Genomic DNA, 112838 nt, shown 5'->3' with positions numbered 1-112838 from the left:
GCGCTTGCCGATCGTCAGCGTGACCTCGCCGGTGTGGGCGAAGAAGTCGTTGCCCTTGTCGTCGACGACGATGAACGCCGGGAAGTCCTCGACGTCGATCTTCCAGACCGCCTCCATGCCCAGCTCTTCGTACTCGATGACCTCGACGTTCTTGATGCAGTCGAGCGCAAGGCGCGCGGCCGGGCCGCCGATCGAGCCGAGGTAGAACCCGCCGTGGGAGTTGCACGCGTCGGTGACCTGCTTGGACCGGTTGCCCTTGGCCAGCATGATCATCGAGCCACCCGCAGCCTGGAACTGCTCGACGTACGAGTCCATCCGCCCGGCCGTGGTCGGGCCGAAGGAACCCGACGCCATCCCCTCCGGGGTCTTGGCCGGACCGGCGTAGTACACCGGATGATCCTTGAGGTACTGCGGCATCTCCTCGCCGGCGTCGAGGCGTTCCTTGATCTTCGCGTGCGCGATGTCTCGGGCGACGACCAGCGGGCCGGTCAGCGACAGCCGGGTCTTGACCGGGTGCTTGGACAGCTCGGCCAGGATCTCCGGCATCGGCTTGGTCAGGTCGATCTTGACCGCGGCGCCCTTGCCGGTGCCGGAGACGCCGGAGGTCTCGGCGTCGAGTTCGGTGTCAGTGACCTCCGGCAGGAACCGGCCCGGGTTGAACTCGAGCTGCTCGAGGAACACGCCCTCCGGCGTGATCTTCGCCTTCGCCTGCCGGTCCGCCGAGCAGGAGACCGCGATCGCGACGGGCAGCGAGGCGCCGTGCCGGGGGAGACGGATGACCCGGACGTCGTGGCAGAAGTACTTGCCGCCGAACTGGGCGCCGATGCCGATCTTCTGGGTCAGCTCGAAGACCTGCTTCTCGAGCTCGTGGTCGCGGAAGCCACGACCGGTCATCGCGCCCTCGGTGGGCAGCTCGTCCAGGTAGTGCGCCGAGGCGTACTTCGCGGTCTTGAGCGCGAACTCCGCGGACGTGCCGCCGACGACGATCGCCAGGTGGTACGGCGGACAGGCCGCGGTGCCGAGCGAGCGGATCTTGGCCTCGAGGAACTGCATCATCGAGTCCGGGTTCAGGATGGCCTTCGTCTCCTGGTACAGGTACGACTTGTTCGCCGACCCGCCACCCTTGGCCATGAACAGGAACTTGTAGGCGTTCTCGTGGCCCTTGTGGGTGTCCGCGTACAGCTCGATCTGTGCGGGCAGGTTGTTGCCGGTGTTCTTCTCGTCCCACATGGTGATCGGGGCGTTCTGCGAGTACCGCAGGTTCAGCTTCGTGTACGCGTCGTACACGCCGCGGGCGATCGCCTCGTCGTCGTCGCCGGGCGTCAGCACGTGCTGGCCGCGCTTGCCCATCACGATCGCGGTACCGGTGTCCTGGCACATCGGCAGCACGCCCGCGGCGGAGATGTTCGCGTTCTTGAGCAGGTCGAGTGCGACGAACTTGTCGTTGTTCGACGCCTCGGGGTCGTCGAGGATGCTCGCGACCTGCTTGAGGTGATCCGTCCGCAGGTAGTGCGAGATGTCGTGCAGCGCGGTCTCCGTCAGGAGCCGCAGCGCCTCGGGTTCGACCTGCAGGAAGGTACGCCCGTCCGGGCCCTCGACAGTGGACACCCCTTCGGTGGTCAGCAGCCGGTACTCGGTGGGATCTTCCCCGATCGGCAGCAGGTCCTCGTAGAGGAAGTCGGCCATCATCTCTCCTGGGAATCGGCGTGTGAAGTCGGGAACCAGGCTAAACCTGCAGTCCGAGCGCGCTGGAGGCGGGGATGATACGGCCGATTCCACACCCGTGGGGTCCGTACACTCGACGGGGTGCCTCACACGCTCGCCGTCCACCGCCCGCGCTTCCACGCATACCTCGATGTCGCGGTCGTCGTCGCCGTACTCGTCGGTACGAACCTGATCGCCCACTTCACCACCGTGTGGGCCTCGGTCGCGGCGGTGCCCATCTCGGCCGCGGTGCTGCTCGGTCTCGGGCGCGGACGGGGCCTCGGCTGGGCCGAACTGGGGTTGTCCCCGCGGCACTGGCGTAAGGGTGCGCTCTACGCGCTGGGCGCGGTCGCTCTCGTTCTCGTGGTGGTGGCCGTCGCCATCGCGCTGCCGTTGACCAGGCAGTTCTTCCTGAGCAACCGGTACGCGACCGTGTCCGGCGCGTTGATCGCGTCCATGATCATCATCCCGCTGCAGACGGTCATCCCCGAGGAGCTGGCGTTCCGAGGGGTGCTGCACGGAACTCTGGACCGGGTGTGGGGTGCCCGCGGCGTGTTCGCGGCAGGCTCACTGCTGTTCGGGCTCTGGCACATCGCGTCCTCGCTCGGCCTGACCAGTGGCAACCAGGGCCTGACGGGGATCCTGGGCGGCGGTGTGCTCGGTCAGGTCGTCGGCATCGCCGGCGCCGTCGCCGCCACCGCGGTCGCCGGTGTGGTGTTCACCTGGCTGCGTCGCCGCAGCGGCAGCCTGCTCGCGCCGATCGCCCTGCACTGGTCGCTCAACGGGGTCGGGGCCCTCGCCGCCGCGCTGGTCTGGCACGTGACCACTTCCTGACGGCTACGAGACCGGCCTGACGGCCACGAGACCGGCCTGACGGCTACGGCTCGCGAGCATCCTGGTGTGCGGCCTCCCGCTGTTCGGTCGCCCGCTCGACGCACCGCCGGCGGAACTCCTCCTCCTCGTCGACGATCGCCTGTGCCGCCGCCCGCTCGCGTTCGCGCGCGAAGTACACCGCCGGATGCATCCGCTGATCGGGGAGGGGGACCGGCCCGCGGGGGCGCCCCAGCAACAGCCACAGCGCCGGTCCGAACACGGGTAGCAGCGTCACCAGCAGGAGCCAAGCGGTGCGCGGCAGTGCCCGGACCTGCCACGGTGCGTGGGTGACGACATCCACGATCGGGTGGATCCAGACCAACGCGGCGATCAGCACCGACGCGGCGAACAGCATGGCGAACCTTCTTCCCCAGTACGTGCGGCGCACAGTCGGCGCCTGTCGACACGGGTCGGCACCGACAAGGCCGAGAACCCGTGTGACCCCCGCTGGGGAGGTTACGTGGTGCGTGCCGCCGCAAGACGGACTTCGTGAGGGGAACTTAGGAATTGCTCAGAATTGAGCGTCACTCCTCCAGTCGGACCCACCGTCCGAACGGTGGCGGACCCTCGCCGTGCACCTTGATCCGATGCCGAGGGTCGTCCGGTGCGATGTGCATCCACTCGTAGCCGTGGAGCACGTGTTCCTCGGTGGTGTCGCGCTTCGCGACGACGAGATCACCGTTGGGACGCTGCTCGAAGGTGAACGGGCTCTCGGGTGCGATGACCCACCATGCCTCTTTTGCCATGACGCCTCGCCGTCCTCGGGAGGTTGTGCGGCCGATCTGCCGCCGTCCGGATACGACTCGAGCCTACCGCCGATGGCGGCGGCGAGGCCTGCCCACCGTGGTTCCGGTGGGGCAGGAGAGCACGGGTGCGACTGGCAAGCACCACTGTGGTGTGGTGCAATTCACGAAACCGCTCTACGAATCGAGGCGCCGTGCAGGTATCCCGTCGCGAACTGTTCAGATACGCGGCCGTGGGGTCGGCAGCGCTCGGCGCCGCGGCGCTCGGTGCACCCGGCGTCGTCGCGGCCGCGTCCCCGGCGCGCGGCACCCTCGTCGACTACTCCGGCGGCGTCCCCGACGCCGCCGCGATTCGGGCGGCCGGTCACACCGGTGCCATCCGCTACGTCTCCGACCGCAGGCCCGAGGCGCAGTGGATGCTCGGCAAGCCGATGCGCGCCGACGAGGCGTCGGCGCTCGCCGCAGCCGGCCTCGAGGTGGTGTCCTGCTATCAGTTCGGCAAGGGCCCGACCGCGGACTGGCGCGGTGGCTTCGACGCCGGAGTCGAGCACGCCACCCGGGGCCTCGAACTCCACCGGGCCGCCGGGGGTCCCGAGGGACGCCCGATCTACGCCTCCATCGACGACAAGCCGAGCTCCGCCGACATCACGGCGATGATCGTGCCTTACATCCGCGGCTGGGAGTCGATCGTCGGGGCCGAGAACACCGGTGTCTACGCGAACTCCGGCACCATCGACCGGCTGCTCGACGCGGGCGCTGGGGCCTACTTCTGGCAGCACGACTGGGGGACCCCCGAGGGCTACGTGCATCCCGAGGCGCACCTGCACCAGTTCGAGATCGACGAACGCGCCGTCGACGGTGTGGGCATCGACCTCAACGCCATCCTCAAGCCCGACTACGGGCAGTGGTCGCTGGCCTGACAACCGGTTCGGGTCGGCGCACCGGCGGGCCGGTTCGTGAGCCCGCCGGCGAGCCGGTTGGTCAGCCAGCCGGCGGGCCGGCCAGTCAGCAGAGTGGCTTGGCGATGTCGTAGATCCGTTGGGCCTGCTCAGGTGTGGCCTTGGTGCCGTTGTTTCCCGCTCGGACCTCGAGTTCCGACACCACGGTCGCCTCGTCGACACCGGCGTCGATGGCGGCGCAGGTCTGGGCGTAGATGTCCTCGATCGCCGAGTCGTCACGGCCCTCGGCCAGGCTCGGGTACGCGGCCTTGAAGGTGGTCGTGAACGTGCCTGCCTTGACGGTGTCGACCGCACCCTGTGCGCGGGTGACGAGGCTGCCTGCGGCGGACTGGGCGGACGAGATGGCGCCCTGGGCGGCGCTCTGCGCCGAGGTGATGGCACCCTGCGCGGCGCTCGCCGCGGACTCGACCGCGGACGAGGCGCGGTCCAGGGCTCCGGTGGGCGTCGTGGTCGTGGACTCGTTGTCGTTGTTCGACGTGCACCCCACCAGGGCAAGTGAAATGGCAGAGGCGGTCAGAACTGCAGCTGCGATTTTCATGGGTCGAGCGTAGACCCCGAAGTAACGGGAAGCGCGGAGGTTTACGACGTACAGAACAGACGCGTCGTCACCGACGACCAGATCATGGAGGTCAGCCGATGGAATTCATCATCAATCTTCTGTATGCCGTTGCAGCCAACATCTACGACGGTGTCTCCGCCGGATCGAGCAGCAGTGGCGGGGAGACCCCGAACCCCTGAGTCGGGGTCGTCCCGGCCTGCTTCCGGTCGTCGTCAGCCGCCGATCTTCGCCAGCCACTGCCGGGCCTCGTCCGGCAGTGCGTCGGCGGATTCGGCGGCGCGGCACCACTTCTTGGCCATCTTCAGGAACTTCATCGGGTTGTAGACGTCCTCCTCGCACGACCAGAGTCCGTCCCCGGCGTAGTGCAGGATCGTCAGGTTCGACGCCCCGTGTGTGGACCCGTCGCCGGGGTCGCACATCGGGTTGTCGATCTCGCAGATCACCCACCCGCGCTGCTCGTCGATCGTGTACCAGAGCGCTGGGAAGGCGGTCATGTGGTTGCCGGGGAAGCTGTTCATCGTCCGGATGATCCAGGGGCGGATCTCCTCGCGGCCGGTGAAGTTGCCGTAGGCGTGCTCGATGTACGTCGCGTCCTCGGTGAACATGTCGGCGAACAGGTTCCAGTCGCCGGTCCGCTTTGCCTGCTCGACCGTGCGCTGGTAATCGGCGAACGCCTGCTCCAGCTCGTCGCGTGTCCAGCGGCCGTTCGCGGACGGGGTGGTGGCGGTGTCGTTGCCCGACAGGGTCACATGTCCTCCGTAGGTCTTCTGCCGAAACCGCTTGCTGCGGATCAGGTTTGGGTGTGCGCCAGCGGTGAGCGCGCGAGTTCGGGCTCCTCGGCCAGTACGTGCAGAGGCCGCTCGCCGGGCTCGCCGCCGTCGGTCCGCCAGGACAGAACCGACCAACGCGACAATCCGGACAGAGCCGAGCCGAGGCTGGCGAACGAACCGGAGGACAGTGCGGAACCGGCGGACCCGATGGAGCCTATCGACAGGATCGAGCCGACGCTGCCGATCGAGAGAATCGAATACGCGGACCCGATGGACAGGATCGATCCCTCCGAGCGGATGGACAGGATCGAGCGCCGGGACCGGACGGATTTGATGGAATTCCGACTGGGGGAGGCCATTCCCCGGTTTACCACGGTGGCAGTGAATACAGAAGGACCCCTCGCCGGGCGAGGGGTCCTTCCGAGGATTTCGGGCTGTCGGACGTCAGGGGACGTAGACCGTGCCGACCGTCGGCAGGAAGCTGCAGGTGGCCGGTGCGGCGCCCTCGACCTCGGTGGTGAGGCCGCCGGAGACCACGGCGAGCACGCGGCCCTGGCCGGTCTGGGCGATCGCCGAGAGGGTCGCCGGGCCGTCCGGGTTGATCTGGGACGCGGTCGTCAGTGTGGCGCGACCGGTTTTCGGGTGGTCGATGTTGACCCAGTCGACGACCAGCGGGTTCGGCTGCTCCGCGGTGGCCTTGCTGGTGCCGAGCGCGGTGAACACGAATCCGGCCTCGCCGGCCTTCGGTCCCGGCGGGGGCAGGTGCGCGGGGCCGGGGACGGCCAGGGCCGCGCCGACCGAGTCGGACTTGCCGCCGATGCAGCCCTTGCCGATGGTGGGGTAGAGGAACTGGGAGATGACCGGGCCGCTCTCCGGGGGGAGCTCCGGTCCGCCGCCGCCGCTGCCGTCCAGGAACGTGATGACGCGCTGCAGGGTGGACTTGGTCTCCGGGGGCAGGTTCGACGCCTCGAGCAGGGCCTTCGCCTGGGCGAGGAGATCGGCCTGCGGGTTCGCGACATCGGTCACACCGAGCTCGATCGGGCCTGCGGCCGCACCGACGATGGCCGGGGCGAGCGAGGCGAGGGCCTCGATGTCCAGGCCCGCGGGGATCTGGGGAACCGCGGGAGCGGGCTCGGCGGAGGCGGTCGCCGGTAGCGCGACCGCGGCAGCGGTAATCGCCAGCGCGATGATCGATATGCGCGTTCCTCGCGTACGAAGCACGGTGTCCCCATCCTTGTTGTCAAGCGTCGGCGCCGGAGCAGCCGACTGGCCCGGCAGGCCCCTCGGTGTCAAAGGGTCACTCTATGCAGGGCATCTGGCGTTGTACAGCGTTTCGTAGGACCGTCCCGTCGGTTGGCGATGGGGCGGTACTCCCGCGGCAGTGTAATCACTCCGCGGTGTGGCGATCCCGACATTGTGGTGTGGCGATGCTGACAGCCCGAACTCTAACGTGTGACTCAAGTGAACAGTGGGGTTGTTGATGCAACTGTTATGCGCGCTGATCGCCCGTCCGAGGTGCGGCCGGCGGCTGCCGTAGGCTCGCCGACGACCATGCGGGATTCGGCCCGCAGGCCCGCGATCAGCAGGCACACGAACTTCCAGGAGAATTCCAGCACCGTGTCCGAGACGACCCCCGCGCCCGCGGTCCGCACCCCCCGCACGGGACCCCGGGTCGAGCGGGTGCTGCGCGCGGCGCCACTGCTCCTTCTCGTCTCTGTCCTGGTTCGGATGGCGTGGGCCTTCCTGACCCCCAACGGGATGAACCTGGTCGACCTGCGGGTGTACGTCGACGGGTCGGCGGCACTGCTGCGCGGTGACCTGTACGACTTCACCTACTCGGAGCTGACCCCCGACTTCCCGCTGCCGTTCACCTACCCGCCCTTCGCTGCGATCGTCTTCTTCCCGCTGCACTATCTGCCGTTCGGGGTGGTCGGTGTGCTGTGGCAGCTCGCGACGATCGGTGCGCTGTACCTGCTGATCCGGATGAGTCTCGAGCTGCTGCTCGGCGCCTCGACGTCCTGGACGCGGGGGCTCGACCGGCGCTGGACGTCGATCGCTCTCCTGTGGACCGCGGCCGGGATCTGGACCGAACCGGTGCGCACCACCCTCGACTACGGCCAGGTCAACGTGTTCCTCGCACTCGGGGCGATGGTGGCGGTGCGCTCGACCCGCTGGTGGCTGGCCGGTGGCCTGGTCGGCTTCATCGCCGGGATCAAGCTGACGCCTGCGGTCACGGGCGTGTACTTCGTGCTGCGCCGGCGGTGGAAGGCCGCGGTGTTCTCCGCCGTCGCGTTCGCAGGAACGGTCGGCCTCAGCTACCTCCTGGTCGGGGCCGAGGCGCGCACGTACTTCGAGCACCTGCTCGGTGACGCCTCGCGGATCGGTCCCGTCGGTTCGGTCTGGAACCAGTCGCTGCGCGGCGCGTTGAGTCGCGTCGCCGGACACGACGTCGGCAACGGGTGGGTGTGGCTGGCCGCGATGGCGGTCGCGGCGCTGCTCGCGTGGTTCGCCTGGCGCTCCCTCGGGCGCGACGACCTGCTCGGCACGCTGGTGATCGTCCAGCTGTTCGGGCTGCTGCTCTCGCCGATCTCGTGGTCGCACCACTGGGTGTGGCTGATTCCGATGCTGATCTGGTTGGTGCACGGGCCGGTGGCGGATCTGCTGGGATCGAAGATTCTCGCCGGATTCTGGCTGGTCTCCACTCTCGTCGGAGTTCCGTGGGTACTGAGCTTCTTCCAGGACTCGATCTGGCTGATCTCGCGGCCGGGGCTGCTGGCGTGGCTCGGTGCGGTGGACGTCGTCGGGACGTTCGCCTTCTACCTGTGGGTGACCTACGCCGGTCGGCTCAGCCGCCGGTCGGAGCCAGCCGATCGATCTCCCGGGCCAGCGCCACGTCCAACTCCGTGATTCCGCCCTTGAAGTGCGTGGAGCAGCTGAAGGTGACCTTGCGCCAGCGGATGTCCATGTCGGGGTGGTGATCGCGCGCCTCGGCGGCTTCGGCGACCCGGTCGACGAGGGCGATCGCGTCGGGGAAGGTGGGCAGTTCGACGGTCCGGACGATCGCCGCGCCCTCGCGCCGCCACTGCGGCAGGTCGGCGAGGGCGGCGGTGACCTCGGCGTCGGTGAGCAACTCGGCCATGGTCATGATGGTCCCATGCACACGGGCCTCGGGGACAGGGATCGGCGGCGCGAGGTGGCCGCGGCCGCGCTGGTCGACGCGGGCCGGCTGCTGCTCGCGCGGCGGGTCACCCCACCGGAACTGGCGGGCAGGTGGGAACTGCCGGGCGGCAAGATCGAGCCTGGGGAGACGCCCGCGGAGGGGCTGCGAAGGGAACTGCGTGAGGAACTCGGCGTCGAGACCGCCGTCGGCGCGCGGATCGGAGTCGATGTGCCACTGCCGAACGGGATGGTGCTGCGGGCCTACGTGGTGGAACTGAAGTCGGGTGTGCCTGCGGCACTCGAACACGCCGCGGTGCGCTGGGTCGACGCCGGCGGCCTGGCCGCCGCCGACCTCGTGCCCAACGATCGCGCGTGGCTGCCGGAGCTGCTCGCCCTGCTCGATCCGCGGTAGGTCCCCGACCCGCGGTGGTCCCGGCACGTGGAGGTGGGCTCAGGCGGCGCGGGCCTTCTTGAGCCCCTTCTTGAGTTCCTTGCCGGTGGCGCCCTGGTTCTCGAGCTTCTTCATTCGCATGATCACGACCGGGCACTTGACGCACCGGGTCTTGCTGCGGCAGCACTTCTTCTTCGGTTTCAGGCTCGACACGTTCTTCGCCTTGACCTTGCCCATCGGCGTCCGAGCCCTTCCGCTTCGACAACGAGGATCTCCCCGCGGAAGGTTAGCGTAACCTCAGTCGCCGCGGCCCGTGGGTGGTCGGCCCCCGACGGGTTCCCGGCCACCCACGGGGGTGGGACACCACCGCGGACGATGTGACCGCTCAGCGGCCGTGGACCGGGTGGTTGCCGCGGATCACGTACGACGGATCGACTGCGGCCTTCAGTCGGCGCAGCGAGTCCATGGTGGACGAGTCGAACGCGCGCTCCAACGACTCGTCCGGTCCGAGCAGCGTCGGGACGGTCGGACCCGCGGACCAGGGAGCGAGCTCGTCGAACAGACTCGCCATCGCCTGCGCCGCGGCGGCGAGCAGTTCGGGCACGGGTGCGAGGGTCAGCGTCATCACCGCGAACTCGGCACGGTCTCGCCGCAGGTCGACCGCGCCGGCACGGCCCGACCGCGCCGCGCCACCCAGATGACGGAACTGGATCTGGGTGAGCGGGAGCAACCCGGCCGTGCCGGTCCGTTCGACCACGAGATCGATGACGCCCTCGTCGAGCGCGGTGAGCAGCATCGACGAGTGCACGCCCGGGGACGGGTCGGTCGGCTCCTCGCAGATCGCGCCGACGTCACCGGGTTGCAGCGGCCGGGTCGTGTCGCGCAGGACGGTGCCCGCGGCGCGGACCGGTGCCAGGTGAGCCGCCAGCGCGCCATCCGAACCCAGCAGCACCGTGTCGACGAAGCAGAAGGACTGCCCGCGGATCTCGTCGGGCAACTCCGGGATCGGCGGGAAGTGCATGATCGACGCCCACACGGACAGTTCGTCCGGAGCGCTCACGGTGAGGGCGGACACGGCGCGCAGCACCGATGCGGCGTCGGTGGCGGGGAACGCCAGTCGCCCACCGGTGATCTCGGGCGCTGGGAACAGGTCGATCTCGACGGCGGTCACGATGCCGAACTCGCCGCCCCCGCCGCGCAGCGCCCACATCAGCTCGGGGGATTTGTCGTCGCTGATCCAGCGGTGCACGCCGTGCGCGTCGACCAGTTCCACCGCCGACAGCGACCCCGAGCCCGGTCCGAACGGACGGGTGAACCACGACAGGCCGCCGCCGAGGCAGAAACCGACAACGGAGACATCGGGATTCGAGCCGACCAGTCCGGTCAGGCCGGTGCCGTCGAGCGCGGACTGCAGCGCACCCCACTTCACGCCCGCGCCGACGCGTGCGGTCCGTGCGGTGGTGTCGATCCAGATGTCGTCGAGGGCCGAGGTCCGGATCAGCAGCGTGTCGTCGAGGGCCCGGTTCGCGCCGTGGCCGCCGGGCTGCGCGGTCACCCGCACGTGGTTGGCGGCGGCGAAGCGGACGGCCTCGACGACGTCGGCGGTGGTCGCGGCGGTCACGACCGCGGCGGGTCGTTGGGTGATGCTCACGTTCCACGCCTGCGCCACCGTCGCCCAGTCGGGGCTGTCCGGCAGGTCCAGCCGGCCGTCGAGGTCGGCGGCGAGCCGGTCCCACGGGACGGAAGCCAGGCGGGCCCGGGAGCGGTGGGTGTCGAGGTCGATCGGTGTGGATGTCATGGCCGAAAGCGTGCGGCGCCGCGACCGCCCGGAACATCCCCCGGGACGGGGCACGCGTCACCCCAGACTTCTGGGGTGTCGGAAACGGGCGAGGCGCGGGAGAATTCGACGCCATGGCGACCATGCGCGCGGAAACGGTCCGCTCCCGGCTCGACGCTCTCTCGCGGGCCGGTCAGAACTGGCAGGATTTCGGTCACGGCGCGATGGAGATTCTCACCAAGGCCGTGCCGTTCGACGCGGCGTGTTTCGGCACGATCGATCCGGCGACCTCGATGGTGACCGGGTCGGTCAAGGCGGGACTCGACAACCCGTGCGAGGTCGAGTTCGCGTACCACGAATACGTCGAGGACGACGTGAGCCTGTTCAGTGACCTGGCCCGCAGCAACGTCGGCGTGAGCATCCTGCACGAGGTGACCGGCGGCGATCCGCGGCGCAGTTCCCGCTTCCGTGAACTGTTCGAGCCGATGTTCGACCTCGGGCACGAGATGCGGGTGATGATGCGGACCGGCGGCGACGTCTGGGGCGGGCTGGCGATCTACCGAAGGGCCGGGGGCAGCGGGTTCAGCCCGGCCGAGGCCGACTTCATCGACGGCCTGACGGGGATACTCGCAGTCGGGGTGCGGGCCGGACTGATCGCCGACGCCGCGCCGGGCACCGATGTCGTCGGCGCCGAGAACGGGCCCGCGGTGCTCACCTTCGATCACGAGAACAACCTGTGCCAGGCCACGCTCGCCGCGCAGGTACGGGTGGAGGAACTGGGAGGGGATCTCTGGACGGACCTCCCGCAACCGGTGGTGGCGACGCTGGCGGGGGCTCGGGCGCTCGCGACCGGCCGGAGCTCCGCGGTGCCGCGCGTGCGCGTCCGCTCACGGACGGGGCAGTGGCTGGCCGTGCACGCCGCCCCGCTCGCCGGGCGGGCGGGTCACCCGATGCAGGTCGTGGTCACGATCGAACCGGCCGGCGCGCCCGAGGTGGTCCCGCTGGTCGTGGCGGCGTTCGGGCTCACGCCTCGGGAACGGGACGTCGTGGACGGGGTGCTGCGCGGGGCGAGCACCGGCGAGATCGCCAAGGCGCTGCACCTGTCGCCGTACACGGTGCAGGACCACCTCAAGGTCATCTTCGACAAGGCCGGCGTCTCGAACCGCAAGGAACTCACCGCACGGGTGTTCTTCGACCACTACGCATCGCGTAAGAATTCCCGCCTGGGGCCGTCCGGATGGTTCGTGTCGGAACCCTGACGGTGACCGTGTCGCAGATCACTATCCCCAGGTCAGCGGTGGTTGCGGCGGGCCGCGATGTGGGGGATCGGGGCGCGAGCGGGTAGGGTGTTCGCTGGCCGCAGTCCCTGCACCGGCGCGGATGTCGTGATCGTTTCGCACGACGTTCGTTGTGCCCGGGGGTCGCGAATGGGAATCACGCATGCGCGTAGCGGCAGCCAGAAGCCGTACGACGCCAAATTCGTGTGGCCCCGTCAGCAGCCAGGAGAACGCCCCGCGTGAGCACCACCAATTTCCGTAACGTCGCCATCGTCGCGCACGTCGACCATGGCAAGACCACCCTCGTCGACGCCATGCTGCGCCAGTCCGGCGCCTTCGCCGAGCGCGCCGAGCTGGTCGACCGCGTCATGGACTCCGGTGACCTCGAACGCGAGAAGGGCATCACCATCCTCGCGAAGAACACCGCTGTTCATCGCCACAACCAGGACGGCACCGTCACCGTCATCAACGTCATCGACACCCCCGGCCACGCCGACTTCGGCGGCGAGGTCGAGCGCGGCCTGTCCATGGTCGACGGCGTCGTCCTGCTCGTCGACGCGTCCGAGGGCCCGCTGCCGCAGACCCGCTTCGTTCTCCGCAAGGCGCTGTCCGCGTCGCTGCCGGTCATCATCGTCGTGAACAAGACGGACCGCCCGGACGCCCGCATCGAAGAGGTCGTCACCGAGGCGCAGGACCTGCTCCTCGACCTGGCATCCGACCTCGACGACGAGGCCGCCGCGGCCGCCGAGGCGCTGCTGGACCTGCCGGTCCTGTACGCGTCGGGCCGCGAGGGCAAGGCGTCGATGAACCAGCCGGAGAACGGTCAGGCCCCCGACACCGAGAACCTGGACGTGCTGTTCGACGTGCTGATGGAGCACGTGCCTGCACCCAAGGGCGACGCGTCCGCACCGCTGCAGGCGCACGTCACCAACCTCGACGCCTCCGACTTCCTGGGCCGCCTCGCGCTGGTCCGTATCCACAACGGTGAACTCCGCAAGGGCCAGCAGGTCGCGTGGATGCACGCCGACGGAGTCAAGAACGTCAAGATCACCGAGCTGCTCAAGACGGTCGGCGTGAGCCGCGAGCCCGGTGAGGTCGCGGTCGCAGGCGACATCGTCGCGGTCGCCGGCATCCCGGAGATCATGATCGGCGACACCCTCGCCGACACCGAGAACCCGGTCGCGCTGCCGACCATCACCGTCGACGAGCCCGCCATCTCCGTGGTCATCGGCACCAACACCTCTCCGCTCGTGGGCCGGGTCAAGGGCCACAAGCTGACCGCGCGCATGGTCAAGAGCCGCCTGGACTCCGAGCTGATCGGCAACGTGTCGCTGCGCGTCCTCGACATCGGCCGCCCGGACGCCTGGGAGGTGCAGGGCCGCGGCGAGCTGGCGCTGGCCATCCTCGTCGAGCAGATGCGCCGCGAGGGCTTCGAGCTGACTGTGGGCAAGCCGCAGGTGGTCACCCGTCAGGTCGACGGCAAGCTGCACGAGCCGTTCGAGGAGCTGACGATCGACACCCCCGAGGAGCACCTCGGCGCGATCACCCAGCTGCTCGCGAACCGCAAGGGCAAGATGGTCCAGATGACCAACCACGGCACCGGCTGGGTCCGCATGGAGTTCATCGTCCCGTCGCGCGGCCTGATCGGGTTCCGCACCGACTTCCTCACCGAGACCCGCGGCACCGGCATCGCCAACGCCGTCTCGCACGGCTACGCCCCGTGGGCGGGCGAGATCCGCGCCCGCCACACCGGCTCGCTGGTCTCCGACCGGAGCGGCACAGTGACGCCGTTCGCGATGATTCAGCTGTCGGACCGCGGCACGTTCTTCGTCGACCCGGGCGCCGACACGTACGAGGGCATGGTCGTGGGCATCAACCCGCGTGCCGAGGACCTCGACATCAACGTCACCAAGGAGAAGAAGCTCACCAACATGCGCTCGGCGACCGCCGACGTCACGGAGACCCTCGCGAAGCCGATCGAGCTGACGCTCGAGTCCGCGATGGAGTTCTGCGCCGGCGACGAGTGCGTCGAGGTCACCCCGGAGGCGATCCGCGTCCGCAAGGTGCACCTCAACGCGACCGAGCGCGCCCGCGAGCGTTCGCGCGCGAAGTCCCGCGACAAGGCCGCGCTGTAGAGTTGCGCTTCGCGTCTGTGAGTGATCTGCACCCTCATCGGGGTGGAGATCACTCACGGGCGGCGCAACCGCACACACGAAGGGACGGGTGAGTGCGAGGGATTCTGTCGATCGCGACCGCACTGGTCGCCGGTCTCGCTCTCGCGGGCTGCACGGCGAATCCGCCGCCTCCGGTGGAGAGCACCGACAGCCCGAAACCCACCACAACGGTCACGACGAAGAACACCGTCGTGGTCTCGATCGACGAGATCGGGCAGGGTTTCAACCCGCACCTGCTCTCCGACCAGTCGCCGGTGGGCGCGGCGGTGACGTCGATGGTGCTGCCGAGCCCGTTCCGGCCGGTCCCGAGCCCGACGGTGCCGGGCGGTACGGACTGGGTGCCGGACGAGTCGCTGCTGGTGTCCGCGGACGTGACGTCGCAGGACCCGTTCACGATCACCTACCAGCTCCGCAACGAGGCGCAGTGGTCGGACAGCGCGCCGATCGCCGCGGAGGACTTCCGGTACCTGTGGCAGCAGATGGTCAGCCAGCCCGGCGTGGTCGATCCCGCCGGATACGCGCTGATCGACGACATCGCGTCGTCGGCGGGAGGCAAGACCGTCACCGTCACGATGCGGGCCCCGTACCCGGCGTGGCGGGAACTGTTCACCGACCTGCTGCCGTCGCATCTGGTGAAGGACACCCCGGGCGGGTTCGCGCGCGGCCTGTCCGAGAACATCCCGGTTTCCGGTGCGCAGTTCCACATCAAGAGCGTCGACCGGGGACGCGACGAGATCCTGCTCGAACGCAACGACCGGTTCTGGGGCCGGCCCGCCACCCCCGATCAGATCCTGATGCGGCGCGGCGGCTCGAACGCGCAGCTCACCGACTCGATCCGGGCCGGTGACGCGCAGGTGGTGCAGGTGCGTGCCGCGGGCTCCCTGCAGTGGCAGCTCGCGGCGGTTCCGGGCGTGCGGTCCGGGACCACTTTCCAGCCGCGGGTGCTGGACCTGACATTCAACGGCCGCACCCCGGCCGTCGCGGACCAGCGGGTGCGCCGGGGCCTGCTCGGCCTCCTGAACACCGACCTGCTCGCGTCCGTCGGAACCCCGTCGGGTGCGAATGCGACGGTCGCCCGGGCGCAGGTGCTGGCACCGTCGGCGCCCGGCTACGTGCCGACCGCGCCCCCCGCCCCCACCCGTGAGCAGGCTCTGGGCCTGCTCGCCGAGGCGGGATGGGTACTGGCACCGGCCGATCCGGAGGCGCCGGCACGGCTGGTCCGCGACGGCGTCCAGCTGACGCTGACGATCGGCGCGACCCAGGGAGACGACACCGCGATCGCGGTCGCGAACACCGCGGCCGACCAGCTACGTGGTGCGGGGGCGCAGGTCACCGTCACGACGATGCGGGCCGAGGAACTGTACGGTCGCGCGCTGGTCGACGAGCGGGTGGACGCGGTGGTCGGCTGGGCGCGCGCGGGCGCGGACCCGGCGACGGCGCTGGCGTCCCGATACGGTTGCCCGCCGCCGGCGGCGCCGGAAGCGGTCGAGGAATCCGACGAGGCGAGTGGTGCGGAGCCCGGGGTGACGGCCTCGGAGACTCCGGACACCTCGGTCGCCGAGGCGCCCGCCCCGACCACTGGGGAGGAGGCCGGCGACACCACCGAAGTGGTGCCGAATCCGGCTGCGCCGAGCAATGTTTCGGGACTGTGCGACCCGGGCCTGCAGCAGGGGATCGACGACGCGCTGCGTGGCGTCGGCGACGTCGGGCAGCTGATCGCCCACGCCGAGCCCCGGCTGTGGGAGCTGGCCGCGGTACTGCCGGTGCTGCAGGACACGACGGTGGTTGCCGCCGGGCCCGACGTGGAAGGGGTCTCGCTCACCGGGGCGATCGAGGTCGGCATCTTCAGCGATGCCGCGGACTGGTCGAGGAAGCAGAACTGATGACGGACGAACGGCCGCGACTGCTGCTGGTGCACGCCCACCCCGACGACGAGACCCTCACGACCGGCGGCACGATCGCCCGGTACGCCGCCGAGGGTGCCGAGGTGACCGTGGTGACGTGCACGCTGGGCGAGGAGGGCGAGGTGATCGGCGACGCCTGGGCGGAGCTGGTCGCCGACCGCGCCGACCAGCTCGGCGGGTTCCGGATCCTCGAGCTGACGACCGCGCTCGGCCGGCTCGGGGTGGCGCAGCCCCGGTTCCTCGGCGGCGCGGGACGCTGGCGGGACTCCGGCATGGCCGGTACCCCGGCGGCGGCGAATCCGCGGGCCTTCGTGAACGCGGACCGTGCCGAGGTGGTCGACGCACTCGTCGCGGTGATCCGCGAGCGGCGTCCGCAGGTCGTGATCTGCTACGACCCGCGGGGTGGCTACGGGCACCCGGACCACATCCGGGTGCACGAGGTGGTCACCGCCGCCGTCGAGGCCGCCGCGTCGCCGGACGGCACCGCGGCCGGTGAACCGTGGAACGTGGCGAAACTGTACTGGACTGTCACCGAGGCGACCTCGCTGACCGAGGGGCTCGAGTGCATCACCGAGATCCCGGAGTCCTGGCGGCTCCCGGAGCCGGGTGAGCTGCCCTGTGTGCCGGACGAGCAGGTGACGACCGTCGTCGACGTCCGCGCCCAGCTGGCGGCGAAGGTGGCTGCCTTCGAGGCGCACGCCACGCAGGTGACGGTGTCGCCGACGGGTACCGAGTTCGCGCTGTCGAACAACATCGTGCAGCCGATTCCGGTGGACGAGCACTACGTGCTGGCGCGCGGCGTGCTCGGCGAGGTCGGTGCCGACGGTCGCGAGCACGACCTGTTCTCCGGCGTGTGATCGTCCGGTTCGCGGGTTAGGCTGAGGTCGGTTTTCCGCAGTGTGTGAGCTTCACCCACGAAGGGACACGAACCGATGGCGCTGCACCGGGTCGGCGATCGCGCCGATATCGTAAACGACATCTACTCGACGCCACTCAGTGAGGCAGTTCTCCCGAAATATCAAATGCCGCAAGGATCTTCGGATCCCCGGATCGCCTATGCGCTGATTCACGGCGAACTGGCCCTCGACGGCAACTCCTCGCAGAATCTCGCGACTTTCTGCTCGACGTGGTCCGAGGACGAGGTGCACCGGCTGATGAACGAGTGCCTCGACAAGAACATGATCGACAAGGACGAGTACCCGCAGACCGCGGAGATCGAGTCCCGGTGCGTGCACATGCTCGCCGACCTGTGGAACTCGCCGGACGGGCGCACAACCGTCGGATGCTCGACGACGGGCTCCAGCGAGGCCGCGATGCTCGGTGGCCTGGCGCTCAAGTGGCGGTGGCGGGAGCGGCGCCGAGCCGAGGGCAGGGCGACCGACCGGCCGAACCTGGTGTGTGGTCCGGTGCAGGTGTGCTGGGAGAAGTTTGCCCGCTACTTCGACGTCGAACTGCGGCAGGTGCCGCTCGAGGAGGGCGCCACCGGGATGCGTCCGAATCAGCTGCGGGACTACGTGGACGAGAACACGATCGGCGTCGTCGCGATCCTCGGTGTCACCTACACCTGCGACTACGAGCCGGTCGCGGAGATAGCCGCCGCGCTCGACGCGATCGAGGCCGAGCACGGCTGGGACATCCCGGTGCACGTCGACGCCGCGAGTGGCGGCTTCATCGCGCCGTTCGTTCAGCCGGAACTGGTGTGGGACTTCAGGATCGATCGGGTGGCGTCGATCAATTCGTCCGGCCACAAGTACGGTCTGGCACCGCTCGGCGTCGGGTGGGCCGTGTGGCGCAGCGCCGACCTGCTGCCGGAGGACCTGGTGTTCAGGGTCAGCTACCTCGGCGGCGACATGCCGACGTTCGCGCTGAACTTCTCCCGTCCGGGCGGTGAGATCGTCGCGCAGTACTACCTGATGTTGCGGCTCGGCAGGGAGGGCTATCGCCGGATCCAGCAGGCATGCTCGGACACCGCCCAATACCTCGCCGGCCGGATCCGGGGGATGGGGCCGTTCACCATCCTCTACGACGGCACGGGTGGCCTGCCCGCGGTCTCGTACACGCTCACCGATCCGGCGACCGCCGGGTTCTCGCTCTACGACCTGAGTGACGCGTTGCGGCTGCGGGGGTGGCAGGTGCCGTCCTACCCACTGCCGCCGCACCGGGAGGAAACCGTGATCCAGCGTGTGCTGGTGCGGCACGGCGTCTCTCGTGACGAGATCGCGTTGCTCGCCGGCGACATCGAGGCGGCGATCGCGCGGCTGCGTGACGGCACCCCGGACGACAGCGAGCGGACAGGCTTCCATCACTGACCGCGAACGCGTGACCCGCGGCGCCCGCCGCGCCTAGGCTGTGATCCACGTCATGGTTTCCGGGGTGGGGCTGGAGGTACGGGTGTGAACTGGAGCGTGCAGAACCAGATCGTCGCGTTCGTCGACTCGTTGCGGCCGAACTCGCAGATGCACCACGAGATGTACATGAACGCGCTCTACGGGTTCGTGGACATGCAATCGCACCTGCTGACGATGCTCGGGTACCCGCCGGTGCCCTGACGCCGGGTGCCCGGCGCCTACGATCTTCAGTCATGACCGTCGGCCCCGTCTCCGCCTCGCCCGTCGCCGGACGCGGCATCCTCGACCGCTTCATTCTCGTGCTGCTGGTCTTCGACGGGTTCCTGACCGCGATCCTGGCGGTGCTGTTCCTGCCCGCTCGGCTGGGCTCGGCGCCGTTCCCGGTGAGCGTGCTGGCGGCGGCGGTGGTGAACGTCCTGCTGGTTCTCGGCGCTCGGACGGTGACCGACCGGCCCGGCCGGTACGCGCTGCCGCTCGCGGGGTGGTTCGTCGGGTTCCTGGTGTGCATGGTCGGCGGACCCGGCGGCGATTCGCTGCTGCTCGCCGACTGGCGGGCGCTGTTGCTGCTCGTCGGCGGTCTGGTTCCGCCGATGGTGCTGCTGTTCAAGTGGAGCGCCGACGCGGCGGTCGCGCGCGGGCAGGCGGCCCGCGCCCGCTGACCCCGGGGTCGCCCGACCGGATTCGCGATTGTTCCTCCGCACCTCGGGGGTGCCTGCTAGCGTGCCGCCGACATCGGGACGAGGAGGGCACACGTGGGGACAAGGTGGTTGGCCGGTCGCGGGATCACACGGGCGGCGACGATCGCCGTGTGCGCGCTCGGCGCGATGGCGGGTACGGCGCAGGCGGCCCCCGTGCCCGCCGGACTGACGGAGGTGCTCTTCGTCGGCAACAACTGGGAGGGCACCGCGGATGTCGTCCAGTCGACCGGCGCCTACTCGAAACTCGGTCGCGTCAACATGATCCCGGACAAGCAGGAGCGCCTGAACGAGATCTACGCCAACCCGATCAAGCTGGGGTACTTCCTCGGAATCCGGGAACTGGTCGGCGAGGGGCACGACCAGTACGTCGACGACATGTACACCACCCCGGACGGAACCGCGGTCGTGGCGTCCCGCCCCAGTTTCGCCGACGTCGTCTCGATCGATCTCACGACCGGGAAGGTCAACTGGCGTTTTCCGGTGTCCGGCTACCGAGCCGATCACATGGCGGTGTCCCCGGACGGCACCCAGGTGGCGGTGTCGGCGTCGACGAGCAATACCGTCCACGTGCTCGACATCCGCACCGGGCAGCAGATCGGATCGTTCCGGACCGGTGACAAGCCGCACGAGAACGTCTACACCGACGGCGGACAGTACCTGTGGAACATGGCGATCGGAGACGTCAACACCGCAACCGACGCGCCGGAGCAGGACGACACCAAGGGTGACCGCAAGATCACCGTTGTCGACACCGCGACCTGGCAGGTCGTGAAGGTGATCGACATGCGCGACCGGCTCGACGCGTTCGGCCGCGACGACCTCTCCGACTCGGTGCGCCCGGTGGCGTTCAGCCCCGACGAGGGCACCCTGTATTTCCAGGTGTCGTTCTTCAACGGTTTCGTCGAGTACGACGTCGCCTCGGACAAGATCACCCGGATCAAGGAACTGCCCAAGAACCCGGCCACCAACCCCGACCGCACCACCTGGGTGAACGACTCTCGCCACCACGGCATGTCGATCAATCCCGACGGCAGCAGGCTGTGCATCGCCGGGACGATGGACGACTACGTGACGACCGTCGACACCGCGACGCTGCAGGAGACCCCGACGGTCCCGGCGGGCAAGCCGTACTGGGCGACGGTGAACGGCGACGGCACGCACTGCGTCATCTCCGAGAGCGCGAACGACACGATCAGTGCGATCGACTTCGCGACCGGGCAGAAGGTGGCGACGGTGGAGGTCGGGGACCATCCGCAGCGGGTGCGCCTCGGGCATGTCCCGGCAGGCTGGACGGGTACTCCCGGACCGGACCCCGAGGGCGGCGGCTCCCTGGACGGGCTGGGCAGCAGCGGCTCCTAGGGGAGCAGTCCGGCCGCGTGCCCGGCGTCGCGCAGGACCTCCTCGAGCATCGCCGGGGTCAGCCGGCCGGTGAAGGTGTTCTGCTGGCTGACGTGATAGCAGCCGAACAGGTGCAGGGGGCGTTCCCCGGCGAGCTCGACGTGCGCGCCGTGCCCGAACTTCGGGCGCGGTCGTGGCACCGTCCACCCGCCCGCGGTGAGGGCGGGAAGCAGTGCCTGCCAGCCGAATCCGCCGAGTACGACCACCGCCCGCACCGTCGGGGTCAGGAGTCGTAGTTCCTCGTCGAGCCACCGGCGGCAGGTGTCGCGTTCGGCGGGGGTCGGCTTGTTGTCCGGTGGAGCGCAGTGCACCGGGGCGGTGATCCTGGTGCCGCGCAACACGAGTCCGTCATCTCGTCGGACGGCGGTCGGCTGGTTCGCCAGTCCGACGGCGTGCAGCGCCGCATACAGCACGTCCCCGCTGCGGTCGCCGGTGAACATCCGCCCGGTGCGGTTCGCGCCGTGCGCGGCCGGGGCCAGTCCGACGATCAGCAGTGCGGCGTCCGCCGGGCCGAATCCGGGAACGGGTCGCCCCCAGTATGTTTCGTCGCGAAACGCGGCACGCTTCTCGGCGGCGGCCTTCTCCCGCCAGGCGACCAGTCGCGGACAGCGTCTGCAGTCGACGAGTTCGGCGTCCATCGCGGCGAGGGTGCCCGGGGCTTCCACGGGTCCGACGCTACCCGGGGGTGCTCAGCAGGGGGGAGTGCCGGGCAGCGTCGGGTCGAGTGCCCTGCGGACGAGAAAGAGCGCCGCTCCGTCGTCGAGGAGGCCGGTGGACGAAGGTACGCCGGGGAGGACCCTGGAGTGTGAGATCGCGAGGTTCGGGTTGCCGCAGGCGTCCTGAACCGTCGTCTGTTGGACGGACCTTTCGGTCCCGGGAGCCGGATTCAGGAACGAGCTCTCGAACGGCAGGATGCGATCGTCCTTCGTCGATGCGATGACGGTGTACTCGATCCCCGGGAGCGTCTCCGGTCCGGCATTGAGTTCGGCCAGGAATCGTGACCCCGGAGTCTGCTCCTGGATGGCGATCGCGTGGCCCAGGAGCGTGCCTGCGGCCGGAATGTTCCCCCAGGAAGTGGTTCCGTGGTTGCTGGGTCCGAGCGTGACCAGCGTGTGCACCACGTTGTTCGCGGGGTTCGCCGGGTCGGCTCCGCCCTCGGCGAGGAGGTAGCGTCGGGCCATCGTGCCGCCCTGGGAATGCCCGACCACATCGACCTGCGCGGAGCCGGTCTCCTCCCGAACCGCGTCGATGAACCGGGCGAGCTCCTTGGCCGACTCCACCATCGAGCCGAAACCCCAGCCGCTCGGTCCCGGGATGCCGGCGATCCACATCGACGGTGCGTATCCGTAGTTCAACGCGAAGACGCAGTAGCCGTCGGCGCGGAGCGACTGGACGAGCGGTCCGGGCAGGTTCGGATTCTCCAGGTTGCCCCAGGTCTCCTGCATCGGTACACCGGTGCCGTGCACGAGCACGACCGGCCGGGGATGTCGCGGCGACGGCGTGCAGTCCTCGTTCGCGCCCGGCAGGTTTCCCTGCGCTTGCTTCGGCCCGAGGGCGCGGCCCGGGGCCGCGGCGGTCGCCGAGGGGACGATCGTGGTACCGACGACGAACGTTGCGATGGCCGCGACGGTCGTCGCGGCCACGCGGAGTCGGTATGTCACGCGGGTGCTCCTGAGAAGTGATCGTGAAACGGTGCCGCCGTCATCTTTAGCAGTACTAATGACTAGGTGCCAGAGGGAGCGGTGTTTCGTCGATCACTCTTCATCGCCTGCGGTCGCGGCTCGGCCGGCGAGGTGGGCGTGGACTCGGGAGGTGGGCGTGGACTTGCGCCTCACGGTCCCAGCCGTCGCCCGCGCCGGGGCGACCGCCAGGATGCCGCTACCTTCGATGAGTCCGACGCCACCCGGGCGGCGCTCAGCAGGGGGGAGTGCCGGGCAGTGTCGGGTCGAGCGCCTGGCGGACGAGGAATTGGGGGACCGAATGGTCGAGCAGTCCGACCGAGTTGCCCAGACCGGGAGGGAAGTACCTGGCGTGTGAGACCGCCAGGTCGGGGTCGCCGCACACCTCCTGAACCGTCATCTGGTGGACGGATTGTTCGGTGCCCGGAGCGGGAATGAGAAACGAACTCTCGTAAGGGAAGACTCGGTCGTCCTTCGTCGTCGCGATGACGGTGTACTCGATCCCGGGGAGTGTCTCCGGCGCGGCATTGAGCTCGGTGAGGAATTCCGAGCCCGGCGTCTGCTGCTGACCGGCGATCGAGGCACCCGCACGCTTGGCGTCGGCCGGATTGTCGGCCCAGAAGGTCGTGCCGTGGTTGCTCGGCCCGAGCATGACCAAGGTGTGCACCTTGTTGTTCGCGGGATTCGCCGGGTCGGCCCCGCCCTCGGCGAGCAGGTACCGGCGGGTCAGGGGCCCGGCCTGGGAGTGTCCGACGACATCGACCTGTGTGGAGCCGGTCCGCTCGCGCACCCTGTCGATGAAGTCGGCCAGGTCCTTCGCCGACTCGGTGATCGAGCCGTGCCCCCACCCGCTGGGTCCGGGGATGCCGGCGACCCACGTCGAAGTGGCGTAGCCGTAGTTCAACGCGTAGAGGCAGTACCCGTCCGCGCGAAGCGCTTCGACCAGCGGTCCAGGCAGGCTCGGATCGTGCACGTTGCCCCAGGTCTTCTGCATCCTCAGCGCGGTGCCGTGGACGAGAACGACCGGGCGCGGATGCTCCGGAGACGGCGTGCAGTCCTCGTTCACTCCCGGCAGTACGCCCTGTTCGTGGGGTTGGCTCATCACGGACCCCGTGACGTTCTTGAACGACTCGACGAACTCCGTTGCGGATGACCCTGTCGAGGACTGGGCGGAGACCGTCGCCGTGGGGACGATGGCGATACCGAGGGCGACGACCGCGACAGCCGCGATGCCAGTTGTGGTGGACCGTAGCCGGTTGGTCACGCGAATACTCCTGAGAACGATCGAGGATGGCGGAATGGTGCAGGGGCCATCTCTATCAGCCTCTGGCAGTTCCGCGCGGCAGAATCCGGCGAACCGGTCACTCGCGGTCTCGGTGTCACCGTTCGCGGCGCGGAACTCCGGTGCTGTTGGTCCAGATGTCTCCTGCCCCCGGCGTCACCGTCTCGATCAGTGTCCACGCCCGCTCGGCGGACATGTCCAGGACGTCGTAGTGCCCGGCGCCTGCCGGGGTCGCCGCGACCACGGTGGCCACGCCTGCACGTCGCTGGAAGAACGTCTGCCGCACCGTCCACCCCACGATCCCGTTCGCCTCCAGGGCGTGCCTGCTGCGGTCGAGGGATCCGTGACGGGTGACGAGCCACCCCGGCGGCGTGGCGTGGCCGAGTCCTCGGTACCGGTCGTGGGCGAGTCCGGCCGCGGCGACTGCGAGCACCGCGAGCACCGTCCACACCGGCCATCCGATCGGGGCGCCGGCCGCGGCCGCCACCCCGGCCACGGCGGCGAGCGCGGCCACCGGGACCAGCGCCCGGGTGTAGCGGCGGCGGCGGGCGGCCGCACCGTGCCGAGTCAACGGGACCGTCGCCGTCGCCGGTCCCGTGCCGCGCAGCACGAGGGCCTCCATCCGCTCGGCCTCACCGCGCGGGGCCTGCGGCAGCAGCATCGAGGAGTGCTGTTGCCCGGCGGAAATGCCGGTCATCACCGCGTCGAGGCGGGCTGCGCCGGCCAGGCGCAGCAGGAGGGGCTCGCGGAGGCTGGTACCGCGCAGGCGCGCGCGATCGAGGGTGGTCTGCCGGGTGCGGAGCAGTCCGTGGCTGACGTGCAGCACGTGCCCGTCGTCGGTCACCCGCAGGTCACCGAATGCCAGCAGGTAGCGGACGCAGGCGAGCGCACTGGCCACCGCGAGCAGCGCGACGAGTCCGATCGTCACCACGGTGACGACACCGAATCCGCGCAGCCAGTTCAAGCCGTTCTCGACCGTGTCGGAGGTGGTGAGGCGCTCACTGAAGCCGTACTGGAACACGACGCCCGCGGCGGCGGCGACGGTGAGCACGCCGGTGGTCGACAGTGGTGCGTAGCGCACCCACGACGGCGACCAGTGCGCGATCTCGACCGCCGGGGCGGGCGCCGCGGTCGCCTCGTCCTGGGCGGCGGCGGCCGCCGGGTCCGGGTGCCGGGCGAGCAGCAGTGCCTCACGCAGCGCCGGAACCAGCCGGGCGTCGAGGGCGTTGAGTTCGAACCGGGTCGAATCGCCTGCCCGCTCGGCTCGTTGCCCGGTGCCGATCCGGACCACGGACAGGCCCAGGATCCGGTGCAGCAGACCGGCTTCCACGTCCACCGAGCGGATCCGGTTGCGTGGGACGGAGAGCAGCTTCTTCTGGAACACCCCGGTCCGTAGCTGCACGTGCACCGGGCCGATCCGGTAGCTGGTGGTCAGCCAGCGTGCGATCGCGTACGCCACCAGCACCGTCAGGGCGATCAGCCCCCACGCATGGTTTCCGCTCTGACTGCCGACGACCACCGAGGCCAGCAGTACCGGAAGGAGCTTGACCGCCTCGTTGACGGGATGCACCAGCAGCATCCGCTTGTCCAACCGCAGCCAGGGCTGATCCTGCTCGGCGGCCAGCGCCTCGGGACCCGAGTCCTCCGGCGGCGCGGTGCCAGGGGCAGGCGGCATCGGGTGTGCACCGGTCACGTCGCGTCTCCCACGTTGCGGCCCGCGATCTCGGTGAGCCGGGTGACGGTCGCGTCGGCGACGGGAGAGTCGAGCGCAGTGATCGTCACCGCACCCGCCGACGACGCCGTGGTCACCGTCACCGTCGCCAGTCCCAGCATCCGATCGATCGGCCCGCGCTCGGTGTCGACGGTCTGGATCCGCGAGATCGGCGCGATGCGGCGTTCCTGGGTGAACCAGCCGGTCCGTGTGTACACGGCGGTGTCGCTGATCTCCCAGCGGTGCACCCGGTAACGCCATCCGGGGACGATCGTCACGTGCACCAGCGCGGCGGCCGCCGTCACCAGGAACACGACGATGTGAGGCCATGTCGTCCACTCCCGGGCCACGAATCCCCACACCACCTGCGCCGCGAAGACCGGAATCCAGATCAGGACCGCATTGATCGCCCACAGCAGCGGCGCCCGTCGCGACGGCCGCCACTGCGGGTCGGACATGGTGACGAGGGAGGTCGGGGGAGTGCTCACCCCTTCACCCTGCCCCACCGGGCGGCGCGGCGCGGCGCCCGGCCGGGCGTGTCCGCCGAACCCGTGCACGGGGTGGGAAGTGGCCTAGCCTGGAATCAGCGGCGGAAGGAGCGTGGCGTGGAACGAACCGAGAACCCCATGTTCGACGGCGAGATGACGGACGCGGACCGTGCTGGTCAGGCGGACCCCGTCCTGCCGGAGGACGAACGCGAGCACTCGCCGGACCTCGAGACCGTCGGCACCAAGGAGGTCAACGTGGCCGACGCGGTCGAGCAGGCGCGCGACGTACCCGACGACGAGGAGTACCCCCGCTAGCGGACAACCTGCTGTGGCGCATGTCTCCGGAGATGGCGCATGATCGACGGCGTGACTGTTGACGACCACGCCTCTCCCACGATGTTGCCTGCCCCGACCATGCCGGCCTCGATCCCGGCGGCGTCACGGGAATTGCCGGCACCGCCGGCGTCGCGGGAATTGCCGGCACCGCCGGCGTCGCGGGAATTGCCGGCACCGCCGGCGTCGCGGGAATTGCCGGCACCGCCGGCGTCAGGGGAATTGCCGGCACCGCCGGCGTCGGCGATGCGGCGCGCGCTCCGTCGGGCCCGGGACGGCGCAACCCTCAACGTCGACGAGGCGACCGTCCTGCTGCACGCGCGTGGTGCCGATCTCGAGGACCTGTGCACCTCGGCGGCCCGGGTCCGTGACGCCGGACTCGAGGCGGCGGGCAGGCCGAAGACGGTCAGCTACTCGCGCAAGGTGTTCATCCCGCTGACGAGGCTGTGCCGCGACAAGTGCCACTACTGCACCTTCGTCACCGTGCCCGGCAAGCTGCGGGCCGAGGGACACGGGATGTACCTGGATCCGGACGAGGTGCTCGACATCGCCCGCCGCGGCGCCGAACTCGGCTGCAAGGAGGCGCTGTTCACCCTCGGTGACCGGCCCGAGGAGCGGTGGCCGGAGGCGCGGGAGTGGCTCGAGTCCCGCGGCTACGACTCCACGCTCGACTACGTCCGGGCGATGTCGATCCGGGTGCTCGAGGAGACCGGCCTGCTGCCGCACCTGAACCCGGGCGTGATGAGCTGGGAGGAACTCTCGAGGCTCAAGCCCGTCGCGCCGTCGATGGGGATGATGCTCGAGACGACGTCGACCCGGCTGTTCACCGAGAAGGGGCAGTGCCACCACGGCAGCCCCGACAAGGATCCGGCGGTGCGGTTGCGGACCCTGACGGACGCGGGCCGGCTCTCGGTGCCGTTCACCACCGGTCTGCTCGTCGGGATCGGCGAGACGATGACCGAGCGGGCCGAGACGATCATGGCGATCCGCAAGTCGCACAAGGCGTTCGGTCACGTCCAAGAGGTGATCGTGCAGAACTTCCTGGCCAAGGACGACACCGCGATGCGGGACACGCCCGATGCCGGGATCGAGGAGTTCCGAGCCGCGATCGCGGTTTCCCGTCTGGTGCTCGGCCCGGCGATGCGGATCCAGTCGCCGCCGAACCTGGTCTCCGGTGACGAGTGCCTGGCGCTGATCGCGTCCGGTGTCGACGACTGGGGCGGTGTCTCACCCCTGACCCCGGACCACGTCAACCCGGAACGGCCGTGGCCGAACCTCGACACGCTCGCCGCGATCACCGCGGAGGCCGGATACACGCTCGTCGAACGAACCGCCGCGCAGCCGCAGTACGTCCTCGCCGGGTCCCCGTGGATCGACCCGCGAATCGCCGGGCACGTGCAGGCGCTCGCCGACCCCGACACCGGCATGGCCCGCGCGGACGCGATCCCGACCGGCCTGCCGTGGCAGGAGCCGGACGAGATGTGGGAGTCGAGCGGTCGCATCGACCTCAACACCGAGATCGACACCGACGGCCGCAACACCGAAACCCGCAGCGACCTGGGCAGCGCGTTCGGTGACTGGGAGACGGTCCGCGAGCAGGTGCTCTCGCTGAGCGCGCCGCAGAAGGTCGACTCGGATGTGCTGACCGCGCTGCGCAACGCCGAACGCGATCCGGCGGGCTGCTCCGACGACGACTACCGCGCGCTGGCGACGGCGGACGGCGCCGGGTTGGAGGCGCTGGTCGCGCTCGCCGACAACCTGCGCCGCGACACCGTCGGTGATGACGTCACGTACGTGGTGAACCGGAACATCAACTTCACCAACATCTGCTATACCGGCTGCCGGTTCTGTGCGTTCGCGCAACGCAAGGGCGACGCGGACGCGTTCACGCTGTCCGCGCAGGAGGTCGCGGACCGGGCGTGGGAGGCGCACGTGGCCGGGGCGACCGAGGTGTGCATGCAGGGCGGCATCGACCCGGAACTGCCGGTCACCGGATACGCCGACCTGGTGCGCGCGGTCAAGGCGCGGGTGCCGTCGATGCACGTGCACGCGTTCAGCCCGATGGAGATCGTCAACGGCGCCTCCCGCGGCGGGCAGTCGGTGCGGGACTGGCTGACCGAACTGCGTGCCGCCGGCCTGGACACCATCCCCGGCACCGCCGCCGAGATCCTCGACGACGAGGTGCGCTGGGTGCTGACCAAGGGCAAGCTCCCGACGAGCACGTGGATCGACGTGGTCACCACCGCCCACGAGGTGGGCCTGCGGTCCAGTTCGACGATGATGTACGGGCACGTCGACCAGCCGCACCACTGGGTCGGGCACCTGAACGTGCTCCGCGGAATCCAGGACCGCACCGGAGGATTCACCGAGTTCGTGTTGCTGCCGTTCGTGCACCAGTCGTCCCCGCTGTACCTGGCCGGGGCGTCCCGGCCGGGACCGACGATGCGCGACAACCGTGCCGCGCACGCCCTCGCCCGGGTGATGCTGCACGGCCGCATCCCCAACATCCAGACCAGCTGGGTCAAGCTGGGCATCGAGGGCACCCAGGCGATGCTGCAGGGCGGCGCCAACGATCTCGGCGGCACCCTGATGGAGGAGACGATCTCCCGGATGGCCGGCTCGCAGCACGGTTCGGAGAAGACCGTCGCCGAGCTGCGGGCGATCGCCGAGGGCATCGGCCGGCCGGCCCGGGAGCGTACGACCGGATACGCGGCGACAACCGGTGACGGGGTGAGGGCGGTGGTGTCATGAGCGAGAGCGATCCGATCGGGGATGCCCGCGTCGTCGCAGTGCTGGACCGGGCGGCGTGGGGTGTGAACCCGGTGCTGGATCTGGCGTCGGCGGACCCGTTCGGGATCAAGGCCCGTACTTTCGTCCCGCCCGCTCCGGGCGGCGGACCCGTCGACCGCGTGCTCGACGGGGTGGCCTGGCTGCTCGACTTCGCGGAGGTGCCCGGCACCGCGTCGTGGGAACGCGCAGGCGACGAACGGCGGGCCCGGTGGTGGCTGACCCGGCTCGGGCTCCTCAACACCGTCGTCGTGGCGTTTCCCGGTGTGCTCGGCCCGGTCGCCAAGAAGCTGCCTCTGCAGGACCTGCTCGGCTTCGCAAATCAGACGCTGGTGCTGATCGCGGTGGCCCGGGAGCTCGGCGTCACCGACCGGACGGCGCAGGTGGATCTGCTGGCCTCGGTGCTCTGCAACCGGGAGATCGACGCCAGGACCCTGCTGTCGCGGGAGGAGCAGGACCGGCCCGAGGAGTCGCGGGGCTGGCGACCCCTCGCGGCGCTGGGTGGCATGTGGTCGACCGCGCGGGTGCTGCGGGCGATCCCCGACGAACTGCACAAGCGTCCGCAGCCGTCGCGGCCGTGGCGCGCCCTCGGGAACCTGCCCCTCGTCGGTGCGATCGCCGACTACCTGGGCGAGCGTGGCGCCCTGTTCGACGCCGCGGTCCAGGGCAAACGGTGGGTCGACGGGCACACCGTGCGAACCGCGGTCGCGGGTAGCGGAGCACGGGGAACGACCACCGTCTGAGGGCACCCTAAGCCGGTGCTCGTCTCCGGCAGGGGTGATACTGGTAACCCTGGTGCGCGACGTGCGCCCGGTAAGAGGTCCGTGTCAGAAAGGCAGCGGCAGTGCCCTACACGATTGCAGAACCGTGCGTGGATGTGCTCGACAAGGCGTGCATCGAAGAGTGCCCCGTCGACTGTATTTACGAGGGTGGCCGCATGCTCTACATCCACCCCGACGAGTGCGTGGACTGCGGCGCCTGTGAGCCGGTCTGCCCGGTCGAGGCGATCTTCTACGAGGACGATGTCCCGGACCAGTGGAACGGCTACGTCTCCGCGAACGTCGACTTCTTCGTCGAACTCGGTTCGCCCGGCGGTGCCGCCAAGCTCGGCAAGGTCGACTACGACCCGCCGTTCATCAAGGCGCTGCCGCCCATGGGCGAGCACTGAGGTCTTCGAACGTGCCACGTAACGCCGTCTCGCGCGGTCTGCCCGACTTCCCGTGGGATTCACTCGCCGACGCGAAGGCGAAGGCGCAGTCCCATCCGGACGGGATCGTCAACCTGTCCGTCGGCACTCCGGTCGACCCGGTCGCACCTCTGATCCGCGACGCGCTGGCGTCGGTGTCCGAGGTTCCCGGGTATCCGACCACCTGGGGCGAGCCGTCGTTGCGTGAGGCCGCGGTCGCGGCCCTGGCGCGGCGCTACGGCGTCACGGGCATCGACCCGGCGGCGGTGCTGCCCGCGATCGGCACCAAGGAGATGATCGCCTGGATGCCGACCCTCCTCGGGCTCGGTCAGGGCGATCTGGTGGTGATTCCCGAGGTCGCGTACCCGACGTACGAGGTGGGTGCGCTGCTCGCCGGCTGTCGGGTGCTGCGCGCGGACGGACTGACGCGGCTCGGGCCGGAGAAGCCCGAGTTGATCTTCATCAACTCCCCGTCGAATCCGACGGGCAAGGTGCTCGGCATCGACCACCTGCGCAAGGTCGTCGAGTTCGCCCGCAGCCGCGACGCGATCGTCGTGTCCGACGAGTGCTACCTCGGGCTGACGTGGGAGGCCGAGGCGTACTCGGTGCTCGACCCGCGGGTCTGCGACGGCGACCACACCAACCTGCTGGCCGTGCACTCGCTGTCGAAGACGTCGAACCTTGCGAGCTACCGGGCCGGGTTCGTCACCGGCGATCCGGCGCTGGTCGCGGAACTGCTCGAGGTTCGCAAGCACTCCGGCATGATCATGCCGCTGCCGGTGCAGGCCGCGATGACCGCCGCGCTGAAGGACGACGCACACGAGAACGAGCAGCGCGAGCGGTACCGTCGGCGCCGCGAGATCCTGCTGGGCGCCGTCCGCGGTGCCGGATTCACCGTCGACAACTCCGAGGCCGGCCTGTACCTGTGGCTGACCCGCGAGGAGGCGTGCCGCGACACCGTCGACTGGTTCGCCGAGTGCGGCATCCTGGTCGCCCCCGGCGACTTCTACGGTCCCGGCAGCCGCCGCCACGTGCGGATGGCACTGACCGAGACCGACGAGCGCATCGCCGCCGCCGCCTCACGCTTGTAGCAGCTTCGCCGCTCGTGCGCGGTGTGCGAATCCTCGGACTCGCCCACCGCGCACGAGAGCGGCAGGCGCCTTACGCTGGATCTCAAGTTCCTCGGCGACCGGGGTGCCCGGTCGCCACTTCGGGGCAGGAGGCAGCATGGACGCCGTCACCGGGGTTCCCTCGCCGGTCAACGAACCGGTCCACTCGTACGCTCCCGGTAGCCGCGAGCGCACGATCCTCGTTTCCGAACTCGCCGAGCTGGCCGGTGCCCCCGTGGACCTGCCGCACGTGATCGGCGGGGTGCACCGGATGGGTCGCGGGGAGCGGATCGACGTGGTGCAGCCGCACCGCCGGTCCGCGGTGCTCGGGACGCTCACCGATGCCACCCACGAGGACGCCGACGCCGCCGTGACCGCCGCGGTCGCCGCGGCCCCGGGCTGGCGGGCGCTGCCGTTCGACGAGCGGGCCGCGGTGCTGCTGCGGGCGGCCGACCTGCTGTCCGGACCGTGGCGGGAAACCCTCGCTGCCGCAACGATGCTCGGGCAGTCGAAATCCGTTCAGCAGGCCGAGATCGACGCGCCGTGCGAGCTCGTCGACTTCTGGCGGTTCAACGTGCACTTCGCGCGGCAGATCCTCGCGGAGCAGCCGATCTCGGGCCCCGGGGTGTGGAACCGGATGGAGTACCGGCCGCTCGAGGGCTTCGTGTACGCGATCACGCCGTTCAACTTCACCGCGATCGCCGGGAACCTGCCGACCGCGCCGGCGCTGATGGGCAACACGGTGGTGTGGAAGCCGTCGCCCACCCAGACGCTCTCCGCCTACTGGACGATGAAACTGCTCGAGGAGGCCGGGCTGCCACCGGGCGTGATCAACCTGGTCACGGGGACCGGCCCGGCGGTCTCGGACGTCGTACTCGGCGATCCGCGGCTGGCGGGGATCCACTTCACCGGCTCGACTCGCACCTTCCAGCACCTGTGGCGGGAGGTCGGCGCGAACATCTCCCGCTACCGCGGCTATCCGCGGCTGGTCGGGGAGACCGGCGGCAAGGACTTCGTCGTGGCGCACTCGTCCGCGAACCCGGACGTGTTGCGCACGGCCCTGATCCGCGGCGCGTTCGAGTACCAGGGGCAGAAGTGCTCGGCCGCCTCCCGCGCCTACGTGCCCCGCTCGGTGTGGGACGAGATGGGCGAGGACTTCCTCGCCGAGGCCGACGAACTCTCCTACGGCGATGTCACGGACCTGTCGAATTTCGGTGGCGCACTGATCGATCGGGCCGCCTACGAGAAGAGCGTCGCCGCGATCGAACGCGCCCGTGGTGCCGCGGGCGTCAAGGTCGCCGTCGGTGGCACCTGCGACGACGCCGTCGGCTGGTTCGTCCGGCCGACCGTGCTGCTCGCCGACGACCCGGGTGACGAGGCGTTCGCCACCGAGTACTTCGGCCCGATCCTGTCCGTGCACGTCTACGACGACGCTGCCCCGGAGGCGTTCGAGGACCTGCTCTCGGTGGTGGACCGGACCGCACCGTACGCGCTGACCGGGTCGGTCGTCGCGGACGACCGGGCCGCCGTCGAGAAGGCCTCGGCGGCACTGCGGTTCACCGCGGGGAACTTCTACATCAACGACAAGCCGACCGGGGCTGTGGTGGGGCAGCAGCCGTTCGGCGGGGCGCGGGCATCGGGCACCAACGACAAGGCGGGGTCCCCGCTGAACCTGCTGCGGTGGACGTCGGCGCGCACGCTCAAGGAGACGTTCGTACCGCCGACCGATCACCGCTACCCGCACATGGGGCCGGAGACGTGACCGTGGTCAATCCGCTACGGCCCGCGATCCTGGCCGCGGCACGCTCGCCCCGGATGAAGGCGGCCATCACCCACGCTCCCGGCACCCGGTCGCTGGTCACCCGGTTCGTCGCCGGGGAGTCGAGGGCCGACGCCCTCGCCGTCACCCGCGAGCTGCTTGCGTCGGGTCGGTCGGTCAGTGTGGACCACCTCGGCGAGGACACCATCGACCTCGGGCAGGCCCGGGCCGTCGTCGCCGAGTACCGGGCGCTGCTGCGCGAACTCGGCGACCTGCCGCAGGTGGGCGATGCGGAACCACGCCGGCTGGAGGTGTCGGTCAAACTGTCCGCGCTCGGTCAGGCCCTGCCGTCCGGCGGAGAGCAGGTTGCCCTCGACCACGCCCGCGAACTGTGCGAGGCCGCGAAGGCGGCCGGGGTGTGGATGAGCGTCGACGCCGAGGACCACACCACCACCGACTCGACGCTGGCGATCGTCACCGCCCTCCGCGCCGACTTCCCGTGGCTCGGGGCGGTGCTCCAGGCCTACCTGCGGCGCACCGAGGGTGACTGCCGCGACCTCGCCGGGCCGGGCTCGCGAATCCGGTTGTGCAAGGGCGCATATCGCGAACCTGCTTCGGTGGCCTTCCAGAGCGCCGCAGACGTCGACGCGTCGTACCGGCGATGCCTGACCGTCCTGATGGACGGTCAGGGCTACCCGATGGTCGCCTCCCACGACCCGGCGATGATCGAGGCAGCGGGGGAGGAGGCGCGCCGCGTCGGACGACGCGCCGACGAGTTCGAACACCAGATGCTGTACGGCATCCGGGACGTCGAGCAGCAGCGGCTCGCCGACGCCGGGGCACGGGTGCGGGTGTACGTCCCGTACGGCGGACAGTGGTACGGCTACTTCATGCGCCGCCTCGCCGAACGTCCCGCGAACCTGACGTTCTTCATGCGTCAGCTGGTGAGCCGGGACTGACGGGCATGTGAGACGTGCCCGCCGGCGGGCATGTGAGACGCGCCCGCGGGCGGGCATGTGAGACGCGCCCGCGGGCGGGCATGTGAGACGCTGGCGGGCGTGCTGCTGCGTTCGCTGAACCCCCTCGCCGTCGCCCAGGGCGACGATGTGCCCGACGCCGTGCGGATCGACGGTCACACCCTCTCCCGTAGCGACATCGTCGGCGGGGCAGGCGCGCTGGCTCGCCGGATCGCCGGCGCGAGGCGGCTCGCGGTGCTGGCCGAGCCGACGGCGTCGACGGTCGTCGCGATCGTGGCCTGCCTGTTCGCCGGCGTCACCGTCGTGCCCGTGCCCCCGGATTCCGGCCCGGCCGAGCTCGAGCACATCCTGACCGACTCGGGCGCGCAGGCATGGCTCGGCAAGGCACCGGAGGGCGGTGACATTTCGCCGAGTTCCCGAGCAGGCTCGCTTCCGGTGATTCCGGTGCGGCTGCACGCCCGCGACTGGCACGGCCACCCGGAGCCCGATCCGGCGTCGATAGCATTCGTGCTCTACACCTCCGGCACCACCGGCGCCCCGAAGGGGGTGCTGCTGTCCCGCCGGGCCATTGCCGCGGGCCTCGATGCGCTCGCGCAGGCCTGGCAGTGGACCGAGAAGGACACCCTCGTACACGGACTGCCGCTGTTCCACGTGCACGGACTGATCCTCGGTGTGCTCGGACCGCTGCGTGTCGGCAGCCGCCTGGTGCACACCGGCAAGCCGACGCCCGCCGCATACGCGGAGGCGCGCGGCAGCCTGTACTTCGGGGTGCCGACCGTGTGGTCCCGGATCGCACTGGACGAGGAGTCGGCGCGGGCGCTGTCCGGGGCGCGGCTGCTGGTCTCGGGGAGTGCACCCCTGCCGGTGCCGGTGTTCGAGAAGCTGTCCGCGCTGACCGGCCTCACCCCCATCGAGCGGTACGGGATGAGCGAAACGATGATCACCCTGAGCACCCGCGCCGACGGCGAACGCCGCCCCGGGTGGGTCGGCCTGCCCGTCGAGGGCGTGCAGACCCGCATCGTCGGAGAGGACGGCGAGCCGGTCCCGCACGACGGCGAGTCGATCGGCGGACTGCAGGTGCGCGGTCCGATGCTGTTCGACGGTTACCTGAACCGGCCCGATGCCACCGCCGAATCCTGGACCGAGGACGGCTGGTTCGTCACCGGAGACGTCGCTGCGATCGACGCAGGCGGATTCCACCGGATCGTCGGCCGGGCGTCGACCGACCTGATCAAGTCCGGGGGCTACCGGATCGGTGCCGGTGAGGTGGAGACCAGCCTGCTCGGGCACCCGAGCGTCGAGGAGGTCGCGGTGGTCGGTCTGCCCGACGACGACCTCGGGCAGCGGATCGTCGCCTTCGTCGTCGGCGAGGACGTCGACCCGGACGCGCTGATCACGCATGTCGCCGCGGAGCTGTCGGTGCACAAGCGGCCGCGGGAGATCCGCGTGGTCGACACGCTGCCCCGCAACGCCATGGGCAAGGTGCAGAAGAAACTGCTGAGCTGACTCGGGCCCGGTCAGGGCGCGACGGGATAGTGGCTGGTGATCGCGACCCGGTTCCACGCGTTCATCACCACGGCGAGCCAGCTCACCGCCGAGGCCTGCGCGTCGGTCAGGGACCCGTCGTCCCAGGCACGATCCTCCGGCACCGTCAGCCGGGTGACCTGCTCGGCCAGTGTCAGGGCGGCCCGCTCCTGCGCGGTGAAGTACTGCGACTCCCACCACGCCGCGAGCACCGCCAGACGGTCGGCCGTTTCCCCCTTGGCGACGGCGTCACGGGTGTGCATGCGCAGGCAGAACGCGCAGCCGTTGATCTGCGCGACCCGGATCTTGACCAGTTCCGCCAGGAGCGGATCCAGCCCGGCCTCCAGCGCCGCGGCGTCGGCCTGCTCACTGAGGGCGGTCAGCTTCTTGTATGCGGCCGGATGCTGCTTGCTCAGGTTCACGGAACTCATCGTCTTCCTTCCCTAAAGGATCGGCGACCGGGGCGATCGGCGATCGGCGACCGGGCGATCGGCGAGCGTGGGAGCGGCGAGTTCGAATCGCGATCGACCAGCGAGTCTCGTACATCTCCCGGTGGCGGCGGACTAGCCTCGACAGACATGAGCCTGCCTGCAGAGAACACTCGCATTGTGCTCGCCTCCCGCCCCGTCGGCGAGCCGAAGTCGTCCGATTTCCGGGTCGAGTCGGTGCCGTTGCCCGCGCCGGCCGACGGTCAGTTGCTGCTCGAAACCCTGTACCTGTCGCTCGACCCGTACATGCGCGGCCGGATGAGCGACGCGGAGTCGTACGCCGACCCGGTCCCCGTCGACTCGGTCATGGTGGGAGGCACCGTGTGCCGGGTGCTCGCCTCCAATGCCCCCGGATTCGCTGTCGGCGACGTGGTGTTGTCGTTCTCCGGATGGCAGACCCATTCCGTCGAGGACGCCTCCCACGTCCGCAAGCTGGACCCCGCCGCGGCGCCGGTCCGGACCGCGCTCGGCGTGCTCGGCATGCCCGGGTTCACCGCATACGCGGGTCTGCTGCAGATCGGCAAGCCCAAGGCCGGGGAGACCGTCGTCGTCGCGGCGGCCACCGGCCCGGTCGGGTCCGCGGTCGGGCAGATCGCGAAGATCAAGGGCGCCCGCGCGGTGGGGATCGCCGGCGGCCCCACCAAGGTCGCGCACTTGCGGGAGCTGGGCTTCGACGCGGCGATCGACCACCGCGCACCCGATTTCGCGGATCAGCTCGCTGCGGCCTGCCCCGACGGCATCGACGTCTACTTCGAGAACGTCGGCGGCGCCGTGTGGGACGCGGTGCTGCCGCTGCTCAACACCTACGCGCGGGTTCCGGTGTGCGGCTTGGTTGCCCAGTACAACGCCACCTCCGCGCCCGCCGGTCCGGACCGCGCCCCGGCCCTGATGGGCCGCATCCTCACCAAGAGCCTGACCCTGCGGGGCTTCATCCAGTCCGAGTTCGTCAAGGACCACTACCGGCACTTCCTCGCCGAGATGTCGGAGTGGGTGCGCGACGGACTCGTGAAGTACCGGGAGGACGTCGTCGACGGGCTCGAGAACGCTCCCGACGCGTTCATCGGGATGCTCGGCGGGAAGAACTTCGGGAAGCTGCTGATCAAGGTGGCGGAATGACGCACACCGCGGGCGAACACCCGCACCCGACCATCGGCCCCCTCGACGCCGCGGCGTTCCTTCTGGAACTGACGATGCTCACGATCCTCGCGCTCGCCGGCGCGGCCGTCGGCGAAGCCACGCCCGCCCGGATGGCGGCCGCCGTCGCGTTGCCGGTGATCGCGGCCGGAATCTGGGCGGTGTGGATGGCGCCGACCGCCACCCGCCGGCTCTCGAACCCGCGCCGCCTGGCGGTGCAGGTACTGCTGTTCGCGGTGACCGGGGTACTCGCGTCGGCGTTCCTCTCTCCGTGGGTGGGGGGCGTGTTCTTCGTGGCCGCGACAGCCGTGTTCGGAACACTCGCCCGGCGGGAGTCCCACGTCAGCCGAGCCGGCGCAGTTCGTCGGCGATCGCCCGCACCCCGGTGAGCACCTCGAGGTAGGAGGTGCTCAGCGGGCTCGGGCCCAGCCGCAACCCCTCGGGCGCACGGAAGTCGGGGATCACGCCGCGATCCCACAGCCGCGGCAGCATTTCCCGGAACCGGGGATGGTCGATGGTGACGTGGCCGCCGCGCCGGGAGGCGTCGAGAGGGGAGGCGATCCGCACCTCGGGGAGCAGGGTGCGGGCCAGCTTGAGGGTGTACTCGGTCAGGCGAATAGATTTTGCGCGCACGGCGGTGATGCCCACCCGGTCGATCAGGTCGATCGTCGACTGCATGGCGATCATCCCGAGTATCGCGGGGGTTCCGCTGATCACCTGTCGAATCCCATCGGCGGGAAGGTATCCCGCCGCCATTTCGAACGGGTCCCGGCGCCCCATCCAGCCCCAGATCGGTTGCCGGAAGTCGCGCTGGTGTTCGGTACGGACATAGGCGAACGCCGGTGATCCCGGACCGCCGTTCAGATACTTGTAGGTGCAGCCGACGGCGAAATCGGCTCCCCAGCGGTCCAGTTCGACGGGAACGCTGCCCACCGAATGGCACAGGTCCCACAGGATCAGCGCACCGGCGTCGTGTGCCGCCCGCGTGATCGCCTCGGCGTCGGCGAGGAATCCCGACCGGTACGCGACGTGACTGAGCACCACCAGCGCGGTGTTCTCGGTGATGGCCTCGCGGGCGGTGCCGGGCTCGACCCCGGCAGCGGGATCGACGGTGATCCAACGCAATTCGAGTCCGAGCTCGGCCGCGATGCCTTCGAGGACGTAGCGGTCGGTGGGGAAGTTGTCGGTGTCGAGGACGATCTCCGTGCGTCCCGGCCGCATCGCCAGCGCACCGCGCGCGAGCTTGTACAGCAGCACCGTCGTCGAGTCGCCGACCGTCGTCTGCCCCGGCGCCGCACCGAGCGTCACCCGCCCGAGCCGATCGCCGATGGTGATCGGCAGGTCGAACCACTGCTCGTCCCAGCCGCGGATCAGCCGGCCGGACCACTGCGCGACCGCCTCCGCGATCGCCTCGGTGGCCGCGATCGTCGGCCGGCCCAGCGAGTTGCCGTCCAGGTAGGACACCACGTCGGAATCGTCGACGCCATGGAAGCGGGCGCGGAAGTCCCGAAGTGGGTCGGCGGCGTCGAGTGCTCGCGCGGTGTCCGTGAGATCGTCGGTGCTCAACGCAGGTCCTCCTCGAGGTCGGCGGCGGTGGCGACGCGGGCGCCGGTCAGCCAGTGCGCGAATTCGGTGTCGTCGCGCGGAGGGATGCCCGGAATCCGGCACACGCGCTGCGGTCCCGCGGCGAACCGCGACGCGGCGTCCCCGTCGATCAACGCGGTCAGCACGCCGGACCGGTCCAGTCCGGCCGACTGCAGGGCCAGCACCTCGGATGCGTTGACCCCGAGCGGAAGATTCCCGTTGCCGAGGTCGGTGCCGTAGCGGACGCGCCCCCCCGCGGCGTGGAAGCGGCGCAGATTGTCGACGGCGACCTCGAGGTCGCGGCCGTGGTGGATGTCGAGTGTGCTGGTCCAACGCTGCGACCGGGCCGCGGCGCGCACCACGTCGTCGTCGAGGCGTTCGGTCCACGGGGTGTGGGCCAGCACATCGACGCCGGCCGCGAGCGCACGTCCCGCCTGCCCGGCTCCCTCCGCGTGCACGACGACGTCGCGGCTGAGCCGATGCGCCGCTGTCACGACCGCTGCGAGGGTGTCGTCGTCGAGTACCGGGCCGGCCGCCGAGTTCAGCGTGACCTTGACGAAATCGGCTCCGGCGCAGACCTGTTCGTTCACCGCCCTCGCGGCGTCATCGGGTCCGGACACCTCGCGCACCGATCCCTCCGGTGCCCACGGCCGGTCGCTCGGATAGCCGCCGGGCGCAGTGAGGAACTGCCCGGCGAACCGGATACGCGGCAGTCCCGCGGGCGGGACGCCTGCGGTCCGGCGCCACGCGGCCGCAGCGTCGAGCCGTGCTCCGAGGTCGTACACCTCCTCGAGCCCGCCCGCGAACAGGGCCGCCGCATCGACGAGTTCGAGGTGGACGTGGGCGTCCCGGAACCCGGGGAACACGGTGCCGTCGAAGGTCAGGTCCGCGGCCGGGTCGGCGGGGTGATCCGGTGCGGCGGGCAGCATGCGGCCGCCGCGCAGGGTGAACCGGGTGGGCCCCATCCACTGTCCGAGCCACGCCTCCCGCACCGCGACCGTCGGGGTGCCCATCTCACCGCCCGACCTCGGTGCGGACCGCGAACAGTTCGGGGAAGAACGTCAGGTCGAGGGCGCGCTGGAGGAATTCGACACCGCTGGATCCGCCAGTGCCGGGCTTGGTGCCGATGATGCGCAACACCGTCCGCAGGTGCCGGAATCGCCACAGCTGGAAGTTCTCCTCCAGATCGACCAGTTCCTCGAACGACTCGTAGGCGGCCCAGTGGTCGTGCGGGTGCTCGTAGACGTCCCGGATGAGCGGCAGCAGGTTCGGGTCGAGTGTGTACGGGGAGCGCACGTCCCGCCCCAGCGTGGACTGCGGGACGGGGAGGCCGGTGCGGTGCAGGTACCGCCAGAACTCGTCGTACAGGCTCGGTTCCGCGAGCAACCGGGACAGCAGTGCGTGTGCGGCCGGGTCGGACTCGAACACCGCCAGCATCCCGGGGTTCTTGTTCCCCAGGACGAATTCGACGGCGCGGTACTGGAACGACTGGAATCCCGACGCGTTGCCGAGGAACCCGCGAAATTCCGAGTACTCGGTCGGGGTGAGTGTCGCGAGCACCGACCACTGCTCGGTCAGTGACTTCTGGATGTGCTTGACGCGGGCGATGCACTTGAGCGCGACCGCGATGTCGTCCTGTGCCAGAGCTGCTTTCGCCGCGTCGAGTTCGTGCAACGTGAGTTTGAGCCACAGTTCACTGGTCTGGTGGGCGATGATGAACAGCAGTTCGTCGTGGTGCGCGGGGACGCTGACCGGGTGCTGTGCGCTCAGCAGCGTACCCAGGTCGAGGTACGAGCCGTAGCTCATCCGGTCCGTGAAGTCCGTGACGATCCCCGGCTCGATGGGTCGGATGTTCTCCCCGTCTGCGTTCACACCTCGGTCGCCCATGCTCCGACACTGCCGTACCCGGTGCGCCGCGTCCAGACCAGACGAGGTTGCGTCCTACTTCGTGTCGCGGAACACCGGCTCGCGTTTCTCCCGACGGGCCAGCGTCGCCTCCTCGAAGTTGTCGGTCATCAACCGGATCATCAGCTGGCCGAGGCCCTCCTGGTTCATGTGCTGCGCCAGCGACGACGCGTCCAGACTCGACCACAGCGTCCGTTTGGTCAGCTCGACACCCGGCCGGGAGAACCCGGCGATGCGTTCGGCGAGGGTGAAGGACTCGTCCAGCAGGTCCTCCGGCGCGGTCAGCCTGGAGACGAGGCCGATGCGGTCCGCCTCGGCGGCGTCGACGTCGCGGCCGGACAGCATGATCTCGAATGCCCGGGACGAGCCGATCGCGCGGGGCAGGAGATAGCTCAGGCCCAGCTCGCTGGCCGTCAGGCCGTTGTTGATGCCGGCGGCGCGGAAATAGGCCTCGGTGGACGCGATGCGGATGTCCGCGGCCAGTGACAGGCAGAAACCGCCACCGATTGCGGCACCGTTCACCGCGGCGATCATCGGCTGATGCATGCGGCGGATCGCGAGCACCACGTCGTCGAGGATCTCCATCGCCCGCAACGCGACCGACGGCCGCGTGAGGCCGTCGATGTGTGGGGGAGAGCCCGCCGATGCCTGGTCCGCGCCGGAACAGAAGCCCCGCCCGGCACCGGTGAGCACGACCGCGCGCACCGAGTTGTCGTTGCTGATCGACTCCAGGGATTCCTTGAGTGGAACCATCACGTCGAACGCCATCGCGTTCATTCGCTCCGGACGGTTCAGCGTGACCAGCGCGACCTGCTCGCGTGGCCGCTCGACGAGGACGAAGCTCACCTGGCACTCCTGCTGGGTACGGGGCAATCGGTTCGCCGACCCTACGTCGAACAGTCCTCGCCAATGGTGCGGTTGCCGGAAACTCGCAGTTCCGCAGGCCGGTGGTCCTGTCCGGTGGTGGTCAGATCTGCTGATGTCAGGTGCGCCGCCGTCGCCCATCTCGTTTGTCCCCTGTGCCCAGCGCCGCCGATGCTCGCGCAGTTCTGCGTCGCGGCGGGCGCGGTGGCGCGCCAGCGCGGCGGCGAGGATGTCGTCGAGGTGGTGCCGCTGATTCACCCGGGGTGTGCGGGTGGGGTCGATGTGCGGTGGTGGGATCCATTCGGTGCGGCCGGCGCGGCCGGTGGTTTCTGCCGCGGTGCGGGTCTGCCAACCACCGGGCCCGTCGTGCACGAAGGCATGGCAGTGATCACATGCCAGATCCAAGCCCTCGATGTCGGTGCGGCCACCCCTGTTCCATTCGGTCAGGTGATGTACTGCCGTCATCGAAGCGGGTGAGTCGCAGCCGGGTCGGGTGCAACCACGGGACGCAGCGATCAGCGCCAACCGCTGGTCCGCGGATGCCAGCCTCTTCGCCCGGCCCAGATGCAGCGGCCGGCCATGGTGGTCGAAGAGCGTGAGCACTGGGTGTGCGTGTTCGGCCATGCGCAGCGCATCGCGGATCGGGACGAGTCCACCGGTGGCGGTGGTGGCCACCCCGGATGCCTCTTCGACCTGCCGCACGGACATCGTCAGGATCGTGGTGACGGGCAGTCCCCGATGACTACCCAACACCCCGGACGAGAGCAGGTGCCGTAGCGCGACTTTCAGTGCGTCGTGGTTGCGTTGCACGGCGGTCCGGGTGTCTCGGGCGGCGGCTTTCGCCAGCGCCGTTCGGTCGAGGGTGTCGGATTCGATGTCGCCGCAGGGTGATTCGGGGTCGTCGGGGTTGTTCATGCCGGGGCGGGCGAGTTTCGCGAGGACCGGATCGAGCAACGCCTTCGTTTCCGGATCCAACAGCCCCGAGATCGGTGTCATGAGATCGGTTCCCTGTTTCCCGATGCGCAGGCCGCGGCGGCGTCGGCGGTCCTTCTCATCGGGACCGTCACCGTCGGGCTTCAGGTGCGCGAGCAGGTGCACGCCGACCTTTGTGACGTCTTCGGGTGGCATGGTTCGGGCGGCGTCGGACAAGATCTTTTCCGCGACGGCGATCTCGTCGGCGCCTGTGCCGTGGGGGATCTTGCGCATGGTTTTCGCGATCGCCGCGACGTGATCGGGCCCCACGTCGCCGTCATGAACAGCGCGGGCGGTCACCGGCAGGACCGGATCCTGATCGTCGCCGCCCAGGGTGTGCCATGTCCCAACTTTGTTCGCGCCCTTGACCCGTCGGGCGGCGTCCGCGCCGGAGATCCGCAGGGTCTGGGTGAGGAATTCGTTCACCGATCGGCAGTGCAGATTCCCGGGAATGGACCGCTCCACCGCTTCGACGATCAGCCGGTGCCCGACTGCGGACGCCTTCCGTAGCGATACTTCCATCCGCTGCAGCGTGTCGATGACCTCGTTGTCGGTGAGTCCGGTCACCGGGTCGGCGAGCAGGCCGTCGATGGCGGCGGCGAGCGCTGTCAGGTGTTCGTCCATCTGCTCGTCACCCCCCCGTGACTCGAACTGATGTTCTAATCATCGTGGATGGTGGCGTCGTTTGCCAGAACCTTTATGCAGGTCGGTGACGCGGCTGTGGCAACGCTGTGGGCCGACCGCAGCCACGCCCTGTCGTCCCGCTGTTGCGGGTCGGGTCGTGGTTGGGGGCACCGAATCGACCGGCCTTCCTCCTGTCCGTGTGCCGCGGGGTAGGTCGTGACGTCAGTTGTCGAAGGATGTCGAGACGTGGCGCGTGAGCGCAGTCGCTTCTGGCTCTGTGGCTCAGGTCTACGTCAACGCGGAGTGAACGAGCGATCGGCGTGTGGCGCGCCGTGAACGTGTCCGTGGCTTGCGGGCGGTGCTGCTTGACGCCGGAGCGACTTGGGTCGCGGTGGCGTCCCAGCGGATCTCGGCCTCGAACAGATCCGGATGAGCTGTGGGTCAGAGACGGAAACTCCTCGTCGGCATTGCGGCTTGCGACGTCCCAGAGGAGAAGGTCGCCGTTCTCGCTCCAGCCGAAGACTTCGAGTCGTTCGGCGAGGTCCCAGCTACCGTCGGGCTCGATCATCCAGTCGAATTCCTCCTCTTCGCCGTCGCGGAAGACCGTGTGGAAGTGCTCGGTGAGGTTCGCTGCACGGGCCCGCCCATCTGCGAAACCGGGTTGCACGGGCGGGTAGATGAGCCACGGGCCGAACGTGCGGGCCCAGCCGCAGGAGCGAACAAACTCGCGGTAGCTCTGGGGGTACCCGCCGCCGTCCGGGAAACGGAACGAATCGAGTGCCTCGAAGTCGACATGCTCGAACGAGGGGGATTCGGGCGCGGGGACACTCATGACTCGATTATGGGTTGCCGGAGTCACGCCCCTGGAGCCGGATGGAGTGAAGGCGGCGACCGTCGGTCCCACACCACGAACACGACGCGTTCGTGTCCGGACACTGCAGAGATCCGGCAGTAACTCTCGCCCGACATCGGACGCCGGTCGACCGTAGGCATCGCAGGTAGAGTCCAGGATCGCCTCGAACCGCGCTGGTTGAACCAGCGTTTCGCTGATCTTCGCTGCAGGTCGACATCAGGCGAAGTGGCGGAGGAGGAAGCTGCTGAGGCGTTGGGTGGGGGGTGCTTCGGCTGTGGCACCCCAGGCGAGGGTGACGTCTCTGCGGTATCGGGAGCCGGTCAGTGGCAGCTCCGTCAGTCCCTGAGGTATTCGTTCGTCGTGTGGGAGTAGTGCGATTCCGAGGCCGCGGTTGATCAGTTCTCGGATGGTGGCGAACTCGGTGACTTCGAACGCGATGTCTGGTACGAATCCTTGTTCGTGGCACCAGCTCTCGGTGAGCTGCCGGAGGTTGTAACTTGGCGGGTTGGCGATGAAGGTCTCGTTCTTCAGATCCGCGAGTTGGACGTGTCGCGCCGTCGCGAGCCGATGATTGTCGGGCACCACCACCTGGATCTGCTGGGTGCCGATGCGTACGTGGTTGAGTCGCTCGGGTGCGGGGATGACGATCGCCAGGTCGAGTTCGCCCGCGAGGAGATCCGCGCTGAGTGCTGAGCCGTGTGCTTGTTTGAGAAGCACTGTGATGCCGGGGTGGTGATGGCGGAACGCGGCAAGTAGGTCGGGAATGCGGCCGGATCCCATCGTCAGGGGAAACCCGAACCGGACGGTCCCGTGGTCGGGGTCGGCTTGTCCGGTCACTTCGTCGATCGCCAGATCCAGTTGGCGTAGCGGCTCGCGTACCTGCCGTGCCAGGCGTTCGGCTGAGTCGGTGAGGCGGACGGCCCGGCCGTCGTGGATGAGCAGGGGTACCCGCAGCTCCTCTTCCAGGGCGTGGATCCGCCGACTCATCGATGACTGAGGCACATCGAGGGCTGCTGCGGCCTGGGTCATGTGACCGTCGTGCGCGGCCAGTTCGACGAGTGCCCGCAGCTGTGGAGCCAGTCGAATTGTCCACTGATCCATATTCGGATTGTAATACGGCATTCATTCATTGGACGGAACGACCTCGTCGGGCGAATCCTGAGAGCACTGATCCTCTACCTCGGGAGCGTGCGTCAGATGGGCAAATCGTCGAACACCGTGCCGGGCTCGTCCGACGAGCTCGATGCCGATGTCATCCTGATCGGCGGCGGAATCATGTCCGCGACGCTGGGATCGATGCTCGCGACTCTCGAGCCCGGATGGCGGATCGTATTGCTGGACAGGGCGGCCGGGTTGGCCACCGAGAGCAGTGGTCCGTGGAACAACGCCGGCACCGGGCACGCCGGGTTCTGCGAACTGAACTACATGCCCGACCCGGCAGATGGACGCAAGGCATCGACGATCGCGGAGCAGTTTCACCTCAGTCGCCGATGGTGGGCCCACCTCGCGACCAAGGGTCTATTGGTCCCGGACACCTTCATCCACACCACGCCGCACATGGATGTCGTCTTCGGGCGACATGACATCGACTACCTTCGGCGACGGTTCGAGACGTTGACGAGCGATCCGCTGTTCGACGGGCTGGAGTACAGCGAAGACCCCGCCAGCATCAGCGAGTGGGCGCCTCTGATGGCAGAAGGGCGGACTCGTGACGAGCCGATGGCAGCCACCCGTCATCCCGGCGGTACCGATGTCGACTTCGGCGCTCTGACAGAGGGATTGATCCGTATCGTCACCGACGCCGGTGGGCAGGTACTGCTCGGGCACGAGGTGCGCGCGCTGCGCCGGTCACCGGACGGGTCATGGGTTGTCGGTGGGAACGCAAGTAGTGGCAGGTTCGAGCTGCGTGGGCGACGGGTGTTCGTGGGAGCAGGCGGAATGGCGCTGCGTCTGCTGCAGCGCGCTCGCCTTCCCGAAGTACGCGGGTACGCAGTGCTGCCGGTCGGGGCCGCCTTCTTCCGCTGCTCGGAACCGGACGTCGTCGCCCGCCATGAGGCGAAGGTATACGGCCAGGCGGCGATCGGAGCGCCGCCGATGTCCGTGCCTCACCTCGACAGGCGGTTCATCGAGGGAACCGAGCACTTGATGTTCGGCCCCTACGCGACCTTCAGCACCAAGCTGCTCAAGGCCGGCCGACCGACCGACTTCTTCGCCACGCTGCGATGGCACAACCTCCACGTCATCGCGGCAGCGCTCATCCAGAACCTGTCGCTGGTGCGCTACCTGATCGGCGAACTCGCTGCGAGACCTCGAAGGAAGTTCGCCAAGCTGCAGCGCTTCTACCCGAAAGCGGACATCCGCCAGTGGGACCTGGTTCCCGCCGGGCAGCGCGCGCAACTGGTCACGCCGGACCGTCGCCGCATCGGCGTGATTCAACAGGGAACCGAACTCGTTGTCGGAGGAGGCGGGACCATCGCGGGCCTTCTCGGCGCCTCACCCGGGGCGTCGACGGCAGTGCCGATCATGCTCGAACTGCTCCAGCGGTGCTTCCCGGACCGGTGGCAAACCTCCTGGAGCGGCCTCATGGATGAGGCGATACCGGGGCACTCCGCAACCGCGAACCGGGATACCGCCACCTGGAAAGAGTCGGTCGATTCAACCTCTCTCGCACTTGATCTCGAGACGAGGAACGGCGACCGATGAGGAATGCCGCTGAGCTACCGCGTCAACGAGCCGGATGTGCGGTAGAGGTCGGGGCGCCCGCCCACTCCGACCGAGAAACCGTCTCGACCCGCCTGCGCGGTGAACGTCGGCAGCGTCGTGTACAGGCTCGACAGCGACCGCCCGGCGCGCATGACGGTCCGGTCGGGTCGGACGACGGCGGCGGTCACGTGGCCCCGTGCCAGCCAGTGGGCGAGGTCCGATCCGGCCGGTGCCCGCAACACGACCGCTCCGCGACGCTCGATCTCGTAACGCTGGCCGTCGGTGGGCTCGATCGACGTCACCACCACGAACCGATCGGGTGCGGCGTCGTCGAGGCGTCGACCGTCGGTTCCGAGAACCGGGTTCGGACAGAGGGTTCCGGCCAGTCCGCGGCGGAGTCCGCCCCAATGGACGAGGGCTGATGGCCGCAGTGCCGGGGTGACACCGTCGGTGATCTTCGCACCCAAGGTCGGGATCCTCGCGGTCAGAGGGGCAAGTCGTCGACGCACGGAGTCGCCGAACTCGCCGCCTTCGGTCATCGCCCATCCCATGGCCACGGCGAGTCGAATCATGGAGGTCGCGTGAGGTTTTCGCTCCTGCTGGTAGGTACCTAGGCAGGTGGGGGACAGGGTGTCGGCGAGGACGCCGGCGAGCTTCCAGGTGAGGTTTGCGGCATCGCGCAGTCCGGCGCCCATCCCCTGGCCGATGAACGGCGGAGTCAGGTGGGCCGCGTCACCGAGCAGGAACACCCGCCGGTCGCGCCACCTGTCGGCGACCTGGGCGCGGAAGGTGTATTCAGCGACCCGAACGAGTTCGAGTTCGGTCGCGTCCACCCCACCGGTCCACGGTGCGATCAGCGACCGCAGACGGTCGAGGGTCGAATAGTCCTCTGCGCTTTCGCCTGGGAGCAAGCGGAACTCCCACCGGTATCGCCGTTCGCCGATTCTCATGTACGTCGCCGCCCGGACCGGGTCGCAGACCTGGTGCACGCCTTCCCAATGGCCGAGGTCGCTGTCGGTCGCGATGTCGACGACGAGCCAACGCTGCTCGAATCCCAGGTCCTCCATCCGGGAACCGATGGACGACCGCACGATGCTGTTCGCGCCGTCGCACCCGAGAACGTAGTCGGCGTGGACGAATTCGCGCACACCGCCGGCACGATCGGTGAACTCGACGCGGACACCGCGGCGAGTGTGCACGACGTCGGCGATCTCGACATTGCCACGGAGCGTGATGTTCTCGTGGCGGTCGAGTCCCGAGCGCAGCAGTCGCTCGAACTCCGGTTGGTCGAACATGTTGGCCCGTGGAAACCCGTGTGGTCCGGCGGTCCCGCCGCGCCGGAACTCGGCCAGTACCCGCGTGTCGCGGTCCACCAGGCGGAGGCCGTGTCCGGGCCGGGAGATACGGGCGAACTCCTCGGCGAGGCCGAGGCGGGCGACGATCCGGTACACCTCGTCGTCGAGGTGCACCGCGCGCGGCTGCGGATAGACGTCTTCCCAGCGGTCGAGCACCAGGCACTCGACTCCGTGCCGGGCCAACAGCGTCGCCGCCGTCAGCCCGGCCGGGCCGGCACCGACGATGACCACGGGATACGTCGAGGCTGTCACGACGCCACCACGGACACGAGAGCGACCACGCAGGTCAGGGCCGCGGCACCCACGACGATCGCGGGAGCCATCTCCTTTGCGCCGTCGCCGGCGCGGGCGTGGGCGATCAGCGCGCCCGCGAGCAGCAGTACGAATCCCGCTGACGCGGCCAGACCCACCGCAGGCACGGCCAAGCCGACGAGAAGCCCTACCGCACCGGTCAATTCGACGACACCGAGCCTGCGATAGGAGTCGACACCGAAGCCGACGTGGGCAGCACGTTCACGCATCGGTGGGACGGCGGCGACCTTCGCGGACCCGAGTACCGCGAACACCACGGCGATCAGGACGGACAGGACCGGCGCGAGAAGTTTCATGCCGTTCACGGTCGTTCCTCGATTCGCCAGGAGACCGGGTACCCGTCGAGTACCGCCTTCACCGCGGCCGGATCCGTGTCGGGTGCCACGGTGACGGTGACGACGACCGCACCGTCCTCGATGACGCTCTGCACGTCCTCGACACCGGCAACGTCCCCGAGGGCGAGTGCGGCGACGCGGCGCGCGGCATCGGCGCGCAGGGCCGGCTTGTACGGTTTGCCCACGTCGGTCACGGGGAGGGCATCCGTCACGGTCACCGACTTCGGGGCGGCAGCCGCTTCGGTGACCCGCTCGGCGGCCCAGGTGAGCAGTTCCCTCTCGCTCACGTCGCCGCCGGGCACCAGGGTGACGTAGGCGACCGGGATCTCGCCGGAGTGTGGGTCCGGGGACGCCACCGCGGCCGCGCCCGTGACGGCCGGATGGTCCAGAAGCGCGTCCTCGATCACCGCCGGGTCGATGTTGTGGCCGCCGCGGATGATCAGGTCCTTCGCCCGGCCGGTCAGGTGCACGAAACCGTCGGAATCGACGCGTCCGAGGTCGCCGGTGTCGAGCCACCCGTCGACGAGGGCGCCCAACCCGTCCAGCACGAACCCAGAGGTGTTCAGGTCGACGACGTAGCCGGCGAAGACGGTGGGACCGCTGATGGCGATGGTGCCGGCCTCGCCGGACGGAAGGTCGGTCCAGCGGCCGCGGTCGTCGATCCGGACCGCCTTGAACTTCTGGTACGGCATCCGCTGTCCGACCGACCCGTGCCGCGGTGCGTCGGAGAAGCTGCGAGCGCTGGCGCACGTCGCCTCGGTGAGCCCGTAGCCCTCGAGAAGCGGCACGCCGGTGCGTGATTCGAATCCCGCCCGCACGGCGGCGGGCAGCATCGACGCTCCGACCATGCACGCGCGCAGGCTGGAGATGTCCGCGTCGACGGGGCAGTGGGAGAGCACGGCGTACACGGTCGGCACCGCGCTCATCGTGGCGATCCGATAGTGCTCGACGATCTTCCAGAAGGCGCCGTACACGGCGGGATCGCGGTAACCGGCAGGCCCGGCCCACACCACGGCCTGCCCGCGCAGCAGCGGTGCCAGGACGGTAACGACGAGGGCGTTGACGTGGAACAGTGGCAGGCCGGCGAAGATCTTCGAATCCTCGTCGAGCACCGAGTTCGCCGCAATCATCCACGCATTGGCGACCTCGTTGGCGTGGGTGTGTGCGGCCAGTTTCGGGGTGCCGGTGGTGCCCCCGGTGTGGAACAGCGCGGCCAGGTCGGCCGAGGCGGGCACGGTGCCGGCGAACCGGGTGTGGTCGAATCCCGCCGCAGCGTCCGCGAGGTGAGCGACCCGCACGCCGTCGATCGGGGGTAACTCCGCGGTCTCGGCCACGCCGGTGGGGCGAAGGACCAACAGGGTATCGACGGCGCCGGTTGCGGCAATCTCGCGTGCCGTCGCCCATGCCGTGGCGTCGAGTTCGGGGCCGGCGCAGATCAGCAGGCGCGCACCCGACCGGCGTAGCAGTTCCCGGATGTGACCGGGGGACAGGCCAGGATTGATCGGTGCTGCGATACCCGCCAGTTGGGACGCCAGCGTCGCGGTGATCAGCTCGTCGCAGTTCGGCGACAGCAGGGCGACGGCATCGCCGCGCCCAACCCCGGTGTTGTGCAGCAGATTCGCCGTCCGATGGACGTCGGCGAGCAGCTCGGCGTGCGTGCGCTCCGCGGGTTCACGCCACCGGGTCGCGTCCGGCAGGCAGATCAGGGCCGGGCGCTGCGGCCACAGCTTCGCGGCGCGAGCCAGCAGGTGGTAGGTCGATGCCGGCAGTTCGCGATCCGCGAGCGGGACCTCCTCGATGGCGGCGAGGTCGCCGGGATGCGCGTAGGTCGGCCACAGGAGGGCGTCGCTCATCGGGCGTACCTCACTCGCGTCCGCTGGGTTCCGAGGTCCAGCTTGCCGTCCTCGGTGGCGATCGCCAGCTCGAGGATGTCACCGTCCTTCAGGTACTTGGGGTTCTTCGCCTGGGTCTTGAAGAAGCTCTTCCATTTCACCGCAGGCGGCAGCAGCGAACCGATGATCTCGATGGGCTTCGGGGGTGCCGTCAGCGCGGTGCCGCCGGGTGTTCCGGTCAACACCAGGTCGCCTGCGTCGAGTCGCTGGAATCGCGTCAGCGTTTGCAGGGCCTGCACGGGCCGGTAGATCATGTCCGCGCCGACGATCATGTCCTGGCGGACCTCACCGTTCACTCGCGTCGTCAGGCGCAATTCGGTGAAGCACGAGAAGTCGCCCTCCTCCAGCAGGACCAGCACCGGCCCCGTGGGGGTGAAGGTCGGGTACGACTTGGCCTCGTAGAACTGGGTTTTCGGCAGCTGAATGTCGCGGGCGGAGATGTCGTTGGTGATCACCAGTCCGGCCACGAAGTCGGCGACGTTGGTGTCGTCGATGGTGGTGCCCACGGGAATTGGCGCACCGACTACGAGCCCGATCTCGACCTCGTAGTCGAGGAGGCGGACGTGCTCGGGTTTGACCACGTCGGCGAAGGGACCACTGATCGATCCGGACGCCTTTCGGAAGAAGGTCAGCGGAACGGTCGCGGGGTTCATCCCCGAATCCTTCACGTGGGACGCGTAGTTGGTCATCTGCGCCACCACTCGGCACGGTGCGGTGATCGGTGAGAGCAACTCCAGGGTCTCGACGGGGACGGACTTTTCAGCGGTCGCGGCGGCCTCGATCGCGGCGCGGTCGCGCAGGAGTTCGGCGGTGGTGGTGGCCGCGGTGTCGATCTCGGCGGCGCCGTCGGGGGTTTGCACCCACCAGCTGTCGGCGGTGCGGAGGACGGAAATGCTCATGTCGAGGCAACTTTCAGTAGGCCGCGGAGGCGTTGGACATCGAATTCGTTGTCCTCGCGGAGCGAGGAGATCATCGCGCGGAGTTCGACCAGGGACTCCCGCCCGGGGGCGATGCCGAGGAAGTCCTTCGTGGCCGGTGGCCCCCACTGGGCGAGCCCCGTGGCGCTCATGGGCGCCCACCCGGGCTCGAGGGTGCTGTCGAACAGGTCGCCGTCGCTGAAGTGCTCGACCAGGAACCCGTCCGGGTCGCGCCAGTAGTCGAAGATCTGGCTTCCCTGGATGTGCCGGCCGATTCCCCACGAGCGCCGGTAGCCGTGGTCGAGCAGGTACTGGCCGCCCGCGGCGACCGCGTCGAGGTCGCAGACCTGGTAGGCGGAATGCACGTAGCGGTTCGAGGGCCCGAGGGTCAGGGCGAGTGTGTGGTGGTCGGTGGCGACGGTGCCGCGATCGCAGCGGATGAAGCTCATCACCGGCCCGCGTTCGCGCTGGCCGGGGTAGTAGAGGAAGTCGCTGACGATCAGCCCGAGGTGCTGCAGGTACCAGTTCAGCGTCTCCAGGTACCGGGTGCTCTGTAGGACGACATGGCCGAGGCGCTCCACCCGCGCGGGCTCGCGTGGCGGTCGCTGGGTGCTGTTGGTGCGCAGGGCCCGATGTCCGACGTTGAGCACCTGCGGTCCTTGGCCGGGCAGTTCCTGCAGCGAGTGCATTCCCGCGACCACGCGGACCACTGTGCCGCTCGGATCGGTGAGATCGACGGCCACCCCGCCCACTCTCTCGGGTAACGGCCGGACGGTATGGCCGGTCGCCTCCGCCAGGCGCCCGACGTCGGCGGCGTCGTCGGCGGCGAACGCTGCGCCCACGAAGGACGACCGAGCGCCCCTGCGAATGATCACGCAGGGCGCCCCCGCGTCGGTGCCGCGCAGGTGCAGTTCCTCGGCGGTGCGGACGGTTGTCGCGAACCCGAAGGCGCGGGCGAAGGCCTCCGCGGCGACCAGGTCGGGCTTCTCGAATTCCAGCCAGGCCAGGTCGCGGACCTTGACGACCGGATTCGCTGCTCGACCGGGGTGTTCGCCGCGGAGGGCTCCCCGGTCGCTGTGTACGTCGGTGTGGGTGCCGGAACGGTCACTCATCTGTGCTCCTCCTCACATGATGACGATATCGTCACTTACGACTAATTCGTCAGTCAAGAGGTTCTGACGAAATCGTCAGAATTGAACGCGAATGCTAGGTTGGGCTGGGTTCCGCCACAGCAGATGGAGACGCGTCATGGCCGACGGCAGCGACGAGAAGACGAGCCGTCTCGAGCGGCGCAAGGCGCGCACCCGCGCCGCGCTGATCCGGGCCGCTCAAACCTTCATTGCCGAGGGCACGCCGAACGTCCCCGTGCTCGAGATCACCCAGGCCGCCGACGTGGGGATGGGATCGTTCTACAACCACTTCGAGAGTAAGGAGCAGCTCTTCCAGGCGGCCGTCGACGACGCGTTCGAAGCGCACGGCGACCTGCTCGACCGGCTGACCGGGGACATCGAGGACCCGGCCGAGGTGTTCGCGCAGGCATTCCGGCTGACCGGGCGACTGCACCGGATCCAGCCCGAACTCTGCCGGGTCCTACTGGCCAACGGGTCGGCGCTGATCACGTCCGACCACGGTCTGGCGCCGCGCGCCCTGCGCGACATCGAGGCGGCAACCGCCGCAGGGCGTTTCACGGTCCGCGACCCGCAAGTTGCCCTGGCCCTCGCGGCGGGCGCGGCGATCGGTCTCGGGCAGCTCCTGCACGATCAGCCCGACCGCGACGACGCCGAAGCGACAGACCAGATGACCGAGGACGTCCTGTGCGCGTTCGGGCTGCCCGCGGAGGAAGCCCACCGCATCTGTCGGCGGCCGCTTCCCGACGTCGCCGCCGTCGCCGGGTCGGCCGCCTGACGCCTACGGACGGCGTTCCCGTCAGGCCGGGGTCGGCGCCTGCCCTCTGCGCCGCCGTGCGTTGAGCACCGACAGCCCGGCGATGACCAGGGTCAGGATCGCAGTGGAGATGAGCTGCTTGCGGGCGTCGGCGTCGGTGAGCATCAGCACGATCAGCCCGCCGAGGGCGGCGAGGGTGAGCCAGCTCAGGTAGGGGAAGCCCCACATCTTGACGGTCAGCCTGCCCTCGGCCTCCAGGCGGCGACGCAGCCGCAGTTGCGCGACGACGATGAAGATCCACACCACCAGCAGCGCGGAGCCGACGGCGTTGAGCAGGATCTCGAGCAGCGAGTCGGGCAGCAGCCAGTTCAGCAGAACCGACACGAACCCGAAGAACACCGACACCAGGACCGCGTTCGTCGGCACTCCGGTGGGGGACAGTTTCGACAGCGCGGCCGGGCCGTCACCGTCGCGGGAGAGGGCGAACGCCATCCGGGAGGTGCCGTAGACGTTGGCGTTGAACGCCGACAGCAGCGCCACCACGACGACGAGTTCCATGAACCCCGCGACATACGGGATGTGCGCCTGGTCGAGCACCGCCACGAACGGGCCGCTCTCCAGTTGCTCCGAGTTCCACGGCAGCACCAGCACCATGATCGCGATCGAGCCGAGGTAGAAGACGCTGATCCGCCACACCACGCTGCGCACCGCGGACGCGATGGATCGTTCCGGGTTCGTCGACTCGGCGGCGGCGATGGTGACGATCTCGATGCCGCCGAACGCGAACGCAACCACCAGCAGTCCCGCGGCGACGCCGGCGAAACCGTTCGGCATGAAGCCGCCCTCGTGGAACAGGTTCGTGGTGCCGACCGGGTCGGTGTCGGGCAGCAGCCCGAACACCAGCAGCACGCCGATCACCAGGAACGCGACGATCACGGTGACCTTCAGTGCGGCGAACCAGAACTCGAACTCGCCGAAGTTGCGGACCTTCGACAGGTTCACCACCGCGAAGAAGGTCACGAACACCAGCGCCACCACCCATTGCGGGATGCCGGGTAGCCAGCTGTTGACGATCGCGGAGGCGCCGGTGATCTCGGCGCCGAGCACCATGATCAGCATGAACCAGTACAGCCACCCGAGGGTGAAGCCGGCCCACTCGCCGATGCCGATCCGGGCGTAGTGGCTGAACGAGCCCGATGCCGGGATCGCGGCACCCATCTCACCGAGCATCCGCATCACCGCGATGACGATGATGCCCGCGATGACGTACGAGATCAGGACCGCCGGCCCGGCCTTGGCGATGCCGACGCCGGTGCCGAGAAACAGCCCCGCTCCGATCGCGGACCCGAGGCCCATCATCGTCAGATGACGGACCTTCAGGCCGTGGCCGAGGTGGGAGGTGTCCCCCAATCCGGTTGTGGTCGGAGTGGGCTGTTCCTCGGAGTACTTCATGAATCCAGTCGTTCGGGTCTAGGTCGTACGGATGTCGGACGTACGGGTTTGAGGCCTACGGGTGTCAGTCGTTCGCGTGCAGTGCCGCGTTCAGTTCGATGCCGCTGCCCGACTTCGCGACCACCTCGACACCACCGGTGACCGAGTTGCGGCGGAACAGCAGGTTGGATCGACCGCTGAGGTCCTTGGCCTTGACGACGGTGCCGTCCGGGCCGGTGACCTTGGTACCGGCCGTGACGTAGAGGCCTGCTTCGACGACGCAGTCGTCGCCGAGCGAGATGCCCAGGCCGGAGTTCGCGCCGAGCAGGCAGCGCTTGCCGACGGAGATGACCTCCTTGCCGCCACCGGACAGGGTGCCCATGATCGAGGCGCCGCCACCGACGTCCGAGCCGTCGTCCACGACCACGCCGCCGGAGATGCGGCCCTCGACCATCGAGTTGCCGAGGGTGCCGGCGTTGAAGTTCACGAAGCCCTCGTGCATCACGGTGGTGCCGGACGCCAGGTGGGCGCCGAGGCGGACCCGGTCCGCGTCCGCGATGCGAACGCCGGACGGGACGACGTAGTCGACCATGCGCGGGAACTTGTCGACGCCGTACACGGTGACCGCGCCGCGGGCGCGCAGCTTGGCGCGGACCAGTTCGAAGCCGTCGACGGCGCACGGACCGTAGTTGGTCCACACGACGTTGGCGAGCAGGCCGAACACGCCGTCGAGGTTCAGGCCGTGCGGTTGCACGAGTCGGTGCGAAATCAGCTGCAGGCGCAGGTAGGCGTCGTGTGCGTCGACAGGGGCGGCGGACAGATCGGCGATCGAGGTGCGGACGGCGACCTGCTTGACGCCGCGATCGGCGTCCTCGCCGGTCAGCGCGGCCAACTCGGCCGGGACGTCGGCCCCGTCGAGGACGATGGTGCCGGTCTCGGCGGCCTCGCCGAGCGCGGGCTCCGGGTACCAGGTGTCGAGGACGACCCCGCCCGTGGTCACGTTTGCGATACCGACTGCGGTAGCTCCCTGAATGCTCACGGGCACCCAGGTTACCGGCCGGGCAGCTGAACCAGCACAGCCGCCTACCTCGTGTAACGCTGTAAAGGACCCGACCGAGGGAAGGCGTGGCCATGCGAGGAACCAGGATCCGACTCGTCGTCGCCGCTGCAGCGCTGGCCGCGGTCGCGGGAACCGTCTCGGCGCCGGCAGTGTCAGCCGCTCCCGCCTGCCCGGACAGCCGGTCGCCGGTGCTCGTCGGCAGTGTGCCGGGCGCGGTCCTCGAGGGGGCGGCCGTCGACGGAGCAGGTCGCCTGTACGTCACCGACCTGGTCTCGGGTCGGGTGTTCCGTCTCGACGCGCCCGGCGCCCCCGCGGTGCCGATCGCGACCGTCCCCAGCGGCGGCGCGGGGGCGCTGGCCTGGGCGCGGGACGGCTCCCTGCTCGTCGGATACGGCGCCGACGCGCGGGTGCTGACCGGGGACGCCACCCGCTCGGCGGGCATCGTGGCCGTCGACGTGAACACCGGCGCGATGCGTCCGTTCGCGTCCGGACTCAGCGCCGCGAACGGGATGGCCGTCGCCCGGGACGGGACGGTCTACGCCACCAACGACTTCGGCTCACTGGTCGGCCGAGTGCTGCCGAACGGGGTGGTGCAACCGGACTGGGCGGTGCTGCCCAGCGCCAACGGCGCCGCGCTCAGCGCCGACGACCGGTACCTGTACGTGTCGCGGACCTTCAGCAATCCGGGGGTGAGCCGGATCCCGACCGCGAACCCCGCCGCCCCGGAGTCGGTGGTCACGTTCACGGGCGGGGACGCCTTCGCCGCACCGGACGGACTGGTGCTCGACCCGCAGGGCCGCCCGGTCGTCCCGACCGACGTCTCCGGTCAGATCCTGCGCGTCGACGGTCCCGACCGGTTCTGCGTCCTCGCCTCCGGGCTGCCGCTGTCCAGCGTCGTGACCTACGGCAACGGCGACGCCGGCTTCTCGGCCGGGCGGCTGTTCCGCGCAGGCTTCGACGGCGCGATCTATGCGGTGTAGGCGCTTCGCGTCGTGAGTCCTTTTGGTCCACCGGCGGGCCGAAAGGACTCACGGGCGGCGCGGCCGCCTAGGCTGGGCGGGTGACTGCGCTGCCGTATCTGGACCTGCACGCCGACCCGATCGATCTGACCGCCGCGCTCGTGGACATTCCGAGCGTGTCGAAGGACGAGGCACTGATCGCGGACGCCGTCGAGTTGGCGCTGCGGGAGCAGACCATCGGCTTCGAGGTGACACGCAGCGGCAATGCGGTCCTGGCCCGCACCAACCTCGGGTTGCCGAGCCGGGTGATGCTCGCCGGGCATCTCGACACCGTCCCGATCGCCGACAACGTGCCGAGCCGTCGGGAGCGGGACTCCGCGGAGGGCGACGTGCTGCACGGGTGCGGCACCGTCGACATGAAGTCGGGGGACGCGGTCTTCCTGCACCTGGCCGCGACCATCGAGGACCTCGCGCACGACCTGACCCTGGTCTTCTACGACTGCGAGGAGATCGCCGCCACGTACAACGGCCTCGGCCGGATCGAACGGGAGCTGCCGGACTGGCTGCAGGCCGACGTGGCGGTGCTCGGTGAGCCGTCCGGCGGCTTCATCGAGGCCGGCTGCCAGGGCACGCTGCGGGTGCGGCTGACCACCTCCGGGGTGCGCGCACATTCGGCCCGATCGTGGCTGGGCGACAACGCGATCCACAAGTTCGCCCCGCTGCTGCAGCGGCTGTCCGACTACCAGCCGCGGTCGGTGGACATCGACGGCTGCGTCTACCGCGAGGGACTGTCCGCTGTCCGCATCGCCGGTGGAGTGGCAGGCAACGTGGTGCCCGATGCCGCCGAGATGGACGTGAACTTCCGCTTCGCGCCCGACCGCAGCGTCGCGCAGGCCGTCGACCACGTGCGAGAGGTGGTCGACGGGTTGGGGCTCGGGTTCGAGGTGACGGACAGTTCGGCGGGGGCGCTGCCGGGACTGTCGGCGCCTGCCGCTGCCGAGCTGATCACCGCGGCGGGGGGCCGGTTCCGGGCCAAGTACGGCTGGACCGACGTGTCCCGCTTCGCGGCGCTCGGCATCCCGGCGGTGAACTACGGCCCCGGCGACCCGAACCTCGCGCACAAGCGGGACGAGCGGGTGCCGGTGAAGCAGATCACCGACGTGACCGCGGTACTACGGGGTTACCTGAGCAACTAGCACCTCGCGGGTCGCGGCGACGAGACGGTCCAACCAGGGGCCGGTGCCCGCCGCGCGGCGCAGCGGCTCGTTCGGCAACTCGATGCTGATCGGCAGATCGGCAGGCAGCGTCGCCCAGATGTCCGCGAGCGCGATGCCACCGGTGCCGGGGACGAGGCGTTCCTCGCGGGCGTGCCGGATCAGTTCCGCGTCGTCGGTGGGCGACGGCACGGAGCCGTCGCACATCTGCGCGTAGTGCAGCCACTCGCGCGGAATGGCTGCCAAATCGTCGAGGGTGGTTGCCGACCGGGCGACGTGCAGCGCGTCGACGAGCACGCTGCGTCCCGGTCCGTCGGCCTGCGAGACGATCTCCACGGCCGCCCTGGCGTTCGGCACCGCCGTCCACGGCATGAACTCGAGGCTCGCGACGATCCCGTACCGCCCGCACAGCTCGGCGAGCAGGGCGTACGAGTCGGTCAGCCGTGCGCGGTCGGGGTCGTCGCCGCCGACCAGGACGGCCTTCGCGCCGAGTCGCGCGCCGGCCTCCAGCAGGGGGACGTGGTGCGCGGGGTCGAAATCCGCACCGATCCGGATGATTTCGAGATCGAACACGTCGACCGGTGAGTCGGCCAGTCGGCGGAGCAGGGCGTCGAGCGCGGCCGGGTCCTCGTGCAGTGGGTACGCCGTGGTGCCGGGTGCGGCCGGCAGCAGCCGGATGCCGATGGTGTCGAAGCCGTGCCGCTCGGCGAGGTCCACCTGCTCGAGTGGTGCCGTGTCGAGGACGGTCAGGGCGGCCAGACCCAGCTTGGCGGTCACTTGTTGTCTCCTGTGGTGGTGGCGAGCGCCCGGCCGGTGAGAAAGCCGAAGGTCATCGCGGGGCCGAGGTTGATGCCGCCGGACGGGTAGTGACCGCCCATCACCGACGACTGGTCGACACCGACCGCGTACAGGCCGCTGATCGGCTGGTTGGCCCGGTCGAGGACGCGGGACCGCGCGTCGGTGACGAGTCCGGCGAAGGTCCCGAAGCTGCCGGGCAGCACCTTGACCGCGTAATACGGTCCCTTCTCCAGCGGCGCGAGCGACGGGTTCGGCCACGGGTTGTCGTAGTCGCCTGACCCCTTCGTGAACGGTGTTGTGCCGCGCTCGAACTCGGGGTCGACGCCAAGGCGGGCGCCCTCATTGAACGCGGTCACGGTCTTCTCCAGTCCGTCCGCGTCGACGCCGATCTTCTCCGCCAGCTCGCGGAGCGACTCGCCGCGGGTGAGATAGCCGGACTGCACGTACGGGAACAGCGGGATCGGGAGCGGCTTGGCGAAGCCGAGCGGGAGATAGCGCATGTACCGGGAGTCGGCGATCAGCCAGGAGCACACCTCCTGGCCCTCCGGCACCCCCTGGATCATCGCGAGCGTGTAGTCGTGGTAGCCGAGAGCCTCGTTGACGAAGCGGCGACCGTCCGCGAGAACACCGATCGCGCCCGGCTTGCCGCGGTCGAGGATGTGCGGAAAGACGCCCTGCTTTCCGTTGCGGTACTTCACGATCGACACTGGACAGTAGGCGACCGGGGAGGCGACGCCGTCGTCGAGGCGCCCACCGACCGACTCGCCGAGGGAGATGCCGTCGCCGGTGGTGGTGGACGGGGTGAGTGTCCAGTGCTCGCGGCCGGTGGGGGTGCGCGGGAACAGCTCACGAACCCGATCGATGTCGTGCGTGAAGCCACCGGTCGCGAGCACCACACCCCGGTGGGCCGAGACGGCGTAGGCGCCGTCCGGGCCGTCGAGCCGGATCCCGGTCACTGCACCGGAGACGTCGGTGGTCAATGCTGTGGCTGCGGTGTTCACCCTGATCTCGACACCCGCGTCGAGGGCCGAGCGCAGCAGCCGACCGACCAGGGCGGTGCCGTTGACGAGCTGCTGTCCGCGCCGCTTGGTGGCCAGGTCGATCATGTGCCGGGTCACGCGGACACCGCAGTGCACGAAGGCCTTCGCAGACCGGGTGGAGTGCAGGAACGCCTGCAGGTCCGGTCCGGCCATGATGCCCATGCCGAGGAACGAGGTCTCGTACAACTGGCGGCGCAGCAGCTTCGCCACGTCCGGGCCCAACTTGCGCAGGCTCGCCGGTTTCGGGCCGACCGAGCGGTGCCCGGTGCCTGCGCCGGGAGTGTCGCCGTGGATGTCGGCGATCTTCACGCCCGGTGTGAACTGCAGCGCGGTCTTCTTCTCGAAGAACTCCACCATCTCCGGTGCGCCGTCGAGCAGGGCGTCGACCTTCGCGGGGTCGAAGTTGTCGCCGAGTCGGTTCTCGAGGTAGGTGCGGGGCAGGGAGCGGTCCTCGTGGACTCCGTCGGCATGGGCGAACATGTTGCGCGGAGTCCACATCCAGCCACCGGACCACGCGGTCGCGCCGCCGCACACGTCGGCTTTCTCGACCACCAGGACCGAGGCGCCGCCGTGGGCTGCCGCGATCGCGGTGGACAGGCCGCCCGCGCCGGAACCTACGACGACGACGTCGTAGGTGGGGGTGGTGGGTGCGTCGGGGTTCATCGGTTCACTTTCGTTGTGACTGGTATGGATGCCGCCTGAAGGTCCACGACTCGTCCGGTGCGGGAGGACTCGTAGATGCCCGCGACGATCGCGAGGGATGCGCGGGCGTCGCGTCCTGTGACAGCGGGTTCGCGTCCGGCGAGGACGGCATCGGCGAAGTCCTGCACCTGGAGTGTGTGGAAGTCGGTCAGGCCCGTGTTGACGTCCGCGACGTCGAGGTTCGCGTGGATGTCGGGGGAGTACGGCGAGCCGAGGGCGAGTTCGCCGGGGGCGGTCCAGATCTCGTTGACACCCTCGCGGCCCTCCGGAAACTCGAGGACGCTGGCGATCGCTCCGGAGGCGCCTACGACGGTGACACGGTTGCCGAGGTTGTGGTTCGCGCCGGTGGTGGCGGTGATCGTGGCGGTCGCGCCGGAGGCGAACGCCACGACTGCCGAGGCGCTGTCCTCGGTTTCGATGTGCTCGCTGTGGGTGTGGGTGCGGATGAACCCGCTGACCTGGGTGGCCTCGCCGAGGAACCACTGCAGCATGTCGATCTGGTGCACGGCCTGGGTCATCAGCACGCCGCCGCCGTCGGTGTCCCAGCGACCGCGCCACGCGTCGGCCGAGTAGTACTCCGACGAGCGGTGCAGGATCACCGACACCTCGCCGAGGGTCGGTGTGCCGAGGCTGCCGTCATCGATCGCCGCCTTGATCCGGCGGGCGGCCGGCCAGAATCGGCGCTGGAACAGCACCCCGAACGTGATGCCGGCACGGTCGGCGGCCTCGATCATTCGGTCGGCCGCCGCGACGTCCACCGCGATCGGCTTCTCGCACAGCACATGTACGCGGGCCGCGGCCACGGCAAGCACGACCTCCTCGTGCACCGGATGCGGTGTGCAGACGGTGCAGGCGTCGAGTCCGAGTGCGATCAGGTCGTCGACGGTGCGTACCGCGTTCGCGATTCCGTACTCGGCGGCGAAGGCGCGGGCCCGGTCGAGGTCGAGGTCCGAGCAGCCGACCACGTCGACGCCGGGTACCTGCTCCAGGGCGCGTGCGTGGTTGCCTGCGATCTTGCCGCAGCCGACGATGCCGACCCGAAGTGTGGTGACGCCCATCAGAAGTGCTCCTCCGTCTCGACGTCCCGGACCGCGGACTCTCCGCGGTCCAGCCCGTTCAGCGCGGCCAGATCGGAGGCGCTGAGAGTGGCGCGATGCGCCGCCAGGTTCTCGGCCTGCCGAGCGGGATTCGCGGACCGGACAACCGGAACCACACCCTGTGCGAGGTGCCAGGCGAGCACCACCTGGGCCGGCGTTGCGCCGATGCGTTCCGCGATGTCGACCACGACGGGGGAACCGAGCACGTCGCCGCGACCGAGTGGACTCCACGACTGGGTGAACACCCCGAGCGCCTCGTTCGCTTTCCGGACCGGGATCCGGGCGAGCGACGGGTCCATCTGGATCTGGTTGACGGCCGGTGCTTCCCCGGTGTCGGCGACCACTCGTTCGAGGTGGTGGCCGAGGAAGTTGGAGACGCCGAGGTACCGGACCAGGCCCGCGTCCCGGCACGCCAGCATCGCCTCGAAGGTCGCGGAGTAGCGGTCGATCCGCGGTAGCGGCCAGTGGATCAGGTACAGGTCGAGCCGGTCGAGTTTCAGGTTCTCCAGGCTCCGCTCCAGCGCGCCGCGGACGTCGCCCGACACCTGGTCGTTGCCCCGGATCTTCGTGGTGACGAACAGATCGTCGCGCGGCAGGCCGGACTCGGCGAGCGCGACGCCGACGGCGTCCTCGTTTCCGTAGATCGATGCGGTGTCGATCAGCCGGTAGCCGGCCTCGATGCCGCTGAGCACCGACCGGGTGGCGTCGGCGCCGGTGAGCGGCCAGGTGCCGAGACCGATCGGGGGCATGGCCTGCCGCATCCCGGACTCGCGGATCATGCGTGGGCTTCCTCTCGGGATGCCGCCGCTGCGGCGGTGATCGCCTTCGCGGCGGCGGCCGCGGTGACGACCGCCGCGTGGATGGAGCCGCCGTCGCCGCTGGCGTCACCGACGGTGTGGACGCCGAGTCGCGGTGCGAGCGAACGCAGGTCGGCGAGCAGGTCCACACGCGGCTCGACGCCCTGTGAGACGAGCAGTTCGCCCGGCGCGGGCACCTCCCGTTCGACGCCGTTGGTGGAGATCACCAGGGTGTCCGCCGTGATCTGCTTGACGATCGACGACAGGTGGGTGGTCAGGTTCTCGCTGGCCGCGAGCCGGGGCAGCAGCACGATCTTGCCGCGGCGGCCGACGTCGTGAGCGATGGTTTCCTGCGGGCCGACCATGACGACCTTCGTGCCGAGCTGCAGCAGGTCGTCGGCGACTGCAGCGGCCTCGCGGTCCGCGCCGAAGAACGTGATCGCCTCCGGCGCAGGGTCACCCGACCGCAGGAACTCGCGGACGTCACGGATCCGGCGGCTGTCGGACCCCGGGGCGTCGAGGGCGGGGCCGCGGCCGCCGGTCGCCAGCACGATCGCGTCGAAGTCGCTGTCGGCCAAGGTTGCGGCCTGGACGCGGATTCCGGTGTGCGTGGTCACGCCCAGGTCGGTGAGCTCGTCGAGGTACCAGTCGACGATCCGGCCGTACTCGGGGTACTCGTGCAGTCTCGATGCCTGCGCGAAATCACCACCGAGGCTTTCTCTTTCGTCGTACAGATCGACCCGGTGCCCGACCGCGGAGAGCTCGCGCGCAGTAGCCATCCCGGACGGGCCGCCGCCGACGACCGCGACGCGGACCGGCACCTCGGCCGGGGCGGTCGGCTGCTGCGTCTCGCGTCCGACCCAAGGGTTGACCGAGCACGGGATCTCGCCTCCCGCGAGGCTGTCGATGCAGTAGTTGCAGGCGATGCAGGGACGGTATCGGCCGCCGTCGATCGCGCGGTTCGGGAAGTCAGGGTCCGCGTGCAGCGTTCGCGCCATGGACACGAAGTCCGCCTGCCCCGACGCGATGATCCGGGCCGCGACGTCCGGCGAGCTGATCCGTCCGGCGACGCCGATCGGCAGGTCGAGGTCCCGCTTGTACGGCTCCGAGTAGGGCGCCAGCAGGCCGCGCTCCCATTCACCTGGTTGGATGATCCACTGCCCGGATTCGTAGTTGCCCGCCGAGACGTCGAGGAAGTCGAGCCGGTCGGTGTGGATCGCGTCGATGCGCGCCCGGGTGGTCTCCTGATCGAGGCCCCCCTCGACGGCCTCGAATGCCGAGAACCGCAGTCCCAGAACGATGTCCGGCGCATGTTCTTTCACCGAGGCGATCACCCGGTTCACGAACAGGGTCGGGTCGGCCCACTCGTCCTCACGCTTGTTGTAGGCGGGGGAGAGGAACTGGTGAATCAGGTAGCCGTGGCCGCCGTGCAGCGAGATCACGTCGACGCCCGCCTGCCTGCAGCGGGCCGCGGCCTCGCCGAAGCACTCGATGATGTGCTCGATGTCGTCGGGCTCGAGCTGTTCGGGCATCTCGCCGCCGACGACGTGACACGGGATCGGAGTCGGGGCGACCGGCACGAATCCGCTGACCGCGCCCTGTGCGGTGCGGCCGCCGTGGTTGAGCTCGACGCCGACCAGGGCGCCGTGGGCGTGCACCGCCTGTGCCATCCGTGCGATCCCGGGGATGCGTTCGTCGACGTCGACGCCCATCTGCCGGATACGGCCCTTGCCGTCCGCGCGGACGTAGCTCGCCTCGGTGAAGACGAGGGCCGCGCCACCGGCGGCGCGGCGCGCGAGGTAGTCGATGTACCGGTCCGTCATGGTGCCGTCGAACTCGCAGTAGTTGCGTTCCATCGGCGCCGACACGAAGCGGTTGCGCATCCGCAAACCACCCAGGTCGAGTGGCTCCGCGAAGGGCGGTGTGGAGGTCATCGTCGTCACTCCTGACAATCACGAAATCAAGAAGAGGCTGTGGTCGCGTCACGTCCGTCGACTGGAGCGACGGGGGCCACACGATCCACTTTGCATGGGCTTGGCGACAGAATCAACGCAAGATTATGCGTATTTCAGTCTTGGTTAATGCGTGCGTCGATCCTGCCGCCGAGCCGGCGGTCAGAGGCCGGCCGCCACCTGCTGGTCGGTGAGCAGGTCCGCCAGGTGGGCGCGCATGCGCGTCCGGTCGGCCGACTGCCCGGTGAGCAGGTCGAACGTGTCCGCCGCCTGCGCGACGAGCATCTGCCCGCCGTCGAGGACTGCGCATCCGGCCCGCTCCGCGGCGGCCAGCAGCTCGGTCCTGATCGGCCGGTACACCACATCCGCGACCCACAATCCGGCGTGCAGCGCGGCGGGATCCACCGGGGTGCCCGGGTGGCCTACCATCCCGATCGGGGTCGCGTTGACCAGACCGGTGCACCGGTCGAGGCCCGCAGCGATCTCGTCGAGCGAGACCGTGACCGCGACGGTGCCGGGGAACGAACTCGACACCCGGTTGCAGACGTCCGCCGCGCGAGCCGGATCCGCGTCGGCGATCCGTAGTTCCGACACCCCCGCCGACGCGAGCGCGTAGGCGACGGCCGACCCGGCGCCACCGGCGCCGACCAGCTGTACCGTGCCCAGGTCCGCGCCCGCCAGTCCCCTGCGAAGTCCCGCGAGGAACCCACTGTGGTCGGTGTTGTGGCCGATCAGCCGGCCTCCGGAGACGACGACCGTGTTCACGGCGCCGAGCAGTCCGGCGTTGTCGGAGAGGTCGTCGAGTGCGCCGATCACCTCCTGCTTGCACGGGTGGGTGACGTTGAACCCCGTCCAGCCCTCTGCGGCGAGCCGGTGCAGGAGCGCGCCCGTCTCCCCGACGGGAACAGTGTGGTCGTCGAGGTCGATCAGCTCGTACCGGTAGTCGGCGAGACCGAGTTCGGACGCCTCCCGTGTGTGCAGGCGCGGCGACAGGGACGTCGCGATACCTGCTCCGACGAGTCCGATCCGGTGGGTGCGGCCGTTGACTGTCATCAGACGTCGCTCCCGACGAGCTCGCGGGAATCGGCGGTCGCGCGCTTCTGTGCCTCGCGTCCCGCCGGCTCGCCGAGCAGTTCGGTGGGGGTGCGGTGCGTCTCGGGACCGCACATCGCCGCGGCCGCGGCAACGACCGCGAAGCCGAGGCACATCCATGCCACCGGGGTCCAGTTGCTGGTGTCGCCCGAGGAGATCGCCTGCGCGATCGCCGGTGTGAAACCGGCCGCGAGAAGACCGATCATGAGGCTGACCGCCATGCCGGTGTAGCGCACCTTGGCGGGGAACTGCTCCGGGAAGTAGGCGGGGTAGATACCGTTCGGCATCGAATAGAAGAAGCCGATCAGCACGATGCCGGATGCGAACACCAGCGGGACGCTGGCGGTGCCGATGGCGTGGAAGAACACGAACACCATGGCGCCGGAGCCGATGGCGCCGAACACGAACAACGGCTTGCGGCCGATCCGGTCGGCGAGCATGCCGAACAACGGCTGGGACAGGACGGAGACGAAGTTCGCTGTCGCGATTGCCCAGAGCATCGTCTGTCGCTCCATGCCGGCGACGTTGACCGCGTAGGCGAGTGCGAACACGTTGACGATCGTGTTGATCATGGCGAACGTCGAGCTCACGGCGACCCGCAGGACGGTCATCCCGTGCGATCGGAAGATCTCGACGACGGGAATGGCGACGACGTCGTCGTTCTCCTTGATCTCCTCGAAGACCTCGGGCTCTTCGAGCTGACGACGTAGCCACAACGCGACGACGGTGACGACGATGCTGGCCCAGAACGGGACCCGCCAGCCCCACGAGTAGAGGTCCTCGTCCGGAAGCGAGGCGACCGGAATGAACACCAGGCTCGAGATCACGATGCCGAACATGATGCCGCTCATGGTGAATGAGGTGAAGAACGAGCGGCGGTCGGCGGGGGCGTGCTCGAGGGTGAGCGAGGACGACCCCGGCGACTCCCCGCCGGCGGACAGGCCCTGGAGCAGCCGCAGCAGCACCAGGATGATGGGCGCGGCGATGCCGATCGTCTGGTAGGTCGGCAGGCAGCCGATGACGAACGTCGAGACGCCCATCATCAGAAGGCACGCGAGCAGTGCGTTCTTGCGTCCGAACCGGTCGCCGAGGTGACCCCACATCACCGCGCCGAGCGGGCGGGCGATGTAGGCGACGCCGAGGGTTCCGATCGACAGGAGGGTCGCGGTCGCGCCGTCGCCGGGGAAGAAGATCTTGCCGAACACGAGAGCGGCAGCGGATCCGTAGATGAAGAAGTCGTAGTACTCGAGCGTGCTGCCGAGAAAGCCCGAGATCGCGGCGCGGCGGGCATTCGGATTCGAGCGTCCGCCGGTGGGCTCAGACGTGCGTGGCATGGGTGGTCCTTTCGTCCCCAGGAAACCGGCGGTGCAGGCGCGAATCGCGCCACGTCACTCGATCGTGATCCGTCTCACAACTGCCGGCAGGGGGAGAGCCTGTCACGCCCTACTATGGCGAGTCCAACACCGAATAAGTCTGAAATAAAGATCGATCACATCTCAATCTTCAAACCGGGGTCGGTAGGATCTCCAGCGAGGTCTCGAGAGTCACGCGCAGTGCGTCGGACATGCCCTTCGTGGACCAGGCGATGCCGTGGTTCATGTAGAAGGGTTCCCCGCTCAGTGGCACGAAAACTGTTCCCGGGGGAAGGATTTCGTTGAGCCCGGAGGTCATCAGTGCGATGCCCACCCCGGAGGCCACGAGCATGAGGATCATGAACGGATCGGTGATCTCCTGCACGATGCGCGGGCGGAACCCGGCGTCGAGGCAGGCCCGCATCGCGGTCTCCTGCAGGCTCGATCCGGCGGACAGTGGCGTCGTGACGAAGCCTTCGTCGGCCAGGTCGTGCAGCTCGATCTCGGATGCGCCGGCCAGTCGGTGGTCCGCTGGGAGGACAACGCCGAACGGTTCGCGACGGATCAGTCGGGTGTGCACCGCGGCGGACTGTACGGGTAGGCCGACGAAGGCGAGGTCGAGGGCGCCGCTCTCGAGCTGGACGACCGCGTCGCGGGTCATGATCCGGCCCACCAGGGACAGCTCGATGTTCGGGTAGCGCTGCCGCAGGGCGCGGGTCAGTGGTGGCAGTGCCCGGTGGTTGAGGACGCCGGTGAAGCCGATTCGGACGTGCCCGTACACGCCCCCGGTCGATGCCCGAGCGGCCTGTCGTGCGGTGTCGACATTCTCGAGGAGCTGGTAGGCGTGCGGCAGGAACGCGTGACCGGCCGCGGTGAGCGCGACGTTGCGGGTGCTGCGCTCGAACAGTGGGACGTCGAGGTCCTTCTCGAGTTTGCGGATCGTCTGGCTCAGTGGCGACTGGGCCATCTGGAGCCGGGCGGCGGCACGACCGAAGTGCAGCTCCTCGGCCACCGCGACGAAGGCGTGGACCCAGCGGATCTCCATGGCTGCTTTCTCTTTTCGTTGTTCGGTGTGGCTTGACGTGTGTGCGCCAAGCTATATATGCAGTAAGTGCACACAGTTAAAGTCCGATTATGTGCAATATCAATATAAATGGTGCGACTTCCGCACACAATGGGCAGGAGCGAACATGGCAGCGACGTATCCCGAGGGTGTGACCGCGCTGGTCACCGGTGGCGCGAGCGGGATCGGGGCGGCCTGCGCGACGCTGCTCGCCGAGGCCGGGGTGCGAGTGGTCACCGCGGATGTCGCCGGCGGCGCCGACATCCACCTGGACGTCACCGACCCGGCGGCGGTCGAGCGGGTCCGCGCCGACCTCGGGCGGGTCGACATCCTCGTCAACAGTGCCGGAGTGGTGGGGCCGTCCGCCCCGCTCGTCGAGGTCGACCTCGAGCAGTGGCGGCGCACCTTCGCGATCAACGTCGACGGCACATTCCTGATGTGCCGCACCTTCGTGCCCGGGATGGTGGCCGCCGGCTGGGGTCGGATCGTGAACCTGTCGAGCATCGCCGCCAAGGACGGCAACCCGACCCAGAGTGCGTACTCGGCGTCGAAGGCGGCCGTGATCGCGTTGACCAAGTCGCTCGGCAAGGAACTCGCCACCACGGGTGTGCTGGCCAACGTCGTCGCCCCGGCCGCAGTGCAGAGCCCGATGAACGCCGATACCGACCCCGCGATCCTCGCTCGCTCCCAGTCGCTGACTCCGATGGGGCGGATGGGACGCCCGGAGGAGATCGCCGAACTCGTCGGCTGGTTGTGCTCGGACGCCGTCAGCTTCTCCACAGGGGCGGTGTACGACGCCAGCGGAGGACGTGCCGGCTACTGACCCCGAGCACCCGTCTCCACCGGCCCGGGCGAGCGGCCCGTCGGGCAGCGATAGCCTGGGCCGCATGGCACCGGACAAGACCCCAGGACGACCCGCGAAGCGCAGCACCGGAAAGCGGGCCAGCGCATCGGCCCAGCAGCGCGGACCGGTGCAGCTGCGCCGCGACCGCAAGACGGGTCCAAGCACCGCAGATCAGCGTCTTCTCGACCGGCGCGGGCCGGTGGACTGGGTGCACACCGATCCGTGGCGGGCGCTGCGCATCCAGAGCGAGTTCGTCGAGGGGTTCGACGCCCTGGCGGAGGTGCCGCGCGCGGTCGCCGTGTTCGGTTCGGCTCGCACCGCGGAGGAGCACACCGACTACGAACTCGGCCGGGCGCTCGGTGCCGCGCTGGCCGAGGCCGGCTACGCGGTGATCACCGGTGGCGGCCCCGGCGTGATGGAGTCCGCCAACCGCGGCGCGTGCGAGGTGGGCGGGTATTCCATCGGCCTCGGTATCGAGCTGCCGTTCGAGCAGTCCCTGAACGACTGGGTGGACCTCGGCATCAACTTCCGCTACTTCTTCGCCCGCAAGACGATGTTCGTCAAGTATTCGCAGGCGTTCATCTGCCTGCCCGGCGGCTTCGGCACCCTCGACGAACTGTTCGAGGCACTCACGCTCGTGCAGACCAACAAGATCACCCGGTTCCCGATCGTGCTGATGGGAACCGCCTTCTGGGGTGGGCTCGTCGACTGGATTCGCACCACCCTGGTGGCCGAGGGCAAGATCGCGGCTGCCGACGTCAAGCTCATCCACGTCACCGACAGCGTCGAGGAAGCCGTCCGCATCGTGATGGAGTCCCAGCTCGGGGAGGTCGTGGTCGAACCGCGCGAGGAGGTCGACGAGTGGTGACCGCCCGCCCGATCGCGGTCTGCGTGTACTGCGCGTCCGGTCCCGTCGACGTGTCGTTTCTCGCGCTCGCGTCCCGTCTCGGTGCGGAGATCGGGCGCCGGGGTATGCATCTGGTGTCCGGCGGCGGCAACGTGTCGATGATGGGCGCGGTCGCCGAGTCGGCCCGCAGGCACGGGGCCAAGACGATCGGGGTGATCCCGAAGGCGCTGGTGCACAGGGAGGTTGCCGACGTCGACGCCGACGAGCTGATCGTCACCGACACAATGCGTCAGCGCAAGCAGGTCATGGAGGACCGGGCCGACGCGTTCATCGCGCTGCCCGGCGGGATCGGGACCCTCGAGGAACTGTTCGAGACGTGGACCGCCGGGTACCTCGGCATGCACGACAAACCGATGGTGCTGCTCGATCCGGTCGGGCACTACACCGGGCTGCTGACGTGGCTCGACGGGCTGCGCGCAGGGGGCTTCGTCCAGCAGCGTGCCCTCGACGCCCTGCTGGTGACCGAGGACGTCGATCGGGCGCTCGACGCGTGCATGCCACTATGAAGCCATGACCGACATCACCCGAGCGGAGCCCGCGCAGCGGCGCGATTCGCCGTCGCCCTCGCCGACCCTCTGTGGCCGACCCGTGGCGACCGATCGGGCCCTGGTGATGGCGATCGTCAACCGGACCCCGGACTCGTTCTACGACCGCGGCGCCACCTTCAGCGACGAGGCGGCGATGGCGGCGGTACAGCGTGCCGTCGACGAGGGTGCCGACCTCGTCGACATCGGTGGAGTCAAGGCCGGGCCGGGCGACGAGGTCGACGCCGCGGAGGAGATCCGCCGCGTGGTGCCGTTCGTCGAAGCGATCCGGGGCCGGTACCCGGACCTGATCATCTCGGTGGACACCTGGCGCGCCGAGGTCGCGAGGCTGGCGTGCGCGGGCGGCGCCGACCTGATCAACGACACCTGGGCGGGCGCCGACCCGGACCTGGTGGCGGTGGCCGCGGAGCTCCGGGCGGGCTACGTCTGCTCGCACACCGGCGGTGCGGTGCCGCGGACCCGGCCGCACCGGGTCCACTACGCCGACGTCGTCACCGACGTCCTCGACGAGGTGGTGCCCGCCGCGGAACGAGCCCTTGCGTTGGGGGTGCCGAGGGACTCGATCCTGATCGATCCGACCCACGATTTCGGCAAGAACACCTTCCACGGGCTCGAGTTGTTGCGACGAATGGACGATCTCGTTAAAACCGGGTGGCCAGTGCTGATGGCGCTGAGCAACAAGGACTTTGTCGGGGAGACTTTGGGAGTGGAACTCGCCGAACGGTTGGAGGGCACCTTGGCAGCGACAGCATGGGCCGCCGCGCGGGGCGCGCGGGTCTTCCGAGTGCACGAGGTCGCTTCCACTCGCCGGGTCGTGGACATGATCGCCGCGATCGTCGGCACCAGGGCCCCGGTGCGCACGGTGCGGGGGCTGGCATGAGCGCCCCTGCGCCGGCGGCGCGATCCCGGTCCGACGCGGCCGTGCGGGTGTGGTCGGAGGCGAACAGCTGGGACCACCCCGACTGGACCGTCGCCGAACTGGAAGCGGCGAAGGCCGGGCGCACCGTCTCGGTGGTATTGCCCGCGTTGAACGAGGAGAAGACCGTCGCGGCGGTGGTGGACACGATCCATCCTCTGCTCGGCGGTCTGGTCGACGAGCTGATCGTGCTGGATTCCGGGTCGACCGACGAGACCGCGGACCGCGCCGCGGCCGCAGGCGCCACCGTGGTCAGCCGCGAGCAGGCCGTCCCCGAACTGCCTCCCGTTCCGGGAAAGGGCGAGGTGCTGTGGCGTTCGCTGGCCGCGTCCACCGGTGACGTGATCGCGTTCGTCGACTCCGACCTGATCAATCCCGACCCGGCCTTCGTTCCGAAGCTGCTCGGGCCGCTGCTCACGGTCGACGGCATCCACCTGGTCAAGGGCTACTACCGGCGGCCGCTGCGGGTCGGTGGGACCGAGGACGCGAGCGGCGGCGGCCGGGTCACCGAACTGGTCGCGCGGCCACTGCTGGCGGCGCTCCGGCCCGAGCTGACCTCGGTGCTGCAGCCCCTCGGCGGCGAGTACGCCGGCACCCGGGAACTGCTGTCCGCGGTCCCGTTCGCGCCGGGCTACGGTGTCGAGATCGGGCTGCTGCTCGACACCTACGACCGGCTCGGACTCAGCGCGATCGGCCAGGTCAACCTGGGTGTGCGCAAGCACCGCAACCGGCCGCTGGTCGAGCTCGGCGTGATGAGCAGGCAGATCATCGGGACCATGCTGCGCCGGTGCGGAGTGGAGGACTCCGCGGCCGGTCTGACGCAGTTCCTCGCCGACGGCGACTCGTTCCTGCCGGTGACCACCGACGTCTCCCTCGTCGACCGGCCCCCGATGAACACCCTGCGGCCGTAACGACGCCCGGCCGTCGTGAGCCGTGCTGTCGGTGAGTCGTGACAGTATCGGGGCATGTTCACGGTCCTGCTCTACCTGCTCGTCATGGCCCTGGTCGGTGGGGTGCTGTTCCTGGTGGCGTCCGCTGTGTTCGGCCGCGGTGAGGAGATGGCGCCGCTGCCTCCCGCGACCACCGTCACCGCGCTGCCGGTGCGGGACGTGACCGGAACCGACGTGCAGGACTTGCGGTTCCAGCAGGTGCTGCGCGGATACAAGGCCAGCGAGGTGGACTGGGCGCTGGACCGGCTCGGGGCCGAGATCGACTCGCTGCGTGCCCAACTCGCCGATGCCCGGGCCGCGGCCGCCACCCACGAGGGCGGGACGCGCGGTGAGTGACGATCGGGTCCGGTGTCCGTGGGCGGTCGACGCGCCCGGGTCCACGCTGTACCGCGACTATCACGACCAGGAGTGGGGCACACCGCTGCACGGCCGGGACGCGCTGTTCGAACGGATCTGCCTCGAGGCGTTCCAGTCGGGCCTGTCGTGGATCACCGTTCTGCGCAAGCGGGAGGCGTTCCGCACCGCATTCGCCGGGTTCGACGTCGAAGCGGTCGCGGCGTTCGGACCGTCGGACGTCGAGCGGCTGCTCGGCGACGCAGGCATCGTCCGTAACCGGGCCAAGATCGATGCGGCGATCGGCAACGCCCGGGCGGTGCTCGCGCTGACCGACACCGATCTCGACTCGCTGCTGTGGTCGTTCGCGCCGCCGCCACGCCCGAACCGGGTGACGACGGTGGACGAGGTTCCCGCGGTCACTGCGGAGTCCACCGCGCTGGCCCGCGAGCTGAAACGCCGCGGATTCCGTTTCGTGGGCCCTACCACGGCATATGCTCTGATGCAGGCGACCGGAATGGTGGACGATCACATCGCGGACTGCTGGGTTCCGCGGCGCTGAGGGTGCGCCCTCGGGCGTGCATCGGAGGGCGCGAAACGTGACTCAGCTTTCCGGCATTTGTTGCGATAGGGAAGAATGGATGCGTGCGCCCGGCAAAAGTCCGGGCGACGAGGTACAGATCTGGAGGGAGCAGGAATGGCGGCCATGAAGCCCCGGACCGGGGACGGTCCCCTCGAAGCAACCAAAGAAGGACGGGGCATTGTCATGCGCGTCCCGCTCGAGGGCGGAGGTCGGCTCGTCGTAGAACTGACCCCGGAGGAAGCCGCCGCGCTCGGCGACGAACTCAAGGGCGTCACCAGCTAAATCCCTCGTGCAGTAACCGAAGCACCCGGGCCCCGCGTCGCCACCCGGCGGGCGGGGCCCCGCGCTGGGTGCGGTCGGGAACCGCCGGAGACGTAGGAAGGAGGGCGGCGCGGATGCTGAACGACGCGCTTGCCCTGCTGTGCTGCCCGCACTGCGGCGGCGACCTCGACGAGTCCGACCGGATGTTGCTGTGCGATCGAGGGCACAGCTTCGACATCGCCCGGCAGGGGTACGTGAGCCTGCTGTCGGGGGCCTCGAAGATCACCGGCGACAGCGCCGAGATGATCGCGGCGCGGGCCGAGTTCCTCGACGGCGGCCATTTCGATCGGCTCCGTACCGCGGTCGCGGACGCGACCGTCGCGGCCGGGGTCGACGATCCCGCGGTCCTCGAGGTCGGGGCGGGCACCGGGCACTACCTGGCGACCGTGCTCGACGCGCTGCCCGGCGCGCCGGGTCTCGGGGTGGATGTGTCCAAGGCCGCGGCGCGCAGGCTGGCTCGCAGCCACCCCCGGGTGGCGGCGGTCGTCGCCGACATCTGGACACAACTCCCGGTGCGGGATCACGTGGTCAGCCACGCCCTGTCGATCTTCGCGCCCCGCAACGCCGCCGAGCTGCGGCGGGTCCTGCGCGCGGACGGCGAACTGGTGGTGCTGACCCCGACGGAGCGGCATCTGCGTGAGTTGGTGGACCTGCTGTCGATGGTGCGGGTCGACGAGAACAAGACCGAGCGCCTCGGCGCGGCCATGGCCGGGCACTTCGACCGGGTGTCCCGCGTCGCGGTCGAGTATCCGATGTCGTTGACGCACGCCGCGGCCGAGCAGCTGGTCGCGATGGGCCCCTCGGCGCGACACCTGGCCGAGAGCACCCGGGCGGCGGCGATCGGGGCGCTGCCCGAGCCTCTGACGGTCACGGCGTCGGTGACGGTCAGCCGCTACCGGCCCCTGTAGGTCTGTCGGGCAGTTCTATCGAGCGCGGTATCCGTCGATTGCCGCCTGGTAGACGTCCAGGGTCTGCCGGGCGATCTCGGTCCAGGAGAACTCGGCGATCGCGCGTTGGCGGCCCGCCCGGCCCATCGCGACGGCACCCTCCCGATCGGCGCACACCTCGTTCACCGCGACTGCCAGTGCCGCTTCGAATGCCTCCGGCTCGTAGGTGTTGTGGTGCACCAGTCGGCCCGTCACCCCGTCGTCGACCACCTCGGGGATGCCGCCGACGTCGGAGGCCACCACGGCGGTCTCGGTGGCCATTGCCTCGAGGTTGACGATTCCCAGCGGCTCGTAAACCGATGGGCACACGAATACCGTTGCGGCGGAGAGGATCTTCCGCAGTTCTGCGGTGGGCAGCATTTCTCGGACCCAGTGCACGTCCCGGCGGACCGACGACAGCTCGGCGACGGCGCGAGCGGTGGACTCGGCGATCTCCGGGGTGTCGGGCGCGCCCGCGCACAGCACCAACTGGATGTCGGGGTCGAACCGGTGCGCCGCCGCGATCAGGTGTCCAACGCCCTTCTGCCGGGTGATCCGGCCGACGAACACCGCCAGCGGTCGCGCCGAGTCGACCCCGAGCTCACGCAGCACCGGCGATGTCCATGGATCGTCGTCCGGATACCACACGTCGGTGTCGATTCCGTTGCGCACCACGTGCACTCGGCTCGGGTCGACGAACGGGTACGCGTCCAGCAGATCGGCGCGCATCCCGGCGCTGACCGCGATGATCGCGTCCGCGTGCTGCACCGCGTTGTGCTCGGACCACGACGAGACCCGGTAGCCGCTGCCCAGTTGTTCCGCCTTCCACGGCCGCCGGGGTTCGAGCGAGTGCGCGGTGAGCACGTGGGGCACCGCGTGCAGCGCGCCGGCCAGGTGCCCGGCCAGTCCCGTGTACCAGGTGTGCGAGTGCACGACGTCGACGCCGGTCGCGGCCGCCGCCATCCGCAGCTCCGCCGACAGGACCCCCAGCGCGGGATTCGCCGCCGCCAGCGCCGGATCGGGCTGGTGCACCTGTGCGCCCTCGCGGGCGGCGCCCATGCAGTGCACGTCCACCGCGCACAACCGGGCGAGCTGCGCGACGAGCTCGGTGACGTGGACACCTGCTCCGCCGTAGATCTCCGGTGGGTACTCCCTGGTCATCATCGCCACGCGCACCGGCTAAACGTAACCGTCGGGCCGGGATCGGGCCACCGCACGGCGCAGCCCCGGGCATGGTCTCCATCACGGGCCCGGTCTCGGGCGTGGTCTGGCTGGCGAGGGCACACGGTGGCCGATAAGTTGGCAGGGTGAGGAGCCAGCCGCATGTGCTTGGAATCGTGCTCGCCGGCGGCGAGGGGAAGCGTCTCTACCCCCTGACCGCCGACCGGGCCAAGCCCGCCGTCCCGTTCGGTGGTGCCTACCGGCTCATCGACTTCGTGCTCAGCAATCTCGTCAACGCCGGCTATCTCCGGATCTGTGTGCTCACCCAGTACAAGTCGCACTCGCTGGACCGGCACATCTCCCAGACATGGCGGCTGTCCGGGTTCGCGGGGGAGTACATCACCCCCGTGCCGGCGCAGCAGCGGCTCGGACCGCGCTGGTACACGGGCAGCGCTGACGCGATCCTGCAGTCGCTCAACCTCGTCTACGACGAGGACCCCGAGTACATCGTCGTGTTCGGTGCCGACCACGTGTACCGGATGGATCCGGAGCAGATGGTCCAGCATCACATCGAGTCCGGTGCGGGCGTTACCGTGGCGGGGATCCGGGTGCCGCGCAGCGAGGCGTTCGCGTTCGGCTGCATCGACTCCGACGAGTCGGGCCGGATCACCCAGTTCCTGGAGAAGCCCGCGCACCCACCCGGCACGCCGGACGACCCGAATGTGACGTTCGCGTCGATGGGCAATTACGTGTTCACCACGAAGGTGCTCGTCGACGCGATCCGCGCCGACTCGGAGGACTCGAACTCCGACCACGACATGGGTGGGGACATCATTCCCAAACTCGTGCGCGAGGGGGCCGCGCACGTCTACGACTTCGCGGACAACGTGGTGCCCGGCGCCACCGACCGCGACCGTGGTTACTGGCGGGATGTCGGGACCATCGACGCCTTCTACGACGCGCACATGGACCTGGTGTCGGTGCACCCGGTGTTCAACCTCTACAACCGGCGCTGGCCGATCCGGGGCGCCGCCGAGAACCTCGCACCGGCGAAGTTCGTCCAGGGCGGGCTGGCGCAGGAGTCGATCGTCGGGTCGGGCTGCATCCTGTCCGCGGCCACGGTCCGCAATTCGGTGCTCAGCTCCAACGTGATGGTCGACGACGGCGCCACGGTGGAGGGCAGCGTGCTGATGCCCGGTGTCCGGATCGGCAAGGGTGCCGTGGTCCGGCGGGCGATTCTCGACAAGAACGTCGTCGTCGGTGAAGGTGAGATCATCGGTGTGGACATCGAGCGGGATCGGCAGCGGTTCGCGGTCAGCAGCGGTGGCGTGGTCACCGTCGGCAAGGGTGTGTGGATCTGATACCGATCCCGCGCCTGGGTCGTCTCGGATGAGTAACGGCCGTTCCGCGTTTGCATCGGTCTTGGTTTAATTGGAATGCTCAGAGGCGTAAAGGGTTTCAGGGGTCAAGGTTCAAGAATGGGTAAGCCCTAGTCGAGGGTCTACGGGCCACGGGTTCCGGTCCGCTCGCACACCCGCGTAGGGGCCGCAGAGTGCCGGGGTGCCCGATGATCGAAGCAGTGCCAGAGCTTTCGTCGAGGAATGAGTTGCCGCGGGCCGGGTCGCCGAGAAACGCGTCGCTGCCGCCGGGACCCGAACCCCCCGAACCGCCCGACGAGCCCGCCGGTGGCGGTGAGGTCGACGTTCGCACTCTGCTCGCGGTGGCCCTGTTGACGCCGGCGCAGGCAGCGTTGCTCATCGGCGATGTGACCCGCCAACTCGCTGGGGGGCGCGGACGGATTCTCGGTGATCATTCGGTGACGGTGTCGTGCGAAGGGCAGCTCACCATCGCCGACGCCGACGCCGACGCCGACGCCGACGGTGCCGGTACCGGGCCGGAGGCGACCTCGGCGGCGGCGCGGGTGCTGAGGGCGATTGCCGCCGCATGTCACGACGAGGCGTTCGCCCAGCGGGTGGACGAATCGATCGCTGGAGCAACGGACCTGCCCGACCTGTTACGTCGCGTGTCCGGCGCGGTCGGCCTCGACCCGTCCGCCGCCGTCCACCTCGACCCGTCCACCACGGATCGGACGCGCCACCAGATCGCCAAACTCGTCGCGGCGGCGCGCGGATCTCTCGGCGAGGGTGGGGCCGACCCGGTCCCCGGCGCGCCGGTGCCGGCCCCGGCGGGCGAGGCGGCCGGAGCGTCCCTCGCCCCGGCCGGCTGGCTTCCCCCGGTCGAGAATCCGTGGCATCGCCGGAAGTGGCGGCTCTCGAAGCGGCAGGGCATCGTCGCGGTCATCGCGATCGGGCTGCTTGCCGTAGCGGTGTGGAAGGCACCCGGAGCGTGGACGCAGATGCGGCTGGGGTGGGACACCCTCCTCTCGTCCGAGAGTGAGCAGGCGCAGGATCAGATCCGGCCGGTCTCGCCGCCGGTACCGGACACCCCGGCGCCGACGGCGGGATCCGCGGCGGCTCCCGCCGACACCGGTCTTCCGGGCAGCGCGGGTCCGATCACGGGTGTCACCGCCACCTTCGCCAATGGGAATTGCGCTGTGGGACAACAGTGTGTCCTGCGCGTCGACGTCCGCGTCGATCCCCGGGCGAACGTCCCGGCGGTGACCTGGAAGCTGGCCGTGTACGACCGCTGCTCGGGTGCGGTCCACCCCGGCGCCGACGTCACGATGCCCGTGCCGAGTGGCGAGCAGGAGGTGTACGGCATCGGGAGCGTCGCGGTTCCGGCCGACACGGCCGTCGCCATCGCCGCGCTCACCAGCGCCCCGGCCGCCGCCGCATCGGATCCGGTGTACGTTCCCGCCGAGAACGCGACCTGCCCGTGAGGGCCTCAGTGCAGGCCGGTAGGCGCGAGTTCGATCCCTGGCTGGTCGCGGCGGCGGTCGTCCTGGTGGTGCTCGGCCTGCTCAACCTGCTGTCGACGGGCATGACGTCCTACGCGCTGCGGCATGCCGCCTTCGCGGTGGTCGGCCTCGGCGCGATGTGGGTGACGTCCCGGATGCGGGTGGACCGGCTTCGCCGATTCGGGTGGATCCTCTACGCCGCCACGGTCCTTCTGCTCGTGGCGGTACCGCTGGTCGGTGTCGCGACCAAGGGCGCGCAGCGGTGGCTGGACCTGGGCGTTTTCACCGTGCAGCCGTCCGAACTGGCCAAACTGGCCCTGATTCTGGTGCCCGCCGCCATCCTCGCCGGGGGCTACACCCTCGGCCGATTCGCCGGTGTCCTCATCACGGCGAGTGTTCCCATCGGCCTCGTCGCCCTCCAACCGGACCTGTCCACCGCCGTCGTGCTCGTCGCGATCGTGATGCTCATGTTGATCCTCGCGCGGGTGCCGTTGCTGCCGCTGGCGCCGCTGTTCGCACTCGGGGTCGCGTCGATCCCGCTGGCCGTGCTGTTCCTGCGCCCGTACCAGCTGGAGCGGATCCACGTGTTCCTGTCGAACAGCGCCGATCCCCAGGGGTCGGGATGGGCGGCGTGGCAGGCCGACATCGCGATCGGCAGCGGCGGACTGTGGGGACTGTGGCGGCAACCGCAGTATGCGCTCCGGGCCGAGTACCTTCCGGAATCGGAGCACGACCTCGCCTTTGCGAGCCTCGTGTACGGGTGGGGGCTGGTCGCAGGGCTGGCGGTGGTGATCGCCTCGTCGATCATCGTGTGGCGTGCCACGGTCGCCGCGCGGACCGCGCGGACCCGGGAGGCCGCACTCGTCGCCGCGGGCGTCGGCGGGTTGTTCGGTGTGCATGCCGTCGTCTCGATCGCGCAGAGCCTGTCGCTGCTGCCCCACACCGGCATGCCGATTCCACTGTTCAGTTACGGCGGTACGGCAGCGGTCATCGGCTTCGTCGAGATCGGTCTGGTCCTCGCGGTGCGCCGCGACGGTGTCGCACGGCCGCTGTGGGCCTCCCAGCCCCGTCGCAGGCGGCTGCCGCGCGGCGTGTCGGTCGGTGCCGTGACCGTCATCGCGTCGCTCGTCGCGATGACGGGGGTCGCCTGGCACCTGCAGAGCGATCGGGGTGCGGAGTTCCGGCAGATGAGTGACGGGCAGCTGATGCGGTGCATCCGCCTGCCTGCCGAGCGTGGTCAGATCCTCGACCGGAACGGGGTCCCGCTCGCGGTCAACGTCCCGGAGTACACCGTCTCCGTCGTTGCCCGCATGTTCGACGACAACAACGCCGAGGTACGTGGCGAACTCGCCGCGCTGCTCGGGATCACCCCGGACCAACTCGCGGACACCCTCCGCGCCGCGGGCGGCGAGGTGGAGGCGGTGCTGGCGAGGGTCGGGCCGGAGCGGGCCCAAGCCATCGTGGACGCCCATGTGCCGTGGGTACTGGTCTATCCGACCGGACGCAGGCAGTACCCACAGGCAGCGACCCTGGCAACCGTTCTCGGATACGTCGGGGTCGCCGACGCCGAGGACATGCAGACCTGGCCACAGCTTGCGCTCGGATCACGAGTAGGCAAGGCCGGGCTCGAGAAGCAGTACGACGCACTGCTCCGCGGCATCGACGGCAGCCAGTGCGTGTACGTCGACCCGTCGGGCCAGCCGGTGGCCACCGCCGCTCGGGTGGATCCGGTGCGCGGGCACGACCTGCGCCTGCATCTCGACAGTGCGATGCAGCAGGTCGCAACCGATGCCCTTGCCGCCGCGGTCCGTTCCAGTGGCGGCGACCTCGGCGCGGCGGTCGTGATGGACGCCCGCACCGGGGCGGTGCTGACGATGGCGAGCGTGCCCGGATACGACAACAACGTCTACGGTCCACCGGTCGACGCGGCCGCGCTGGCAGCGCAAACCCAGATGCCGGGCCCAGGACGCATGCTCAACCACGCGTTCCAGTCGGTGGCGCCACCCGGCTCGACCTTCAAGATCGTTGTTGCCTCGGCGAACGCCAAGTACGACGTGGTGCCGCCGGACCAGAAGCTCGCGGGCGGCGCCTCGTACACCTATGGTGGCCACACGTTCGCGAACTGGCAGCCGATGGGTCCGAACAGCCTGATCGGGGCGATCCAGTGGTCGGACAACGTGTACTTCTACCAGCTTGGTGAACGACTCGGCCCCGAGCGGATGGCCGCGACCGCCGACGAGTTGGGGGTGGGCCGCCCGTCGGGGCTGGACATGCCGGGTGAGGCCGAAGGTTTCCTGGGCACACCGGAATCGGTCGCCGCCATCGGCGGAACCTGGTATCCGGGGTCGACGCTGCTGATGGGCATCGGTCAGGGCACCGTCACCGCGTCGCCGGTACAGGTGGCGCGCTGGACGGCCGGTATCACCACCGGCGCGACGGTCACCCCCCAGCTCGCGGCGTCGTACGGGGAGGGCGAGGGCTGGCCCATTCCCACCGCGGAGCCGCATCGGCTGTCCTTCGCGGACAAACTTGGACCCGTGCGTGCGGGGATGCGGGCATCGGCCGCCGCCGGTACCGCCGGCCAGCTGGCGAGCCTGCCGGTGCCCGCCGCCGCAAAGACCGGCACGGCGGAGGATCCGTCGGCGCCCGGCGAGGGTCTGAACGCCTGGTTCTCCGCGGTGCTGCCCGCTGACGCGCCGGAGGTCGTCGTGTCGGTCCTGGTGCGTGGTGGCGGATTCGGTTCGGCAACAGCAGGTCCCGTGGTCAAGAAGCTCCTCGAGCTCTACCTCGCGCAGACCCGCGGGACCGCGCCGGGCCGCTGAAGAGGAGCTGCAGGATCGAGTCCCGGAGGTCTCGAGTGATGGAGGCTCAGGCGCTGTAGGCGGCGACCACCTCGGGGTGGTCGAGGCAGGCGGTCGCGCCCTCGGCGACGCAGGTGAGCGGGTTCTCTGCCACCTTCACACCGACGCCGAAATGCTCTTCGAGCAGTTGCGGGAGACCGCGCAGCATCGATCCGCCGCCGATGGCCAGGAGCCCCTCCGACATCACGTCCCCGATCGCCTGGGCGGGAAGGTCGTCGAGGCAGGTGGCCAGGGTCTGCACGATCTCGGTGATCGCCGGCCGCAGCGCATCCTCGATCTCCTTGCTGTCGAGGGTGACCAGGCGCGCGTGCCCCGTCACGGGGTCGATGCCCTCGACGACGAGCGCCTGACCCTCGTCGGGAACGCCGATCTTGGCGTATTCGGCGGTGAGGTCGCCGACGATGATCTTGTGCTCGGTCCGCAGGTACTGCCGCAGCACGTCGGTCAGGTGATCGCCCGCGAGGCGGCAACTGCGATTCGAGAGGATGCCACCGAAACAGAACGCGGTGATTTCCGAAGTGCCGCCGCCTATGTCGACGACGAGGTGGGCGCGTGGTTCCATCGGGTTGATCCCGCATCCGAGCGCGCCCGCGACCGGTTCCGGTATCAGGCCGACCTTGCGCAGACCGGACTCGTGCCCGACCTCGAGAAGTGCGCGGCGCTCGAGTGGTGTGGCGCCGGCGGGCACCGCCATCACGCCCTTCGCGCGCGGGCTGTACCGCCGGTGCGGGGCGGCCTGGTTGAGAACGGCGGAGACGAACGTTCGCGCCGATTCGAGGTCCGCGACCACTCCGTCGCGTACGGGGCGCACCGACGAGACCCCGACGGGCGTGCGGCCCAGCAGGTTCCGTGCGTCCGCACCGATCGCGAGGGCGTGATCGAGATCCTTCGCTTTCACCAGCATGAACGATGGCTCGTTCAGGACGACGCCGTCATCGGGTGTGCCGACGACAGTGTTTGCGGTTCCGAGATCGATCCCTAGTCCACGCACGTCAGCCTCCGAAAGGGAGTGGAGTGAGACGCATCACATCGTACGCAGTACCACCGGCATTCGGTCGACTTTGCGGTGAGCGGTCGCAGCCCTTCGGGCCCGTCGAGGGGCGCCTTCGGGCTCACCAAGGGCCGCCTCCGGCCTCACCGCAGGTCGCGACGGCGGAAGGCTGCGAGTCCCACCGCGATCAGCGCGACGTCGATCAGCAACATCCATCCGAGCGGGATGAACGAGAACGCTGTGCCGGGAACCCGCTGTGCGTGTGCGAACGGTTCGAGGTCCAGCAGCCACTGCGGGAACCCGGAGATCGAACCGAGCAGGAACAGTGCCACGAAGCCGACCAGGACTCCCCAGGCGACCGTGGCGTAGCGAGGCGCCAGTCCGAACAATGCGACGGTCACTCCGGCGAGCATCCAGATCGCCGGAAGCTGCATCAGCGCCGCGGCCATGACGCCGGGCAGCTTCCCGGTGACGTCGCCGGCGGCAGCGCCGTAGGTCAGGCCGGCGACCAGGCCCGCCGCCACCATGGCGACCGCAGGCCCGACGACCGCGAGCAGGAGATGACTTGCCACCCAACGGGTGCGACCGACGGCTCCGGCCAGGACGGTCTCGGCGTGCTGGGCCTCCTCCTCGCTGTGCAGGCGCAGTGCCGACGAGATCGCCAGCGCGGCGGCACCGACTGCGAGCATGGTGAAGGCGATCGCGATGAACGAGTCCTCCAGCGCCTGTGTTCCGCCCATCCGGCTGACGATTTCCCGCACGGTCTCGTTGTCGCCGATCTCGTCTCCGATCCCGTGCACGACACTGCCGATCAGCAACGCGTACAGGCAGATTCCGATGGTCCAGGCGACCAGCGAACCGCGCTGGAGCCGCCAGGACAGGCCGAACGGCCCGGCGAGCGCGGGTGCCGCGGTCGGTGGGCCGAGTCGCTCGGCGATCAGGCCGGCGCCGACATCCCGCCGGCGCAGCAACGCGTACGCCGCCGCGGTGAGCACGATCGCGGCCGTCAGGTGCAGCAGCAGCACCCACCAGCGGTCGCCCGCGTACGGGCGCACCTGCAGCGACCAGCCCAGTGGTGAGAGCCACGACAGTACGCCGGAGCCGGCGTCGCCGACGGCGCGCAGCGCGAACGCGGCGCCGAGGGCTCCGAATGCGATCCCACGCGCGGTGCGGGCACTGGGACTGAGCTGGGCTGCCACCGCGGCGACCGCCGCGAAGACGATGCCCGACGCGGTGAGCGCGATGCCGAACGCCAGCGAGCCGGACCGCGGGACATCGGTGCCGAACAGTCCGGCGGTGCCGATCAGTCCGGTTGCGATGGATGCGCCGAAGGCGACGATCAACGCGGCCGTCAGTCCCGCATAGCGGCCGACCACGGTGGAGTCGAGCAGTTCGGCGCGACCCGACTCCTCCTCCATTCGGGTGTGCCGGATCACGGTGAGGATCACCGCGACCGCGATCAGGGTGTGGAAGATGCCTGCCTTCCAGATGCCGACCGCCCCGAGGCTGTCGTTGTAGATCTCGCCGTACATCGCCCGCTGCGCGGGGCTGCCCATGATCGAGGCCGTGAACGCGGCGCGCTGCGCCTCGTCGGGGTAGATGCTCGCGATGGAGCCCACGTACACCGTGGACAGCGGGATCGACAGCAGCAGCACCCACAGCGGCAACACGATCCGGTCGCGGCGCAGGTACAGCCGCAGCAGCCCGAGGGTGCCCGTGAAGTTCGACGTCGCGGTCCGGGGCGGCCCGGCTCCGCGGCGGCCTCCGGTGAGGGTTGCGGTGGTCATGCCCTCACCTTCTCCCCGGTGGGTTCGGGTCCGTCGATCTCGTAGTGGCGCAGGAACAGCTCCTCGAGGGTCGGCGGCTTGCTGACCAGGCTGCGCACGCCGGCGTCGCCGAGTACGCGGATCAGTTCGCCGAGGTGTTCGCTGTCCACCTGGCAGTGCAGGGTGTGGTCCTCGACGGTGACGTCCGCGAGACCCGCGATGCGGCTCAGATCTCCCGGATCGCCCAGCAACTCGGCACTGATCGAGGTCCGGCTGAGGTGTCGCATGTCGGCCAGGGTGCCGCTCTCGACGGTCCTGCCTGCCCGGATGATGGTCACCTTCTGGCACAGCGCCTCGACCTCGGAGAGGATGTGGCTGGACAGGAGAACGGTGACACCGCGGGCGGACGCCTCGGTCACGCACTCGCGGAACACCTGTTCCATCAGCGGGTCCAGGCCCGAGGTCGGCTCGTCGAGGAGCAGCAGCCGCGCGTTCGACGACAGTGCCGACACCAGTGACACCTTCTGCCGGTTGCCCTTCGAATAGGTGCGGGCCTTCTTCCGCGGATCGAGGTCGAACCGGTCGACGAGTTCGGCGCGCCTCTGCTCGTCGATGCCGCCGCGCATCCGGGCGAGCAGGTCGATGGTCTCGCCGCCGGACAGCGACGGCCACAGCGTGACATCCCCTGGGACGTAGGCGATGTCACGGTGCAGCGCGACCGAGTCCGTCCACGGGTCGCGGCCGAGTACCCGGGCGTGTCCGGATGTCGCCTGCAGGATGCCGAGCAGGATGCGAATGGTGGTGGATTTTCCCGAGCCGTTCGGGCCGAGGAACCCGTGGACCTCGCCCTCACCGACCGTGAGGTTCAGGCCGTCGAGTGCGTGGGTGCGCCCGAAGTGCTTGTGCAGGTCGCGGACTTCGATGATTCCGGTCATCGATTCTCCCGGTGGTGTGTGTTGTCGACGGGTGGGTCCTCGGCGCGCTGGTTGACCATCGCGTCCAGGAAGGTGGTGTCGGTGAACAGGCCCTCGGTGTAGAGCTCGAGGGCGGGGAACATGATCTCGTCGGTGAGCTCGCGAATGGCGCGACCCCAGTCGACGGGTCCGTCCTGGTCTTCCCGCATCTGCAGGAAGAGCACGGTGCTGCCCAGCGACTGCATGGCCAGGTAGCGGGCGCGGGCGGCCGGATCCCGGCTCGGTCGGAGGGTGCCGGCGGCCACGCCGTCGGCGAGATACTGCTCGGTGGTGGCGACGATGTGATCGAACATGGACCGTGCCAGCTCCCCGCCGGACTGATAGCTGCGGACGAGATACGCGACCAGGGGCGCGTACTCCTCGACGTCGGCGAGCTGTTGCAGCAGACCGGCCGCGCTCGGCCGGGTCAGCGACTCGGTCTTGGCAGCCCGGATGGCCGCGAGGACGTACTCGTCGCACGCCTCGCGAAGCCCGTTCTTGGAACCGAAGTGGTGGTTGACCAGGCCGGGGGACACGCCGGCGGCCGCCGCGACCTCCCGCACGCCGGTGCGGAAGCCCCGGTCGCCGAACACGACGATCGCCGCGTCCCTGATCCTGGCCCGGGTGGTCAGATCCCGGTCCGGGATGCCGATGGTGGCGAATCCGTCCATGGCCGAACGCATGGTCAATACGCTAAACGTGTGTTCAACCCGGAGGCAAGGGTTGTGCGCGTCAAGGAGTCGTCAAAAGCGCCGAGTCGTCAAAAGCGCGCCGCGTCCGTGCCGCGTCCGCGCGGTGTCGGACGTGGCCGGCGAAACCGCGGTCAGCTGCGAGATGCGCAGAGCAGTCCGTCGCCGACGGGAAGCAGCACCTTCGTCAGCCGGTCGTCCTCGGCGATGGCCCGGGCGGCCGCGCGCACGGCGAGCGTCGTGGTGTCCCGTGCGGCAGGGTCGGCGACCCGGCCGCCGAGCAGGGCGTTGTGGAACACGATCACTCCACCGGGACGGAGCAGGCGCACACCCTGCTCGACGTAGTGCGGATGGTCGGCAGGCGCGGTGTCGACGAACACCAGGTCGTACGAGCTGTCCGCGAGCCGCGGCAGCACGTCCAGGCCCCAGCCGTTGATCAGGCGGGTCCGCCCCGGTGCGATCGCCGCGGACCGGAACGCCTCCTTCGCGGCCCGCTGGTGCTCGGGCTCGGGATCGATGGTGGTGAGTACTCCGTCCGGGCGCATCCCGTCGAGCAGCCACAGGCCGCTCACACCGGCGCCGGTGCCGATCTCGACGACGGTCCGGGCGCCGAGCATCTGCGTGAACAGGCTCAGCAGCGCGCCGACCGACGGCGGAACCGGGTCGGCGCCGAGATCCTCGGCCCGCTCACGTGCGGAAACGAGGATGTCGTCCTCGACGACGGAGTCCTCGGTGTGGGCCAGCATCTGGTCGCCGTTGGTGTACACGACCACGAGGTTATCGTTGTCGTGACCCGGGCGTGTCGAGGCGCGCAGTCCCGGTCCCGGTGGGCGCCGTCGTGACCATGACATTCCCCCCGTCGCAGCGCACGGATTCTCAGGCGCCACTCAGGTTGCTCACACGTCGTGCACACCCGGATCGGTGAAGGTGAACCTGTCACGAGATCAGCCGACCGCACCGGAATCGGACCGTCGGGAACAATCCGGACACCCCGGGAGTTGTTCCAGTACGCAGCGCGACGCCCGCGCATCCGCTTCCAGCTGTCCCGAGCAGGAGGTTTCCATCATCTCGATGGTCAACGCCCCGTCCGATCACGACACCGAGGTCGCCGAGTCGGCCGTCGGCGGCCCCGCAGTCAGTGGCACCGCCGCGTTCGACGCCAGCGGAGACCAGTCGACCATGCCGTCCTGGGACGAACTCGTCCGCGAGCACGGCGACCGCGTCTACCGGCTGGCCTACCGGCTGTCCGGCAACGCGCAGGACGCCGAGGACCTCACGCAGGACACCTTCATCCGGGTGTTCCGCTCCCTGTCCAGCTACCAGGCAGGCACGTTCGAGGGCTGGCTGCACCGCATCACCACCAACCTGTTCCTCGACATGGTTCGGCGCCGCAACCGGATCAAGATGGAGGCTCTGCCCGAGGACTACGAGCGGGTGCCGTCGCAGAACCCCAACCCCGAGCAGGTCTTCCACGACGCGAGGCTGGATCCCGATCTGCAGGCCGCGTTGGACTCCCTCGCGCCCGAGTTCCGTGCCGCGGTCGTACTGTGTGACGTCGAAGGTCTGTCCTACGAGGAGATCGGTGCGACACTGGGCGTCAAGCTCGGAACCGTGCGCAGCCGCATCCACCGCGGACGCCAGGCGTTGCGGGATCACCTGTCTGCGGCGCAGGCCGCGCGGGACCTCGAAACCGGGAAGACGACAGTCGCGTGAGTGTGCAGGAGGAGCGGATGACGCAGGGCCGCGGTCCTCGCCAGTTCGGTTCGACGGAACATCTGGCCAGCGAGGCGGTTGCCGCGTACGTGGACGGCGAATTGCAGATGAACGCGTACCTGCGGGCCGCGGACCACGTCTCGCAGTGCCTTGAGTGCGCCGCCGCGGTGGATGCCCAGCAGCACGCGCGGATCGCGCTGCGACAGTCCGGTGAGATCAGCATGCCGAGCTCGCTGCTCGGTGCCCTCAGCCGGATCCCCACCTGCCTGCCGGTCGACGATTCCGCGGTGGACGACGGTCCTTCGAGCGGGCGCCGTCGCATGATCTTCTCCTCGAAGACCACCTCCTACTCGTTGACGACGTGGCGCCGGCGCCGCTGACACCGTGGTGCCGGACCCCGATGCCGACGTGGCGTCGGACCCCGGTGCCGCGCCGTCGGTGATACTGGGTCCCGTGACTGACGCCAACGAGGGTGACGCGTCCCCGCCGCGACTGACGCCGCGACCCCTGTACCGGCCGGACATCGATCCGGCGTCGGCTGCCGCGTTCGCGCGCCCCGACGGCGTCACCGACTCGTTCGCCGCCACTCGCACCGCGACCGAACCCGAATTGACGTTGCGCCCGCCCGATCCAGTGCTGGCCGAGGCGTTCGGGCGTCCCGACGGCGAGACCGAGACCATTCAGCGCGGACCCGACGACCTCGACGAGGGCGCACCCGACGCGGACGCGCCCGCCGACCCCTGGCGCGACCCGGACTCCGCGGTGCGGCTCGGCGCGGCGGCCGTCGACACCCCACTGCCCGCGGCACTGCCCCCGGCCGACAAGCTCGGTGTCAGGGAGGTGCTGTTCGGGGACCGGGTCGCGCCGCGTGCGTTGGCCGCGCTCGCCGCGGTCGCCCTGGCGGTCGGCCTCGTCGGCGGGGTGGTCGGTCGGCTGACCGCGGAGAGCGTGAGTTCGCTGACCAGCCAGAAGGTGGAGTTGACGCAGTCCGGGGGCGAGGACCACGAGGCCGGGCAGGTCGCGAAGGTCGCCGAGGCGGTGTTGCCGTCCGTGGTGTCGATCCAGGTCGCGCTCGGAGAGCAGTCCGGCACCGGGTCCGGCGTCGTCATCGACGGGGCCGGCTACATCGTGACCAACAACCACGTGATCTCGATGGCCGCGACGGACCCCGACAACGCCACCCTGCGGGTGGTGTTCTCCGACGGCACGCGGGTGCCGGCCCGGATCGTCGGCCGCGACATCAAGACCGACCTGGCGGTGCTCAAGGTCGACGTCGGGAACCTCACCGTCGCCCAGCTCGGGAAGTCGGCCGACGTGCAGGTCGGTGACGACGTCGTCGCGGTCGGTTCGCCGCTCGGCCTGAGCAAGACCGTCACCAGTGGCATCGTCAGCGCCCTGCATCGTCCGGTCCGGCTGGGTGGCGAGGGCACCGACACCGATGCGGTGATCGACGCCGTCCAGACCGACGCCGCGATCAACCCCGGCAACTCCGGCGGCCCCCTGGTTGACGCCGAGGGCCGCGTCATCGGCATCAACTCGGCGATCCGCAGCGAGAGCGGCGGGTCGGTCGGCCTCGGCTTCGCGATCGGTGTCGACGACGTGACCCGGGTCGCCCAGGAGCTGATTCGGAGCGGCTCGATGCACCACGCCGAGATCGGCGTCAACGCGCGTTCGGTGACCAACGAGCAGACCACCGGGGCCCAGGTCGCCAACGTGCAGGCCGGCAGTCCCGCGGAGCAGGCGGGGATCGTCGAGGGCGACGTCATCGTCCGGGTCGGCGACCGCGACGTCGGCAACGCCGACGAACTCGTCGTCGCCGTGCACGGCACCGAGGCCGGGCAGTCGGTGCCGGTGAAGCTGATCCGGTCGGGCCGCGAGGTCGAGGTCCAGGTCACCCCGGTGTCGGATTGACGGGTGCCGGCCACCCGGGTGCCAGTCTGTGACGTTCCGGTGAATTTGCCACCGGCGGTCCCACGAGTGGGCACCGGCACGTAGTCTGGTCAGGTGTTTGGCAACATCGGCTGGGGCGAGTTCATGATCCTTCTCGTCGCGGCGCTCGTGATCCTGGGACCCGAGCGCCTACCCGGTGCTGTCTCCTGGGTGGCCAAGAGCCTGCGTCAGGTCAAGGACTACGCCGGTGGCGCCACCCAGCAACTCAAGGACGAGCTGGGACCCGAGTTCGAGGACCTGCGCAAACCGCTGTCCGACCTGAACGATCTTCGGGGGATGACGCCGCGCGCGGCGATCACCAAGCACCTCCTCGACGGCGACGACTCGATCTTCACGGGGAACTTCGACGACAAGAAGCCGTCGGCGCCCGGCGGCACTTCGCGGCCCGCACCGGCCCCCCTCTCCGACGGCGAGAAGCCGCCGATCGACCTCGACGCGACCTAGCAGCGCGCTGCCCTGACCGGCGCGGCGGCGTACCGTCCGAAGAGTGACCACCCGCGACGAGGCGGGGCCAGTCTCCGTCGACTTCCACTTCGATCCGATGTGCCCGTTCGCGTACCAGACCTCGGTGTGGATCCGTGAGGTCCGCGACCTCACCGGCCTGACGGTCGACTGGCACTTCTTCAGCCTCGAGGAGATCAACCGCGCCCCGGGCAAGAAGCATCCGTGGGAGCGGGACTGGTCCTACGGCTGGTCGCTGATGCGGATCGGGGCGACCCTGCGCCGGACGGACATGTCGCTGCTCGACGCCTGGTACGAGCGGATCGGACGTGGCCTGCACGTCCAGGGGGAGAAGCCGCACGAGCCAGGGACCGCGCGCCGGATGCTCGCCGAGATCGGCGTCGACCCCGGTGTCCTCGACGAATCGCTGGCGGATGCCACCACCCACGACGACGTGCGGGCCGATCACCTGAGGGTGGTCGGCGCCGGGGGATTCGGGGTGCCGACCCTGTTCTTCCCGGACGGCCAGGCACTGTTCGGCCCGGTGCTCGTCCGACCGCCCACCGGTGTGGCCGCGGTGCGACTGTGGGAGTTCGTCACCGGCCTGCTCGAGTTCCCGAACGTCTACGAGATCCAGCGACCGAAGACCGCGGACGACTCACAACTGATCCTCGAGAGCCTCGGTCCGTACCTCGGTGCGCGGGACTGGGTGAGCATCGACCGCGGTCGCGTCGTCGACCTGCCGACGCCCCGGGACTGACCGTGCAGGACGTGCTTTCCGAGCTGCTGGCGGTCTGGCGTGACGGCGGCACCGCCGGCGTCGGCACCGTGGTGCAGACGTTCCGGTCCGCGCCGCGGCCGCCGGGCGCCGCGATGGTCGTCGCGCCCGACGGCACCGTGACGGGGTCGGTGTCGGGTGGCTGTGTGGAGGGCGCCGTGTACGAGTTGGCCCGAGAGGTCGTCGCGAGCGGGACACCGGTGCTCGAACGCTACGGGGTAAGCGACGACGACGCGTTCGCGGTGGGGCTGACCTGCGGCGGGATCATCGACGTCTACGTCGAGCCGGTGTCGGTGGCGACGTTCCCGGAACTCGCCGAGGTGGCGGCGGACATCGACGCGCGCCGTCCGGTCGCCGTCGCCACCGTCGTCGAACACCCGGATCCGGCCCGGCTCGGCAACCGGATGGTCGTGCGCCCGGACGCCCTCTCGGGCAGCGTCGGGTCGGCGCGGGCCGATGCCGCCGTCGCGGACGATGCCCGCGGACTGCTCGCCGCCGGGCGTACCGGCGTGCTCGGCTACGGCCCGGACGGTCAGCGCCGCGGCGAGGGGATGCGCGTGTTCGTGGCATCGCACGCACCGAGTCCCCGGATGCTGGTGTTCGGGGCCATCGACTTCGCCGCGGCCGTGGCGCGGCAGGGCGCCATCCTCGGCTACCGGGTCACGGTGTGCGACGCGCGACCGGTGTTCGCGACCTCGGCCCGGTTCCCGACCGCGGACGAGGTCGTCGTCGACTGGCCGCACCGGTACCTGCGGAAGCTGGCCGAGGTCGGCGAGATCGACCACAACACCGTCATCTGCGTGCTCACCCACGACCCGAAGTTCGACGTGCCGCTGCTGGAGGTCGCCCTGCGGCTGCCCGAAGTGGGGTACGTCGGGGCGATGGGTTCGCAGCGCACCCACCACGACCGGCTCGCACGACTGCGGGAGGCGGGCGTGACCGAGGGCGAACTCGCGCGGCTGTCGAGCCCGATCGGCCTGGACATCGGCGCCCGCACTCCCGAGGAAACCGCGGTCTCCATCGTCGCGGAGATCATCGAGCTGCGCTGGGGTGGGGACGGCCGGCGGTTGAGCGACGTGACCGGCCGGATTCACCACGACGACCTGCGCCGAGGCGGCCGGGACCGCTGATCGGGCCGACTGTTGACACCTCCGGCGGACGGGCAGACGCTGAATGGGGACGGCAGTCGAGCGAGGTGGATCCGATGCAGGTGCCAGGGCCCTTCGAATACGAGCGAGCGTCGAGCGTCGAAGACGCGATCGGTTTACTCGACCGGCACGGTGACCGCGCCCGCCTGGTGGCCGGTGGGCACAGCCTGCTGCCGATGATGAAGCTGCGCCTGGCCGACCCGGAGTGGCTGATCGACATCAACCCGCTCCACGAGGAGCTGGGCCGGATCAGCGTCGACCCGGGCGGCGCGCGGATCGGTGCGATGGTCCGGCACCGGCAGCTGCTCGAGTCCCCCGAGCTCGCGGCGCTGTGGCCGATCTTCCGGGACGCCGAGCGGGTGATCGCCGATCCGGCGGTCCGCAACCGGGGCACCATCGGCGGCTCGCTGTGCCAGGCGGACCCGGCCGAGGACCTCACCACCGTGTGTCTGGTCCTCGACGCGACGTGCGTGCTGCGCGGCCCGGCCGGCGAGCGCACCGTGCCGATGTCGAAGTTCCTCGTCGGACCGTACGAGACCGCCGCCGCACCAAACGAGATCCTCACCGAGATCCGGATCCCGTTCCGCGACCACGGATCCAACGCGTACGCGAAAGTCGAACGGCGGGTGGGAGACTGGGCGATCGTCGGGGCCGGGTCGGCGCTGTGGCTGGACGGTCCGGTGGTGGTCCGGGCTCGCGTCGGCCTGACCGCGGTGAACGCGGACCCGGAAGGATTCGACGAGGTGTACGAGTTCCTGGTCGGCAAACCGTGTACCGAGGAGGTTGCGCTGTACGCCGGAGACCTCGCGTCGCGGCACTGCGAACCGGTCAGCGACCAGCGCGGCACCGCCGAGTACAAGCGGCACCTGGCCAAGGAACTGACCCGGCGCACCCTGCTGACCGCCGCCGGACGGGTGCATTGACACCGACGTCGGCCCTCGACGCACGGAAGGACGAGATGACATGCAGGTGACGATGACCGTCAACGGTGAGGAGGTCACCGCGGATGTCGAACCCCGGTTGCTGCTCGTGCATTTCCTTCGGGACGTGTTGCGGCTGACCGGCACCCACTGGGGCTGCGACACCAGCAACTGCGGGACGTGCGTGGTACTGGTGGACGGCGACCCGGTGAAGTCGTGCACCATGCTCGCCGTGATGGCCGACGGGCACGCCGTGCGCACCGTCGAGGGCCTCGAACGCGACGGAGTCCTGGACCCCGTGCAGCAGGGGTTCATGGAGTGCCACGGACTGCAGTGCGGGTTCTGCACCCCCGGCATGATGATGACGTCGCGGGCGCTGCTCGACCGCACCCCGCACCCGGACGAGCAGGCGATCCGGGAAGCGATCTCCGGGCAGATCTGCCGCTGCACCGGATACACGACCATCGTGCGGTCCGTGCTGTGGGCGGCCGCGCACGAGGAGGGGGCCGAGCGGGCGCCCGAGCCCGAGCAGCACACCGGTCCGACTGCGGCGCAGCCGGACTCGACGCCGCCTCCCGCGGCGGAGCCGCGCACCAGTGAGCACATAGGAAGTGGATCATGACCACCGTCGACCGCCCGGTCCCGGACCAGCCCGACGCGGACCAGGTCGACAACGACACCAAGCCGGTCGGCTATGGGCGCATGCTGCGCAAGGAGGATCCGCGGTTCATCCGCGGTCGCGGACACTACGTCGACGACATCGTCCTGCCGGGCATGCTGCACATGGCGATCCTGCGTTCGCCGGTCGCGCATGCGCGCCTGGTCAACGTGGACACCACTGCGGCGCAGCAGCATCCGAAGGTGAAGGCGGTCATCACCGGAGCCGATCTGGCGGAGCAGGGCCTGGCGTGGATGCCGACCCTGTCGAACGACGTGCAGGCGGTCCTGGCCACCGACAAGGTGCGGTTCCAGGGCCAGGAGGTGGCCTGCGTGGTCGCCGAGGACCGGTACTCGGCGCGGGACGCACTGGCGTTGATCGATGTCGAGTACGACATTCTCGACCCGGTGATCGACGCCCGGCACGCGCTCGACCCGGATGCACCGGTGATCCGCACCGACCTCGAGGGGAAGACCGACAACCACGTCTTCGACTGGGAGGCCGGCGACGCCGACGCCACCGAGGCCGTGTTCGCCCGGGCGGACGTCGTCAGCAGACAGGAGATCGTCTATCCGCGTGTGCATCCCGCGCCGATGGAGACGTGCGGTGCGGTCGCGGACTACGACGCGGTCGAGGGGAAGCTGACGCTCTGGTGCACCTCGCAGGCCCCGCACGCGCACCGCACCCTGTACGCGCTCGTCGCCGGGCTGCCCGAGCACAAGATCCGGGTGGTGTCCCCGGACATCGGCGGCGGCTTCGGCAACAAGGTGCCGATCTACCCCGGGTACGTGTGCGCGATCGTCGCGTCCCTGGTGACCGGGCATCCGATCAAGTGGATGGAGGACCGCAACGAGAACCTGACCAGCACCGGGTTCGCGCGGGACTACATCATGGACGGGGAGATCGCCGCCACCCGCGACGGCAAGATCCTCGCGGTCCGCACGCGCGTGATCGCCGACCACGGCGCCTTCAACGGCACCGCGGCACCGGTGAAGTACCCGGCCGGGTTCTTCGGCGTGTTCACCGGCAGCTACGACCTCGAGGCCGCCCACTGCTCGATGACCGCGGTGTACACGAACAAGGCTCCGGGTGGGGTCGCGTACGCGTGCTCGTTCCGGATCACCGAGGCGGTGTACCTGGTCGAGCGGCTGGTGGACTGCCTGGCGTACGACCTGAAGATGGATCCCGCCGAGCTGCGGCTGCGAAACCTGCTGCGGCCCGAGCAGTTCCCGTACACGTCCAAGACCGGCTGGGTGTACGACTCCGGCGACTACGAGACCACGATGCGTAAGGCGATGGACATGATCGGCTACGCCGACCTGCGCCGCGAGCAGGCCGAGCGGCGCGAGCGTGGCGAGCTCATGGGCATCGGGATGTCGTTCTTCACCGAGGCCGTCGGCGCGGGGCCGCGCAAGGACATGGACATTCTCGGCCTCGGCATGGCCGACGGGTGCGAGCTGCGGGTGCATCCGACCGGGAAGGCGGTGCTGCGGCTGTCCGTGCAGACGCAGGGGCAGGGCCACGAGACCACGTTCGCGCAGATCGTCGCCGAGGAACTCGGCATCGCGCCCGACGACATCGAGGTGCTGCACGGCGACACCGACAACACCCCCTTCGGCCTGGGCACCTACGGCAGCCGATCGACGCCGGTGTCCGGAGCGGCCGCGGCCCTCGTCGCGCGCAAGGTCCGGGACAAGGCCCGGATCATCGCGTCCGGCATGTTGGAGGTGTCCGTCGCGGACCTGGAGTGGACCAAGGGCAGCTTCCACGTCGTCGGCGACCCGACCGCGGCGGTGACGATCCAGGACATTGCGCTGCGCTCGTACGGTGCGGGCGATCTGCCGGAGGGGATCGAGGGCGGCCTCGAGGCCCAGATCTGTTACAACCCGGAGAATCTCACCTACCCGTACGGCGCCTACTTCTGTGTCGTCGACATCGACCCCGGCACCGCGGAGGTCAAGGTGCGCAGGTTCCTCGCCGTCGACGACTGCGGCACGCGGATCAATCCGATGATCATCGAGGGGCAGGTGCACGGCGGTCTCACCGACGGCATCGGAATGGCGTTGATGGAGATCATGTCCTTCGACGAGGACGGCAACTGCCTCGGCGGATCCTTCATGGACTACCTGATCCCGACCGCGCTGGAGGTGCCGCACTTCGAGACCGGGTACACGGTCACACCGTCCCCGCACCATCCGATCGGAGCCAAGGGGATCGGCGAGTCGGCGACCGTCGGTTCACCGCCGGCCGTGGTCAACGCCGTCGTGGACGCGTTGGCGCCGTTCGGGGTTCGGCACGCGGACATGCCGCTGACCCCGTCGCGGGTGTGGGAGGCGATGCAGGGCAGGGCAGCGCCACCGATCTGACGGTCCACGTGATCCGAGCGGCCACCTGATCCGACGAAAGCGGGTGTGGATGGGGACAGACGAGCGCATCGCGGAACTGACGGCGTGCCGGCAACCGTTCGTGCACGCGACGGTGGTGCGCGCGCAGTCCCCGACCTCGGCCCGCCCCGGTGACCACGCGGTCGTGCTCGCGGACGGCACCATCGAGGGATTCGTCGGCGGGCAGTGCACGCGGAACTCGGTGCGCACGACAGCCCTCGATGCGCTGCGGGACGGACAGGCGGTGCTGCTGCGGGTGCTGCCCGAGGGGGCGCCGACATTCCCGGAGGGACCCGGAGCTCGGGTGGTGGTCAACCCGTGCCTGTCGGGGGGAGCGCTGGAGATCTTCCTCGAGCCGAAACTACCCGCCCCGCAACTGTTCCTGGTGGGGGAGAACCCGACCGTCGATGCCGTGGCAGCGCTGGCGAAGCTACTGGGCCTCGACGTGGTCCGGGCCGACTCGGGCGGCCCACCGGACGGGATGACCGCTGTCGTGATCGCCACGCTCGGTGGGGACGAGGCCGCCGAGATCCGGGCCGCCCTGGACGCCGGCGTCGGGTACATCGGACTGGTCGCCAGCGCGACACGCGGGGCGGCCGTGCTCGGGGAACTCGAACTCGACCCGGACACCCGCGCCCGGGTGCACACCCCGGCCGGACTGCCGATCGGCGCCCGCGGCCCGGCCGAGATCGCACTGTCGATCCTCGCCGAGATCGTCCGGGAGATGCGGCTGGCGGGACTCGGCCGCGCGGCGCCCGTCCCGGTGCCCGAGACGGCCGTCGACCCGGTGTGCGGGATGACGGTGACGATGCGCGCCGAGGCGCCGCACGTCGAGGCCGACGGCGGCACGGTGTGGTTCTGCGGTCCCGGGTGCCGCGACCGATACCTGCGGGAGCGCGCGCGGTGAAGGTCACCGGCATCGTCCTCGCCGCGGGCTCGTCGTCGCGCCTGGGCCGACCCAAGCAACTCCTCGCCTACCGGGGCGGAACCCTCCTCGGTGAGGTGCTGACGGTCGTGCGGGACTGCCGGTTCGACCAGGTGGTGGTGGCCCTCGGAGGCGCCGCCGCCGAAGTGGAGGCCATGGTCGACCTCGACGGCACGGTGGTGGTGCACAACCCCGACTTCGGCTCCGGTTGCGCGTCGTCGATCACCCGCGCACTCGACGCGGTCGACCGGGATTCCGCCGGCGTCGTCCTGCTCCTCGGCGACCAGCCGGGTATCGACCCGGCCGTGGTGCGGGAGCTGATCCGCCGGGGACCCGCCACGGGCGCCGCGGTGTGCCGGTACCGCGACGGCCGTGGGCACCCGATCTTCTTCGGGCGGGAGGTGTTTCCCGACCTGCACGCCATGCACGGTGACAAGGCGGTCTGGCGGCTGCTCGAGTCGGGCCGGATCCCCGTCGTCGAGCTGCCGGTCGACGCGGACGTCCCCCGCGATGTCGACACCTGGGACGACTATCGGGAACTGCAGCGCCGGGACGAACCTTGTGGCGGCTTTCGTGACATCGCCGACGTGGTTGCACGATTCGACGCCCGCGATCACCTGCTCGACGAGGGCACCGCGGCAGCGATATACCTCGCAACCGAGCTCGGCCGGCCGCTACTGCTCGAAGGTGAACCGGGCGTCGGGAAGACCACCGCGGCGAAGACGCTCGCCGAGGCATTGGGAGCCGAGCTGATCCGGCTGCAGTGCTACGAGGGGCTCGGGGTGGCGGAAGCCCTGTACGACTGGAACTACCAGCGGCAGATGCTCGCGATCCGGCTGGCCCAGGACAGGGCGGCACCGCCGGCCGAGCCGGACAGGGCGGCACCGCCGGCCGAGCCGGACAGGACAGCTCCGCCGGCCGAGCCGGACAGGACAGCTCCGCTGTCGGCGCAACATGCGACAGCACCACTGTCGGCGGACGATCTGTTCACCGAGGAGTTCCTGCTCGAGCGGCCGATCCTGCGCTGCGTCCGGCACCGATCCGGTCCGGCGCCGGTGCTGCTGGTCGACGAGATCGACCGCGCCGACGACGAATTCGAGGCACTGCTGCTGGAGTTCCTCGGCGAGTCGGCGGTGACGGTGCCCGAGTTGGGCACCTTCGCCGCACGGACCCCACCACGGGTGGTGCTCACGTCGAACCGCAGCCGCGACCTGCACGACGCGTTGCGTCGACGCTGCCTGTACCACTGGATCGAGTACCCGCGGCCGGAGCGGGCGGTGGCGATCCTGCGGCGGAAGGTGCCCGCAGCGAACACCGCGCTGGTCGGGTCCGTTGTCGGATTCGTCGGCGAGGTTCGCCGGCTCGACCTCGACAAGCCGCCCGGCGTCGCGGAGGCGATCGACTGGGTGGCGGCCCTCGCCGCCCTCGGGGCCGCCGACCTCGCCGGCTCCGATCTCGCCCGGGCCGACATCGTCGCGAGCATCGGCGCGCTGGCCAAGACGCCGGACGACCGCGCCGCGGTGCTTGCGCTCCTCGACGGCGACGAACGCGGGGGACAGGGTGGATGAGTACAGGGAGATTGAGGAAGGGAAGGGCTGGAAACGATGAAGTTCTCGCACGAGTTCACGGTCGACGCACCGATCGACACCGCCTGGGCGGAGCTCACCGACCTCGAGTCCGTGGCCGTGCTGCTGCCGGGCGCACAGCTCACCGGACGCGACGGCGACGCCTACCTCGGCACCGTCAAGGTGAAGGTCGGCCCCGTCACCGGCGAATTCGCAGGGCGGGCGGCGTTCCGGGAGAAGAACGACCGAGCGCATCGGGCGGTCATCGAGGCGAGTGGACGCGACGCGCGTGGCGGCAGCAACGCATCGGCGACCATCACGGTGGCGCTCGACGAAACCTCCGACGGAACGACCGCAGCCGTGGTCACCGACATGCGGATAGTCGGCAAGCTCGCACAGTTCGGCAGCGGGGTCATCGGACAGGTGTCGGAGAAGCTGATGGGGCAGTTCGCCGACGCGCTGGCGGCCAAGCTGGCCAAGACCACCGCTCCCATGCTGACCGTGGTGAACGGCGATGCCGAGACATCGGACTCGCCGGTGCCGCAATCGAAACCGCGACCCCAGCCGATGCCGGAGCCGGAACCGATCGACCTGATGAGCCTGGCCGGACCGACCATCCTGCGCCGGCTCCTTCCCGCGGCCGTCGCGTTCGTGTCGGGAGCCGTGGTCGTGCTGCTGATGCGGTGGTTGCGCGGGCGGTGAGCGGTCGTGCCGGGGCGGGGCGTCGATGTCGCGGCGTTCGCGGTCGCACTCGGGGTGCGGCTCAGGGACGCAGGTGTCGAGGTGTCTCCACCTGCCGCGGGGGAGTTCGCGCGGGCGCTGGCCGTGCTGCCGCCGAGTTCGTCGGACCGCCTGTACTGGGCTGCACGGCTGACCCTGGTGCACAGGCAGTCCGATCTCGCCGCGTTCGACGAGGTGTTCTCGGAGGTGTTCGGTCGATCGGTAGCGGAGCTGGACCCGAACGCGCGGAGAGCGCACCAGGTCCCGAACCCGCAGGGCACCACCACAACTGCGACGAGTCACCCGCCCGCGCCGGTCCGTCCCGGTAGCGGTGGCGCCGCCGCCGTGGCCACCCTGCGACCGGTGCGGAGTGAGCCGGCCCGCGGGATCCCGGACCCGCTGGCCAGTGCTGGAGTCGCCGCAGGGGCACGGCCGTTCGCCGCGTTCGACGCCGATCGCCTGCGTGAGCTCCGGGCATGGCTGGACGGGCTCACCGAGGAATGGCCACCGCGCCGCACGCGGCGTTACCGGCCGCACCCCAGTGGTCGGCGGATTGCGTTGCGGGAGACCATCGCCCGGTCCAGGAGGACCGGCTGGGAGGCGATGCGCATCGTGCGCACACTACCGGCGACCCGGCCACGTCGGGTGGTGCTGCTCTGCGATGTCAGCCGGTCCATGCTGCCGTTCGTCGACCAGTGCCTGCACCTGATGCGTGCGACGGCGCTGCGGAGCGGAACGCGGGCGCGTCCGGAGGTGTACGCGTTCTCCTCCGGGCCTACCCGGCTCACCGCAGTGCTGGCTCACCGATCCGCCACCGCCGCGCTGGCACACGCCAACGAGAGGGTTGTCGACCGTCTCGGTGGTACCCGGATCGCGGACAGTCTGCGCACACTGCTCGCGTCCCGCCACGGCCTCACGCTGCGCGGCGCGGTCGTGGTGATCGTGTCCGACGGCTGGGACAGTGACCCGCCGGAGGACCTGGCCGTGTCGATGGCGCGACTGCACCGCCGGGCGTACCGGGTGATCTGGATCAATCCGCGGGCAGATGCGCCGGGCTTCCGGCCCCTGGTCGGGTCGATGGCCGCCGCGCTGCCCTATGTCGACCGCTTCGTGGCGGCTGCGCCACCTGTGCGCACTTCTGGTGGTCGGAGACACCGGAAAGGCGCACAGGTGCGGAGCGCCTACAGGTGACGCGTGGTGTCGATGCCGAGGGACATGCCGGCGAGCCCGCGGGCACGGACGGAGAGCTTGTCGGCGATCTCCCGCAGCGCGGTGCCGGCCGGGGAGTCCGGGGCGCCGAGCACGATCGGGACACCGGCGTCGCCGCCCTCGCGGACCGCCTGCTCGAGCGGGATCTGGCCGAGCAGAGGAACTTTCGCGCCGACGGCGCGGGTGAGCCGGTCGGCGACCATCTGACCGCCGCCGGAGCCGAACACGTCCATGCGGGTGCCGTCGGGAAGCTCCATCCACGACATGTTCTCCACCACACCGACGATCCGCTGGCGGGTCTGCAGCGCGATCGACCCGGCCCGCTCGGCGACCTCGGCGGCGGCCTGCTGCGGGGTGGTCACGACGAGGATCTCCGCGCCGGGGATGAGCTGGGCGACGGAGATGGCCACGTCGCCGGTGCCGGGCGGCAGGTCCAGCAGCAGCACGTCCAGGTCACCCCAGAACACGTCGGCGAGGAACTGCTGCAGCGCGCGGTGCAGCATCGGTCCGCGCCACACGACGGGAGTGTTCCCCTGGGTGAACTGGGCGATCGAGATCATCTTCACGTCGTGCGCCTGCGGCGGCATGATCATCCGCTCGACCTGAGTCGGCTTGGCGTCGGTGCCGAGCATACGGGGGATGGAGTGACCGTAGATGTCGGCGTCGAGCACGCCGACCGACAGGCCCTTCGCGGCCATCGCCGCGGCGAGGTTCACGGTGACCGAGGACTTGCCGACACCACCCTTGCCGGACGCGACGGCGTACACGCGGGTGAGGGAGCCGGGCTGGGCGAACGGGATGACCGGCTCGGCGGAGTCGCCGCGCAGGGACTTGCGGAGTTCGGTGCGCTGCTCGTCGCTCATCACGTCGAGTTCGACGCGAATGGCGCCGATGCCCGCGACGTCGGCGACGGCCTTGGTGACCCGCTCGGTGATCTCGGTGCGCATCGGGCAGCCCGCGGTGGTCAGGTAGATCTCGATGTCGACGTTGCCGTCGTCGGCGAGGGTGACACTCTTGACCATGCCCAGGTCCGTGATGGGCTTGCGGATCTCCGGGTCGATCACCTTGGCCAGGGCGCTGCGAACGTCGGACTCGGTCACTGCTGACATACCCCCATGTTAGGGCGTGTCTCCCGATCCCCTTGCCGCCGCCCCGCGCTGCGGGCTCAGTGGATACGCGGCAGGTCGGCGGCGCTCGGGTTGATACCGGTCGAGTACGCGAGGGACCACGCGGTCACGTTCGCGACGTAGGCCATCGAGTTGTTGTACCGGAGGATCGCCTTGGTGGCCGAGGCGATGTCGCGCATGTCGGTGCCGCCGTCGCACAGGTAGTTCGCGGTGGACGCGGCCGCGTCGTAGAGATTCTGCGGGTCGGCGACGCCGTCGCCGTTGCCGTCGATGCCGTACCGGGCCCAGGTGGTGGGGATGAACTGGGTGGGGCCGACCGCGCGGTCGTAGACGGTGTCACCGTCGAGCGCGCCGCCGTCGGTGTCCATGATCGTGGCCTGGCCGGGCAGGCTGCCGTTGAGGGGCAGGCCGATGATCGGCTCGAGCAGGTTGCCCCTGTCGTCGGCCTTGCCGCCGTTGGCGTGGCTGGACTCGACGCGGCCGACACCGGCGACCTGCATCCAGTTGATGCCGCAGCCCGGGTCGCGTTCGGCCATGATCTTCTCGGCCGACTGGTAGGCGGCGAAGTTGATGGCGGGGATGCCGAGCGGGCCGTCGGGCAGCGGTGCGGGCGCGGGAGCGGGAGCCGGTTCGGTGGCCGGTGCGGCGGCGATGGCGGGAGCCGCGGCCGCGGGTTCCGGGGTGACCTGGGCCGGCGTCTCGGTGGCTGCGGGCGCGGCCGGTGCATCGGGGGACTCGGTGATGGGCGACGCCTCGGCGGCCGTCAGGAAGGGGATGGTGAGGGGGGCTCCGGTGGCCGTCGCCGCGGTGGCCAGTCCGGTCGGGACGAGACCGGACAGGGCGATGACCGAGTTGCGTTTCACCTTCGAGCTGGACGGCTTGCTGTGGCGACCCACCTGGTACCTCCTGCGGCCCCAGGGTGGGGCTTGTAAGTGCTGTGAACCGCAGCCGACGCTACCTGATTCGAGACATGTCCGTTATCTTGCTGTGACAATCTGGACGCTCGACCTGGAGCGAAGGGCCAGCTGAAGGCAGGTTTTCAGGAGATCTCGAAAATATCTCGACCTGGGCGGGTCGAGTGACGAAAGGGTTACTGCGCCGCGCCGGGTGCCGGCGCCGGGCCCGGCGGGCAGAACGCCAGGCACGGCAGCGGGGGCAGCGTCGGCAGCGCGGGCAGACCAGGGATCAGCGGGGCGGCCGGAGCCGGTCCGGGCGCGGCGGCGTCGCGCAGGAGGTTGGCTTCCCGCTCCGGCGCGGCGGGTGTCGGCGCGGCCGGCGTCGGTTCGGCCGGACGGCCGGGCTCGACCGGCATCTCGGGGATCTCGCCCGGGGCGGGTGTCCCGCCCGCGGCGTAGGCCGCGGACCACGCGAGCACATTCGAGGCGTACGCCATCGAATTGTTGTAGCGCAGGACCGCTCTCGTCTCCTGGTCGCGCTCACGCAGGTTCAGGCCGCCGGAACACAGGTAGCGGGCCGCGGCGAGCGACGCGTCGAACACGTTGTTCGGGTCGGCCCTGCCGTCGTCGTTGCCGTCGGCGGCGTACCGGACCCAGGTGCCCGGGATGAACTGCATCGGACCCACCGCGCGGTCGTGGGCGGAATCGCCGTCCAGCGCACCGCGGTCGGTGTCGGTGATGACGTTGTTCCCGGCCAGCGACCCGTCGAGGCGCGGGCCGAGGATCGGGGTGACGGTGGTGCCCGCGGCGTCGGTGCGTCCGCCGCCGGCGTGGCCCGACTCGATCCGGCCGATGCCGGCCAGCAGGTGCCAGGTGACCCCGCAGTCCGGCGTGTCGGCCGCGAGCGTGGCCTCCGCCGAGCGGTAGGCGCCGAGCACCAGTTCCGGGATGCCGAGCGCACCGATCGTGACCGGGATCGGGGTCAGGGACTCGGCGAACGGCGACGACAGGCGCTCGGCGACTGCGGGCGGTAGGTCGAATGCGACCGGCGGGGGCGGTGTGTACGCGTGCGGGGCGCGGGTCAGGCGCGGGGCGGGAGCGAGCACCCCGACCGTGCCGCTCGGTGGCTCGTCGGTGGCCGCCGCCATCGGCGCGGCGACTGCGGCGGGGGTCGGCGTCGTGCCGCCCCCGATCGACATCCCGACGGTCACCCCTCCGACCAGTGCGGCCGTGGCGATGCCCGCCAGCCCCCTCACGCGCATTCACTGCCCTCTCGTCCCGTGTCCTCCCGGCCCCCGCCCGGAATGTGACCGAGATTACGGAACGGCCACGCCGCGCGTGGCCGTTCCGTTGTGCGCTACCGGTGCGGGCGCGATTCCTCGCCCTCACTCTCGGCGAGCAGTGTCTTGATCTCCTCGAGTTCCCGGCGGAGGTAGTCACGGGTGGCGACCTCGCCGATCGCCAGCCGCAGCGACGCCAGTTCCCGGGCCAGGAACTCGGTGTCCGCCTTGGTCTGTTCGGCGCGCGCCCGGTCCTCTTCGAGCGAGACCCGGTCCCGGTTCTCCTGCCGGTTCTGCGCCAGCAGGATCAGTGGGGCGGCGTACGCGGCCTGCGTGGAGAACGCCAGGTTCAGCAGGATGAAGGGATACGGATCCCACTGCAGTCCGACGGCCGCGACGTTCAGGATGATCCACACGATGACGATCACCGTCTGGATCAGCAGGTACTTGCCGGTGCCGAGGAACCGGGCGATCGACTCGCTGACCCGGCCGACGGCCTCGACGTCGATCTGGAATCCGCGCCACCGGCGGCCCGGCGTTTCCAGGCGGGCACGGGCACTCTGCGCGGCGGGCTGGCGCTTGTCACTCATCGGCCGTTTCCTCTTCCCGCCAGTCCTCCGGCAGCAGGTGGTCGAGCACGTCGTCGACGGCGACCGCGCCGAGCAGGTGCCCCTCGTCGTCCACGACCGGTCCGCACACCAGGTTGTACCGGGCGAAGTACCGGGTCACCATCGCCAGCGGATCCTCGGGCGAGAGCTGGATCATGTCGGTGTCGAGCAGTCCGCCGACCAGCGACGCCGGCGGCTCCCTCAGCAGTCGCTGCAGGTGGACGCACCCGAGATAGCGTCCGGTCGGCGTGGAGATCGGTGGCCGCACGACGAATGCCATGCTCGCCAGCGCCGGAGTCAGGTCGGGATTACGGGCCCGCGCCAGCGCCTCGGCGACGGTGGTCGAGGGAGTGAGGATCACCGGCTCCGGGGTCATCAGGCCGCCAGCGGTGTCGGGGGAGTGCTCGAGCAGGCGACGCACCGGCTCGGAGTCCTCCGGGTCCATCAGCTGCAGCAGGGATTCCGCCTCGGTCTCCGGCAGTTCGCCGAGCAGGTCGGCCGCGTCGTCGGGGTCCATCGCCTCGAGCACGTCCGCGGCCCGCTCCACCTCCAGGTGGGTGAGCAGGTCGGTCTGGTCGTCCGTCGGCAGTTCCTGCAGCACGTCGGCGAGCCGCTCGTCGTCGAGCGCGACCGCGACCTCGTGGCGGCGTTTGTCGGGCAGCTCGCGCATCGCGTTCGCGACGTCGGCGGGCCGCATCCCGTCGAACTGGGCCAGCAGCTGAGTGACCCCCTGGCCGGGGAGGGCGAGCTGCGAATGCGTCAGTCCCTGCACGTGCTGCCACTCCACGATGTGGATCGGCGAGCGGCGGGCCAGCCCGGTGCGCGGTTTGCGGACCGCCACCCGGGAGACCACCCAGTCCCGGGTGCGGGTCAGCTCGATGCCGAGGTCGACGACGAGCACCTCCAGGCCGGCGAGCTCCTCCAGTTCGGGGTCGTCGACCCGGACCCGGGTGTCGACGACCTGGGCGAGGGCCAGTACCTCGCCCGGCTTCTGGGTGAACTTGCGCAGGCTGACGCTGCCGGTGAGCGTGACCGACCCCGGCTCGATCGCCGTCACCCGCAGCATGGGAACGAAGATCCGTCGCCGGGTCACCAACTCGACGACCAGTCCCAGCACCCGCGGTCGCTGTCGTCCGATCCGGATGGTGATGACGACGTCGCGGACCCGGCCGATGGATTCGCCGTCGGGGCCTAGGACCACCAGACCCGCGAGCCTGGCTGCGAAGACCTTGCTCACTGCTGCCATGATGGCAAGGCTAATTGGCTCGGTGTCCGGACGTCGGATCGCGGACACCTCCACGGTTCTCGGTGGGAGGTCCACGATGGTGCAGGCGCGACCGCGGCGCTCGGTGCTCGCAGTTCCCGGCAGCAACCGAAAGATGATCGAGAAGGCGAAGGGGCTGCCCGCGGACGAGGTCTTCCTCGACCTCGAGGACGCCGTCGCCCCAATCGCAAAAGCGAAGGCGCGCACCGAGATCGCGGACGCACTCGCGTCCGACGGCTGGGGTTCGCAGATCAAGGTGGTGCGGATCAACGACTGGACCACCGAGTGGACGTATGCCGACGTGGTGGACGTGGTCTCCGCCGCCGGTGCACACCTGGACGCGATCCTGCTGCCGAAGGTGACCGATGCCAGTCACGTTCAGGCACTGGACCTGCTGCTGACCCAGGTCGAGAAGGCCAATGGGCTCGAGGTCGGGAGGATCGGCATCGAGGCGCAGATCGAGAACGCGATCGGCCTGACCAACATCAACTCCATCGCCACCGCCAGCCCGCGGATGCAGACGCTGGTGTTCGGCCCCGCCGACTTCATGGCGAGCATCAACATGCGCACCCTGGTGGTCGGCGAGCAGCCGGAGGGCTACGACACCGGTGACGCCTATCACCACATTCTGATGACGATCCTGATGGCGGCTCGCGCACACGGTCTCGAGGCGATCGACGGACCGTACCTGCAGATCCGGGATGTCGACGCGTTCCGGCGCGCGGCGGCACGGACCGCGGCGCTCGGGTTCGACGGCAAGTGGGTGCTGCACCCGACGCAGATCGACGCGGCGAACGAGGTGTTCAGCCCACGTCAGGCCGACTACGACCAGGCCGAGATGATCCTCGAGGCGTACGAGTACCACACGTCGGCGGCCGGCGGCGGACGCGGCGCGGCGATGCTCGGGGACGAGATGATCGACGAGGCGAGCGCGAAGATGGCTCAGGTGATCGCGGCGAAGGGACGCGCCGCGGGGATGTCGCGCACAACGCGGTTCGAGCCCGAAACTCCGTAAACTGGACGTCGGGCGCGCCCGTCGGGCGAGGCCCGCACGGCCCATCACAGCCCGGAGGAAAACAGGAGTGCCGACGATGACGAATCCACTCGGACCGCCGAATCAGCCCGGACGCGGTGGTCTTCCGACCCCGCCCAGCGGGTGGCCGATCGGCTCCTACCCCACGTACGCGGAGGCGCAGCGCGCCGTCGACTACCTGTCCGACCAGCAGTTCTCGGTGGAGGACGTCACCATCGTCGGTGTCGACCTGATGCAGGTGGAGCGTGTGCTCGGGCGTCTCACCTGGGCGAAAGTCATTGGTGGCGGAGTCGTTTCGGGTGCCTGGCTCGGTGTGTTCCTGGGGCTGCTGCTCGGCCTGTTCACGGACAACCTGCTCGGACCGCTGATCGCGGGCATCCTCGGCGGCATCGTGTTCGGCGTCATCTCGACGACCATCCCGTACGCCGCCACCCGCGGCACCCGCGACTTCGCGTCGACGATGCAGCTGGTCGCAGGCCGCTACGACGTGCTGTGTGAACCGAAGACGGCCGAGCGGGCCCGCGACATGCTCGCGAAGCTGGCGCTGTAACCGGCGTACGAGGCGCCGCCCGGTCCGTGGGGAAGCGGACCGGGCGGCGCCGCATTTCGCGGTGCGGGCACGCCGAATCCTCTACTACGGCACCGGAGTTTGCTGATGGTGGGGTGATTCCGGCCGGCGGGCGCCGGCCGTGGGCCGGCGTCGTCCGCCTGGCGTGGAGCCGGCCCGCCTCCGGAACTACTGTGATTTCCGCCCGTTCCGAATCGGCTGTGCAGGGGGATGCATGCGGACGACACTCGACACCCGCGAGCTCGGTCGGGCGACGCTGGCGCGCCAGCATCTGCTGGAGCGGGTCACCGCCTCCACGGAGGTCGTGACCCGGCACCTTTTCGGCCTGCAGGCGCAGTCACCGACCGCGCCGTACTTCGCGCTGTGGTCGCGGGTGGACGGCTTCCGGCCCGACGACCTGGCACGGTTGCTCGAGGATCGGACGGTGGTCCGGATCGCGGTGATGCGCGGGACCGTGCACGCGGTCGCCGCGGCGGACGCGCTCGTGCTGCGGCCCTGGCTGCAGCCGATCATGGACCGCGATCTGCGAACCAACACCCAGCACGCGAAGGCTCTCGTCGGATGCGACACGGGGGCGGTGGCCGCGCACTCCCGCGACCTGCTCGACGCCACCCCGATGACCCTCGCGGCGTTGCGCCCGCACCTGGCGCGGCGGTGGCCGGACCGCGATCCCGCCGCGCTCGCTCACGCGGTACGGGCCCTGCTCCCGCTGGTGCAGGTGCCGCCGCGTGGCCTCTGGGGACGCTCCGGACAGCCCGTGTGCACGACGCTGGAGCACTGGACCGGTGAGCCGCTCGCCGCACCCGACCCGGAACGAATCGTGATGCGCTACCTCGCCGCCTACGGACCGGCATCGGTCGCCGACGCGCAGGCGTGGTCCGGCCTGACCCGGCTCGGTGAGGTGTTCGACCGGCTGCGACCGCGACTGCGGGTGTTCGCGGACGTCGGCGGCGCGGACCTGTTCGACCTGCCGGACGCACCCCGCCCCCACGCGGACGCACCTGCCCCGGTCCGGATCCTCGCTCCCTTCGACAGCGTGCTCCTCTCCCACGCCGATCGGACCCGGATCGTCGACGACGAGCACCGCCGCGTGCTGTTCACCGTCAACGGCATCGTCAAGCCGGCGGTCCTGGTGGACGGCCGGGTCGCCGGGTTCGTCGCACCGGGCATCGGAAAGGGTGCGGCCGTCGTGGATGTCACTCTGCTGCAGGAACTTCCCAGGCGGGTACTGGCCGACGTCGAGGCGGAAGCGCTGAGGCTGCTTCGCTTCGCGCATCCGGGCGCCGAGTCACACGACGTCCGGGTCGCCGCGGCACGGTGACCGCCGACCGCGTGGTCGCCTGCCGCCGGCGTGGTGGCACCGACCGGACTCCGCCGTCCTGATCAGGGGCGAATCGGCAGTCGGGTGTTAGATGGAGTGGTGATCGACGACGTCCTGCCCTCAGTTCGTGCCCACCTGGTCGAGCGGATCGGTGGGCCGCAGCCGTCGGCCGCGTCGGTGACGTTCCTCGGCCTCGAGCCGCTCGAGGTGCTGCGATTCGAGGCCGACGCCGACGACCTGGTCCGGTACGTCACCCTCGGCTGTTCCCGGCACCCCATGGGCGATCCCAGCGACCTCGTCGCGGACCCGGTCCGCGGCCCACGCGCTGAGCTGGTGCTCACACTGCACGGTGGGCTCGGCGCCGCGTCCGGGGTGCACAAGTCGCTCGCAATCCTCGCTGCGGCACCGGCGGTCGAGGGTGTGGTGCTCGCAGCGGACGGCCTGCTCGATCTCGGTGAGCCGCTGTGGGTGGGGGCCCCGTTCAGCGCGATCCTACTGGGGGACAGCGGTATCGACGATCTCGTGTTGCCCGAGCCCGCCGATCCGGTCCGGTTCCTCGGCGCGGTGCCGATCACCGGTACCGAGGCCGCATGGGTTCGGCTGCGCGGTGCCGCCGCGCTCCGGGAGGCATGGGTGGAGGCAGGCATCGACGTCCGCGACCCCGGACGCGGACCGGTCTCGCTCTAGAGCCAGTTGTTGCGCCGGAACGTCACGAACAGCCCCACACAGATCACCGCGACGAACCCGAGCACCGCGGGATACCCGAAGGTCCATTGCAGTTCGGGCATGTGCTCGAAGTTCATTCCGTAGACGCCCGCGACCATCGTCGGGACCGCGGCGATGGCGACCCAGGACGAGATCTTGCGCATGTCGGTGTTCTGCTGGACCGCGACCTTCGCCAGCGCCGCCTCGACGAGGGTGCTGAGCACCTCGTCGAACTCCGAAACCCGTTCGGCGACGATCGTGTGGTGGTCGTGGACGTCCCGCAGGTACCGTCGAACCTCCTTCGGGACACCGAGACTCGAGTCCTGCCCGAGCCGCTGCAGTGGGCTGGCGAGCGGGGCGACCGACTTGCGTAGCTCCACGATCTCTCGCTTGAGGAGGTAGATCTGCTCGATCGCGACCCGGCTTCGGGGGCTGAACACGTCCTCCTCCAGCAGATCCACGTCGCGTTCGACGAAGGCGGTCACGGCCAGGTAGCTGTCGACGACGTGGTCTGCGATGGCGTGCAGTACCGTCGTCGGGCCGAGCGCCAGACGCTGCGGGTTCGCGTCCATCTCGGCGCGGACGCCGGAGAGTCCGGAGTGGTCGCCGTGGCGCACGGTGACGACGAAGTCGCGGCCGACGAAGATCATGATCTCGCCGGTCTCGACGATCTCCCGCGCGGTCGAGATCGACTCGTGCTCGACATAGTTCACGGTCCGCAGGACGAGGAACAGCACGTCGTCGTAGACCTCGAGTTTGGGGCGCTGGTGTGCGTGCACCGCGTCCTCGACCATCAGCTCGTGCAGGCCGAAAACCTCTGCCACGGAATTCATCTGGTGCTCGTCCGGGGCGTGCAGGCCCACCCAGGCGAAACCGGTGCCGCGCTCACGGACCTCGGCGAGCGCTGCGGAATGGGTGTACCGGCCGGGTAGCCGGTGCCCGTCCACGTACACCGCGCAGTCCACGATCGCGCGGGCCGCGGGCACCCGCACGGCGCGCGGCGGCGAGCCGGACGACCGCAGCGTCGGGATCGGCGGTATCGACGGCCCCACGGTCACCTCCCGGTCGCTCGAATCGATCTGAGCCAATCCTATGCCGCGGCGGTGCCGCGGCGGCGACGCGACGAGGCGCGGCGGGTCGCCGCCTGGAACACGCGGCGGGTCGCCGCCTGGAACATGCGGCGCTTCGCGGCCTGGAAGAATGGCGGGGTGCGTATCGACCTTCACACCCACTCCAGTTCCTCGGACGGCACCGACAGGCCCGCCGAGGTGGTGCGGGCTGCCGCCGAGGCGGGACTGCGGGTCGTCGCGCTGACCGATCACGACACCACGTCGGGGTGGGCGGAGGCCGTCGATGCCCTGCCGTCCGGTCTGACCCTGGTTCGGGGCATGGAGATGTCCTGCGAGGGTCGCGGCGAGGACGGTATGCCGGTCGCCGTGCACCTGCTCGCGTATCTGTTCGACCCCACGAACGAGGCGTTCGCGCGGGAGCGGGAGCGGCTGCGTGCCGAGCGGACGTCCCGCCTGCGGGGGATGGCGGAGAAGATGGCCGCCGACGGTCTGCCGATCGACCCGGATGCGGTGATGGCGGCCGCGGGCCCGGCCGCCGGTCGCCCGCACCTGGCGCGTGCGCTGGTCGACGCCGGCGTCGTCGGCTCGGTGAACGAGGCGTTCGCGGACTTGCTCAAGACGCGCGGCCGGTACTACGTGCACAAGGCGGACACCCCGTTGCCCGACGCGATTCGGATGGTCGCGCAGGCCGGTGGGGTGAGCGTCCTGGCGCATCCGCGTGCCTCGGCACGCGGCCGGCTGATGGACATGGACCAGATCGGCGAACTCGTCGCCGACGGACTCGGCGGTGTCGAGGTCGCCCATCACGACCACCAGGCCGCGGACGAGAGGATCCTGCGCGGCATCGCCGCCGATCTGGATCTGATCGTGACCGGGTCGTCCGACTACCACGGGTCCAACAAGTCGGTGGTGCTCGGCGAGTTCGTCACCGCACCCGAGCAGTACGAGCGGCTGATCGCGGCGTCGAACGGCATCGAGGTGGTGGCGGGATGAGCGACGCCTGGGTCGACGAGTACGACGACGAGCGGTACGGCAGGCAGGCCGCCGCGGGCCGCGAACCGCGCTGGGAACCTCCGCGTGGACCGCGCAGGCGCAGTGCCCCGGCCCGGGCGCTGCAGGCGCTCAGCGGCGCCGTGACGGCGGGCGTCGTGCTGCTCGCCGCGGTGGTGATCGTGACCGCGTACCTGGGGTCCCGGCGGGGCTTTCCCGGGCCGGGCGCGGTGTCGGTCGCGGCTCACGTCGTCGCGGCCGTTGTGGTGGTGGTTGCGCAGCGGTTCGCCGATCACCGGCGTGGTCCGGTCGCGATCGCCGGGTCCGTGGCCGTGTTTTTGGTCACAATCGGGTTGCTCTGGACCCAGTGGTGGGGGTAGCTCACCGAAACGGCTGCTCACACGTGAGATTTGCCAGTGGTGAGCCCGTGGTGGCACACTTGCTGCACTCCAATGCCGGTGCCACCGCCTGGTAGGGAGTCGAAGTCGGATTCAACCAGCGGCAGATTTCAGTGCCCGGGCTCACCCCGCCCGGTGCCATCGCGGCTCCGAAGTGAGTGCCTCTCCCGTAGACCAATCGGGCCCCGATCGTGCACCCTCGGAGCGTTCAGCTCTTCACCGAAAAACCTGCGGCTGCGTCGAAAAACATCCTTCGCCGCTGCTACTTACCAGTAACCCGCCCCCGAGTGGTGGCGGCATGAGTAGGAGTGTCATCGTGTCTCTCGTGTCTGAACCAACCACCCCGCCCAAGGTTGAGCTGACCGACGAAGAGATCTTCTCCGGCCACATCGGCGGCAAGCTCTCGGTCGAGACGACGGCTCCCCTCGATACCCAGCGTGCGCTGTCGATCGCGTACACCCCCGGCGTCGCGCAGGTGTCCCGCGCGATCCACGCGGACGAGACCCTCGCCGACCGATACACCTGGACCAGCCGCCTCGTTGTCGTCGTCAGCGACGGCTCCGCGGTGCTCGGTCTCGGCGACATCGGCCCGCGCGCGTCGCTGCCGGTGATGGAGGGCAAGTCGGCGCTGTTCAAGAACTTCGCCGGCCTGAACTCGATCCCCCTGGTGCTCGACACCAAGGACCCGGACGAGATCGTCGAGACCCTGATCCGGCTCCGTCCGAGCTTCGGTGCGGTCAACCTCGAGGACATCTCGGCGCCGCGGTGCTTCGAGATCGAGAAGCGGGTCATCGAGGCCCTCGACTGCCCGGTCATGCACGACGACCAGCACGGCACCGCGATCGTCGCGCTGGCCGCGCTCAAGGGCGCGGTGAAGGTCCAGGACCGCGACATCACCAAGCTGCGCGTGGTGATCTCCGGAGCAGGCGCCGCCGGTGTCGCCTGCGCGAACATCCTGCTCGCCGCGGGCATCACCGACATCACCGTCCTCGACTCGAAGGGCATCGTCTCCTCCGATCGCGGTGACCTGAACGAGATCAAGGCCGACCTGGCCGCCCGCACCAACCCCGCCGGGCGCACCGGTGGCATCGTCGAGGCCCTCGACGGCGCCGACGTGTTCCTGGGCGTCTCCGCGGGCACCGTGCCGGAGGAGATCATCGCGACGATGGCCGACGACGCGATCATCTTCGCGATGTCGAACCCGGACCCGGAGATCCACCCGGACATCGCGCGCAAGCACGCCGCGATCGTCGCTACGGGCCGTTCGGACTTCCCGAACCAGATCAACAACGTGCTCGCGTTCCCCGGCGTGTTCAAGGGCGCCCTGGACGCGGGTGCCCGCCGGATCACCGAGGGCATGAAGCTCGCGGCCGCGGAGGCGATCCTGTCCGTCGTCGCGGACGAGCTCGCGGTCGACAAGATCGTGCCGAGCCCGCTCGACCCGCGCGTGGCTCCGGCGGTCGCCGAGGCCGTCGCCAAGGCCGCCAAGGAAGAGGGCGTCGCCTAGCCCCACGCACCACCCGGCTGAAGGGCACTTTCGTTCGGTTCAACCGAACGAAAGTTCACAACCTAAGAAACCTATATCACACCACTGAAAACCAAACACCCACACAGTA

At 69.8% G+C, this 112838-nt stretch carries 107 protein-coding genes and 2 pseudogenes (1 of these 109 running past the window's edge); 59 read left to right on the top strand and 50 right to left on the bottom strand.

Going from position 1 to position 112838, the window contains the following annotated elements; translation table 11 throughout:
• On the bottom strand, window positions 1–1686 hold the 5' portion of the coding sequence (locus tag ACWEPG_RS23725; RefSeq protein ID WP_452595466.1) for a fumarate hydratase. The gene continues 12 nt to the left of window position 1, outside the view; 1686 of the gene's 1698 nt are visible here — the first part of the coding sequence; its start codon is at window positions 1684–1686; the stop codon falls past the left edge of the window.
• Window positions 1687–1806: 120 nt separating this feature from the next.
• On the opposite strand from ACWEPG_RS23725, the gene ACWEPG_RS23720 reads away from it, so the two are divergent.
• A complete protein-coding gene (locus tag ACWEPG_RS23720) occupies window positions 1807–2538 on the top strand; it encodes a CPBP family intramembrane glutamic endopeptidase (RefSeq protein WP_450112946.1) in 732 nt (243 codons plus the stop codon).
• Between the two features lie 43 nt (window positions 2539–2581).
• Here the strand turns inward: ACWEPG_RS23720 and ACWEPG_RS23715 are convergent, their stop codons facing one another.
• Both ACWEPG_RS23715 and ACWEPG_RS23710 read right to left on the bottom strand, forming a co-directional pair.
• The gene (locus tag ACWEPG_RS23715) at window positions 2582–2932 is read right to left on the bottom strand and encodes a PLD nuclease N-terminal domain-containing protein (RefSeq protein WP_450112947.1); all 351 of its coding nucleotides are present in this window, start codon (window positions 2930–2932) and stop codon (window positions 2582–2584) included.
• Window positions 2933–3101: 169 nt separating this feature from the next.
• On the bottom strand, window positions 3102–3323 hold the full coding sequence (locus ACWEPG_RS23710) for a maltose regulon activator MalT (RefSeq protein ID WP_450112948.1): 222 nt from the start codon (window positions 3321–3323) through the stop codon (window positions 3102–3104).
• Between the two features lie 191 nt (window positions 3324–3514).
• Between ACWEPG_RS23710 and ACWEPG_RS23705 the strand changes: the two genes are divergently transcribed.
• Entirely contained in the window at window positions 3515–4240 is a 726-nt protein-coding gene (locus tag ACWEPG_RS23705) for a DUF1906 domain-containing protein (RefSeq protein WP_450112949.1), read from the top strand.
• Between the two features lie 85 nt (window positions 4241–4325).
• Here the strand turns inward: ACWEPG_RS23705 and ACWEPG_RS23700 are convergent, their stop codons facing one another.
• From ACWEPG_RS23700 to ACWEPG_RS23685, 4 genes are all read right to left on the bottom strand, one after another.
• Entirely contained in the window at window positions 4326–4817 is a 492-nt protein-coding gene (locus ACWEPG_RS23700) for a hypothetical protein (RefSeq protein ID WP_452595465.1), read from the bottom strand.
• 233 nt (window positions 4818–5050) lie between these two features.
• The gene (locus tag ACWEPG_RS23695; RefSeq protein ID WP_450112951.1) at window positions 5051–5587 is read right to left on the bottom strand and encodes a nuclear transport factor 2 family protein; all 537 of its coding nucleotides are present in this window, start codon (window positions 5585–5587) and stop codon (window positions 5051–5053) included.
• Between the two features lie 41 nt (window positions 5588–5628).
• Window positions 5629–5967: a hypothetical protein gene (locus tag ACWEPG_RS23690; protein ID WP_450112952.1), complete on the bottom strand. Its 339-nt coding sequence runs from the start codon at window positions 5965–5967 to the stop codon at window positions 5629–5631.
• Window positions 5968–6052: 85 nt separating this feature from the next.
• Window positions 6053–6829 (bottom strand): Rv1157c family protein, encoded by a 777-nt coding sequence (locus ACWEPG_RS23685; protein ID WP_450112953.1) that lies wholly within the window; start codon window positions 6827–6829, stop codon window positions 6053–6055.
• 270 nt (window positions 6830–7099) lie between these two features.
• On the opposite strand from ACWEPG_RS23685, the gene ACWEPG_RS23680 reads away from it, so the two are divergent.
• A complete protein-coding gene (locus ACWEPG_RS23680) occupies window positions 7100–8515 on the top strand; it encodes a mannosyltransferase (protein ID WP_452595464.1) in 1416 nt (471 codons plus the stop codon).
• Here ACWEPG_RS23680 and ACWEPG_RS23675 read toward each other — a convergent pair.
• Complete coding sequence (locus ACWEPG_RS23675; protein WP_450112955.1) at window positions 8454–8747, bottom strand: 4a-hydroxytetrahydrobiopterin dehydratase; 294 nt, start codon at window positions 8745–8747, stop codon at window positions 8454–8456. The genes ACWEPG_RS23680 and ACWEPG_RS23675 overlap by 62 nt on opposite strands.
• Before the next feature lie 15 nt (window positions 8748–8762).
• On the opposite strand from ACWEPG_RS23675, the gene ACWEPG_RS23670 reads away from it, so the two are divergent.
• On the top strand, window positions 8763–9179 hold the full coding sequence (locus ACWEPG_RS23670) for a (deoxy)nucleoside triphosphate pyrophosphohydrolase (protein ID WP_452595463.1): 417 nt from the start codon (window positions 8763–8765) through the stop codon (window positions 9177–9179).
• Window positions 9180–9218: 39 nt separating this feature from the next.
• On the opposite strand, the gene ACWEPG_RS23665 is transcribed toward ACWEPG_RS23670, so the two are convergent.
• Both ACWEPG_RS23665 and ACWEPG_RS23660 read right to left on the bottom strand, forming a co-directional pair.
• A complete protein-coding gene (locus ACWEPG_RS23665; RefSeq protein ID WP_450112957.1) occupies window positions 9219–9395 on the bottom strand; it encodes a hypothetical protein in 177 nt (58 codons plus the stop codon).
• Between the two features lie 148 nt (window positions 9396–9543).
• On the bottom strand, window positions 9544–10956 hold the full coding sequence (locus tag ACWEPG_RS23660) for an FAD-binding oxidoreductase (protein ID WP_452595462.1): 1413 nt from the start codon (window positions 10954–10956) through the stop codon (window positions 9544–9546).
• A 113-nt stretch (window positions 10957–11069) separates the two neighbouring features.
• On the opposite strand from ACWEPG_RS23660, the gene ACWEPG_RS23655 reads away from it, so the two are divergent.
• The 8 genes from ACWEPG_RS23655 (at window position 11070) to ACWEPG_RS23620 (ending at window position 20695) form a co-directional block, all read left to right on the top strand.
• The gene (locus ACWEPG_RS23655; RefSeq protein WP_452595461.1) at window positions 11070–12194 is read left to right on the top strand and encodes a helix-turn-helix transcriptional regulator; all 1125 of its coding nucleotides are present in this window, start codon (window positions 11070–11072) and stop codon (window positions 12192–12194) included.
• A gap of 257 nt (window positions 12195–12451) precedes the next feature.
• On the top strand, window positions 12452–14347 hold the full coding sequence (gene typA / locus ACWEPG_RS23650) for a translational GTPase TypA (RefSeq protein WP_450112960.1): 1896 nt from the start codon (window positions 12452–12454) through the stop codon (window positions 14345–14347).
• A gap of 92 nt (window positions 14348–14439) precedes the next feature.
• Window positions 14440–16269, top strand: a complete 1830-nt coding sequence (locus ACWEPG_RS23645) for an ABC transporter family substrate-binding protein (RefSeq protein ID WP_452595460.1) — start codon at window positions 14440–14442, stop codon at window positions 16267–16269.
• Entirely contained in the window at window positions 16269–17147 is an 879-nt protein-coding gene (mshB, locus tag ACWEPG_RS23640; protein WP_450112962.1) for an N-acetyl-1-D-myo-inositol-2-amino-2-deoxy-alpha-D-glucopyranoside deacetylase, read from the top strand. The genes ACWEPG_RS23645 and mshB overlap by 1 nt, the downstream gene beginning before the upstream one ends.
• Before the next feature lie 75 nt (window positions 17148–17222).
• Complete coding sequence (locus ACWEPG_RS23635; RefSeq protein ID WP_450112963.1) at window positions 17223–18599, top strand: glutamate decarboxylase; 1377 nt, start codon at window positions 17223–17225, stop codon at window positions 18597–18599.
• A gap of 84 nt (window positions 18600–18683) precedes the next feature.
• A complete protein-coding gene (locus tag ACWEPG_RS23630; RefSeq protein WP_450112964.1) occupies window positions 18684–18839 on the top strand; it encodes a hypothetical protein in 156 nt (51 codons plus the stop codon).
• A gap of 32 nt (window positions 18840–18871) precedes the next feature.
• Window positions 18872–19297 (top strand): hypothetical protein, encoded by a 426-nt coding sequence (locus ACWEPG_RS23625; RefSeq protein ID WP_450112965.1) that lies wholly within the window; start codon window positions 18872–18874, stop codon window positions 19295–19297.
• Window positions 19298–19390: 93 nt separating this feature from the next.
• Entirely contained in the window at window positions 19391–20695 is a 1305-nt protein-coding gene (locus tag ACWEPG_RS23620) for a YncE family protein (protein ID WP_452595459.1), read from the top strand.
• On the opposite strand, the gene ACWEPG_RS23615 is transcribed toward ACWEPG_RS23620, so the two are convergent.
• The 5 genes from ACWEPG_RS23615 to ACWEPG_RS23595 form a co-directional block, all read right to left on the bottom strand.
• Window positions 20692–21372 (bottom strand): uracil-DNA glycosylase, encoded by a 681-nt coding sequence (locus ACWEPG_RS23615; RefSeq protein ID WP_452595474.1) that lies wholly within the window; start codon window positions 21370–21372, stop codon window positions 20692–20694. The two genes, ACWEPG_RS23620 and ACWEPG_RS23615, sit on opposite strands and share 4 nt — an antisense overlap.
• Before the next feature lie 51 nt (window positions 21373–21423).
• Window positions 21424–22395: an esterase/lipase family protein gene (locus tag ACWEPG_RS23610; RefSeq protein ID WP_450132651.1), complete on the bottom strand. Its 972-nt coding sequence runs from the start codon at window positions 22393–22395 to the stop codon at window positions 21424–21426.
• A gap of 253 nt (window positions 22396–22648) precedes the next feature.
• Window positions 22649–23677, bottom strand: coding sequence for an esterase/lipase family protein (locus ACWEPG_RS23605; RefSeq protein WP_452595458.1), 1029 nt, complete (start codon window positions 23675–23677; stop codon window positions 22649–22651).
• Window positions 23678–23792: 115 nt separating this feature from the next.
• Window positions 23793–25370 carry a PH domain-containing protein gene (locus tag ACWEPG_RS23600; protein ID WP_452595473.1) on the bottom strand — a complete coding sequence of 526 codons (1578 nt, stop codon included), beginning with the start codon at window positions 25368–25370 and terminating at the stop codon, window positions 23793–23795.
• A 14-nt stretch (window positions 25371–25384) separates the two neighbouring features.
• Complete coding sequence (locus tag ACWEPG_RS23595) at window positions 25385–25864, bottom strand: PH domain-containing protein (RefSeq protein WP_450113038.1); 480 nt, start codon at window positions 25862–25864, stop codon at window positions 25385–25387.
• Window positions 25865–26011: 147 nt separating this feature from the next.
• On the opposite strand from ACWEPG_RS23595, the gene ACWEPG_RS23590 reads away from it, so the two are divergent.
• From ACWEPG_RS23590 to ACWEPG_RS23555, 8 genes are all read left to right on the top strand, one after another.
• Window positions 26012–26209 carry a hypothetical protein gene (locus ACWEPG_RS23590; RefSeq protein ID WP_450112969.1) on the top strand — a complete coding sequence of 66 codons (198 nt, stop codon included), beginning with the start codon at window positions 26012–26014 and terminating at the stop codon, window positions 26207–26209.
• A gap of 99 nt (window positions 26210–26308) precedes the next feature.
• The gene (locus tag ACWEPG_RS23585) at window positions 26309–28978 is read left to right on the top strand and encodes a bifunctional FO biosynthesis protein CofGH (RefSeq protein ID WP_452595472.1); all 2670 of its coding nucleotides are present in this window, start codon (window positions 26309–26311) and stop codon (window positions 28976–28978) included.
• On the top strand, window positions 28975–29757 hold the full coding sequence (locus ACWEPG_RS23580; RefSeq protein ID WP_450112970.1) for a hypothetical protein: 783 nt from the start codon (window positions 28975–28977) through the stop codon (window positions 29755–29757). Before ACWEPG_RS23585 ends, ACWEPG_RS23580 begins: the two co-directional genes overlap by 4 nt.
• Window positions 29758–29858: 101 nt before the next feature.
• Window positions 29859–30182 (top strand): ferredoxin, encoded by a 324-nt coding sequence (gene fdxA / locus ACWEPG_RS23575; protein ID WP_450112971.1) that lies wholly within the window; start codon window positions 29859–29861, stop codon window positions 30180–30182.
• Window positions 30183–30193: 11 nt separating this feature from the next.
• Window positions 30194–31291 carry a succinyldiaminopimelate transaminase gene (gene dapC / locus ACWEPG_RS23570; protein ID WP_452595457.1) on the top strand — a complete coding sequence of 366 codons (1098 nt, stop codon included), beginning with the start codon at window positions 30194–30196 and terminating at the stop codon, window positions 31289–31291.
• Between the two features lie 136 nt (window positions 31292–31427).
• On the top strand, window positions 31428–33071 hold the full coding sequence (gene pruA / locus ACWEPG_RS23565) for an L-glutamate gamma-semialdehyde dehydrogenase (protein ID WP_450112973.1): 1644 nt from the start codon (window positions 31428–31430) through the stop codon (window positions 33069–33071).
• Window positions 33072–33124: 53 nt separating this feature from the next.
• A complete protein-coding gene (locus tag ACWEPG_RS23560) occupies window positions 33125–34027 on the top strand; it encodes a proline dehydrogenase family protein (RefSeq protein ID WP_452595471.1) in 903 nt (300 codons plus the stop codon).
• A gap of 99 nt (window positions 34028–34126) precedes the next feature.
• Window positions 34127–35551, top strand: coding sequence for an acyl-CoA synthetase (locus tag ACWEPG_RS23555; RefSeq protein ID WP_452595456.1), 1425 nt, complete (start codon window positions 34127–34129; stop codon window positions 35549–35551).
• Between the two features lie 11 nt (window positions 35552–35562).
• Here ACWEPG_RS23555 and ACWEPG_RS23550 read toward each other — a convergent pair whose 3' ends face one another.
• Complete coding sequence (locus ACWEPG_RS23550) at window positions 35563–36000, bottom strand: carboxymuconolactone decarboxylase family protein (protein ID WP_452595455.1); 438 nt, start codon at window positions 35998–36000, stop codon at window positions 35563–35565.
• Window positions 36001–36147: 147 nt separating this feature from the next.
• Here ACWEPG_RS23550 and ACWEPG_RS23545 point away from each other — a divergent pair, with 147 nt between their 5' ends.
• On the top strand, window positions 36148–37173 hold the full coding sequence (locus tag ACWEPG_RS23545) for an NADP-dependent oxidoreductase (protein WP_450112976.1): 1026 nt from the start codon (window positions 36148–36150) through the stop codon (window positions 37171–37173).
• Window positions 37170–37580 (top strand): YrdB family protein, encoded by a 411-nt coding sequence (locus ACWEPG_RS23540; RefSeq protein WP_450112977.1) that lies wholly within the window; start codon window positions 37170–37172, stop codon window positions 37578–37580. Before ACWEPG_RS23545 ends, ACWEPG_RS23540 begins: the two co-directional genes overlap by 4 nt.
• On the opposite strand, the gene kynU is transcribed toward ACWEPG_RS23540, so the two are convergent.
• From kynU to ACWEPG_RS23505, 7 genes and pseudogenes are all read right to left on the bottom strand, one after another.
• Window positions 37534–38757, bottom strand: coding sequence for a kynureninase (gene kynU / locus ACWEPG_RS23535; protein WP_450112978.1), 1224 nt, complete (start codon window positions 38755–38757; stop codon window positions 37534–37536). The two genes, ACWEPG_RS23540 and kynU, sit on opposite strands and share 47 nt — an antisense overlap.
• Window positions 38754–39788, bottom strand: coding sequence for a hypothetical protein (locus ACWEPG_RS23530; protein ID WP_450112979.1), 1035 nt, complete (start codon window positions 39786–39788; stop codon window positions 38754–38756). Before ACWEPG_RS23530 ends, kynU begins: the two co-directional genes overlap by 4 nt.
• Before the next feature lies 1 nt (window position 39789).
• Window positions 39790–40662, bottom strand: coding sequence for a tryptophan 2,3-dioxygenase (locus ACWEPG_RS23525; RefSeq protein WP_450112980.1), 873 nt, complete (start codon window positions 40660–40662; stop codon window positions 39790–39792).
• Window positions 40663–40716: 54 nt separating this feature from the next.
• On the bottom strand, window positions 40717–41526 hold the full coding sequence (locus ACWEPG_RS23520; protein ID WP_450113041.1) for an enoyl-CoA hydratase: 810 nt from the start codon (window positions 41524–41526) through the stop codon (window positions 40717–40719).
• A gap of 444 nt (window positions 41527–41970) precedes the next feature.
• Window positions 41971–43038: pseudogene (locus ACWEPG_RS23515) on the bottom strand (DUF222 domain-containing protein); the annotation flags it as partial.
• 175 nt (window positions 43039–43213) lie between these two features.
• The gene (locus ACWEPG_RS23510) at window positions 43214–43972 is read right to left on the bottom strand and encodes a hypothetical protein (RefSeq protein WP_452595454.1); all 759 of its coding nucleotides are present in this window, start codon (window positions 43970–43972) and stop codon (window positions 43214–43216) included.
• 237 nt (window positions 43973–44209) lie between these two features.
• The gene (locus tag ACWEPG_RS23505) at window positions 44210–45094 is read right to left on the bottom strand and encodes a LysR family transcriptional regulator (protein ID WP_452595453.1); all 885 of its coding nucleotides are present in this window, start codon (window positions 45092–45094) and stop codon (window positions 44210–44212) included.
• 96 nt (window positions 45095–45190) lie between these two features.
• On the opposite strand from ACWEPG_RS23505, the gene mqo reads away from it, so the two are divergent.
• Window positions 45191–46696: a malate dehydrogenase (quinone) gene (gene mqo, locus ACWEPG_RS23500; RefSeq protein WP_452595470.1), complete on the top strand. Its 1506-nt coding sequence runs from the start codon at window positions 45191–45193 to the stop codon at window positions 46694–46696.
• Window positions 46697–46710: 14 nt separating this feature from the next.
• Here mqo and mhpA read toward each other — a convergent pair whose 3' ends face one another.
• The 5 genes from mhpA to ACWEPG_RS23475 are packed head-to-tail and all read right to left on the bottom strand — an operon-like array spanning window position 46711 to window position 52619.
• Window positions 46711–48303, bottom strand: a complete 1593-nt coding sequence (gene mhpA, locus ACWEPG_RS23495) for a bifunctional 3-(3-hydroxy-phenyl)propionate/3-hydroxycinnamic acid hydroxylase MhpA (RefSeq protein WP_452595452.1) — start codon at window positions 48301–48303, stop codon at window positions 46711–46713.
• Window positions 48300–48659, bottom strand: a complete 360-nt coding sequence (locus ACWEPG_RS23490; RefSeq protein ID WP_450112984.1) for a DoxX family protein — start codon at window positions 48657–48659, stop codon at window positions 48300–48302. The genes mhpA and ACWEPG_RS23490 overlap by 4 nt, the downstream gene beginning before the upstream one ends.
• Window positions 48660–48664: 5 nt before the next feature.
• Window positions 48665–50551: an acyl-CoA synthetase gene (locus tag ACWEPG_RS23485; RefSeq protein WP_452595451.1), complete on the bottom strand. Its 1887-nt coding sequence runs from the start codon at window positions 50549–50551 to the stop codon at window positions 48665–48667.
• The gene (locus tag ACWEPG_RS23480; protein ID WP_452595450.1) at window positions 50548–51489 is read right to left on the bottom strand and encodes a fumarylacetoacetate hydrolase family protein; all 942 of its coding nucleotides are present in this window, start codon (window positions 51487–51489) and stop codon (window positions 50548–50550) included. The genes ACWEPG_RS23485 and ACWEPG_RS23480 overlap by 4 nt, the downstream gene beginning before the upstream one ends.
• Window positions 51486–52619, bottom strand: a complete 1134-nt coding sequence (locus ACWEPG_RS23475) for a VOC family protein (protein WP_452595449.1) — start codon at window positions 52617–52619, stop codon at window positions 51486–51488. The genes ACWEPG_RS23480 and ACWEPG_RS23475 overlap by 4 nt, the downstream gene beginning before the upstream one ends.
• Before the next feature lie 136 nt (window positions 52620–52755).
• Between ACWEPG_RS23475 and ACWEPG_RS23470 the strand changes: the two genes are divergently transcribed.
• A complete protein-coding gene (locus ACWEPG_RS23470; RefSeq protein WP_450112988.1) occupies window positions 52756–53412 on the top strand; it encodes a TetR/AcrR family transcriptional regulator in 657 nt (218 codons plus the stop codon).
• A 21-nt stretch (window positions 53413–53433) separates the two neighbouring features.
• On the opposite strand, the gene ACWEPG_RS23465 is transcribed toward ACWEPG_RS23470, so the two are convergent.
• Window positions 53434–54843, bottom strand: a complete 1410-nt coding sequence (locus ACWEPG_RS23465) for an amino acid permease (RefSeq protein WP_450132628.1) — start codon at window positions 54841–54843, stop codon at window positions 53434–53436.
• A gap of 64 nt (window positions 54844–54907) precedes the next feature.
• On the bottom strand, window positions 54908–55861 hold the full coding sequence (gene dapD / locus ACWEPG_RS23460; protein WP_450132627.1) for a 2,3,4,5-tetrahydropyridine-2,6-dicarboxylate N-succinyltransferase: 954 nt from the start codon (window positions 55859–55861) through the stop codon (window positions 54908–54910).
• A gap of 92 nt (window positions 55862–55953) precedes the next feature.
• Here dapD and ACWEPG_RS23455 point away from each other — a divergent pair, with 92 nt between their 5' ends.
• Both ACWEPG_RS23455 and dapE read left to right on the top strand, forming a co-directional pair.
• Window positions 55954–56862 carry an SMP-30/gluconolactonase/LRE family protein gene (locus ACWEPG_RS23455; protein ID WP_450112991.1) on the top strand — a complete coding sequence of 303 codons (909 nt, stop codon included), beginning with the start codon at window positions 55954–55956 and terminating at the stop codon, window positions 56860–56862.
• An 89-nt stretch (window positions 56863–56951) separates the two neighbouring features.
• Window positions 56952–58037 carry a succinyl-diaminopimelate desuccinylase gene (gene dapE / locus ACWEPG_RS23450; protein ID WP_450113043.1) on the top strand — a complete coding sequence of 362 codons (1086 nt, stop codon included), beginning with the start codon at window positions 56952–56954 and terminating at the stop codon, window positions 58035–58037.
• On the opposite strand, the gene ACWEPG_RS23445 is transcribed toward dapE, so the two are convergent.
• From ACWEPG_RS23445 to ACWEPG_RS23410, 8 genes are all read right to left on the bottom strand, one after another.
• The gene (locus tag ACWEPG_RS23445; RefSeq protein ID WP_450112992.1) at window positions 58014–58832 is read right to left on the bottom strand and encodes a sugar phosphate isomerase/epimerase family protein; all 819 of its coding nucleotides are present in this window, start codon (window positions 58830–58832) and stop codon (window positions 58014–58016) included. The genes dapE and ACWEPG_RS23445 overlap by 24 nt on opposite strands.
• Window positions 58829–60556, bottom strand: a complete 1728-nt coding sequence (locus ACWEPG_RS23440; protein WP_450112993.1) for an FAD-dependent oxidoreductase — start codon at window positions 60554–60556, stop codon at window positions 58829–58831. The genes ACWEPG_RS23445 and ACWEPG_RS23440 overlap by 4 nt, the downstream gene beginning before the upstream one ends.
• On the bottom strand, window positions 60553–61653 hold the full coding sequence (locus ACWEPG_RS23435) for a Gfo/Idh/MocA family protein (RefSeq protein ID WP_450112994.1): 1101 nt from the start codon (window positions 61651–61653) through the stop codon (window positions 60553–60555). The genes ACWEPG_RS23440 and ACWEPG_RS23435 overlap by 4 nt, the downstream gene beginning before the upstream one ends.
• Window positions 61653–62471 (bottom strand): aldo/keto reductase, encoded by an 819-nt coding sequence (locus ACWEPG_RS23430; RefSeq protein WP_450112995.1) that lies wholly within the window; start codon window positions 62469–62471, stop codon window positions 61653–61655. Before ACWEPG_RS23430 ends, ACWEPG_RS23435 begins: the two co-directional genes overlap by 1 nt.
• Window positions 62468–64423 (bottom strand): oxidoreductase, encoded by a 1956-nt coding sequence (locus ACWEPG_RS23425; protein WP_450112996.1) that lies wholly within the window; start codon window positions 64421–64423, stop codon window positions 62468–62470. The genes ACWEPG_RS23430 and ACWEPG_RS23425 overlap by 4 nt, the downstream gene beginning before the upstream one ends.
• Window positions 64424–64603: 180 nt before the next feature.
• Entirely contained in the window at window positions 64604–65494 is an 891-nt protein-coding gene (locus ACWEPG_RS23420) for a shikimate dehydrogenase (protein ID WP_452595448.1), read from the bottom strand.
• On the bottom strand, window positions 65494–66867 hold the full coding sequence (locus ACWEPG_RS23415; protein ID WP_450112998.1) for an MFS transporter: 1374 nt from the start codon (window positions 66865–66867) through the stop codon (window positions 65494–65496). Before ACWEPG_RS23415 ends, ACWEPG_RS23420 begins: the two co-directional genes overlap by 1 nt.
• A 169-nt stretch (window positions 66868–67036) precedes the next feature.
• Complete coding sequence (locus ACWEPG_RS23410) at window positions 67037–67930, bottom strand: LysR family transcriptional regulator (protein WP_452595447.1); 894 nt, start codon at window positions 67928–67930, stop codon at window positions 67037–67039.
• Window positions 67931–68075: 145 nt separating this feature from the next.
• Between ACWEPG_RS23410 and ACWEPG_RS23405 the strand changes: the two genes are divergently transcribed.
• The 9 genes from ACWEPG_RS23405 (at window position 68076) to ACWEPG_RS23365 (ending at window position 74255) form a co-directional block, all read left to right on the top strand.
• Entirely contained in the window at window positions 68076–68771 is a 696-nt protein-coding gene (locus ACWEPG_RS23405; RefSeq protein WP_450113000.1) for an SDR family NAD(P)-dependent oxidoreductase, read from the top strand.
• A 64-nt stretch (window positions 68772–68835) separates the two neighbouring features.
• Window positions 68836–69660: an LOG family protein gene (locus ACWEPG_RS23400; protein WP_450113001.1), complete on the top strand. Its 825-nt coding sequence runs from the start codon at window positions 68836–68838 to the stop codon at window positions 69658–69660.
• A complete protein-coding gene (locus ACWEPG_RS23395; RefSeq protein ID WP_450113002.1) occupies window positions 69657–70205 on the top strand; it encodes an LOG family protein in 549 nt (182 codons plus the stop codon). Before ACWEPG_RS23400 ends, ACWEPG_RS23395 begins: the two co-directional genes overlap by 4 nt.
• A gap of 4 nt (window positions 70206–70209) precedes the next feature.
• The gene (folP, locus tag ACWEPG_RS23390) at window positions 70210–71124 is read left to right on the top strand and encodes a dihydropteroate synthase (RefSeq protein ID WP_450113003.1); all 915 of its coding nucleotides are present in this window, start codon (window positions 70210–70212) and stop codon (window positions 71122–71124) included.
• Window positions 71121–72071, top strand: coding sequence for a glucosyl-3-phosphoglycerate synthase (locus tag ACWEPG_RS23385; protein ID WP_450113004.1), 951 nt, complete (start codon window positions 71121–71123; stop codon window positions 72069–72071). The genes folP and ACWEPG_RS23385 overlap by 4 nt, the downstream gene beginning before the upstream one ends.
• A 54-nt stretch (window positions 72072–72125) precedes the next feature.
• Window positions 72126–72446: a DivIVA domain-containing protein gene (locus tag ACWEPG_RS23380; RefSeq protein WP_450113005.1), complete on the top strand. Its 321-nt coding sequence runs from the start codon at window positions 72126–72128 to the stop codon at window positions 72444–72446.
• Window positions 72439–73005: a DNA-3-methyladenine glycosylase I gene (locus tag ACWEPG_RS23375; RefSeq protein WP_450132615.1), complete on the top strand. Its 567-nt coding sequence runs from the start codon at window positions 72439–72441 to the stop codon at window positions 73003–73005. Before ACWEPG_RS23380 ends, ACWEPG_RS23375 begins: the two co-directional genes overlap by 8 nt.
• Window positions 73006–73140: 135 nt before the next feature.
• A complete protein-coding gene (locus ACWEPG_RS23370; RefSeq protein WP_003931055.1) occupies window positions 73141–73308 on the top strand; it encodes a DUF3117 domain-containing protein in 168 nt (55 codons plus the stop codon).
• A gap of 113 nt (window positions 73309–73421) precedes the next feature.
• Window positions 73422–74255 carry a putative RNA methyltransferase gene (locus tag ACWEPG_RS23365; protein ID WP_450113006.1) on the top strand — a complete coding sequence of 278 codons (834 nt, stop codon included), beginning with the start codon at window positions 73422–73424 and terminating at the stop codon, window positions 74253–74255.
• A 15-nt stretch (window positions 74256–74270) separates the two neighbouring features.
• Here ACWEPG_RS23365 and glgA read toward each other — a convergent pair whose 3' ends face one another.
• Window positions 74271–75449, bottom strand: coding sequence for a glycogen synthase (gene glgA, locus ACWEPG_RS23360; protein ID WP_450113007.1), 1179 nt, complete (start codon window positions 75447–75449; stop codon window positions 74271–74273).
• Window positions 75450–75580: 131 nt separating this feature from the next.
• On the opposite strand from glgA, the gene glgC reads away from it, so the two are divergent.
• From glgC to ACWEPG_RS23345, 3 genes are all read left to right on the top strand, one after another.
• On the top strand, window positions 75581–76795 hold the full coding sequence (gene glgC, locus ACWEPG_RS23355; RefSeq protein ID WP_450113008.1) for a glucose-1-phosphate adenylyltransferase: 1215 nt from the start codon (window positions 75581–75583) through the stop codon (window positions 76793–76795).
• Between the two features lie 359 nt (window positions 76796–77154).
• Window positions 77155–78273: a hypothetical protein gene (locus ACWEPG_RS23350; RefSeq protein WP_452595446.1), complete on the top strand. Its 1119-nt coding sequence runs from the start codon at window positions 77155–77157 to the stop codon at window positions 78271–78273.
• An 8-nt stretch (window positions 78274–78281) separates the two neighbouring features.
• Window positions 78282–81113, top strand: coding sequence for an FtsW/RodA/SpoVE family cell cycle protein (locus ACWEPG_RS23345; protein ID WP_452595469.1), 2832 nt, complete (start codon window positions 78282–78284; stop codon window positions 81111–81113).
• 46 nt (window positions 81114–81159) lie between these two features.
• Here ACWEPG_RS23345 and ACWEPG_RS23340 read toward each other — a convergent pair whose 3' ends face one another.
• From ACWEPG_RS23340 to ACWEPG_RS23320, 5 genes are all read right to left on the bottom strand, one after another.
• Window positions 81160–82143, bottom strand: coding sequence for a rod shape-determining protein (locus ACWEPG_RS23340; protein WP_452595445.1), 984 nt, complete (start codon window positions 82141–82143; stop codon window positions 81160–81162).
• 143 nt (window positions 82144–82286) lie between these two features.
• On the bottom strand, window positions 82287–83930 hold the full coding sequence (locus ACWEPG_RS23335; RefSeq protein WP_452595444.1) for an ABC transporter permease: 1644 nt from the start codon (window positions 83928–83930) through the stop codon (window positions 82287–82289).
• The gene (locus tag ACWEPG_RS23330) at window positions 83927–84844 is read right to left on the bottom strand and encodes an ATP-binding cassette domain-containing protein (RefSeq protein ID WP_450113012.1); all 918 of its coding nucleotides are present in this window, start codon (window positions 84842–84844) and stop codon (window positions 83927–83929) included. The genes ACWEPG_RS23335 and ACWEPG_RS23330 overlap by 4 nt, the downstream gene beginning before the upstream one ends.
• Window positions 84841–85545, bottom strand: a complete 705-nt coding sequence (locus ACWEPG_RS23325; protein ID WP_452595443.1) for a TetR family transcriptional regulator — start codon at window positions 85543–85545, stop codon at window positions 84841–84843. Before ACWEPG_RS23325 ends, ACWEPG_RS23330 begins: the two co-directional genes overlap by 4 nt.
• Before the next feature lie 140 nt (window positions 85546–85685).
• Window positions 85686–86297, bottom strand: coding sequence for an O-methyltransferase (locus ACWEPG_RS23320; protein ID WP_450113046.1), 612 nt, complete (start codon window positions 86295–86297; stop codon window positions 85686–85688).
• 325 nt (window positions 86298–86622) lie between these two features.
• Between ACWEPG_RS23320 and sigE the strand changes: the two genes are divergently transcribed.
• The 14 genes and pseudogenes from sigE to ACWEPG_RS23250 all read left to right on the top strand — a co-directional run bounded on the left by sigE (window position 86623) and on the right by ACWEPG_RS23250 (window position 99944).
• A complete protein-coding gene (gene sigE / locus ACWEPG_RS23315) occupies window positions 86623–87264 on the top strand; it encodes an RNA polymerase sigma factor SigE (protein ID WP_450113014.1) in 642 nt (213 codons plus the stop codon).
• A gap of 17 nt (window positions 87265–87281) precedes the next feature.
• Window positions 87282–87644, top strand: a complete 363-nt coding sequence (locus ACWEPG_RS23310) for an RNA polymerase subunit sigma-70 (RefSeq protein ID WP_450113047.1) — start codon at window positions 87282–87284, stop codon at window positions 87642–87644.
• A gap of 64 nt (window positions 87645–87708) precedes the next feature.
• Entirely contained in the window at window positions 87709–89175 is a 1467-nt protein-coding gene (locus ACWEPG_RS23305) for a S1C family serine protease (RefSeq protein ID WP_450113048.1), read from the top strand.
• Window positions 89176–89268: 93 nt separating this feature from the next.
• On the top strand, window positions 89269–89658 hold the full coding sequence (gene tatB, locus ACWEPG_RS23300) for a Sec-independent protein translocase protein TatB (RefSeq protein WP_450113015.1): 390 nt from the start codon (window positions 89269–89271) through the stop codon (window positions 89656–89658).
• A 43-nt stretch (window positions 89659–89701) separates the two neighbouring features.
• A complete protein-coding gene (locus tag ACWEPG_RS23295) occupies window positions 89702–90415 on the top strand; it encodes a DsbA family oxidoreductase (protein WP_450113016.1) in 714 nt (237 codons plus the stop codon).
• A 2-nt stretch (window positions 90416–90417) separates the two neighbouring features.
• Window positions 90418–91563, top strand: coding sequence for an XdhC family protein (locus tag ACWEPG_RS23290; RefSeq protein ID WP_450113017.1), 1146 nt, complete (start codon window positions 90418–90420; stop codon window positions 91561–91563).
• 74 nt (window positions 91564–91637) lie between these two features.
• On the top strand, window positions 91638–92504 hold the full coding sequence (locus ACWEPG_RS23285) for an FAD binding domain-containing protein (RefSeq protein ID WP_450113018.1): 867 nt from the start codon (window positions 91638–91640) through the stop codon (window positions 92502–92504).
• 40 nt (window positions 92505–92544) lie between these two features.
• Window positions 92545–93123, top strand: a complete 579-nt coding sequence (locus tag ACWEPG_RS23280; protein WP_450113019.1) for a (2Fe-2S)-binding protein — start codon at window positions 92545–92547, stop codon at window positions 93121–93123.
• The gene (locus tag ACWEPG_RS23275) at window positions 93120–95525 is read left to right on the top strand and encodes an aerobic carbon-monoxide dehydrogenase large subunit (RefSeq protein ID WP_452595442.1); all 2406 of its coding nucleotides are present in this window, start codon (window positions 93120–93122) and stop codon (window positions 95523–95525) included. The genes ACWEPG_RS23280 and ACWEPG_RS23275 overlap by 4 nt, the downstream gene beginning before the upstream one ends.
• A 49-nt stretch (window positions 95526–95574) precedes the next feature.
• The gene (locus ACWEPG_RS23270; RefSeq protein WP_452595441.1) at window positions 95575–96450 is read left to right on the top strand and encodes an XdhC family protein; all 876 of its coding nucleotides are present in this window, start codon (window positions 95575–95577) and stop codon (window positions 96448–96450) included.
• Window positions 96333–96917: pseudogene (locus ACWEPG_RS23265) on the top strand (nucleotidyltransferase family protein); the annotation flags it as partial. The gene ACWEPG_RS23270 and the pseudogene ACWEPG_RS23265, both read left to right, overlap by 118 nt.
• Before the next feature lie 90 nt (window positions 96918–97007).
• Complete coding sequence (locus ACWEPG_RS23260; RefSeq protein WP_452595468.1) at window positions 97008–98036, top strand: AAA family ATPase; 1029 nt, start codon at window positions 97008–97010, stop codon at window positions 98034–98036.
• A gap of 36 nt (window positions 98037–98072) precedes the next feature.
• Entirely contained in the window at window positions 98073–98735 is a 663-nt protein-coding gene (locus ACWEPG_RS23255) for an SRPBCC family protein (RefSeq protein WP_450113022.1), read from the top strand.
• A 6-nt stretch (window positions 98736–98741) separates the two neighbouring features.
• Window positions 98742–99944, top strand: a complete 1203-nt coding sequence (locus ACWEPG_RS23250; protein ID WP_452595440.1) for a vWA domain-containing protein — start codon at window positions 98742–98744, stop codon at window positions 99942–99944.
• On the opposite strand, the gene ACWEPG_RS23245 is transcribed toward ACWEPG_RS23250, so the two are convergent.
• From ACWEPG_RS23245 to ACWEPG_RS23225, 5 genes are all read right to left on the bottom strand, one after another.
• Complete coding sequence (locus ACWEPG_RS23245) at window positions 99935–101071, bottom strand: Mrp/NBP35 family ATP-binding protein (RefSeq protein ID WP_450113024.1); 1137 nt, start codon at window positions 101069–101071, stop codon at window positions 99935–99937. The two genes, ACWEPG_RS23250 and ACWEPG_RS23245, sit on opposite strands and share 10 nt — an antisense overlap.
• A 56-nt stretch (window positions 101072–101127) precedes the next feature.
• Window positions 101128–101985, bottom strand: coding sequence for a lytic transglycosylase domain-containing protein (locus ACWEPG_RS23240; protein ID WP_450113025.1), 858 nt, complete (start codon window positions 101983–101985; stop codon window positions 101128–101130).
• Window positions 101986–102179: 194 nt separating this feature from the next.
• Complete coding sequence (locus ACWEPG_RS23235; protein WP_450113026.1) at window positions 102180–103247, bottom strand: lytic transglycosylase domain-containing protein; 1068 nt, start codon at window positions 103245–103247, stop codon at window positions 102180–102182.
• 95 nt (window positions 103248–103342) lie between these two features.
• Entirely contained in the window at window positions 103343–103855 is a 513-nt protein-coding gene (locus tag ACWEPG_RS23230; protein WP_450113027.1) for a DUF1003 domain-containing protein, read from the bottom strand.
• A complete protein-coding gene (locus tag ACWEPG_RS23225; RefSeq protein ID WP_450113028.1) occupies window positions 103848–105119 on the bottom strand; it encodes a magnesium transporter MgtE N-terminal domain-containing protein in 1272 nt (423 codons plus the stop codon). Before ACWEPG_RS23225 ends, ACWEPG_RS23230 begins: the two co-directional genes overlap by 8 nt.
• Window positions 105120–105195: 76 nt before the next feature.
• Between ACWEPG_RS23225 and ACWEPG_RS23220 the strand changes: the two genes are divergently transcribed.
• The 4 genes from ACWEPG_RS23220 to ACWEPG_RS23205 all read left to right on the top strand — a co-directional run bounded on the left by ACWEPG_RS23220 (window position 105196) and on the right by ACWEPG_RS23205 (window position 108746).
• On the top strand, window positions 105196–106152 hold the full coding sequence (locus ACWEPG_RS23220) for an HpcH/HpaI aldolase/citrate lyase family protein (protein WP_450113050.1): 957 nt from the start codon (window positions 105196–105198) through the stop codon (window positions 106150–106152).
• A gap of 76 nt (window positions 106153–106228) precedes the next feature.
• On the top strand, window positions 106229–106720 hold the full coding sequence (locus ACWEPG_RS23215) for a general stress protein (RefSeq protein WP_450113029.1): 492 nt from the start codon (window positions 106229–106231) through the stop codon (window positions 106718–106720).
• Between the two features lie 232 nt (window positions 106721–106952).
• Window positions 106953–108059, top strand: a complete 1107-nt coding sequence (locus ACWEPG_RS23210; protein WP_450113030.1) for a winged helix DNA-binding domain-containing protein — start codon at window positions 106953–106955, stop codon at window positions 108057–108059.
• 96 nt (window positions 108060–108155) lie between these two features.
• A complete protein-coding gene (locus ACWEPG_RS23205; protein ID WP_450113031.1) occupies window positions 108156–108746 on the top strand; it encodes a suppressor of fused domain protein in 591 nt (196 codons plus the stop codon).
• Here the strand turns inward: ACWEPG_RS23205 and ACWEPG_RS23200 are convergent.
• Complete coding sequence (locus tag ACWEPG_RS23200) at window positions 108743–109804, bottom strand: magnesium and cobalt transport protein CorA (protein ID WP_450113051.1); 1062 nt, start codon at window positions 109802–109804, stop codon at window positions 108743–108745. The two genes, ACWEPG_RS23205 and ACWEPG_RS23200, sit on opposite strands and share 4 nt — an antisense overlap.
• 168 nt (window positions 109805–109972) lie before the next feature.
• Here ACWEPG_RS23200 and ACWEPG_RS23195 point away from each other — a divergent pair, with 168 nt between their 5' ends.
• From ACWEPG_RS23195 to ACWEPG_RS23185, 3 genes are all read left to right on the top strand, one after another.
• Window positions 109973–110827, top strand: coding sequence for a PHP domain-containing protein (locus ACWEPG_RS23195; protein ID WP_450113052.1), 855 nt, complete (start codon window positions 109973–109975; stop codon window positions 110825–110827).
• The gene (locus ACWEPG_RS23190; RefSeq protein ID WP_450113032.1) at window positions 110824–111204 is read left to right on the top strand and encodes a hypothetical protein; all 381 of its coding nucleotides are present in this window, start codon (window positions 110824–110826) and stop codon (window positions 111202–111204) included. Before ACWEPG_RS23195 ends, ACWEPG_RS23190 begins: the two co-directional genes overlap by 4 nt.
• 334 nt (window positions 111205–111538) lie before the next feature.
• The gene (locus ACWEPG_RS23185; RefSeq protein WP_450113033.1) at window positions 111539–112729 is read left to right on the top strand and encodes an NAD(P)-dependent malic enzyme; all 1191 of its coding nucleotides are present in this window, start codon (window positions 111539–111541) and stop codon (window positions 112727–112729) included.
• Window positions 112730–112838: the final 109 nt, after the last annotated feature.

The organism is Rhodococcus sp. NPDC004095 (genome assembly GCF_053604015.1).
The sequence above is the reverse complement of the archived record's forward strand: the minus strand, read 5'-3'. Positions and strand labels throughout refer to the sequence as shown.

Excerpts from the sequence above, each read along its gene's own strand:
- ACWEPG_RS23715 (WP_450112947.1), bottom strand. The coding sequence starts at position 2,932 with ATGCTGTTCGCCGCGTCGGTGCTGATCGCCGCGTTGGTCTGGATCCAC.
- ACWEPG_RS23710 (WP_450112948.1), bottom strand. The coding sequence starts at position 3,323 with ATGGCAAAAGAGGCATGGTGGGTCATCGCACCCGAGAGCCCGTTCACC.
- ACWEPG_RS23700 (WP_452595465.1), bottom strand. The coding sequence starts at position 4,817 with ATGAAAATCGCAGCTGCAGTTCTGACCGCCTCTGCCATTTCACTTGCC.
- ACWEPG_RS23690 (WP_450112952.1), bottom strand. The coding sequence starts at position 5,967 with ATGGCCTCCCCCAGTCGGAATTCCATCAAATCCGTCCGGTCCCGGCGC.
- ACWEPG_RS23680 (WP_452595464.1), top strand. The coding sequence starts at position 7,100 with ATGCGCGCTGATCGCCCGTCCGAGGTGCGGCCGGCGGCTGCCGTAGGC.
- ACWEPG_RS23675 (WP_450112955.1), bottom strand. The coding sequence starts at position 8,747 with ATGGCCGAGTTGCTCACCGACGCCGAGGTCACCGCCGCCCTCGCCGAC.
- ACWEPG_RS23670 (WP_452595463.1), top strand. The coding sequence starts at position 8,763 with ATGCACACGGGCCTCGGGGACAGGGATCGGCGGCGCGAGGTGGCCGCG.
- ACWEPG_RS23665 (WP_450112957.1), bottom strand. The coding sequence starts at position 9,395 with ATGGGCAAGGTCAAGGCGAAGAACGTGTCGAGCCTGAAACCGAAGAAG.
- ACWEPG_RS23660 (WP_452595462.1), bottom strand. The coding sequence starts at position 10,956 with ATGACATCCACACCGATCGACCTCGACACCCACCGCTCCCGGGCCCGC.
- ACWEPG_RS23655 (WP_452595461.1), top strand. The coding sequence starts at position 11,070 with ATGGCGACCATGCGCGCGGAAACGGTCCGCTCCCGGCTCGACGCTCTC.
- mshB (WP_450112962.1), top strand. The coding sequence starts at position 16,269 with ATGACGGACGAACGGCCGCGACTGCTGCTGGTGCACGCCCACCCCGAC.
- ACWEPG_RS23635 (WP_450112963.1), top strand. The coding sequence starts at position 17,223 with ATGGCGCTGCACCGGGTCGGCGATCGCGCCGATATCGTAAACGACATC.
- ACWEPG_RS23625 (WP_450112965.1), top strand. The coding sequence starts at position 18,872 with ATGACCGTCGGCCCCGTCTCCGCCTCGCCCGTCGCCGGACGCGGCATC.
- ACWEPG_RS23615 (WP_452595474.1), bottom strand. The coding sequence starts at position 21,372 with ATGGACGCCGAACTCGTCGACTGCAGACGCTGTCCGCGACTGGTCGCC.
- ACWEPG_RS23600 (WP_452595473.1), bottom strand. The coding sequence starts at position 25,370 with ATGCCGCCTGCCCCTGGCACCGCGCCGCCGGAGGACTCGGGTCCCGAG.
- ACWEPG_RS23595 (WP_450113038.1), bottom strand. The coding sequence starts at position 25,864 with ATGTCCGACCCGCAGTGGCGGCCGTCGCGACGGGCGCCGCTGCTGTGG.
- ACWEPG_RS23585 (WP_452595472.1), top strand. The coding sequence starts at position 26,309 with ATGCCGGCCTCGATCCCGGCGGCGTCACGGGAATTGCCGGCACCGCCG.
- ACWEPG_RS23580 (WP_450112970.1), top strand. The coding sequence starts at position 28,975 with ATGAGCGAGAGCGATCCGATCGGGGATGCCCGCGTCGTCGCAGTGCTG.
- pruA (WP_450112973.1), top strand. The coding sequence starts at position 31,428 with ATGGACGCCGTCACCGGGGTTCCCTCGCCGGTCAACGAACCGGTCCAC.
- ACWEPG_RS23560 (WP_452595471.1), top strand. The coding sequence starts at position 33,125 with ATGAAGGCGGCCATCACCCACGCTCCCGGCACCCGGTCGCTGGTCACC.
- ACWEPG_RS23550 (WP_452595455.1), bottom strand. The coding sequence starts at position 36,000 with ATGAGTTCCGTGAACCTGAGCAAGCAGCATCCGGCCGCATACAAGAAG.
- ACWEPG_RS23545 (WP_450112976.1), top strand. The coding sequence starts at position 36,148 with ATGAGCCTGCCTGCAGAGAACACTCGCATTGTGCTCGCCTCCCGCCCC.
- ACWEPG_RS23540 (WP_450112977.1), top strand. The coding sequence starts at position 37,170 with ATGACGCACACCGCGGGCGAACACCCGCACCCGACCATCGGCCCCCTC.
- ACWEPG_RS23530 (WP_450112979.1), bottom strand. The coding sequence starts at position 39,788 with ATGGGCACCCCGACGGTCGCGGTGCGGGAGGCGTGGCTCGGACAGTGG.
- ACWEPG_RS23525 (WP_450112980.1), bottom strand. The coding sequence starts at position 40,662 with ATGGGCGACCGAGGTGTGAACGCAGACGGGGAGAACATCCGACCCATC.
- ACWEPG_RS23510 (WP_452595454.1), bottom strand. The coding sequence starts at position 43,972 with ATGAGTGTCCCCGCGCCCGAATCCCCCTCGTTCGAGCATGTCGACTTC.
- ACWEPG_RS23505 (WP_452595453.1), bottom strand. The coding sequence starts at position 45,094 with ATGGATCAGTGGACAATTCGACTGGCTCCACAGCTGCGGGCACTCGTC.
- mqo (WP_452595470.1), top strand. The coding sequence starts at position 45,191 with ATGGGCAAATCGTCGAACACCGTGCCGGGCTCGTCCGACGAGCTCGAT.
- ACWEPG_RS23490 (WP_450112984.1), bottom strand. The coding sequence starts at position 48,659 with ATGAAACTTCTCGCGCCGGTCCTGTCCGTCCTGATCGCCGTGGTGTTC.
- ACWEPG_RS23485 (WP_452595451.1), bottom strand. The coding sequence starts at position 50,551 with ATGAGCGACGCCCTCCTGTGGCCGACCTACGCGCATCCCGGCGACCTC.
- ACWEPG_RS23480 (WP_452595450.1), bottom strand. The coding sequence starts at position 51,489 with ATGAGCATTTCCGTCCTCCGCACCGCCGACAGCTGGTGGGTGCAAACC.
- ACWEPG_RS23475 (WP_452595449.1), bottom strand. The coding sequence starts at position 52,619 with ATGAGTGACCGTTCCGGCACCCACACCGACGTACACAGCGACCGGGGA.
- ACWEPG_RS23470 (WP_450112988.1), top strand. The coding sequence starts at position 52,756 with ATGGCCGACGGCAGCGACGAGAAGACGAGCCGTCTCGAGCGGCGCAAG.
- ACWEPG_RS23465 (WP_450132628.1), bottom strand. The coding sequence starts at position 54,843 with ATGAAGTACTCCGAGGAACAGCCCACTCCGACCACAACCGGATTGGGG.
- ACWEPG_RS23455 (WP_450112991.1), top strand. The coding sequence starts at position 55,954 with ATGCGAGGAACCAGGATCCGACTCGTCGTCGCCGCTGCAGCGCTGGCC.
- ACWEPG_RS23440 (WP_450112993.1), bottom strand. The coding sequence starts at position 60,556 with ATGAACCCCGACGCACCCACCACCCCCACCTACGACGTCGTCGTCGTA.
- ACWEPG_RS23435 (WP_450112994.1), bottom strand. The coding sequence starts at position 61,653 with ATGGGCGTCACCACACTTCGGGTCGGCATCGTCGGCTGCGGCAAGATC.
- ACWEPG_RS23430 (WP_450112995.1), bottom strand. The coding sequence starts at position 62,471 with ATGATCCGCGAGTCCGGGATGCGGCAGGCCATGCCCCCGATCGGTCTC.
- ACWEPG_RS23425 (WP_450112996.1), bottom strand. The coding sequence starts at position 64,423 with ATGACCTCCACACCGCCCTTCGCGGAGCCACTCGACCTGGGTGGTTTG.
- ACWEPG_RS23420 (WP_452595448.1), bottom strand. The coding sequence starts at position 65,494 with ATGACAGTCAACGGCCGCACCCACCGGATCGGACTCGTCGGAGCAGGT.
- ACWEPG_RS23415 (WP_450112998.1), bottom strand. The coding sequence starts at position 66,867 with ATGCCACGCACGTCTGAGCCCACCGGCGGACGCTCGAATCCGAATGCC.
- ACWEPG_RS23410 (WP_452595447.1), bottom strand. The coding sequence starts at position 67,930 with ATGGAGATCCGCTGGGTCCACGCCTTCGTCGCGGTGGCCGAGGAGCTG.
- ACWEPG_RS23405 (WP_450113000.1), top strand. The coding sequence starts at position 68,076 with ATGGCAGCGACGTATCCCGAGGGTGTGACCGCGCTGGTCACCGGTGGC.
- ACWEPG_RS23400 (WP_450113001.1), top strand. The coding sequence starts at position 68,836 with ATGGCACCGGACAAGACCCCAGGACGACCCGCGAAGCGCAGCACCGGA.
- folP (WP_450113003.1), top strand. The coding sequence starts at position 70,210 with ATGACCGACATCACCCGAGCGGAGCCCGCGCAGCGGCGCGATTCGCCG.
- ACWEPG_RS23385 (WP_450113004.1), top strand. The coding sequence starts at position 71,121 with ATGAGCGCCCCTGCGCCGGCGGCGCGATCCCGGTCCGACGCGGCCGTG.
- ACWEPG_RS23380 (WP_450113005.1), top strand. The coding sequence starts at position 72,126 with ATGTTCACGGTCCTGCTCTACCTGCTCGTCATGGCCCTGGTCGGTGGG.
- ACWEPG_RS23370 (WP_003931055.1), top strand. The coding sequence starts at position 73,141 with ATGGCGGCCATGAAGCCCCGGACCGGGGACGGTCCCCTCGAAGCAACC.
- ACWEPG_RS23365 (WP_450113006.1), top strand. The coding sequence starts at position 73,422 with ATGCTGAACGACGCGCTTGCCCTGCTGTGCTGCCCGCACTGCGGCGGC.
- ACWEPG_RS23335 (WP_452595444.1), bottom strand. The coding sequence starts at position 83,930 with ATGACCACCGCAACCCTCACCGGAGGCCGCCGCGGAGCCGGGCCGCCC.
- ACWEPG_RS23330 (WP_450113012.1), bottom strand. The coding sequence starts at position 84,844 with ATGACCGGAATCATCGAAGTCCGCGACCTGCACAAGCACTTCGGGCGC.
- ACWEPG_RS23325 (WP_452595443.1), bottom strand. The coding sequence starts at position 85,545 with ATGCGTTCGGCCATGGACGGATTCGCCACCATCGGCATCCCGGACCGG.
- ACWEPG_RS23320 (WP_450113046.1), bottom strand. The coding sequence starts at position 86,297 with ATGCTGGCCCACACCGAGGACTCCGTCGTCGAGGACGACATCCTCGTT.
- sigE (WP_450113014.1), top strand. The coding sequence starts at position 86,623 with ATGGTCAACGCCCCGTCCGATCACGACACCGAGGTCGCCGAGTCGGCC.
- ACWEPG_RS23310 (WP_450113047.1), top strand. The coding sequence starts at position 87,282 with ATGACGCAGGGCCGCGGTCCTCGCCAGTTCGGTTCGACGGAACATCTG.
- ACWEPG_RS23285 (WP_450113018.1), top strand. The coding sequence starts at position 91,638 with ATGCAGGTGCCAGGGCCCTTCGAATACGAGCGAGCGTCGAGCGTCGAA.
- ACWEPG_RS23280 (WP_450113019.1), top strand. The coding sequence starts at position 92,545 with ATGCAGGTGACGATGACCGTCAACGGTGAGGAGGTCACCGCGGATGTC.
- ACWEPG_RS23275 (WP_452595442.1), top strand. The coding sequence starts at position 93,120 with ATGACCACCGTCGACCGCCCGGTCCCGGACCAGCCCGACGCGGACCAG.
- ACWEPG_RS23270 (WP_452595441.1), top strand. The coding sequence starts at position 95,575 with ATGGGGACAGACGAGCGCATCGCGGAACTGACGGCGTGCCGGCAACCG.
- ACWEPG_RS23255 (WP_450113022.1), top strand. The coding sequence starts at position 98,073 with ATGAAGTTCTCGCACGAGTTCACGGTCGACGCACCGATCGACACCGCC.
- ACWEPG_RS23245 (WP_450113024.1), bottom strand. The coding sequence starts at position 101,071 with ATGTCAGCAGTGACCGAGTCCGACGTTCGCAGCGCCCTGGCCAAGGTG.
- ACWEPG_RS23235 (WP_450113026.1), bottom strand. The coding sequence starts at position 103,247 with ATGCGCGTGAGGGGGCTGGCGGGCATCGCCACGGCCGCACTGGTCGGA.
- ACWEPG_RS23230 (WP_450113027.1), bottom strand. The coding sequence starts at position 103,855 with ATGAGTGACAAGCGCCAGCCCGCCGCGCAGAGTGCCCGTGCCCGCCTG.
- ACWEPG_RS23225 (WP_450113028.1), bottom strand. The coding sequence starts at position 105,119 with ATGGCAGCAGTGAGCAAGGTCTTCGCAGCCAGGCTCGCGGGTCTGGTG.
- ACWEPG_RS23220 (WP_450113050.1), top strand. The coding sequence starts at position 105,196 with ATGGTGCAGGCGCGACCGCGGCGCTCGGTGCTCGCAGTTCCCGGCAGC.
- ACWEPG_RS23215 (WP_450113029.1), top strand. The coding sequence starts at position 106,229 with ATGACGAATCCACTCGGACCGCCGAATCAGCCCGGACGCGGTGGTCTT.
- ACWEPG_RS23210 (WP_450113030.1), top strand. The coding sequence starts at position 106,953 with ATGCGGACGACACTCGACACCCGCGAGCTCGGTCGGGCGACGCTGGCG.
- ACWEPG_RS23190 (WP_450113032.1), top strand. The coding sequence starts at position 110,824 with ATGAGCGACGCCTGGGTCGACGAGTACGACGACGAGCGGTACGGCAGG.